This window comes from Chryseobacterium ginsenosidimutans (genome assembly GCF_024807225.1).
Classification (GTDB): Bacteria; Bacteroidota; Bacteroidia; order Flavobacteriales; family Weeksellaceae; genus Chryseobacterium; species Chryseobacterium ginsenosidimutans.
Map to the genome: position 1 here is coordinate 2,825,907 of NZ_JANUCO010000001.1, position 115,343 is coordinate 2,941,249.

Here is a 115,343-nt window from a genome sequence, read left to right on the forward strand (position 1 = left end):
GGTTTTCATAAAATGGTTGTTGTCCTGAAAACCGCTGTATGCATCAATTTCAGTATTTTTTCCTTTCTGGATAACGTGAGTTACTTTATCTCTATTTAAATCTTTATGAAATTCTGCCCCGAAAGTCCCCTGAACACAATGATCTGGCCACATAAACTGCGGAACACCATTCAGAATAATACTTTCGCCGACATTTCTGCCATTGTTGCTGGCAAAACTTTTATGATTTGCAGGATGCCAATCCTGAGTTAAAACAATTTGATCATACTCATTTTCTTCCATTAGAGCATTGATGTACGGAATCACTTCATTTGCACCCGGAACAGCCAATGCGCCACCTTCACAAAAATCATTCTGTACATCTACGATTATTAACGCTTTTTTCATAATTAAAATTCTCGAATTATTGATAAATTTACGAAAACTACCCTCAAAAATTTATCCAAAATTTAATTATCGGACAAATCGGCATTTAGATAAATAATTATTGACTCATATTTTATAGATATTAAACTGTTGTTCAATCGCAAAGACGCAAATTATAATTAGCATGCATATTATAAGACACAAGAATTTTATCTGGGATAAAATTGAAAACGTTTCAAACCAAGCTTTTGCTAAAAATCTTTGATTTTCTTGCGCCTTAAAACAGTATCGAGATTAAAAAAAATTGCGCCTTTGCGATTTTCCAACAAAAAAAATTATTTATTAAAGCTGAATATTTTTACTTAATAATTTAGCTAAATTTCAATAGCTTATCTTTGCAGTAAATTAAGTATTTTATGTCATTTGAATCGTTAGGATTATCACACAATATTATTCGTTCTGTCAACAAATTAGGTTATTTGAAGCCGTTTCCGATTCAGGAGCAGGCTGTTCCTGTTATTCTGCAGGGAAAAGATTTAATGGGAATTGCGGAGACAGGTTCCGGGAAAACGGCTTGTTTTGTGATGCCTATTTTAGAGAAATTACAAAATGCGGAAGTTAAGAAAGACCGTAATGTTCAGGTTTTAATATTGGTTCCTACGCGAGAATTGGCGATTCAGATTGATGAAGTTTTCAGAGCTTTTACAGAAAATTTAAAGCGTGAAATCCGTACAATGGCTGTCTATGGCGGTGTTTCTATCAATCCGCAGATGAAAGGAATGTTTGGCGTTGAAGTTCTTATCGCGACTCCGGGACGTTTATTGGATTTAATTGATCATAAGGCGTTGAGTATTTCAGGAATTAAGCATTTGGTGATTGATGAGGCGGATAAAATGTTTCAGTTAGGTTTTGGCGAAGAAATGAATAAGCTTTTCGCTTTGATGCCTGTTGCAAAGCAAACGACTTTGTTTTCAGCGACTTTAAATGATAAAGTTTCTGAAATGAAGGAACGTTTATCTCTCAATCCTGTAATGATTGAAATTAAAAAAGAAGAAGTTGAAATTGAGGATATCGAGCAATTGGCATATCACGTTTCTCCAGAAAATAAAGGTCCGTTTTTGCGTTATTTAATTAAAGAAAAAAAGGTTGAAAAAGCGTTGATCTTTGTTGCATCCACAAGATCAGCAGATAATCTGGTTGAAAAACTTAAAAAGAATAAAATAAAAGCAGTCGCAATTCACAGTCAGAAATCGCAGGGTGCAAGAAGAAATAATTTGGAAGAATTTAAAGTAAACGGCGCCCAGATCTTGGTTGCTACAGACTTAATCGGTCGTGGTATCCACATCGAATCGTTGCCTTGTGTTATCAATTACGAGTTGCCGCGTTCGCCTTTAGATTACATCCACCGTATCGGTAGAACGGGTCGTGCAGGTGAAAAAGGAACTGCGATCAGCATTCTGACGGACGACGAATTACAGCATTTCAGAGTGATTCAAAAGAAAATGGGAAAGAAGGTAACTTTACAAAGAACAGAAGATATTGATTTGCATGGTTATTAATGCATGAATTTAAATATAAAAGCTCCAATTTTAGTCGAATTGGAGCTTTTTTAATTTAAACTTAAAAGCACAATCTCTTAATTTTAATAATTCATTCATTTATTTACAAAACAGCAGTTTACAAAAGAATAAAAATCAAAGATTTTAAAAAACTAATGCGTTCTTATTTGCGGTTTAGTGATGATCTTAAAATATCTAATGTGTTATTCTTTTGTGACTTTTGCGGTTAAAATAAAAGTTTAAACAAGTCCGTTTAAAACTCTCGAATTTTTAATAAATTTACCCAAAACTAATATTCAAAAATTGTCTAGAATATAATATCGGACAAATCGGCATTTTATGAAAGAATTTACCATTGTTCGTGGATTATTTGATACCAGAAAACGATCATTAATCATCAACGAAAATTTTATAAAATTTGAAAATAAGGATCAGATTGATGATCTTTTTACTGTTATTAATAAAGAAGATATTGCCGGACTTCGCTACGGAATTCATTTTATCAACGGATACCGAATGACAATAGGAAGAGAATATCAAATTTTTATCAGAACGCATTCAAATAAAGAACTCAAGATATTTTTTAAACTTTTTTACGGAAGAAAATTAAACGAAAAACATCAGTTATACTGTGATATTATTGATGGATTGTGGGACAACTTTATCGACGATATGGTAGGTCATTATCTTGAAAAGTTTGATAAAAATGAAGAATTCAGCATTGCAGGAATTGATATTTTAAAGGATAGAATTAAATTTGATAAAAAAGAGATCTTATTTGAAGATTTAGAAATAAAAAAATACCGTCATCACTTTATGATTTTCTCAAAAGAAGATCATTATAAAAACAAAATGCTGTATTATTTAAAAGACAAAGACGCTGTCATTTTACTTAGCGTACTAACCAATATAATTAAAAATGAACAACTTAGAACAAAAGAGATTTCCGATAGGGCAGTTTGAAGCACCTGAAAATATCTGCGATATCAAACTCGATGAATATATTAAAGTAATCAGAGATTTTCCGGGAAAATTGAAAAATCTGATCGAAGATTTTAACGACGATCAACTCGACACCCAATACAGAGAAGGCGGCTGGACAGTGAGACAGGTTGTAAACCATCTTGCGGACAGTCATATCAATAGTTTTACGCGTTTTAAATTGGCTCTTACAGAAGATAATCCGACGATAAAACCTTATGATGAGGCAAAATGGGCAGAACTTCAGGACAGCTTGAATATGCCTATAAAACCAACCATGAGAATGCTTAAAGGAACGCATCAGAGATGGGCTGCTTTATTAAAAAGCATGACCAATAAGCACTTTGAAAGAACTTTTCATCATCCTGAACAAAATAAAAATTACGATCTTAGAACTTGTCTTGCATTGTATGTTTGGCATTGTAATCATCATTTTGCACACATCGAAAATCTGAAGAAAGAAAAAGGTTGGTAAAGAAAAGTCTCCATAATCGAATTTATTTTGAGGAAATCAAAAGCAGAATTTCTAATTTAACTAAAAATTCCCAAGCAAAATGGGGAAAAATGAATGTTGCTCAAATGTTGAGACACTGCAATTATGTACTTCAGGTTCCGTTGAAAAAAATAGAACTTCCCAGTGTTAATCATCTCTTTGAAGCGATAGGAATTCTTACCAAATGGGAAATGCAGATTTTTAATAACGGAATTCCCCGAAATATGCCTACTTTTCAAAAACTTATCGTTAATTTTGAATGTGATTTTGATGAAGAAAAACAAAGTCTTTTAAAAACACTTGATGAGTACTTGCAGAATTTAAAAAACGAAAACGTACCTGCGCGTCATGTTCTTTTTGGAAAAATGGACAAAAAAGACTGGGGTTTTCTGGAATACAAACATCTTAATCATCACTTAAAACAGTTTAGCGTATGAGTTTTTTTGATAAAATATTCGGAGGAAAAGAAGAGGCGAAGGAACAAAAATCATTTTGGAAAAAAATAGAATCCGAAGAAGATTTAAAGAAAGCTATTGACCATTCATTTCAAAATAAAATTGCAATATTCAAACATTCAACGAGTTGCTTCATCAGCAAAACGGTATTGAGAAATTTTGAAAAAGAAATAGAAAGCTTAGATGAAAAAGTAGAGTTATATTACTTAGATTTGTTGGCACACAGATCTATCTCCAATAAAATTGCAGATGATCTTGGAGTAACACACCAAAGCCCGCAATTAATCGTAATAGAAAACGGAAAGGCAATAAGCAACGCTTCACACCAAGATATATCGGCAGATCAAATTACACGATGAAAAATATTAACAATTATTTAGCCAAAGTTTTAGATGTTCCCTTAGAAAAGGTCAACATGTGCAGTCTGCATTATGAAATGAAAAAGGTTCCGAAAAACCAGTTTATTTTACAATATGGTGAAGTCTGCAGATACATTTATTTTGTCGAAAAAGGGCTTTTAAAAATGTATTCTATCGACAAAAACGGGAAGGAGCACATCATTCAGTTTGCTCCCGAAAGTTGGCTGACTTCCGATCGAAGCAGTCTTTATTTCCACGAAAAATCAATTTATTATATTGAAGCGGTTGAAGATTCTGAGGTGCTTTTGCTACACCCGGATTTTATTAATAAATTGATCGGAGAATTTCCGACCAGTCTTGAGAAAAGTGATATTTTACTTCAAAAACATATTAAAAGTCTTCAGGACAGAATCAATTCTTTATTAGGCGAAACCGCAGAAGAAAGATACATGAAATTCATTAAAATGTATCCCGATTTGTTGTTGAGAGTTCCGCAATGGATGATCGCTTCTTATCTGGGAATCACTCCTGAAAGTTTAAGCCGAGTGAGAAAAGAATTAGCTAGAAAAAACTTTGTTCCGGATAGTAAATAAACTGATTTTATAATATAGATTAACCACAATATTTGTCATTCCGTAGGAATCTAAGCAATTTACGTTTAAAAAATTTAGCAGAAATTCCTACGAAATGACAAACTTAATTATTAAAGTACAGTCCAAACTTTATCATTAAATCTTATAAACTCTTTTCGCCAAATTCCCAACCTGCCTTAGTTTCGACTGTGTTTCTTCATTCCATGGCAAACCAAAACAAAGTCTCATACAATTTTCATATTGATTTTGAAGCGTAAACATTCTTCCGGGAGCGATACTTATGTTTTCTTTAATCGCCAAATCGTACAATTCTGTTGTTTTAATGTTTTTATCAAATTCTACCCAAAGAGATAATCCGCCTTGTGGACGGCTTGTTTTTGTGCCTTCAGGAAAAGATTCTGCAATGGTATGAACGTAATTCTGATAATTATTCTGCAAAGATTTTCTCATCTGCTGAAGATGTTTTTCATAGCCGTTTTTCATAAAATTGGCAACGGTTTCATTCACAATGGAAATCGATGAAGTAGAGTGGAGGAGTTTTAATTTTAAAATTTTATCCTTATATTTTCCGGGAGCAATCCAGCCGACGCGATAACCGGGAGCCAATGTTTTTGAAATCGAACTGCAATACAAAACATTTCCTTCTTTATCAAAAGATTTGCAGCATTTCGGACGGTTTGAACCAAAATAAAGATCGCCGTAAACATCGTCCTCAATCAAAGGAATATTGTTTTCTGACAAAATTTTCACGACTTCTTTTTTATTTTCATCCGACATCAGGCTTCCCAAAGGCGCATTGTAATTCGGAATTAAAAGACAGAGATTAATCTTTGGAATTACTTTTTTTAAAGCTTCAATTTCAATTCCCGTTGTAGGGTGAGTCGGAAGTTCCAACACTTTCAATCCTAAACCATTTGCCAACTGCAAAATCCCCGGATAACACGGACTTTCAATGGCAATCGTATCACCGGGTTTCCCCAAAGCCATTAAACAAAACGACAACGCATTCATTCCTCCGTTTGTAGTAATTAAGTCATTTTCGTGAAAATTTCCGCCCCATTGCAGAGATCTCAATGCGATCATTCTTCGAAGCTTCAAATTCCCCTGAATTTCTTCGTATTCTGTTCCGCCTTCTTTCAAAGTTCGGGTCGCATTGATGATCTCTTTTTTAAGTTTTGCTTGTGGTAGAAGATCTCCAGAAGGAATTCCGATGGAAAAAATCGTTATGTCTTTTTTGCCGATATTCTCATATACTTTATTAATCAGTTCATCCGGTTCGTCATTATTGGCGATTAATGAGGGTTTACTTACTTCAGATAAAGGCAGTTTTACCGAAAGAATATTGCTCACAAAATAACCTGACTGCGGTTTTGAATCCACCAAAGACTGCGATTCCAATTCAAGGAAAACACGTTTTGCGGTGTTCATACTGATGTGGTGATCTGTGCATAATTTCCTTACAGAAGGCAGTTTGTCACCTGTTTTTAATATTCCTTTTCGGATTTGTGAGGCAATTCCGTTGGCTATTTCCGTATATAAATATTCTTTGTTCATTTTTACAACTGTACTCATGCAAATATACAAAACTGAGACTGTGTTTATTTATTGAATCTTAATAATTTTGAAACATTAAATAAGACTTACAAAAATGACAACAAATACAATATCAAAAGATCAGGCTTTACAGGGATGGATCAACGGTTTTATCGGAGTTTTGCTTTTCAGCGGCTCAATGCCTGCAACAAAATTGGCGGTAATGGAGATGAGTCCGATTTTCGTTACCATTGCAAGAGCCGGAATTGCCGGAGTTTTGGCGCTCATTGTTTTATTGATTTTTAAAGAAAAACGTCCTGCGAAAGATCAGATTTTCCCGTTATTTTTGGTTTCTATTGGTTGTGTGATAGGATTTCCTTTGCTTTCTGCATTGGCTTTGCAGCATTTAACTTCGGCACATTCTATTGTGTTTTTAGGGATGTTGCCATTAATGACGGCTTTATTCGGCGTTTTTCGTGGCGGTGAAAGACCACATCCGATATTTTGGTTTTTCTCAATTATCGGAAGCTTATTGGTCATTGGATATGCCGTTTCACAAGGGATTTCCGCTTCTCCGATAGGCGATATTCTGATGTTACTGGCTGTGATTTTATGCGGAATGGGCTATGCAGAAGGCGCGAAATTATCGAAAACGTTGGGAGGATGGCAAGTTATTTCCTGGGCTTTGGTTTTGGCTTTACCATTAATGCTGCCTTTATTTTTTATTTATTTCCCGGGAAATATTGAAACGGTGAGTTTTCAGGGTTGGTTTGGATTGGGATATATCTCCTTGTTCAGTATGTTTATTGGTTTTATATTTTGGTATAAAGGGTTGGCGCAAGGCGGAATCACAACAGTCGGACAATTACAGCTTTTACAGCCATTTTTCGGATTGGGCTTGGCTGCGTATTTTCTTCATGAGCAAGTAAGTATGGGAATGTTGGGTGTGACAATTGGAGTTATTCTTTGTGTTGCAGGAACGAAGAAATTTGCCAAATAATATACATCAACGAAATGTTTTTAACAAATATTATCCAGAACTTAGGTTATTTATATAAAAAATTAAAAGCATTTATTCAGTTTAACGAAATTTTTATTTTAGGCTAAATTTATTTTCAATTTAATTATAATAATTTTAAAATATTAAAAATTATTATGAAATAATCATATTTAATTATCAAAAACAAAATATAGGCTTGATATTTGCATTCAAAAAGTAAGACTACAATTTATTTCTACTAAAATGCTTAAACTTTAATAGAAAAATAAAAATAGTTGCCTGTTAAAGAATAGATTTTACATCGAATAGAAATAATATAAGCGGTTGCAGATTTGGGAATCCTAAAATTTTTGTATTATTTTTTACAATATAAGATTTATGGTCTTTTTTTTGTAAAGAATTTTAAGAAAAAACTTAGATATGAAAACCATAAGCTGCATGAACATTGATTCTGAAACTCTGTATTCGTTCGGGGCAGAAGACAAGAATTATAAAACCGGAGATACGATTTACAGAGAGGGAGACAATGCGCTTTATTATTATCAGATTGTAACGGGAAAGGTAAAACAGAACAACTACAATGAAGAAGGGAAAGAATTCATTCATAATATTTTAGGAGAAAAACAGAGCTTTGGAGAGCCAATGATTTTTTTGGAAAAATTTTACGTTATGAATGCGGTTTGTTTATCTCCAGTTGAAATTATCAGACTTCCCAAAAACAATTTTATCGAGCTTTTAGAGAAAAATCCGAAACTTTCTATGGAGCTGAATGCTTGTTTATCACAAAGGCTTTACTTTAAGGCAATTATGTTGCAAAGCATGTCTTCTCAAAATCCTATTTTACGATTAAAAGGTCTTTTAGATTATCTAAAAAGCTATCACGATGGAGATTGTGAACATTGTTTTCATATCGCATTTACCCGACAACAATTGGCAAATCTTATAGGTTTGCGCGTAGAAACAGTCATTAGAACTTTAAAAAAGATGGAAAAACAAGGAAATCTTAAGATAGATAACCGTAAAATTCTGTACTGATATTTCTTATGACTCAGGTCATAGAAAATAAAATCTTTTACACGTAAATTTAATGAATGGCTATTTTTTAGAATGATTTTAAATATCTAAAAATTAGAACAATACGAAAGCAAAATTACTTTTGATAAATAAGAGTAATTAATAAAATCAAGTCAGGTAGAGTTCTCTATGTGGCTTTTTCAAAGTAAAATACCCAAACACACCACTTAAAATATTAAAATTATGGAATTTCAAAAAAATCTTTTAGAATACATCAGTCAGTCTTTGATGACGACAGGTGAAACTATTTCGGTCGTAGAAAGTGTAACTTCAGGCTGTTTACAGCTGGCTTTTTCGCAAATGCCGAACGCTTCTCTTTTTTATAAAGGTGGAATGACCGCATATACATTACCCGAAAAAGTAAGATTATTAAATATCGACAAAGTAGAAGCGGAAGACTGTGATTGTGTTTCAGAAAACATTGCTGAAACGATGGCTTTGCATGTTGCCAAGCTTTTTGAAACCGACTGGTCAATCGCTACAACCGGCTACTGTACGCCGATTCGTAATTCATCCTATAAAATTTTCGCCTTTTTCTCTTTTGCTTATAAAGGTGAAATTATTTTAACAAAAAAGCTGGAGCTGCATCCCAAAACTCAAGCTTTGAACGCCCAATTGTATTACACAGAATTTATTTTAGGTTGTTTTAAAAGTGAAATTAATCAGGCATTAATTTTAAAATAAAAATCTGAATATCAAAAATAATTTTAATTATGGGTGAATTAAAGTTAAAAAACAAATCAGTTCTCATCACCGGAGCCGACAGCGGAATTGGTAAGGCTGTTGCTTTGCTTTTTGCAAAAGAAGGCGCTAATATTGCCATCATTTATCATTCAAACACTGAAGATGCTGAAAAAGCAAAATCGGCAATTGAAAATCTAGGAAGAAAATCTCTTATTTTCAAAGGTGATATTAATGATTATGAATTTTGTAAAAAAACGGTAGAAAAAGTAGTTTCAGAATTTCACGGGATTGATATTCTGATCAACAACGCGGGAGTTCAGTTTCCCTCTGAAAATATTGAAGATCTTGAAGAAGAAAACATCAGAAAGACCTTCGATTCTAATATTATAGGGATGATCTTGTTGACAAAAGTTGTTTTTCCTTATTTAAAAGAGGGAAATTCTGTGATTAATACGACATCTGCCGTCGCGTATCAAGGACATCCGGAATTGCTGGATTATTCTGCAACAAAAGGTGCGATTGTTTCTTTTACCCGTTCTTTAGCTTTACAGGCAAAACTAAAAGGAATTCGTGTCAATGCTGTTGCTCCAGGTCCTGTAGCAACTCCTTTAACGGAGAAAACTTTCGGAGAGGAGGAAGAAGACGAAAAGAAGCCACCTTTGGAAAGAAATGCTTCTCCTGAAGAAATTGCGACGAGTTTCTTGTTTTTGGCAAGCGATGATGCAGCTCAGATCACAGGACAAATTCTTCATCCAAACGGCGGATTGATCGTCAATGGATAAAATAATTTCAATTAAAATATTCGAATTAGTTTCATAGAACTAAGCAAACCCATACATTTTGTGTGGGTTATTTTGTTTATATTTAATTCAGAATTTCTTCAGAATTGGTGTATAATTTAGCAAAATGAAAATCCTGATCATAGAAGACGAACCGGAACTGGCGAAAAGTATTGCAGAATATCTTTCGGAAGAAAATTATTTGTGCGAATTTGCATTCACTTTCGCTGATGCCATGAACAAGATTGAAACATTTCAATACGACTGTATTATTCTGGACATCATGCTTCCCGACGGAAACGGACTCAAAATCCTGGAAGAATTAAAGAACCAAAATAAGCAGGACGGAGTAATCATTGTCTCAGCAAAAAACGCATTGGACGATAGAATTTACGGACTAAAAATGGGAGCGGATGATTATCTGACGAAACCCTTTCATCTTTCAGAATTAATGGCAAGAATTTATTCTATTATTCGCAGAAAACAGTTTAATAACTCAAATACAATCAAGCAAAACGAATTGGAAATTGATCTATTGGCGAAAACAGTTTCTATCAATAATCAGGCTATTATTTTAACAAAAAAAGAATTTGATCTTTTAATATATTTTATCGGAAACAAAAATAAAGTGATCTCAAAAAGTACTTTGGCAGAACATCTTTCAGGAGATTTTGCCGATATGCTCGACAATCACGATTTCGTGTATGCTCATGTGAAAAATTTAAAGAAAAAGCTTTATGACGCCGGTTGTGAACATTATCTGAAGACGGTGTATGGAACAGGGTATAAGTGGATTTCGTACTAATGATGAATTATAAATTATGATTTATGAATGAGAAAAAAAACGTTTTAAAAGATAAGAGCTTTGATTTTTCAATTAGAATTGTAAATCTTTATAAATATCTAACATCTACAAAAAATGAATATGTTTTAAGCAAACAATTATTAAGAAGTGGAACGGCGGTTGGAGCCTTAATTCGTGAAGCTCAAAATGCTGAAAGTAAAGCTGATTTCATTCATAAACTTGCCATTGCACAAAAAGAATGTGATGAAAGTATTTATTGGATAGAATTACTTTTTCATACAGAATATTTATCAAATTTAGAATATGAAAATATAAATAATGATGCCGTAGAAATATTAAAAATAGTTAGAAGCATCATTATTACAACAAAAGCAAACAGCAAGAAATCATAACTCATAACTTATAATTCATAATTAAATTTGAAGCCTCTATTAAGCAAGACCACAAAACCCTTCCTCATCTATGTCCTGATTATTCTGGTCATAAGTATTCCCGTTTATTATTGGGTGGTCGATACGATCTGGAAAGGGGAATTGGACGACCATAATAAGACGGTTGCAGAAAAAACAGCGTACGAATTTAATCATCTGAAGCTTTCGGATCAGGAATTGAAAAAAAGTATTGAACTGTGGAATCATATTCAGCCGGAAACCAATATGGAAGAAATTCCGGTAAACAGCTTAAAAAGAGATATATACACAACCATCGAGAAGTCCAAAAGCTTTTCTGATAAGTCAGAAATTGAACGTTACAGATGTCTGAAAACGGTTATTTACATCAATAGCAAGCCTTATCTTTTCACGATTCAGACCAATATTGAAGAATCTCAGGAAACCATTGCTGTCATTGCTGTTACAACAGCTTTCTTCTTTATAATGATCGTTTTGGGACTTTTATTTTTAAACAGAAGACTTTCTGCAACCATCTGGAAACCTTTCCGAAATACGCTGGAACAGCTTAAAAATTTTAACCTTAACCATCAAAGCAATATTGAGTTTGAAAAAACAGATACCACAGAATTTGAAGAACTCCATCTGTCTTTAAATAAGCTGATAGAACAGAATATCTCAGTCTATAAAACGCAAAAAGAATTCACGGAAAATGCTTCTCACGAACTGCAGACTCCGTTAGCAATTATTAAACATAAGCTTGATCTTTTACTTCAAAATGAGGATGTTACGGAAAAACAATATCATATTGTAGAAGATATTAATAAAGCTTTAACCAGAAGCTCAAGAATTAATAAAAATCTATTATTGCTTGCAAAAATTGAAAACAGTCAGTTTGATAATTCTGAAAAAATTCAGCTCGATGTGTTAGTGCGACAAAGTATTGAATTGTTGGAAGAACATTTTCAGCAGAAGAATATTTTCCTAAAATCCTACATTCTTCCGGAAGTTTATGTGAATGGAAATTCAGGTTTGACGGAAGTTTTAATTAATAATTTATTGATTAACGCGATTCGTCATACTTCGGAAGATGCTTCAATTTTTGTAGAACTTACAGAAAAATCACTTAAAATTTCTAATTCCGGAACAAATGAACTTGATAAAAATCTTTTATTCAAGAGGTTTTCAAGAAATTCGGCTGACAATAATGGAAGTGGTTTAGGATTAGCCATTATCAAAGAAATCTGTAAGTTCCAAAACTGGACGATTGATTATAGATTCGAAAATAATAACCATATTTTTATCATTAATCTTTAAACTTAAATTTTTAATAGATTCTTTGCCTATTTAGGTGCTTTCTTCAAAATTTCTTCAAAATTGAGTAGCAAATTTGTATCAATAATTAATCTTAAAGATACAAAATTAGCTCATGAAAGGTTTACTACCAAGCTTATTATTGGTTATTCTAAGCTTCCAAAAAAATTACGCCCAAGACAGTTTACAGGTTGATAATAGTAATGATTCAACGGTTATTTCAAAAAATATTTCAGAAGACAAAACACATCAGTTCACGTATAAAAAATTGATTGTTCCGACTGTTTTGATCTCTTATGGAGTTGCAAGTTTGAGCATCGACGGACTCAAAAAGCTGAATACATCTACACAATACGAAATCAGCGAGCATAAACCAGATCATATCAAACTCGACAGTTATTCCCAATTTGCGCCCGCAGTTTTGGTTTACGGCCTGAATGCTTTTGGTGTCGAAGGAAAACATAATTTAAGAGACAGAAGTATCATTTACGGAACTTCTTTGTTGATTACAACGGCGATCACCGTTCCTCTGAAACACGCTGTGAAAGAGGAAAGACCGGATTTATCAAACACGCTGTCTTTTCCTTCCGGTCACACGGCGATCGCTTTTGCATCTGCTCAGTTCATGTTTCGGGAATACAAAGATTCTAATTTTTTGCTAGCGGTTTCGGGATATTCTCTTGCTGTTTTTACGGGAGTTTACAGAATGCTGAACAATAAGCATTGGTTCGGAGATGTGGTAGGAGGAGCCGGCTTTGGGATTTTATCAACAGAATTGGCGTATTGGCTATATCCGAAAATTAATAACCTTTTGGGCGGAAAAAGAGAAAATTCTTCATCGATGATAATGCCTTATTATCAAAAAGGAAATGTGGGAATTGGTTTTGTTAAAAATTTTTAAAATTTACTTATGACTTTCAACATCATTCTTCTTTTCATCGGAAACCATTATAGCATTTTGGATCAGCGCAATTTGTGGAGGTGGAGCGAGCTTACTATTAATCCCTATTTTAAATTTAATTCTTCCAAGCTCTGTCGTTCCTTTTTCTTTAACCATCGGAACTTTTACGAGTTCCGTTTCAAGAATTGCCGTTTTCAAAAAACATATCAAATGGAAAATATTCTTTTGGTTTGTTCCGTTTTCAATTCCCGCAGTTTTGTTGGGAGCATGGTTAATTAAATATGTAAATCCTACTTATTTACAGCTAATTGTCGCTTTTTTCCTGATTCTCAATCTTCCGGAATTGTTTAAATCTAAAAAGAAAGAAACGGAAAATAATAAACCATATCCAAAGTTTTTATTAATAATTATCGGATTTTGCGCAGGTTTTGTTTCGGGAATTACAGGAGCGATCGGATTATTATTCAATCGTTTTTATTTAAGATTCGGATTAAAAAAAGAAGAAATTGTAGCGACAAGAGCCGCAAACGAAATCTTTTTACATTTCATAAAATTAATCATTTACGTTTCAATCGGATTATATTCAAACACCGCTTTATGGTTGGGCTTAACAATAGCTGTTGCAACAATTATTTCTTCTTACACGGTAAAATATATTCTCCCATATTTGAGTGAATTTTTATTTAAAAAGATAGGGTACAGCGCGATGGTTATTTCGGGGATCGTCCTTTTGATCGGAACTTCCGAGAAAATTATTCAGCAGGATAACATTTCTTTTTCGGCAACCCACGAAAATAGTGAATCGGTTTCAAAAATCTCGTGGCGAAATACCGATTTCATCATTGAATTTGCATTTGATGATGGTTTTGAAGTAGAAAGACCCATAAAACCAAGTGAATTACCGGATCATTTAAAAGAGAAATATGAAGCTTTAAAAAATCAGTATGACAAGATTCATTTGGAAAAAGTCTTTACGATTAATAATGAACCAGCTTATGAATTTTACTGTTATAAAAACGGAACGTTAACAAAATTTGAAATATAAATTGTTATATTTTCAATACATTAAAACCTCTTCTTATCAATCTTCGGCTTTGATTTCATCACTGAAAAATAGGAAGACGTAAAAGCAGATAAGCTTTGATAGCCAATGGAATGTGCTATTTGACTTAAAGTATATTGTTTCGTATCAATCAGTTCGATGCTTTTTAAAATTCTTACCAACTGATGATATTTTTGAAGCGTAATTCCTGTTTCGTTTTTAAAAATTCTTTGCAGATTTCTCACAGACATTTTCGCTTTTTCTGATAATACATCAATATCAAGATTATATTTAAAATTTGAATTAATATAATCACAAACAGGAATCAGCCGTTCATCTTTCGGCACGGGAATTTCCAAAAAGTTACTTTCTTTGCAAAAATTAGGAAGGCTTTTTAAAATTGCTCTGAAAAATATATCCTGTTCTTCATTTTCCGCTAAAGATTGAGACCATTTTGAAGCATACAAAAGCATTTCTTTCAAAACAGCAGGAACCGCAAAAACCTGAACATTCTGATAAAAATCGTCATTAAAAACAGATTTAAAAAGAAAAACCATCAGATTTACCGTTTTTGCTTCTGAACTTATTCGATGTAATTTCCCGGACGGAATCCAGATAACATGATTTTGCGGAACCAAATAAATTTTATGATCAATATGAAAATACTGATAACCTTCTTCCACAAAAGTTAATTGCGAACGATTATGAGAATGTTCGTAATTATCATGTTTCCAGTCCTTTTCATACCAAACATAAGCTTCTTTTTCTATGGAATCCACAAATTGGCTGTTCGTTTGTTCAATTAAGCCACATTTTATATTGTCGTTCTGCATATAATTTTTGGCAAATTTAATAAAAACGACATAATTAATTTTGCATTATAAAATTTATAAACTCAAAATGAAAAAATTATTTCCACTATTTATTTTAATAATAAGCATCACCAATGTTATGGCACAAAATAAGGCTAAAGTATTGGTTCTTATCCATTCCGATAATGGAGGAACTTACGAATTGGCAAAAGAAATTGCAAAAGGAATCGAAACTGACAACAATGCAACAGCCGTTATAAAACAGGTGAAAGAACCTCAGAATCAAAAACTTAAAAATATTCCGGTGGCAACGGTGGATGAACTTCCGACTTACGACGGAATCGCTTTTGGTTCGCCCGTTTATTTCGGAAATATCAGTACAGGAATGAGTGAATTTCTTTCTAAAACAGTCAATCTTTGGACAAATCACGCCTTGGAAGGAATACCTGCAACGGTTTTTATGTCTGCAGGAAGTGGGGCAGGAAAAGAATTGGCTCTTCAGTCTTTCTGGAACAGTCTTGCCGTTCACGGAATGGTGCTAGTTTCAAACGGAATTCGTGGTTATGAAGGCATTAATAAAACGATTCCACAGGGAAATACGGTTTTAGGAACAACCACAATGGCTTCCTTAAAAGATGTTGAAAGACCAACAAAAGATGAGCGTGAATTGGCTCAGTTGCAAGGAAAAAATTTCGCAAAAATAGCTTTTGCATTAAAAGGAACGCTAAATAAAAAAGAGATAAGAATTAGCGAAAAATCTGAGGATTTCAATCAAATTTTAAAAGAAAAGAACATTATTCTGCCACAAGTTCCAAAACCTGCAGGAAATTATAAACCATTTGTTCGTTCCGGAAATCTGATTTTTATTAACCAAGTTGCCCTAAAAGACGGAAAAATTTTCAATCCCGGAAAATTAGGTATCGATGTTAATGAACAACAGGTAAAAGAAGCGACAAAAGTAACCATGCTGAATGTTTTATCTGTATTAAATGAAGCGGTTGGCGGAGATTTAAGCAAAGTAAAACAATGTGTTCAACTGACAGGGATTTTCAACACAAAAGACGATTATACCAATCATGCAGGCTTAATGAATACGGCTTCGGATTTGGCGGTAGACGTTTTTGGAGAGAAAGGAAAACATGCGAGAGCTACATACGGAGCTTCTTCAATTCCCGTGAATTCGTCTGTAGAAATTCAGGCTATTTTTGAAATAGAGTAGTTTTTTTATATATTTTAATTTTGTAATTGAAAAAGCAGTGAAAAATTTTCACTGCTTTTTGTTATCTTTGATAAGTAATTTTAATAAATTAAATCGTTGCATTTCCTTCTACACCATCAGCATTATTGGTGGTTTTACCCGTAACTGCAGAAGCAACAAAGGTAAATAAACTCACCAGTTTTCCTGCTTTTGTATCCCAATAATACGTTTCCGACGGTTCTACACGGATGATAGAAACATGGGGATCATCTTTTCCGTCTTCAAACCAAGCTTTTGCCATCGGTGACCATTTGTCTTCGATCGTTGTTTTATCTTTGTAAATGGAGGCTTCACCGAATACAGAAAGATATTGATAATCAGAATTATTCATAAAAAACAACTGTACTTTTCGATCATCTTTTATTTCGAAATTTTTGTTGCTTGTATCACTGCTGATAAACCAAAGATTCCCTTCGTTATCGGTTTCCTGCAGAGACATTGGTCTGGAATTGATCGGAAGAGTTCCCAATTCCGTACAAAACATACAGATTTTTGCGCTTTCCGACAGTTCTTTGATTTTTTTAATCGCTTCTAAATGCGTAAGATTTTCTGTTGACATAATATTATATTTTAAGTGATTGGTTTTGAATTAAAATAGAAATTTAATTACATTTTACCATTCAAAAACCTGACCACAATTAAAATATTACTATGAAAATAAATTTTTAATTAAAATTTTCAAGCGCTGATTTCAAAACTCTGTTGCTTGCTCGCATGAAGTAGACTTTTATAATATTCCGAAGGAGTTTTGCCAATTATTTCCTTAAAATAACGGTTAAATGATGATTTTGATTTAAAACCCGATTCATAAGCAAAAGACAAAAAATTAATATTTTCATTTTTCTGAATGGCTTTTTCGACCATATTTTTGAAATATTCGATGCGGTATTCGTTGATGTAGCGGTAGAAAGGCTTGTGTTTGTAACCGTTTAGCATTTCGCTGATCTGGTATTTATTGATCTCTGTTTTTAAAGCCAGCTGATCAAGATTTAATTCACAATCTCTGAATAGCTGTTTTTGCTTTACAGAATCATCCATTTTCTGCCACAATTCATTGAATTTTATTTCGTAATCAAGCGTATTTAGTGGAAAATTTTCTTTTTCTAAAGGAATGTTTTCAACTGCAATTTTAAAATGGCTATCAGGAAGTTCCGGAAGAGCTGCAATCTCTGTTTTAAGGCTTTTTCTTACAATTAAAAGACAGATAACCAACAACAAAAAGTACGCAACCGTTCTCACCGAAATATTAATCAGATGGAAATATTCGGGAGAAGTATGAAGTAATATTTTTGAAATAATAACAAGCAATTCCATAAAAAGAATGCAGTAAGAAATTCTTTTTATCACATCATATTCAATTCTTTGAGAATTTTTAAATCCATTTTTATTGATTATTAAAACACTTCTTAACGGATAATATAAATTGATAGTAAAAAGTACGGTTAAGCTGAAATCATTATACAGATCAAGCAGTTTTTGATCAACCCGATTCAATACAAAAAATACACAGGCAACCGTTAAATAAGCAATCATCAAAATAAAAAGCGGTATAAAAGTGTACCATTTTTTCGCCAGAGAAAAATCTTTTTTGGTCTTGCTCAGCGTGTATAAATAGATCAAAGGTCCGTAACAGACACCGATAAACGTATTCATTTGCTGTCTGATACTTTCGTCAGGAATAAAATTGAAAATAACAAATTTGATAATGAGGTGAACCGCAATCGCAGAAAGCAGAAAAATAAACAGATAATTTGACGGTGATTTTCTCTCTCTGAACTGTAAAAGCCAAAGCGCCACAAGTGCCTGAAAAGCCCCAATGATAACTATATATTGCATTCTTCCTTAGGTTTTCACAAAATAAATACTAAATCATCAATTTATCATTGTCAATACTATTATTTATCTATTAAAAATTTTCTAGGCGAATTAATATTAGGTTCATAAATAAATAACAAATAGTTAAATCTATTTAAATATCTATAAATCAATTTATTAAAAGTCTCAATCCAACGAGTGGTACGTTTTATAATATGGTTTTTTCCTGTGGACGAAAAGGCGTTTTGATTCGCCCAATTTTGCAACAAAAAAATTCCTATGAATAATTCTATTGGTTTTTCAAAACACAAGTCGAGGATCATGCAGGTATCTGCTTTTTTCCTCTTGGCTTCTTTTGGAACCATTCATGCGCAGACCATCAAAGGAACTGTTGTGGGTAAAACAAACGGGGCACTTCCGGGAGCGAATATTTCGATTGTAGATGTTGATGCGAAAGCTGTTTCGTCATTAGACGGAGATTTTAATATTCTTTCGCCAAAACTGGGAGAAATCAATATTAAAGTAGAATATATCGGCTATGAAACGAAAATTTTTCCGATTACCATAAAAGAAGGAACAAATGATATCGGTTATATTACGATTGCTCCCGAAGAAAAAAAGAGCAAGGATAAAACAACTGATATTGAGGGTGTTGTTATTTCAAGACCGAATGCTTTAACTCAGGCAAAAGCTTATGAAATCAAGAAAAACAACAATGCCATTATGGAAGTTATCGCAGCCGATGCAATTGGAAAACTTCCGGATAGAAACGCGGCAGAAGCAGTGCAAAGAGTTCAGGGAGTTGCTGTTGCGAGGTATCACGGTGAAGCAGATCAGGCGACCGTTCGTGGAACTCCTTTTGCGTGGACTTCCGCCTTATTCAATGGAAATCGTCTTCCGAGTGCGAATGTTTTAGGAAACAGGTCTTTCGTTCTGGATGTTATTCCTTCAGAATTGATTCAGTTTGTGCAGGTTTCAAAAGCGGTGACTCCAGATATGGACGGTGATGCGATTGGTGGAAGTATTAATTTTATTACAAGAACCGCTCCAGCAAAGAAAACGTTGAGTGTAAGTGGAGCAGGAGGTTACAATACTTTTTCTCAAAACGCAACGTATAATGGCTCAATTGTTTATGGAGACCGTTTTTTCAAAAATAAACTGGGCGTTATTCTTTCCGGTGCGATTTGGGACAGACAATGGGGCGCAGATTCATTTGATGTAACCTATAATACAGGTGCTGCCAATGATGTAGAAAAAAACTCCATTAGTACGGTCATGATGAAACGATACATGGGAACAAGAAGAACGATTGGTCTGAATGGAGGTTTGGAATATAAATTTAATGCAAACAATAAGGTTTATTTCCGTGGAATGTTCAATAAATTTGATGATATCCGTCCGGTTTACGAATCGTATGTAGATTATGCAAACAGCCGTTATCAATACAATTTCAGATATTCTCACTATCAAACTGAATTATACGGAATGGAATTGGGCGGTGAACACAGCCTTTCTTCAAAATTAAATATCGACTGGATGGTGAGCGATTATCAGGCAAAATATTTCCTTGATACTCCGCCGACGAATGATATTAAAGGGCTTCCGATTGCTACTTTCAGACAGAAAATAACAGGCGGATTTGCCAATCTTTCAAGTGATGGAAAAAGATATTGGGGATTTGATTCACCAAACGGAATAGGAGGTGAGTATCATGATTACAGCTCTGATGCAGCCAATCCAAATGAGGTAATGAGTGCTAATAAATTATTGCTTTCTCAATTGGTTATTGCAAAATTAGACAATGATGAAAGAGATAAAATTGCAAGACTTAATGTAAAATATGATATTAATTCTAACATTACATTAAAAGTGGGTGCAAAATACCGCGAAAAAGATAGAAACAGCACGTATGGATATAATGCAGTTTTCCTTCCGAATGCATCTTTAGGAATTCCGAATTCTCCGGCTTTGTTGACGCTGTCTCAATTAACAACAACTGAAGCTCCGAAAGGAACCGCTTTTCTTAACGGAATGAATGGAGATTACAGTCAATACATCATGAATCCGCCTACAAAAGATCAGCTTTTCCAGATGTATTCTCCTGAATTTTTGCAGCAAAACGGGTTTAAAGATTTTTCAAATGCAGAAACCAATGCAACAAGCGTTTATACAGGCGAAGAAAATGTTTTTGCAGCGTATGCAATGGCTGAAATTAAAGCCAGTGATAAATTCAAAATTGTCGGAGGTTTCAGAAACGAGACAACAAGATTAACCTTAAACGGAGCAAAAGCAACAAAACAAGGAACTCCCGCAGCAACAGTAATCAGCGAATCTATTGTAGAAAGCAACTATAATGCTTTTCTTCCGATGCTTCATTTGCGTTATAATTTTTCACCAAAAGCAAGTGTAAGATTTGCTTATACAAGATCATTTATCAGACCTAATTTCGGAGATATGTCTCCCGGATCGAGCATTGACAATACTTCAAGTCCGAACAAAATCACAAGAGGAAATCCGGATCTGCAGCCTACTTTCAGTCATAATTTTGATTTGATGGGCGAATATTACTTTAACAATATCGGTATTCTTTCAGGAGGTGTCTTTTACAAAAAAATCTCAGACATTGTATTTTCAGACACCTCTATTATGAATCTTAACGGGACTGATTATATGGTGACTCAGGCGAAAAACCTTCAGGATTCTAATTTGTTGGGAATGGAAATAGGAATCAACAAACGCCTTGATTTTTTACCGGGTTTCTGGAGCGGTTTCGGAGTAGAATTTAATTATACATTCATCGATTCGAGCGTTGAAGTTCCGAGAACCACAAACGGAGTTCAGTATTTTGATAAAACCACGCTTCCGAATCAGTCTAAAAACCTTTTCAACGCGATTCTTTATTATGAAAGCAAGAAGGTAATGATCCGTCTTGCAGGAAATTACAGAGGAAAATCTGTGGAAACCATCAATCAAAATCTAGGTCCGAATTATTATATCTGGTCTGATAAAAACTTTACGATCGACTTTTCGGCAAGTTATGATATCAGTAAAAAAGTGAAATTATTTGTTGAATTAAATAATTTAAGCAACGAAAATTTAAGGCTTTATATGGGCGACAATAAAAAAAGGGTAACATCAAACGAATGGTACGGAAGCAGAGGACAACTGGGAGTTCGTTGGCAAATATTCTAAAATTTTATCTATGAAAAAAATAGTATTAACATTAGCAATCGTTGCTTTCGGAGCGACAACACATGCACAAATTAAAGACAGTCTTCGAAGAGTGGTAAAAATGGAAGGAGCATATAATTTTAGAGATACCGGAGGGTACAAAACGACTGATGGAAAAGAAGTTGTACTGGGAAAAGTGTACAGAAGTGATGCGATTAATAAGTTGTCTGATAAAGATTTACAAACTTTTAAGGACAAAAAAATCGTAGCGGTGGTAGATTTCAGAGGGGTTGAAGAAGCTAAAAAAGCACAAGACAGACTTCCGGAAAATACAAGTTATATTCTTTGTCCGGCTGGAAGCAACAACCTTCCGACCGCTCAGGATATGGCTAAATTTTTAAAAGACAAAAACTTTTTATTCGATATGTACGGCGAAGGCGGATTACCGTATTTCGGAGAAAGATATAGATCATTATTTGTTCAGTTATTGACGTTGAAACCCGATGAAGCCTTACTTTTTCATTGTACGGGAGGACGTGACAGAACGGGAATGGCATCTGCTTTATTCTTAAAAATACTGGGTGTTCCGCAAGATGTAATCGAAAGTGATTATGTGGCTTCCAACTTTTATTTAGCAAAAAATCCGACAATGCAGGGAATGTATTCCGGGCTAACAAAAATGACAGGAATGAGTGAAGCAGAAATCAAACAACAAATGGAATTAAGACCTGAACTGATCAGAAATTTCTTTGCAGCCATCAATAAAAAGTACGGAAGTGTAGAAAGCTTTTTCCAGATTGAAATGGGAATCGGACCGAGAGAAATTGCCGTTTTAAAACAAAAATATTTGAAATAGTCGATTGACAATTCATATCAAAACTTAGTTAGATTTTTATAAAAATAAGCCGTGTTGAGTTTTCGCACGGTTTATTTGTTTTCTGATATTTTTAGGTTAAAGCTTTTCTGCAAATCACTCCAAGCTCCACCGTTATGAACATTTTTAAAACCTTTTTCCTTTAAAATATGCTCCACTTTTACACTTCTTAAACCATGTGAACACACCGTGATATACGTTTTATTGGGATCAAGTTCTACATATCTTTCCCGGATTGTTCCCAACGAAATGTTCTGTGATCCGGCGATATGTCCCGTTTCGTATTCTTTTTCGGTTCTTACGTCGAGAATGACGGCTCTGTTTTTAATTAATTTATCTAATCCGTCGTCCAAAGTTTGGTATTTGTAGACACGATAAACGACGTAAATCAGTACAATAATTCCGCAAAAAATCAAGGCATTTTTCATAGCTTTCTTAATATTTTTTTATCAATATAAAATGTTCCAAATGGAATGATACACGCTAAAAGCACTTTCCAGGTTGTATCTTTGAACTTCCAGTTTTGTTCGACACCAACGCTCAATGTATTAAATAAAAAGAGCAGAAATAATGTGCCGTGAATTGGTCCCATCATCTTTACAAAAGCAGGATTATCAAAGCCATACTTCATGGGAACTGCGATGAATACTAAGGTTAATAATGAAATACCTTCAAGAATGGCAATAATTCTTAATCGCCCGATTTTAGTTTTAAATAAATCTATCATAATTATCTGAAATAAGGTCTGTTAGCAAGAGGAGAGAACGGCCACGGAATGGCAATGAAAATAACGAGTAAAGCAATCGTAAAATAAATCAGTATTGTTTTAAACTTCTCTTTCTCAGTCGATTTTCTTTTTGAAATTGAAGAACCAACGGTTATTAAAATTATTGAAAACAGCATTAGGAAAATATGAATCAATCCAAAAAATAAGAGATCAAATGATTCTTTTGCTTCACTGAAATGAGTCCAAAAGTATTTGATAATCGGGCTTTGAGAGTATAAAGTAATTCCCAGAACCAATTGAATATGCGCAATTGTCGCTGTCCAATGTCTCACAGAATTATCCGTTTTTGAAAATTCTTTATCCAAAAAATATCCTTTGTAAGCTCTGAAAATCGAGTACAATAAACTCAATAAAACCAACCATCGAAAAGTGGAATGCAAAAATGTAATTGTCTGATACATCATCAATTTTTTATCAACCCGACAAAGGTATAATAAAAACATACTAATTAGTATGTTTTTAACGAAAAAAATTATTTCAAACTATCAAAATAAGACTTAAGTCCTTTTAAATAAACAAGATAAACTCCTTTAGAGTTTTCTAATTTTCCTAAATTTCGAACTCCCCAATAACCGGAAAGAACAAAAACAGCCACTTCTTTTGCATTAACATCAGCCTTGATTGTACCGTTTTCTTTTCCTTTTTCAATGGCGTCAATCATCGTGTTTTCCCATTGTGAAGTAAGTTCATTTAAAGCCTTGGTAAAATCAATATTCCAAGGAGCCATTTCCTGAGTGAAATTGGAAGCAGGACAACCGTACTCAACCTTTAAAGTCTCATTTTCTATTAATAAATAATACATTAAGTTATATATCGTATCAAACGGATTTACAATATTTTGGAAAGGTTCAATGAAAGTGTTTTTGAAGTTTGGAATCATGAGTTCATTGATGATCGCCAAACCCATTTCATCCTTGGTTTTAAAATGATAATAGAATGCACCTTTCGTTACCTGAGTGGTCGCAATAATCTCATCAACACTGGTCGTTTGATACCCGTTGACATAGATGAGTTCAAATGCTTTTTGAAGAATATTCTGGCGTGTTGCTTCCGATTTTTTCATAAAATACCAATTGGTCTGTTTTACAAAGGAACGATATTTTAGGTAACAAAAAAAGAGCTGCTTTGAAACAACTCTTTATGGGTTAAAATATTAAGGAATCATCTTTTCCGCCTTTAATTTTTCGAAAACATCAATAAATGATCTTTCGGTATTCTGATATTCACTGAAGCCCAGATTTCGGCTATTGGTCATATCGCACATCACTTCAAGCGGTCTTCCCAGATCAAGATCCGTATGCCAAGCGGAAGATAATCGGTTTAAATTTTCTTCTTTTAAATTATATTTTTGAGCGATTTGTTTCCAAATTTCCAGATCGTTTTCCATTTCTTTTTCCAGCGGTTTGATTTCATTTTCAAAGCCAACAGCTTCAATTTCAAACCAATCTGCCAATCTCTTCCAAAGCCACTTCCAACGGAAAACATCTCCGTTCGTAATGTTGTACGCTGTATTTTTTGCAGATTCCGTCGTAGAAGCCCAAACCAATTGTTTTGCCAACATTCGGGCATCGGTCACATCAGAAATTCCGTTCCATTGTTCGGAAGATCCCGGCCAAATAAATTTTCGCCCTGTTTCTTTACAAATACTTGCGTAAACAGCTAAAGTGGAAGCAATATTCATCAGATTTCCAATGGCATAACCCACCACCGTATGCGGTCTGTGAACGCTCCACGTAAAACCATCTCTTTCTGACGCCTTATAAACTTCATCTTCCTGAGCATAATAAAAATTGGGAAGTGGAAGTCTCGGATGTTCTTCTCTTACGGGTGTTTCGGGCAATTTACCTTCTTTTGCATAGGCTTCAAACGGACCTAAATAATGTTTCAGACCTGTTACCAACGCAACATGTTGTATCGATTTTTTCGGAGACAAAACATCCAGAAGATTTCTTACCAATGCACTGTTGACACGGATATTTTCGTCTTCCGTATCATTCCGCATCCAGGTTGTAAAATAAATATGAGTAGGAGAGATGTTTTCCAAAGCTTTTTCCAGATTCTGAATATCTAATAAATCAGCTTTAACAGGGATTAAATTTTCAATCGTATTATGGGGAGTTCTAGACAATCCGTACGTTATAAAACCTTGTGAAATAAGCTCCTGTGCAAGATTGCTTCCCGTAATTCCGGTAGCTCCGACTACCAATGCGATATTTTTGTTTTCCATATATGTAAAAATTATTTTACAAAATTATGGCGATAATACAGCAAAATACTTGATCTAAATCACGGGTTTTTGTTGATCTGGATCAAGTCTATTTAAGGGAAATCTTTTTGCGGATTCTACTTACTGTTTCCGGCGCCAAACCAAGATAAGAAGCTATCAAATTATGTGGAACCCTTTTAATAATTTCGGGATCGTTCTTTATTAATTGACTATATTTTTCTTCGGCAGTAAAACCACTGGAAACAATTAATCTGTTATCTTTTGTCACCAAACTATTTTGATATAAAATTCTGAAATAACGCTCCATTGCGGGAATTTTTAACATTAATTTTTCGTAATCATCACGGTTGAGCATCAACAGTTTCTGTTTCCTCAATCGCATCGATATTTAAAACCGCTTTTTCCTGATTAATAAAACTGTTAAAATCTGAAATCCACCAACCTTCAAAAGCAAAAAGATTGATGTGTTCACCGCCTTTTTCATCCAAAAAATAAGATTTTAATAAGCCTTTTCTAACGAAAGAAATATATTTACATGTTTCGCCTTCCTGCAATAAATACTGCTTTTTTCGAAGCTTTTTAAATACGAAAAACGACTGTAGTTCAACTTTCTCTTCTTTGGTTAAATCGACTTTATTCTGAATATGGGTAAGGAGAATTTTAAACATTAAAAAAATATTTACTCCAAAATTACTATTTTCACTACAATATTTTTTTATTTTTTGAAATTTTAAAGGATAATTTTATTGTTACTATTTATTTACATGAAAAATATTTTTTAATTAAACGTGAGTCCGGAATAAAGTTTATGGGAACTCATTTCATTATTAAAATAAAAAAAACGGCAAAATTACGAAGTCGTAAATTTGCCGTTTCACCTTTTTTAGGTTGTTTTATTTTTTAAGATAATTGATAATTCCAATCACATCATCTTTCCCGAAACCTGCATCATGAGCGGCTTGATACGTCTCAATCAAAGTGTTGGACAAAGGAAGATCTGCGCCTGCGTTTTTTGCCAGTACAATATCTTTCAACATTAGATCCAAAGCAAAGGCGGCATCATAATTATCATCGATCAACAATGGAGTTTTTACTTTTGTAGCGCCACTTCCGCTTGCGCTTTCGTTGATGATTTCAAGCATATCTTTTCGCTCAATTCCCAGTTTATCAGACAATAAAATGGTTTCTGCCAATCCTTGATAAATCGTTGAAATAAAATAATTAACGGATAATTTCGCAGCCAGTCCTTTTCCGTTTTCACCTAAATGTTTTACCTGTTTTCCTAATTTTTCAAAATAGGGAAGAACTCTTTCCAGATCTTTTTCTTCACCACCGACCATGATTATCAAAGTCCCATCTGCAGCAGGTTTTGTACTTCCGGCAACCGGCGCATCGAGAAAAGAACCTTCTTTTATTTTAAGAGCATTTGCAATTTCCTTGCTCACTTCAGGAGAAATTGTACTCATATCAACGAATAATTTCCCGGAAATATTTAATGTTAAAACTTCTTCGTAGACTGCTTTTACAGCGTCATCATTGGTTAACATCGTGAAAATAACATCCGAACTTTTCACCAAATCTGAAACATTTTTATAAACGACAGAGTTTTCTTTAAAATCTTCAGCTTTTTCAACCGTTCTGTTATAAACGGAAAGAGGAAATCCTGCTTTTTCTAAATTTTTCGCCATCGGATATCCCATATTTCCGAGTCCGATGAATCCTAATTTTTCTGTACTCATTTTATAATTTATTAATTAAAATACGTCAAATTTATGCCTAATATTTGTACCCTGCATCACGCAGCCCGACTTGAGCGGAAATCCTTTTGTGAGGAGGAACGACGAACAAAAGATTGGGAGCGGAAGGCGGATAAGCTGCCCAAATAAATAATTTCAGACAACTTATTGCTAGATATGACGAATTTTCATTTTATTCGTTTTAAAATTTACTTTATGTGACTGTAAAAATCTGGCGTAGGATTCAGTCTTTTATTTTGCCATTGATGCCAATAAGGATAAATCGGAGGAACTTCACTTGCTTTGTCCAATTTTTCAACCTGTTCGCGGGTAAGATTCCAGCCGACAGCTTCAAGGTTTTGTTTTAATTGCTCCTCGTTTCTTGCACCAATAATAATACTGGAAACCGTAGGACGCTGCAACAGCCAGTTTAAAGCAACCTGGGCAACGTTTTTGCCCACTTCTGCAGCCACTTCTTCCAACGCATCGATGGTGTTGTAAAAAATTTCTTCCTGAACCACCGCTTCCGGAACCGGACTTCCACCTTGTGCGATTCTGCTGTCCTGAGGAATCGGTTTATTTCTTCCGTATTTTCCGCTCAAACGTCCTGATGAAAGGGGAGACCAAACAATAGCTCCTACATTTTGGTCTAATCCGAGAGGCATCAATTCCCATTCGTATTCGCGGTTTGCTAATGAATAATAAACCTGATGAGCGATATATTTGCTCCAGCCATATTTTTCTGAAACGCCGACAGACTTCATTAAACCCCAACCTGAAAAATTGGAAGCCGCGATATAACGGACTTTTCCGCTGGTTACTAATTCGTCTAAAACCTTCAAAGTTTCTTCAACAGGCGTATTTCCGTCGAAACCGTGCATGTGATAAATGTCGATATAATCTGTTCCCAACCGTTTCAGACTTCCTTCGATCTGCTTTAAAATATGTGTCCTGGAAGAACCTTGATTCAACGGATTTTCACCAAAAGTAAAAGTTGATTTGGTTGATAAAATAAGTTTGTCCCTGGAAATTCCTTTAATGGCTTCACCCAAAACTTCTTCCGATTTTCCGTCAGAATAAATATCTGCAGTATCAAATAAGTTGACTCCCGCATCCAGACAGATATTAATCAGCTTTTTTGCTTCATCTGCCTGTGTGCTTCCCCAAGCTTTGAAGAAATCACCTTCGCCTCCAAAAGTGGCAGTTCCGAAACTTAGAACAGGAACTTGCAGCCCTGATTTACCTAAAAATCTATATTCCATATTTATTGTTATTAATTGATGTATTTTCGTTTATTATTATTGACTTTTCAGCTTTTTCATGAATTCCATGATGGCAGGTCTTAATTCTTCAAACCAAAGGATGTTGTTTGTTTTTGAGCATTACTTCTGTAAAAAGTTTTAAACCTAAAGCAAATTCGTGCGCCGTTTGTTCATTGTCAAAAACATTTTTAGCTTTAATTACATCAAAGATCTGAAATAAATCGTCATGATTTTCAAAATCAAATGTTAAGTTTTTTCCACCATCAGAACCGTCTTTTAAAGATAATTCTTTAAGTTCAATCTGGTATTTATTGCTTCTTTTTTCCATGATTTTAAACTAAAAATTATTAACCAATTCGTCAATTTTAGTTAATTCTTCCTTACTTAACTTAATCTCAATCGCTTTTGCATTCTGAACCGCCTGATCAGCATTTCTCGCACCCGCCAAAGCAATGGTAATTCCTGGTCTTTCAAGCGTCCAACGAAGAACCAATTGCCCTAAAGTCGCCTTATGTTCATCCGCAATCGGCTTGATTTTATCTAAAAGCTGATTTGTTTTTTCAATAAATTCCGGCTGAAAATGTTTGTGACCTGCTCTGTGATCTCCATCTTGAAATTTATATCCATTGTATATTTTCCCTGTTAAAAGACCTCTTTCCAACGGACTGTAAGCTAAAATTGATTTATTATTTTCAATGCAATAAGGAAGCGTTTCGTCCTCAATTCCACGGTTTACCATACTGAAAGGAATTTGGTTTGAAACCAATTTTAAAGTCTTTTCCGCTTCTGCCATTTGCTGAGCATCATAATTACAAACACCTGCAAAACGAACTTTTCCCTGTTCGATCAACCTTGAAACGGCTTCAAAAGTTTCATCGATCGGAGTGGTAGAATCCGGCCAGTGAATCTGATACAAATCGATATAATCTGTTCCTAATCTCTTTAAACTTTGCTCGCATTCGTAAATAATACTTTCTTTACCCGCATATTTGTAAACGTCAATCGCATCACCGTTATTTTTAAAACTGTTAAATCCAAAATCACCTTTCGCAAGATCCCATCTCATGCCGAATTTCGTCAAGATCTGAACTTTATCACGGGAAAGACCTTTTATCGCTTCACCTACAATTTCTTCACTCGTTCCCTGTCCATAAATTGGAGCGGTGTCGATTGAAGTTACCCCAACATCATAAGACGCTTTTATGGCTTCAATAGCTTCATTTCTATCCGTACTTCCCCACATCCAGCCTCCTGCAGCCCAAGCTCCAAAGGTGATTGCTGAAATTTCAAGTTCGCTATTTCCTAATTTTCTGTATTCCATATTTTTAATAATGATTTTTTATGAATGAAAAATTTTAACCTTAAATTTTATTTTAATTAATTTTTTAAAGTCTATACAAATTTTGTTAAAAAAAACCGTTTTAAGGTTGTATAAATCGTTTAACAAATTGCAATTTTATGACATGAAACGAAAACAGTTTGAACTTTTAGAAGTTGATTCTTTTGAAGCCATCACCTATCCTTTTCCACGGCATAGTCATACGTATTACGAACTGGTTTATATCGTTAAAGGTTTGGGAAATCATCTTATCAATAAAATCATTACTCCTTATAAATCAGGTGATCTATTTCTGATTTCTCCCGATGACGAGCATTTTTTCGATATTAAAAAATCAACAAAATTCAGCTTTATTAAATTTAATGACGGCTATTTTGAAAGCAATAAACATCTTGTTCCCGATAATCTGATTATGGCTTCACCAACCGATATTATGCGAAATTCTCATCTTAAGGAAGAAAAACTGATCTTCGACGAGCCTTGCAGAACAATTCTCAGAAAGACCGTAGAAAACATTTTTGATTATAATCAATTTCATAAAATCTCGGATTCGCCTATTGTATTCTTCCAGATTTTGTCAATTTTTGGGTTAATTCGTGAAGCTTCGGTGAAAATGAACCTCAGAATCGATAACGGAAGTCCAAAAAAGGATGATCTCATTACTTATATTCACCAAAATATTTACAGCCCCGAAAGGATTCGAATACAGACTGTTTCGGAACATTTTAGTATTTCAAAAACCTATTTCAGTTCTTATTTTAAAAGAAATTTTGATGTTTCTTACCGGAAATATATTACCGATTATAAATTAAAATTAATTGAACGAAGAATCCAGTCCGGACAAATGACGATGAAGCAAATTGCTTTTGAATTCGGCTTTACGGATGAAAGTCATTTGACGAATTATTTCAAAAAACAGATGAAAATAAACCCTTCTGATTATAAATTTCAATATAATCTATGATTTTGAACTTGATTAAACTTTATTTTGATAGTTGGAAATCGCAAAGGCGCAAAATAATATTTACAGCAATGTTTTTAAGGCGCAAGGATTTTATCGTAGATAAAACTTCTACCATCTTATCTTGAAAATCTTTTGTCACACTGAGTCTGCGAAGTATTTTTGCATCTTTGCGATTTCCAACAAAAAAGCTATAAATTTTCAATAAAAGTTTAATTAAATTTTAAAATTAAACGGTAAAACTAAATTTCTTTTTCCACAACTTTTACAATTGATAAAACTTACGGAAATTTGCAAAAAATAAATAAATGAAGGTAATAGATATTGAAAGCTGGAACAGAAAGGAACATTTTGAATTTTTTTCAAAGATGAAAAGTCCATTTTTCGGATTTACAACGGAAGTAGACTGTACAAAAGCTTATGATAAAGCTAAAGAAGAAGGTAAGTCTTTCTATGCTGTTTATCTTTATAAATCAATGGTTGCCATTAATACAGTGGATGAATTAAAGCTCAGAATTGTCGACGGAAAAGTGATTTTGTATGATGAAGTACACGTTGGAGGAACCATTGGAAGATCTGACGGAACATTTGGGTTTTCATTTTTTCATTATTCTGAAAATTTCGAAACTTTTAATGAGGAATTACAAAAAGAAATACAATCTGTACAAAATTCAACGGGATTGGGAATTAGCAATGATGTTTTGCCGATCAATCATATTAGACATACGACAATTCCTTGGAATTCATTTACAACTATTTTACATCCAACGAATTTTGATCCGAAAGAATGTATTCCTAAGATAGCATTCGGAAAATTCAGTATTCGTGAAGGGAGAAAGTATCTTCCGGTTTCTATTGAAGCTCATCACGGTTTGGCAGACGGAATTCATTTGGCAAGATATGTTGAAGAATTTCAAAAGCAGCTTGATAAATAATTGAAATTTAGTACAAATTCCAACTTATAAAACAATTAACCATAGTCTTTAAAGCTGTGGTTTTTTTGTGTATTTAAATATTGTACTTTTTTACGCAGAAATAACCCATTTTTCTAAAATCTACTGATTACGATCATAAAAAATAAGCCCAAAAACAGGTAGATTTGACCTATGATCGCTGAAAATATCTGAAAGGTTGGATTTAAAATGAAAAATTGAGTTCCAAAAAACGAACGTGGTATGTATGTGGTATTTCAATTCAGGAAAATTTTAATCATTTTTTCTTTCTTTGTCTTTATCTAAAATTATTATCACCTGTTTTTGTGATATTTTTTTAATCTTAAATCCAAAAAACAAGAAAAAGCGTAAATAGTTAGATATTTTCAAAATAGTAAAAACAAAAACTTCAAAATATAGAGTTTCTAAAACCCGGAAATTGAAGTATAGTGCGAGAGAGGTATAATGCTGGAGCTTATCAGAGAGCAACAGAAATTAGTAGAGATGAGAAAAAAATTATGAGAAACGAAAAAACTGAATTCAATTTAGAAGATTTAAACCAAAAAATTTTTGTACAAGACGAGATTTTAGCATTAGCAAAAGAAAATTCTCCTCGTCTGCTGAATAAGTTCAGATTGGTCGAACCAGATTTTTTCAACAAACTATCTGCAATTCAGCCGAATCTTAAGAATTCTGAACTGATTTTCTGTATTTATTTAAAGCTTAATTTAACGACCAAAGAAATCGCAACGTATACGTTTGTAACGCCAAAAGCCATTCAAAACAGAAAGAACAGGCTTAGAAAAAAGCTGAATATTGCATCAGAAGTCGATATTTATAAGTGGTTTAATGATCTTTAAACCATTTTTATAATTCTAAAATAGCTTTGTCGAGATCGTGGTATAATAATATTTTCCAATGATTTTCTATGGCTTCCTCTTGCCATTTTATTCTTAATTCCATCGCTTTTTTGCCGTCAAAATCACTTTTATAAGCCAAATGATATTTTAAATACGATTCCTGCGGAAGATCATCGGCTCCGTAAAAAACGGTTTCATTATTTTCCTTGATCCAGAAAACCTGCATAAAAGGAGTGTGTCCACCGACTACTTCAAAGGAGATTTCATCGGAAATATTTCCCTTGTCATCATCCATCCAGACAATATTATCCAATTCAATCAGCTTTTCCAGCGTATCAAAATCGAACGAATGACTCTCCTGATTTTCCATTGCAAAATCCAGTTCCCGCTTTTGAATATAAATTTCCGCATTTGGGAAAGTAGCTTCAAAGCCTTTTTCAGTGCGCGTTATCGTAGTTTCTATATGATCTTTGTGAAGATGTGAAAGTAATACTTTGGTTATTTGATTTGGGTTAATATTTTCCTTTTCCAGCAATTCGGAAATTACCGTTTTTCCGCTCTCATTTTTCCATCCGATTCCGGCGTCCAAAATAATGATATCCTTTTCTGTAATAATCAAAAAAGGGGTGACAGACATTTTAATTCCTTTAATTGTATCAAAATTTTCTTCTGTTAATAAAGTAAAGTCCTTTGTCGTATTGGTAGAAAAATTTCCTTCTTTTAGTGGTATAATTTTCATACTGCAAAGTTCCTCATTATTTCTAAATCTGTAAAGCGTTTTTTTTCGATACAAATCATTGTTAAAACCGATGAAATCATAATTAACGCTTAATCTTAAAATAAGTATTTTTGCATTACAAAATTCAAAAAAACCTTAAACAAAGTTTATATGCAGTTGAATTCTACCAGCGGTATTTCACGTACTGTCATTTGGTTGATGTCCGTTATTTCAGGACTTGTCGTGGCAAACAATTATTACAACCAGCCTTTGTTGGCACTTATTTCAGACGATTTACACGTTCCGGAAAGTGCAGCAAGCAAAATTTCCGTTCTCACGCAATTGGGTTATGCAGCGGGATTATTGTTAATCGTTCCTCTAGGAGATAAATTTTTACGTAAAAAATTGATTTTAATTGACTTAGTTCTGGTTTTTGCGGCTTTATTATGGATGACTTTCGCTCAGGAATTATGGATGTTATATGTCGCAAGTTTATTAATCGGCGTAACTTCCGTTATTCCGCAATTATTCATTCCTATCGCTGCAGAATTATCGTCTGACAAAGAAAAATCTTCAAATATCGGAACCGTAATGTCGGGTTTATTACTCGGAATTCTTTTATCAAGGTTTGTTGGCGGAATTGTTGGTGAAATGTGGGGTTGGAGAGCCATGTTCGGAATTGCCGCAGGAATGATGATCTTGGTCTGGCTCGCCGTCTACAAAATGCTCCCGGAATTACAGCCCAATTTCAAAGGAACGTACAGAGAATTAATGAAATCCGTATTTCATCTCGCAAAAACTCAGCCTGTCTTGCGATTGGCTTCCTTTCGTGGTGCAATGGCTTTCGGGTCGATGTGCGCTTTGTTTACAACTTTGGTTTTTCACATGGAAAAACCTCCTTTTAACGCGGGTTCATCGGTTGTCGGAAGTTTTGGTTTGGCAGGAGCTGTCGGAGCTTTAGCTGCTGCAAAGGTGGGAAAACTGCAACAAATTTTAGACTTAAACAGAATTATCTTTTATTCATTATTGGTTGTTTTGGGAAGTTGGGCATTTACGTATTTTGCAGGAGCCACGTATTGGGGACTGATCGTGGGAGTAATTTTGGTTGATTTGGGTGTACAATCGAGCCATATTATGAATCAGACGAATTATTTTTTAATCAAATCCAACGCAGTCAACAGATTGAATACGGTGTACATGGTTTCCTATTTTATCGGCGGTTCTTTGGGAACTTGGACGGCTTCTCTCGCATGGCAATATGCACAGTGGAGTGGCGTTTGTTTCGTAGGCGCAACGATGGCGGTTCTGGCTTTAATTGCGCATTTACTATTCAGTAATAGGATAAAATTAGCTTAAGATTAAAAAAGAAAAATTTTAACTTAAAACATAATTTCAATTAAAATAAATTAAAATGAAAATAGAAATCTGGTCGGATGTGATGTGTCCGTTTTGCTATATCGGGAAAAATAATTTTGAACAGGCGTTGGAAAAATTGCCTTTCAAAGATGAAGTGGAAGTAGAGTGGAAAAGTTTCCAGCTTGATCCGATGTTAGATCCAAAAGAAGTAAAAAGTACTTTTGAATATTTTAAAGAAAAGAAAGGTTTTCCGGAAGCTCAGGCTCAGCAAATGATTGGTCAGGTTTCCCAAATGGGAAAAGGTGCGGGAATTGATTTTAATTTTGAAAAAGCATTAATTACCAATACTTTTTCAGCTCATAAATTATTGCATTTAGCTAAAAAATATAACAAAGCAAGCGAAATGGAAGAAGCGCTTTTTATCGCTCATTTCATTGACGGAAAGAATGTTGGAGATTTTGAAACGCTGATTTCTCTTGCCGATTCTTTAGGTATTGATACAAACGAAGCTAAAAATACTTTAACGTCTGAAGAGTTTGATTATGACGTAAATCAAGACATTCTGGAAGGAAGAAATAACGGCGTAACCGGAGTTCCTTTTTTCATTCTGAATGGAAAATATGCGGTTTCAGGAGCGCAACCTGTTGAACTTTTTGCAAATGCCCTTCAACAAACGTACGACGAAACAGTTTCTCCTTTAAAAAATCTTTCAAACGGAGAAAATTCTTGTGATACAGACGGTTGCAGCATTTAATCTCAACTTTATAAAATACATGAAATCCTCAAAATTTGAGGATTTTTTACTTTCTTCTTTATTTGTTTTTAAACTTCAATTATTACGTACAATTTTCTATTTTTGAAGAGAATTTAATATTCAGTTTTTCTCATGATTAAAATAAACGACGAACATCAATTTCCCATCGAAGACACACTTTTCGTTTTTGCTTTGGATTCGGAAGCGGGAAAGGTTTTTAATGACAAAAATAAATTGATTACAGGCATCGGAAAAGTAAATGCCGCCATGGAATTAACCAAGGAAATTCATCGGACAAAACCAAAATTAATCGTAAATCTTGGCTCGGCAGGAAGTAAGAATTTTCATAAAGGAGATGTAATTTGCTGTACAAAATTCATCCAGCGAGATATGGATGTGAGAGGTTTGGGATTCAGTTTGTATGAAACTCCGCTTTCGGGAATTCCACCTGTTTTAGAATATGGTTTAAAGAAAAATGATCTTCCGGAAGGAATCTGCGGAAGTGGCGACAGTTTTGAGATGAATCATTCTGAAACAGCCTACAACATCGTCGATATGGAAGCTTATCCGCTCGCTTTGATTGCCATGAAAGAAAACATTCCTTTCCTGTGTTTAAAGTATATTTCGGACGATGCGGGAAGTGATGCAGCCGATGATTGGGCGGTTCAGGTTCATTTGGCTTCGGAGGCTTTTGACAAAATTTTATTTTCTTAAATTAAAAAAATGACATCAATAACAATAAAAAAGGCTTCTCTTGAAGATTTGGAAACCCTACAAAATGTTGGAAGAGAAACCTTCTATGAGACTTTTGCAAAACATAATTCGGAGAATGAAATGCAAAAATATCTGGATAAAAGTTTTGCATCAGAAAAATTAACAAAAGAATTAAATACTATTGATTCTCAGTTTTTTATTGCGTGGGAAAATGAAAATCCGATTGGTTATTTGAAAGTGAATTCAGGAAAAGCGCAAACCGAATTGCAGGATGAAACTTCTTTGGAGATTGAAAGAATTTATGTAAAAAGCGAGTATCACGGAAAAAAAGTTGGTCAGATTTTATATGATAAAGCTTTGGAAATTGCAGTACAGGAAAAGAAAAAATATCTTTGGCTGGGAGTTTGGGAAGAAAATATAAGAGCCGTGAATTTTTATAAAAAGAACGGTTTTGTAGAATTCGATAAACATATATTCAAGCTTGGAAACGAGGAACAGACTGATTTGATGATGAGAAAGGTTTTAGATTAAATCTTAAATCTCATAAATTTCAGCATCTGTAAAAACATAGAATCTTCCTTTTTTAGGGAGATTTTTTGTATCTAATCCTGTAAATTCACTGAAAGCGGGAAGTAATAGCTGATTTTCTGTCACCACAAAACAAGGTAATTTAATATTTTTAACAGAAGAATTAATAACAAATCCGGGATGAATATGTCCCGTAATCTGAAATTTTGTTTGCTCTTTTTCAAAATCGTGAATAAAAATAAAATCATCCATTTCTAAAGATTTTGATTTAAAATTTAAACATAGCTTTTCTTCGAGAGTTTTTGAAATTCTGTCGTGATTTCCTTCAATTAAATAAAACTGTAAATCGGGATAGTGGTTTCTCCAACTGCAAAATTCATCGACATCAGAATTATCTCCGGCGTGAAGCAAATCTCCGACAACAATGAATTTCTCAGGTTGAAAATATTCTATTAAAATCGATAATCGCTCCAAATCATTCTTCATAATCTGATTCGCCAAAGCAATTCCGTTTTTTCTGAAATGAGCGGTTTTTCCGATATGTAAATCAGATAAAATCAACGCCTTTTCTTTCTTCCAAAACAACGCACGTTGATTGGTTACAATGAAATTTTCGTTTTGAATGTTTATATTTTTTGTGGCTATATTCATTTTACATTTAAAAATTTTAACGAGGTTTGTCATTTCGACGAAGGAGACATCTATTGTGTAATCTAGATCATTTTATCGCTTCTTCGCCTGTTCTATCAATTTTTTGATTCTTGCATCTAGACCTTCACTCGACAGTGTTTGTCGCAAACTATCCACTTTAATAGGAAAACTCAAAGGCGTAAAAGTATTGGCAAATTTCAAAATAATTTTCGATTTTTCAATTCTCTTAAAAGCTTCTACCAATCTTTGTTCCTGCAATTGCATATTGAAAACCTCCGTATAAGCTTGTCTCACGAGAAAATGATTCGGATCGTAATCTTCCAACACTTTAAAGATCAACCCTGCAGAACTTTGTAACGCTTTATTTGAACGTTGCTGTCCCGGAAAATTCTGAATCACCATTCCAGAAATTACGGCAATATCACGGAATTTTCTTCTCGCCATTTCCGCAGAATTGATACTTGAAATAACATCAACCATCAGATTTTCTCTGGTTAAAATTTTACTTAAATTTTCTTCATTTAATGGAATTTCTTTATCACTGAATAATTCAAAACCATAATCATTCATCGCCATTGAAAAGGAAATCGGAGCCAGTTTTGAAATCCGGTAAGCAATCAAGGCAGCCATCACTTCATGCACCAAACGCCCTTCAAAAGGGTACATAAACAAATGATAGCCTTCACGGTTTTTAATCAATTCAACCAAAAATTCATCCTCTTTCGGAATATGCGAACGTTCTTCCTGATTGATTAATAAAGGATGTAAAAATTTCAGTTCTTTTTCAGAGGCTTTCGGATTTAATGCTCCGGATAATTTTTCTCTTAAAAAGCGTCCTAAATTTGAGCTTAAAGGCAATCTTCCTCCCAAATAACTTGGCGCCAACGCTTTTCCTTTCGACAATCGCACATACACTGTCATATCTTTTACCATCGCCACTTCCAACACTCTTCCGGCTAATATAAATTTTTCTTCTTTTTTTAATTTTGAGATAAAATATTCCTCAACCATTCCGATATAGCCGCCGGAAATAAACTTCACTTTCAGCATCGCATCACTCACAATTGCGCCCATATTCATACGGTGGAGCATGGCAATTTTTCGTGAAGTCACTTTAAACAAGCCATCTTCCATGACCACAACTTTGTGGTATTCTTCGTAACTTTTTAAAGCACTCCCGCCAATTGTAAGGAAATCGAGAATATTTTTCCATTCTTCATCCGTGATTTCCTGGAAAGTATAAATTTGTTTAATCCTTTCATAGGTTTCTTCAGGATAAAATCCATCGCCGATCGCCAAAGTCATTAAAAACTGAACCAAAACATCAAAACATAAAACCTGCGGTTCACGAGGTTCAATGACGTTTTGTTTAACCGCTTCCTTCAAAGCAGCAACTTCAATCAGTTCTAAAGAATGGGTGGGAACGCAATAGATTTTTGAAGTTTCAAAAGGAGAGTGGCCGCTTCGTCCCGCCCGTTGAAGAAATCTTGCAACGCCTTTCGCAGAACCTATTTGTATCACAGTATCAACAGGTTTAAAGTCGATACCTAAATCTAAAGATGAAGTGGAAACTACGGCTTTTAATTTTCCATTACTCAAATTTTCTTCAATCCAGATTCTTAAATGCGCATCGATCGAACTGTGGTGAATCGCAATTTGACCTGCAAAATCAGGATACGCTTCAAGCAATAATTGATACCACATTTCACTCTGGCTCCGGGTATTCGTAAAAACAATCGTAGATTTTGAATTCAAAATAATCGGAACGACTTTATCAGCTAATTTATGTCCGAGATGTCCTGCCCACGGTAAGATTTCAACTTCATCGGGAAAAACAGGAATAATGTCAATTTTTTTATGTTGTTTAGCGGTAATTTTTGTTTTTTTAATATCATAAGGAATTAAAACTTCCATCGCTTCATCAAGGTTTCCGATGGTTGCCGTAATTCCCCAAATCTTCAGTTTCGGAACATATTTTCTGAGCTGAGAAACACCCAATTCAACAATAACTCCACGTTTTGAACCTAACAATTCATGCCATTCATCAATGACGATACTTTGTAGATTTTGGAAGAATCGCGGATGATTTTTTTGTCCGAGAAGCAGATGTAAACTTTCGGGAGTCGCGACCAGAATTTCAGGCATATTTTTAACCTGTTGTTGTCGGACTTTCGGGTCTGTATCTCCATTTCTTACACCAACTGCCCAATCTAATCCGATCTCATCAATCGCTTCCTGCATTGCTTTTGCGATGTCTTTGGAAAGCGATCGAAGAGGAGTTATCCAGATCATTTTAAGTCCATTTTTGTATTTTTCAGGATGATTTAAAAAATCTGAAATTAAGGCTAAGAAAACGGAATATGTTTTCCCAAAACCAGTCGGCGCAACAACCATTCCGCTGTAACCGTTCCCGAATTTTTTCCAGGTATCAATCTGAAATTTGAAGGGAGAAATACCTTTTTCCGCCATCCATTGCTGAATGACGTTGAATCCGTTGGTATTTTCAAATGCAGCCAAATTGTTTTTTTTTGATTTTAACGCTAGGTTCGCAAGGATATTTTTAAAATACTTTCTGCATATTCTTTAGTTCGCAAAGGCGTTTCACTCAGCTAAGGCTTATTGCTGTCATTTGCTGAACGAAGTGCCTTTGCGAACGAAAAATATTTTCAATTATAAATAAATTCTTTGTGTCTTTGCGTTTATAAATTTAATTTATTGTATCAGTTTTTTTATCTCCTCCAAATCATCAATTTCATCTACCGTTTTATCTTTCCGCCATCTTACAATTCTTGGGAAACGCAGCGCAACACCACTTTTATGACGATTGCTGAAACCTATTCCTTCAAAAGCGATTTCAAAAACGAGTTCCGCTTTTACAGTTCGCACAGGTCCGAATTTTTCAATCGCATTTTTATTCACAAACTTGCTGACTTCCATGATTTCTTTGTCGGTCAAACCGGAATAAGCCTTTGCAATCGTAACTAATTTATCTTCATTTTTCACGGCAAAAGTGTAGTCGGTGTAATAAGCACTTCGTCTTCCGCTGCCTTTTTGAGCGTAAATCAGAACGGCATCAATCGTCAACGGATTGATTTTCCATTTCCACCAATCGCCTTTTTTTCGTCCGGAATGATAGGGTGAATTCTTTTGTTTTAGCATCAAGCCTTCGCTGTTTATTTCTCTTGAATTTTCTCTGATTTGGTTTAAATCTTCCCAGTTTTCAAAATTAATAACCTGAGAAAGTTTTATATTTTCGGGGTTTTCATTTAACAATAATTCTTCCAACATGGCACGTCTTGCAAAGATTGGTTTCTCGCGTAAATCAGTTCCTTCCAATTCCAATAAATCATACGTAAAAACTTCAATCGGAATTTCGGAAAGCATTTTTTTAGTTAAAGTTTTTCTATTTAATCTTTTTTGTAATTCATTAAAATTTAAAACTTTACCATCCTTTACCGCAAGTATTTCTCCATCTAAAACAAAATTGCCATTCATCATTTTTATCGTCTCCACAATCTCCGGAAATTGCTCTGTAACCAATTCTTCACCTCTCGACCAAATGAAAACTTCGCCATTTCTTTTAATGATTTGTCCGCGAATTCCGTCCCATTTATATTCTATTTGCCATTCGTCGGGAGTTCCCAATTCTTCCAGTTTTTTTTCCAACGGATAAGCCAGACAAAAAGGATAAGGTTTTGAATTATCCGGGTTAATATTTTCCGCCGAAATCAGCTCTTTAAATGAAATTTCTTCAGGCTGCCATTTTCCCATCAAACTATGCATCAACGTACTCGATTCTTGATCAGAAAATTTCGTCAACGCATTAATTAAAGTCTTAGAAGAAACGCCGATTCGGAAACTTCCGCCTAGTAATTTATTGAAAATCAATCGTTCCGTATAATCTAACCCGTTCCATGATTGTAAGACAAATTCTTTTTTCTCAATTTCCGTTTTATTCTTTAAATTAAGAATATCTTTCATCCATTCCGATAATGTTTTTTCAATCTTTTCGGAAGGCGGAGGAAGAATTAACGACAAGGTTTCACCCAAATCTCCGACTGAAGAATAACTTTCCTGAAACAGCCAAAATGGGAGTTTTGTGATTTCCAGCGCCCATTCTTTCATATAGTTTGTATTGACATTTCGCTTCGGTCTTTTGCCCGTAAACAAAGCAATAAACCACACTTTATCCTCATCTGGAGCACGTTCCAAATAATCGATGATCGCATCAATTTTGGCATTGGTTTTATTGGTGCTTTCCAAAGCATTTATCAATTCTGCAAAATGTTTCATAAGTTCTTGACCTTATTTTTTATTTGGGCAGCTTTTTCCGTCTTCCACTCCCGCTTTTTTGTTCCGCTTTGCTACACAAAAAGAGCTCCGTTCAAGCCGGGCTGCAAATGATTCGATCGTTGAAAAACGATACATCAATCCGAATCTTTAACAATTTATTTTTCAGTCACTTCCTCATCATCATCGCCATACAATGTTTCCACAACGTCAGATTTAATTCCGATTTCATTTAAATATTTAGAAAAAATTTCCGTTTGTCCGTGCGTTACGTGAACAATTTCCGCTTCTGTGGCTTTTATCGCTTGTAATAATCCTTTCCAATCGGCGTGATCGCTCATTGGGAATCCTGCATCGGCACTTCGCCATCTTCTTGCCCCGCGAACCTGCATCCAGCCAGAACAAATTGCCGTTGCCGCCTCAGGAATTTTTTTAATAATATTGCTGTCCAATAGAGCAGGCGGAACAATCACAATCTCGCCCTGAAGATGTTTCACGCTTTCCCTAAAATCAGGGATTTCATAATCAGGAAGATCGATTCCGACGGTTTCAAAAGCTTCATTTAATTTCCCGATGGAATAATGAACATGGATTTTTCCTAATCCTTCAACTGCCTTCATAATTCTCTGAGCCTTTCCCAAAGAATAACCGATAAACACTGATGTTTTTTGATTTTCTTTATTTCGTAAAACCCAATTTTGAAGTTTTTTATTTAAATCTTCAACTTCCAGCCAATTGTAAATTGGAAGCCCGAAAGTGCTTTCTGATACGAATTCATTACATTTTACCAGCTCAATAGGCGTACTCAACCCATCATCCTGAACTTTATAATCACCGGAAATCACACTTACATATCCTTTATATTCCAAACGAATTTGTGCAGAACCAATAATATGACCTGCAGGATGAAGCGAAAGTTTCACTCCATTCATATCGATAACTTCTCCATATTCCACACTTTGACATTCGATATCGGGAGAAATTCTCTGATGTAAAATGGGTTTTGTAAAATGATGGCAAAGATATTTTTTCATTCCCCAACGAGCGTGATCGGCGTGACCATGCGTGATGACCGCCAAATCAACGGGTCGCCAAGGATCAATATAAAATTTTCCCTGTGGACAGTAAATACCTTTATTTGTGAATTTAATTAGTTTCAATGGTGCGATTGGTTTAGATTTTATTATTCAAAAATCTAACCAATCGCATTATGAATTTAGAAGAAATATAATTTTAAGCCTTTTTCAGTTTTAGCTTAAAATTATTCAATAAGAAAAAAGTAACGATTCCGACAGTTAATTCGATCAAAGCACTTCCCCAATAAATGCTTTTAATGCCGAAATAATACGGTAAAATCAGCATTAATGGAATGTAAAGAATCAATTGTCGCAAAAAAACGAGAAAACTTGCTTTTCTGCTGTCGTTCACTGCGGGATAATAAGAGAGCGCCAAAACCGTGATCGGCAACAGCGGAAGTACCGAGAAAAATAGCCTGAAATCCTGAATTTGATTAGCATTTACGGTATATCCGGGAAGCATTAATCCAATTAATTGCTGCGGAAAAATTAAAGCAATCAAAAAGAAAGGTGAAAGTATGGCAATTCCTGCTAAAATATAAATTTTCAAAGATTTCCTGGCTCTTTCAAATTGTCCTGCGCCGAAATTAATTCCGACAATGGGCTGTAAACCACGCATTAATCCGAATAATGGGGTTAATAAAAACAAGAAAAACCGATTCAAAACAGTGAAAAATGAGATGTCATTTTCTGTTCCATAAGAAGCGATTGCATTGAAAATAATGATACTCTGAACAACTCCCATTACGGATAAAACCATTTCGGGAAGTCCTAATTTTAATATTCTTTTTCCAATTTCGGGATTGAAAGAGATTGATTTCCAATTGGTTTTAAAAGAACTTTTTCCTTTCGCGTAATAGTAAAATCCAAGAAAAGAATAGATCAGCATTCCGCAATTGGTCGCCCAAGCTGCACCGGAAACGCCCATTCCAAAGGTTGAAATGAAGATTGGTTTCAGGATAATATCGATGACAAGTCCGACTGCAATCAGAGCAGCGGCAGTTTTCATTTTTCCTTCTGCACGGATTAACATATTTAAGGCTAAACCATAAATCCAGAAAATTGTTCCTATTAATGTAATCCTAAAATATTCAACGGCAATCGTTTGCAATTCGCCTTTTGCGCCCATCATTGCCATTAATTCATGGGCAAAAATATACGCCGGAATTGTACAAAGCAAAGAGAAAAAAATACATAGAAAGTTGAAACTTCCGAATAAATTATACAGTTTATCCTGTTTGTTTTCACCGATCCAAATACTTACCGCTGCACCAGCTCCGGTTTCCGACCAATCTTCCGAATCCCAAAACGATTTGAGACAACGGATAAGCCATTCCGACTGCTGCAAGAGCCTTAGTATTAACTAAATAACCAACAAAAATAGCATCCAGAAAGTTATTAATTCCGTAAAGAACAATCGCCGCAACAGCAGGCCATGAAGTTTCCCACATGACCTTTTTTAAGTCACCTTTTAAGATGAATGTTTTGCGGTCCATTCCTTAGTTGTATTGAATTGTTGAAATGCAATACGCTTTTCTACTTTATAAATTTCTTTGCCAGCGATAGAATTGATGATAATTGCATTTCTGTAAGCACCCATTCCCAAATCGGGAGTTACAAAACCGTGCGTGTGAAGTTCTGCATTTTGCACGAAGATATTTTCCTCATTATCAATTGTATAATAACGACTTACATTAAATAAACCATCTTCATTTCTTTGAATTTGATCTTCAATTCCTTTCAAGAATTTCGGTTCTTTGTATTTATAACCTGTCGCCAAAATAACGTAGTCTGAGATATTTGTAAAGGTAATTTCATCCTGAACATGAGTGAAATTAAGGACATAAGAATTTCCTTCGGGAGAAATATTATCCAACTGACAACTTGGCTTTAATTCTACATTTAAAGGGACATTTCCGACGCTCATTCCGTACATGGTGTCGAAAATATCGTTGATTAATTCAAAATTAATTCCTTTGTAAAGCGGCGGTTGTTTCGCCAATAAATTTTTTCGCTGATTGGACGACATTTGATAAAAATGATCAACATATTCAGGAGACGTTAATTCTAATGTCAATTTTGAATATTCCATCGGGAAAAAGCGATCCGGTCGGGTAAACCAGCTCATAAATAAATTGTCATCTGTTTCCGGCAAAAGATCTTGGAAAATCTCAGCAGCACTTTGTCCGGAACCTATAATTGACACTGATTTTGCATTCAAAATATTCTCTTTATGATTCAAATATTCTGAAGTATGGATGACATTCGGATAGTTTTTATCTTCCATAAATTCAGGCAATCTCGGCTGGGTTCCTGTTCCTAAAGCTAATTTTTTAGTGTAATATTTTGTGACATCATTATTTTTTAAATCTAAAACTTCAATGATGTACAATTTTTCTGACTCATTAAAAGTAATGTTCTCAACTTTTTTTCCGAAAAGACAATTCGGCAATTGATTCGCTGTCCACTGACAATACAGATTGTATTCTTTTCTTAAAATGAAGAAATCTTCTCTGATAAAAAATTTATATAAACGGTCGGTTTCCTTTAAAAAATTCAGGAAGCTGTATTTGCTTTTTGGGTCTGCCATCGTCACCAAATCTGCCATAAAAGGAACTTGCAAAGTAGCATTATCAAGCATCAAACCGGGATGCCAATCGAAACCTTCTGCCTGATCTAAAAAAAGTGAATTGATGGATTCTACAGGCTCTAAAAGTGCCGCCAATCCTAGATTAAAAGGACCGATTCCGATCCCGATGATATCGTATATTTTGTTGTTTTCCATTTGATTTGAAATTAAATTTATACAGCATTTTGTCATTCTGAAAGAATCTAAATGATTTCTTTTTTCTATGCCTAGATTCCTACGGAATGACAAAATAACTGTTAATATTTTTATGCGTTTTTCGCTTCAAGTCTGCTTTCTGGGCATTTTTCCCAATATCCTTCACGGGTACAGAAAGTCAGATAAGCGGTTTTGTGAGGCATTTCAATCACCCCTTCTCGAGTGTAACCCAATTTTGTAATGATTCTATCAGTCGGAACCGCATCAACAGACGCTTCACCGATACATTTTCCAACTTCGGGAAGCATGAAAATATAATCTAAAGCCACCTGAAAAGATTGGAAAGAAAACTTCTTATCTTTCTGCGTTTCGGCAACGAAAAAGTGTGTTCCATAATCGGTCGGAAGTGCGTCGTAATAAGCCCCGACAATATCTCTCATTGGCCAATAAGGCTCAAAGCTAAACTGCGGAACATCATTCACAGAACCAATAAAACTGTGCTGTTCATCACTCGGAAGAATGGTTCTGAACCACAATTCAAGATCTTTTTTCGGACCATCCATTTTCCAGTAAGGTTTTGCGTGTTCCATATTGAACCATTCGTGAATCATTTCAAAATCTTTTTCAATATCGAAAGGACGAATGCTGATGTTTACATTATTCTCTTCAAAGTATCTTGAATAAACGATTTCCTTGGTTTCCGGCTTGATTAATTTATTGGAGAAAAAATATTTATTTAAAGGATTTGGAGTATCTAGGAAAACAGCAGGATATTCTAAATTTTCGTCTGCTTCATTGATATTTTGAAGACTTGTAATCAAATTTCCTTTGGTGTACCAACTTCTTTTGTTGATGATGTAATCTACCAAACCTGTTTCGTCCTCATTTTCAAGTTCTTTGAATGATTTGTAAACTAAATTAATTAACTTTCTTTCATCCACTAATTGATTACAACCCAAAGCATTAACAACACCTAAAATATTATTCGTCACCAAATAATACGTGTATTTTGGAGCCAAAGATTCTTCATCAATAATCGACTGACTTTCATCTGCAATTCCCGGAAGTGCATTGGAAACCAATTCTTTTCTGCCTTCTCTGAAGAAAAACCCTTGATTATCTCTGAAATAAATTTTCGCAGGAAAACCTTTCTTATCAAGCTCTATCATTACGTTTTGCTGATGGAATTCACAAGCCAGTCCGTACGTATTCAAAATCCCGACAATCGGTCTTACGCAAATATGGAGATATTGTTTAAACCAATCCAAAGCAACCTGTTCGACTGGTAAATCAAGATTTCGGGCTGTGTTGGCAATGATATTCTGCAGTCTCGAAGGCTGACCAAAAATTCCGTCCTGACAAAGAGCTGCCAAAAGCGTTACATTTTTAGTTTTATTTTCACCTTGGAAAGGATTTCTTCTGATGCTAATATTAAACCCATTGATGACTTTATCATTAAATTTTACAGCAATAAAGGCGGGATCAACCATAAAATCAATTTCAGGATAATCATTTTGCAAATTTTTACCCCAATCGGTTTTTAATAACTGACTAATGTCGTAACCACGATGCAATTCAGGATATAAATTGATTCTTTCGGAGTTGGTAATTTTCACATGAAGAGAAAATTTATACATCCATTTGCTGTTTTCGCTGTAAACCGTTCTCACAGAAGAAGTAGGAGTGAAGTGCTCTCCGTAATGTCCTAAAGCGAACAAAATTCCCTGCTCCTGCATGATCTGAACATCTTCCTGAACCAACAAATATTCAGCTTCCCAAGGATGCATCGGAACAATCTGATAATCCGGAAATTCATCCCATAATTTTTTATGTTCCGCATCTAAAAGCGGGTAAATCTTTTCACCTAACTCTTTTGTAACAGGCGCTCCGTCGGCATTTTTCTCAATGATATTTTCAGGATTAATTAGGAAATAAAACAATTGAAACTGCCCCGAAGTTTCAGGAGAATATTTTAATAAATCTTCCTGATTAAAACCTTGCTTTGATTTTGGAACAGGATGTAAAATATGTCCTAAAACAAGCGATTGTTCAGCTTCAATGAAAGACATTTCTAAATCATTGACCGATTTATTATTTTCAACTAAATAATCTAAATATGTAGTCAAATTTTCAATGCTGTTATTCAATCTTTTCAACACTGTCGAAGCATCAATATCGGCATGAATTCCTTTTGAATATTCTGCGATAAGCGTCATAAATCCGTAAATATCAACTTCTGAAACTTCATCCGTCTCCAAAACTCTCCTTAAAACCGGAAAATCAAAAAGATGTCTTCCTGTTTCAGAAAAATAATTGACAGGAATATAAACATCGCAACCAATCGAAGAAAAATCAATTCTAATATGAAGATTCGTCGGTGTTTTTTTTAAGGTCTTTGTAATGGCAATATCATATTTCGGGATTCCCAGATAACGGCTCCAATTGGTAAATTCTCTCATAAAACAGTTGATGAGAGCTGTATAATTGATGGTTTCCGCGTATTCCTGATTAGTTAACTTCAATGTATTCATTTCCAAGTTTTTTTATTGTGATTAATATTGATTTGATGTCTTCAACAGTTGTCAAAGGGTTTAAAATGGTGAATTTTAAGTAAAATTGCCCGTTCACTTTTGTTCCTGCTACAAGTGCATTCCCGTTTTTATAGAGTTGTGATTTGATGTACGTATTGATTCTGCTCAGATCAAAAGTTTTGAAAGGATTTGCCGAATATCTGAAAACCAAAGCCGAAATATCAGAACGGTTCAACAGCTCAAAATGAGAATCATTTTCCAATAAATTTGCGGCTTCACGAGCGGTATAAATAATTCTTTCGATGTAATTTCCAAGCCCTTTTTTACCAATAATTCTAAGGGTGAACCAAAGTTTCAATGCATCAAATCTTCTTGTCGTCTGAATCGATTTATTAACCTGATTCGGAATTTCGTTTTCGTCGTGATCTTTTGGATTTAAATAATCAGCATAATGCGTTATTAATGCGAAATAATTTCTGTCTTTCACCAAAAATCCGCTGCTGCTTACAGGCTGGAAGAACGATTTGTGATAATCAACCGTCACAGAATCTGCATCTTCAATTCCTTTAATTAAATGGCGGTATTTTTCCGTTAAAAGTAGCGCACAACCGTAAGCTGCGTCTACGTGAAACCACATGTTATACTTCTTTGCAATCGCTGAAATGTTCGTTAAAGGATCGATATTTCCAAAATCCGTCGTTCCTGCTGTTGCAACAACTGCAATCGGGATATTTCCATTTTCAATTTCTTTTTGAATGGCATCTTCCAGTAAAATACTGTTCATTTTGAAAGAACGGTCGGTTTTAATTTTAACAACAGATTGTTCGCCCAACCCTAAAATCGAAGCACTTTTCTGAATGCTGAAATGTGCTGCTTCCGAAACAAAAATCCTGAAACGATGAGCATTTTCCGGCAATCCGTTTTTCTTGATATTATGATTAAAATGTTTAATTGAATAATGATCTCGCGCCAAAAGCATTCCCATTAAGTTACTTTGAGAAACCGCCACTCGTGAAAATTCCGTCTGAGTTTTTTCCGTAACCAATTTCATTGCAAGTCCATTCAATTAATTTTTGCTCCATCAAAGTTCCGCCTGCACTTTGATCCCAAGTATCTAAAGATGAATTAATTGAGCTAATCAACATTTCCGCAGCAACCGCAGGAATGACAACCGGACAATTAAGATGCGCAACGTATTTTGGATGATGAAAAGCAACGGCGTGCTGTGTATAAAGGGTTCTGACTTCCTCAAAAACCTCTTCGTAATTCTGTGGATGATCGTTAAGATTGATGTTTTCGAACTGTTTCCTCAATTCTTTCGGAGAAACTCCGCTGAAAGGCTGATTGTTGTCCTCTAAAAATGCAATCACATTTTCCTGTGCTTTTTGCATCACATTTTGGTATTCGTGAATGTTGATATCACAAAATAAGTTCTCCAGATTTGGGAAAAGACTTTCCTTTTCCGAAACCAATTTTTCGGTAATAACTGTGTTCATAAAAATTCTGGATTGGTTGTTTTTTACTTTTTAAATCGTATTTCTAAGATTTTTTTTAATTAAACCATTAAGATTTCGTTTAAGATTTTAAGTTTTATTAAGAAATTTCTCCTTTTGTCGAATCTTTGTATTTCAGAATGTAACAATGCGAAATGAAGAATCTGGCTTAATATTCTTAACTCCTTAAAATAAATCTTAATGGTTTAAAAAAATATTTAAATAATTTAATAATTTATCGTGTATCCTACAGAAAATGTAGTTCCTCTTCCCTGATAAGCAAAGGCTTTTTGAGGTGCTCCGTAGAAAAATACAGAACGTTGTCCCCAAATACTTGTATATTGTTTGTTAAAGATATTTTGTACTCCGAAATTGATCGTTCCTTTGTTTAATTTTACATCTCCAATGAAGTCGAATAGGGTATAACCTGTGATTTTCATGTCTGCTAAATCGGTATAATTCATAGAATTCTGCATTTGAAGCCTTAATGAAAATTTCTTTGCATTCCAGCCTGTGAAAACCATAAATTTAGAGGGATTCGTCGTGTAAACCGACTGATTTTGCCAACCTTTATCAACAGTTTCTGTTTCAGATTCCATTAATAAAACGTTTCCTCCTAATTCTAAACCTTGAGCGAATTTATAACCTATAGCTCCTTCAAAACCGTAGTTTCTTAATTTTTGATCAAGCAAAGAAATCGTGAAAGCAGCATTGTCAATTTTCAAAGTTTTGTTGGAAAGTGCATAGAAAAATGATCCTTGAGCGTACAATCCTTCCGAATTGTTATTATGCCTGAAACCAACTTCCATCTGATTGGTTTTTATCCCGCTTAATGGCTGTTCTGCGATGTTGATGCTGTTTAATAAGTTCCATCGGTTATTGTCTAACTGATATTTTCCGAAACCATACGATTTTGCGGCATCAGGAACGGCAAATCCTTGAGAAAAATTCAACCAAGTCTGCCAATAAGGAGTAATTTTATACAATAAACTTGCATTAAGCAAGGTTACATCGTAATTGTTTTTCCCTCCTTTTACCACGTCTGCAGAATTTCCATAACCAAAATTCATATAAACCTGTTCTTTAAATCCTACAAAATCATCCAATTTTACATTAATAAACTGTTGACGAACACCTCCGGAAAGCGTCAATTGGTTGGTAATATTCCAATCAGCCTGAACAAAACCGGAAAGGGTAGACGTTTTCGTATCCGGATATCTTCCTACAAAAGTATCTGTCTGATTCACCAAACCTCCTGATTCAGCACTTTTTTGAGGATTAAAAATCGCCTGATCTCCGTTAAAACTTTCAAAATCACCATCAATTCCGTACGTAAAATTGAAAGATTTCCATTTTTTATTTAAAACTAATTTTGCCCCGTAAACATTGGTATTTCCTCTAGCTGAAGAAAGGAAAACCGGAAGTGTAATTCCAGCCGGCGGTTTCGGAACTTCAGCAAAAGACGCTCCGAAATCGACTTCTTCACGTCTTCCAAAAGCCTGAACAAGAATATTTTGACCTCCCAAAACATTTCGGATATTGTATTGAATATTCGCCATAAAACGTTCTGTTCTTGGTACAATATCAGAATCTGCTCCATCCAAAACATTAATTAAATCTGGATTTTTTGTTGTAAAACCTACAAAGTTCTGTCCGAAAGAAAGCCATTTTTTGTTTCTCACTTTTGAATTGTAATATTGTAAATCAACATTCAAATCTTGGTCTGGACTTAATTTCGCACTGATTCCGCCCAACAAATCGATCGATCTGTTGTATTGAAAATCTGCCTGCTTTATGTCTGTAATAATCTGATCTCCTTTGGCATCAAAAGCACCTTCATTTTGGGTAAAAGCCGCTCCCAGTCTGAACTTCACTTTATCATTTCCACCTTCGATGGATTGGGCAATTCTTTTATCTAAATCATCTTTGTGGAAGCCTGATTTTAAACCTACAGAAGTTTCAAAAGCCAGTTTATTGGATATCGGTTTTTTAGTAATAATGTTAATAATTCCTCCCGTAGAATCGCCTCCGTAAATGGAAGATGCCCCGGAAAGCACCTCAATTCTTGCGATATTAAAAGGATCGATCGCATCAAACTGTCGGCTTGTTGCTCTTGTGCTGTTCAGAGAAATCCCGTTAATCATCACCAAAACGTTTCTGCCACGCATATTTTGAGCATAATTTGTTCGTCCCTGATTTCCAAAATCGAATCCCGGAATCATATTTCCTAACACTTCCTTCAATCCTGCGCCGCCTCTGATCTGGGTTTGAAGTTCTTGATCGCTGATCACCCAAACCGTCCCCGGAATATCGCTGATCTGTTTTGGAGAACGGGAAGACACCATAATAACTTCACTGATTGTGTTGGTTTTAATGCTGTCTTGTTGAGTTTGCGCAGATAGAGTGGCTGCTGCAGTCGCTAATATTGCGATTGAAAGGGCGTATTGCTTTTTCATTTATTTAGAATAATTAAAAATAATACGGTAAATATAAACCAATACTTCATTAATTTTCAAAATGATATTTGTCATATAATTCTTAATGGGGTGAATAGGTTTTAAATTAATATCGTGTTAATGAGCTAATGCAAACGATTAACCATGATTCTACATACTCAAAACCCATTTTAAGGATGAGAAAAACAAGTTTAGATTAATTGAAATATTTAAAGAAAATGTAATATGTAAAGTTTAAATTTTAAAGAAAACAGAGAATTTCGGTCAAAATAAAATCCCCAAAATTGATAGTCAGGAGATAGATTTTGCGGTTTTATAAAAAATTTCGAATGATTTTTCCATTTCCTCAAAGTTTAAATTTCCAAAACCTAGGCGCATTCCCGTAAGATCTTTGTTTTGATAAAGGAGTGTTTTTGGAATAAATAAATTATTATGAGTACAGTTTCTGGAAAGCTGCATCAAATTAATGGGAATTTTCCATTCTGCCCAAATCGCCAATCCTCCTGAAGGTTTCTGAAAATCGATAAATTCGCCCAAATATTCATTTAACAGTAAAGAAAAATGATCCCTTCTTTCCTGATAAATTTTCAATGATTTTTTCAAATAACGATTAATTTCTCCTTCTTCGATCATTTCACCCAACACATGTTCCATCAAAACATCGCCCTGTCGATCAATGATTCCAAGATATTTTCGCATCTCGATCATTAGATTTTCAGGGGCAACAATGAATCCCGTACGAAAACCCGGAGCGAGAGATTTCCCGAAAGAACCGATGTACACAACCATTCCATTCGTATCTGCACTTGCAAGAGGCAGAATCGGACTTTTATCATAATGGAAATCATAATCATAATCGTCTTCCAAAATGATAAAACCAAATTCGTTGGCAAGATTTAATAATTCTAATCTTCTTTGAGCGCTTAAAGTAACCGTCGTCGGATAATGGTGATGCGGAGTGAGATACAACATCCTGATTTTTTGTTTTTCGCAAATTTTTCTTACTTCTTCCACATTAATTCCTTCATCATCAATAGAAATCGGTTGAATTTTCACCCCTGCTTTCTGAAAAATCATATTAACGGAAAAATAGCTTAATTCACCTACTAAAACCGTATCTCCTTGCGATAATAGAATTTCAGAAACAATGTAAATACTCATTTCCGTACTTCTTGTAATGAGAAGATTATTCTTTGAAATGGGTAATCCTCTTGATAAATTTAAATATTGTGACAGATTTTTCTTAAAAAATTCGCTTCCGTCTTGATTGTATTGTCCGATTTTATGTGCTTTCCTTTTCAAAATAGAACTGTAAATTCTGGAATGCTGATCGATTTGAGTCAAACGAATATCTGGAATGCCATCATTGAAAATATATTCACAGTTGGAATGCTCAAAAGGATTATCTAAAATATTGGAAGTTTTGAATGAAAATCCTACTGTTTTTGGATAATTTTCAAGGTGATTTTTTTCAAAATTTTTAATTTCCAAAGGTTTGTCCTGATCTTTTCCAATCACGAAAGTTCCTTTGTTGGGAAGACTTTCTACCCAACCTTGCGCGAATAATTCGTCATAAACCGCAACAATCGTATTCCTGTGAACTTCTAAAATCTGGCTCAAAGCTCTCGTTCCCGGAAGTTTAGTCCCGAAAGGTAAATAACCCCGCTGAATCGCATTAATTAACTGATTGGCAATTTGCATATAAAGAGAAACATCAGAATCTCTATCGGTTTTGATAAAACTTTGATAAGGAATTTCAACCGGACTATCCATAATATTAAAACTGGCACCATTCAACCATCCGGCAATATACTACATTTGACCATAAAATAAAAACATATGGAATTTTACAATCTGCTTGAAAGAATTGTACAAGATAACGAAACCCACGCCAAATGGCTCAACACGCTTTCTTTCATGGAAAATGCCGGAGCAAGGAAAATTTCTGCCTGTGAACATCAGACGAAAGTAAGTTTAATTCAGTTGAAACATGCTGCAGAAGAGCATCGCCACGCTTATTATTTGAAAAAACAAATCGGAAAGTTAGATTCTGAATTTTGTAAAACTTATGACGGAAAAGAATTGTTAGCATCGATTGCAACGCGACAATATCTGCATTCTTTGGATGTGAAAGCCTGTAAATATCTTCAGCAAAATTTCAGTTTAACAAAAGAAGAGTTGAAATATGCGGCGTATCTTTTTGTGACATATGCGATTGAAGTTCGTGCCGATGAACTATATCCTGTTTATCAAGATATTCTAACAAAAACTTCGTCAAAAATCATGGTTAAGTCAATTATTTTGGAAGAAGAAGGACATTTGGAGGAAATGATTAATCAATTGGACGAATTTTCGGAAAATTGGAAACCTCACGCTGAAAATATTTTAAAAATCGAACATGAACTTCATGACCAATGGATCAACGCCATCGTTGAAGAAGTTGCAACGTTGAATTATGCTTAAAAATTTCAATCATTTTCAAGAAGCTCTTGACAAAAGAAAGGAAGAAGGAACTTTGAGAGTTTTAAAACCAAAATCAGAAGGGATAGATTTTTATTCTAATGATTATTTAGGATTGGCAAGAAATAAAGAATTACAAAATTTATTGGTCAAGCAAATCATAGAAACTCCTCAATTATTGTCAGGAAGTACCGGTTCACGATTGATAAGCGGAAATAGTTCCACTGTCATTGAGACCGAAAATTATATTGCAAAACAGCATCAAAATCCATCTGCTTTGCTTTTTCCTTCGGGTTATAATGCTAATCTGGCTTTGTTTTCAACGCTTCCGACTCGTCATGACATCATTATTGTTGATGAAAAAATCCATCGTTCTGTGCATGATGCGTGTAAAATGTCTCATGCGAAAAAATTGAAGTTTAAACATAATAATCTTGAAGATTTAGAACAGATTTTAAAAAGACAAAACGGGAATTGCTACATCGCTATTGAGAGTCTTTATTCGATGGATGGGGATTTTGCACCGATTCAGGAGATTGCAGAAATCACAGAGAAATACAATGCTCATCTTATTGTAGATGAAGCTCATGCTTTTGGCGTTTTCGGATATGGGTTGGTTGAAAAATATCATTTGCAGAATAAAGTTCTGGCAACCGTTGTCACCTACGGAAAAGCTTTAGGAGCACATGGTGCAGCCATTTTAAGTAATGATATCATAAAATCTTATCTCATCAATTTTGCATCACCTTTTATCTATACAACTTCGGCTCAGGATATACAATGGATGAGCGTAAAAACGGGATATGAGTTTCTCAAAGCAAATCGTGAATTATCAATAAAGCTGCAGAAAAACATTGCAATTTTTCGTCAGCAAAATTTGAAAAACCCATCTTCTGAAAACAGTCCGATTCAGGCGATTGTAATTCCTGATAACGATCGGTTGAAAATCTTAAAGGAAACTTTATTGAATGAAGGATTTTTAACGTATGCTGTTTTTAGTCCGACTGTGAAAGAAGGGACAGAAAGATTGAGAATTTGTCTTCATAGCTTTAATACAGAAGAGGAAATCATTGGATTGACTAAAATTATTAAAGATTTTATTTAAATAAAACATTATGGATCGTTTGTCATCCCGTAGGAATCTAAGCAATTATAAATAAAATAATTCTAAAAATACGCTCTGGATTCCTACGGAAAGACAAACAGATAGGTAAGAAAAGATGAATACAAAAGAAGTGAAAATAGAAACAAAAAACATGGAACAAAAAATCCTTTTCGTAACCGGAATCGGGACAGAAATTGGGAAAACCGTTTGTTCTGCAATTTTAACGAAATATTTTAATGCAGATTATTGGAAACCGATTCAATCAGGGGATTTACATTTTTCAGATAGCATGAAAATTAAGGATTGGGTAGGAGAGCATGTGATTTGTCATCCTGAAACGTATCGTTTACAATTGGCAGCTTCTCCACATCAATCGGCTGCGGAAGAAGGAATTTTAATTAGAGTAAATGATTTCAAGCTTCCGGAAACTCAAAACAATTTAATCGTAGAAGGAGCGGGAGGTTTAATGGTTCCGTTGTCTGATGGTGAATTTATGATTGATTTAATTGAAAAATTAAATATTCCTGTTGCGCTTGTTGTGAGAAATTATTTGGGCTGCATCAATCACAGTTTATTGTCGATCATGGTTTTAAACCAAAGAAAGATTAATCTAAAATATTTAATTCTTAACGGAAATTTTCCACCCGATACAGAAAGAATTATTTGCAAAAATATTCAGCCGGAAACCGAAATTATCAGAATTCCCGACATAGAAAATATCTCAAAAGAAAACATAGAAAGTATTACAAAACAACTAACAAAAATAGGATAATGGATAAAACAAAATTGAGAAATAACTGGACGAAAGAAGAAATAGAAGAGATTTATCATCAACCCTTACTTGAATTAATTTATAAAGCGGCAACCGTTCACCGCGAGTGGCACAATCCTGAAGAAATTCAGATGTCGACCCTATTATCGATAAAAACAGGTGGCTGTACTGAAGATTGTTCTTATTGTGGACAGGCAGCTCGTTATCACACCAATATTAAAGTTCAGGCTTTACTTCCGACGGAAAAAGTAATTGAGCATGCCCAAAAAGCAAAAGATAGCGGTTCATCTCGTTTCTGTATGGCTGCAGCATGGAGGGAAGTGCGTAACAACCGTGATTTTGATAGGGTAATCGACATGGTAAAAGGTGTGAATGAATTGGGAATGGAAGTTTGCTGTACGTTGGGAATGTTGACGGAAGAACAGGCAATTCGCCTTCAGGAAGCTGGTTTGTACGCATACAATCACAATCTTGATACTTCGGAACAGTATTATGAAGAGATCATTTCCACAAGAACATTTGATAACAGAATTAACACCATCAATAACGTGAGAAAAGCCGGAATTACGGTTTGTTCAGGAGGAATTATCGGATTGGGAGAAACGCACAGAGACAGAATTTCGATGCTTTTAACCTTAGCAACGATGCCAAAACATCCGGAATCAGTTCCTATCAACGCATTGGCGAGAGTTGCAGGAACTCCGCTTGAAAACAATGAAAAAACCGACACTTGGGAAATGGTGAGAATGATCGCCACGGCAAGAATCATCATGCCTTCTTCGATGGTTCGTCTGAGCGCAGGAAGAATCGAAATGACAGAATTTGAACAGGGTTGGTGTTTCATGGCAGGAGCAAACTCGATCTTCACAGGAGAAAGGGAAACCCTTTTGGTAACGCCAAATCCAGGAGTTTCGGAAGATATGCAAATGCTGCAGACTTTAGGATTAAAACCGATGAAAAGACAAGCAGAAAAAGTGATGGATCAGTTTGAAAATTGGAAGATTAATGCCTAATCTAACTTCTAAAATATGAATTTACAAGAACGTGACAGAGCCGTCAATTGGCATCCATACACACAAATGAAAACTGCAGACGACGCCATTCCGATTATCAGCGGAAAAGGAGTTTACCTTTTTGATGATGAAGGAAATAAATATATTGATGCCGTTTCTTCGTGGTGGGTGACGCTTCACGGTCATGCGCATCCGTATATTGCACAAAGGGTTTCTGAGCAGTTGAATACGTTGGAACAGGTCATTTTTGCAGGCTTTACACATGAACCCGCGATACAGCTTTCAGAGAATTTATTGAAACTTTTACCCGAAAATCAACAAAAAGTTTTCTATTCTGACAACGGTTCAACCGCGGTGGAAGTTGCTTTAAAAATGTGCATTCAACACGCTTACAATCAAGGAAAGGAAAAGACAAAGATTTTAGCGTTTAAAAATGCTTATCATGGAGATACTTTCGGAGCAATGTCTGTGAGCGGAAGAAGTGTCTGGACAAAACCTTTCGGAGAAATGCTTTTTGAAGTGATCTTTATTGACACACCGACTTCTAAGAATCTTGAAAGTTTAAAAACAATTATTAAAAATCATGCGGATGAAATTGCCTGTTTTATTTACGAGCCATTGGTTCAAGGAGCAGCGGGAATGTTGATGTACGATGCAAAAGATTTGGATGAATTAATGAAATTCTGTCGCAAACAGGAAATCTTAATGATTCAAGATGAAGTTTTTACAGGTTTTGGACGAACAGGAAAACTGTTTGCAGCCAATTATCTTTCGGAAAAACCAGATATTATGTGTTTTTCAAAAGGGTTAACAGGCGGAACAATGCCAATGGGAATAACTACTTCTACCAACCAGATTTTCGAGGCTTTTTTATCTGATGATAAATATAAAACGTTATTTCACGGGCATTCTTTTACGGCAAATCCGTTGGCTTGTACGGCAGCTTTGGCAAGTATGGAATTGTTGTTAAATGAGGAAACTCAACAAAATATTCAAAGGATTTTAGAGCAGCATTCTCAATTTTCAGAGGTTTTACAAGAACATCCAAAAGTTGAAAATGTACGACAGACAGGAACAATTTTAGCCTGGGAAATTAAAAATGATGAGCAAACTTCTTATTTTAACGAAATCGGAAAAATTTTATACAACGAATTTTTAAAAAGAGGAATTATCATGCGACCTTTGGGAAATGTGATGTATCTCGTTCCGCCCTATTGCATTACTTCGGAGGAATTGTTTTTTATTTACACTCAGATTTTAGAGGTTTTGGATGAGTTTTAACATTAAAATTCTAATTTTGTCTGTTTTTAAATTAAAGTCATGCAACTTTTTACAGAAAGATTATTATTAAGAGATATCACCATTGAGGACAAACAGGCAATTTTCGATTATCGGTCAGATTCGGAAACCAATAAATTCCAAAGCTGGATTCCGGAAACGTTGGAAGATGTTGACCGTTTTATCCAAAGGAATAATAAAGAATTCAACCAACCGGAAAGCTGGTATCAGGTTTTAATTACTGATAAAGAAACAAAAGCCGTCATCGGAGATGTAGGGATTCATTTTTTTGGAAGTGAAAATTTGCAGGTGGAATTGGGAATTACTTTGGACAAGAATTTTCACGGAAAAGGATATGCTTCCGAAGCTTTAAAGGGAGTTATCAATTTTCTTTTTAATGATTTGAAAAAGCACAGAATCATGGCTTCTGTTGATCCTGATAATATTGATTCTCTTCATTTAATGGAGCGAATCGGCTTCAGAAAAGAAGGTCATTTTGTGAAAAGCTTATTCTGGAAAAATAATTGGGTCGATGATGTAATTTATGCATTGCTTCAGGAAGACTGGATTAAAAAATAAAAGTTTTGTGTTTGTATCGGCGCGGCTGATTTGCGACTGTTACAAAAAATTAAACCTTCAAGGTTTTTAAAATCTTGAAGGTTTACATCCATAATAATCTTCTAAAATATTTAATTTTGATATCGATACACATTCGGCGACATTCCTACTTTCTGTTTAAAAAGCCTTGTAAAATGCTGTGGATATTTAAAACCAAGATCATATGCAATCTGGCTTATGGATTTATCAATATCGAAGATTTTTTCTTTCGCCATATCAATCACTTTCGACTGAATATATTCCTGAGGAGAAATTCCGGTCTCTTTTTTAATTAAATCTCCAAAATAATTGGCAGAAAGATTCATTTCCTCGGCGCACCAAGCAACCGATGGAAGTCCTATTTGCTGAGGTTTGTCAGATAGAAAATAATCATTCAACACATTTTCAAAACGTTCTAAAATTCCTTTATTGGCATTATCTCTTGTGATAAATTGTCGGTCATAGAAACGGGTGCAGTAATTCAGGAATAATTCAATGTTGGATGCAATCAGGGTTTTGCTGTGTTTATCGATATTCTGTTCCAGTTCATCCTGAATTTTCAGAAAACAATCCATCACGATATGTTTTTCCTTTTCCGAAAGGTGAAGCGCTTCATTAGAATCGTAAGAAAAGAAGTTATATTCCTGAATATGTTTTCCTAAAAGCGTTCCTTTAATCAGATCCGGATGAAAAACCAATGCCCAACCTTTTGGTTCAAAAGTCGTCACATTTGGCTGCACCTGCATCACTTGTCCGGGAGCAACACAAACCAGAGTTCCTTCTTGATAATCGTACGTGCTTCTGCCGTATCTCAGTTCACCGCATTTTAATTCTTTTAAATAAATCGCATACAAACCGAAATTAAAAACCTGCGACGGAAGTGATTTCGTTTTAGACAGATCAAGAACACTTACCAAAGGGTTCAAAGTTTCCGCGCCACGAAGTTTATTGTAGAAATCTACCGTATCAATTTTAATAATCTTTTCCATGATAAAATCATTTTCCTGATACAAATGTAGGCAATACAAACCACTGATAATCATTACAAAACCTCAAACAGTAATTTTGGTAATAAATACAGTAATCCATATACAAAAACGCTTCCTGAAACTTATCAACTTTGCATCAGAAAAGGAAAACAGTGAGTGGAGAATTTTGATTAGCAAATCAAATTTATTTAAAATTTAACCACAAGAGAAGCAAAAGCTATTATTAGTTTAAAACTTAAGCTATTTAGAAAACAAAAATTTGTAACAGAATAAAAATCTTTGTTTTTAAAACTAATGTGCTCTTCTAGGCAGTTTGATAGTCATCTTAAAAATTCTAATGTATTAAAATCTTTTGTGTCTTCTGCGGTCAAAATAAAGAGCTCACTATTCATTAATTAACAATATAACATTACAAAATTTACATTTATGAAAACAAGATTTTTAGGAAACAGCGGATTAGAAGTTTCAGCATTAGGATTAGGCTGTATGGGATTAAGCTTCGGATATGGTCCTGCAACAGAGAAAAATGAAGCCATCAAATTATTACAAAACGCATTCGACTCAGGAATCACATTTTTTGATTCAGCGGAAGCTTACGGACCTTTTGCAAACGAAGAATTATTGGGCGAAGCATTGGCTCCGTTCAGAGATAAAGTAGTGATCGCTACAAAATTCGGTTTTAAAAATGCAATTCCGACAGAAGGTGTCGACAGCCGACCGGAACATATTGTTGAGGTGGTGGAAGCTTCTTTAAAAAGATTAAAAACAGATGTGATTGATCTTTTGTATCAACACAGAAACCGACCCGAATGTACCGATTGAAGACGTTGCAGGAACAGTGAAAGACCTTATTCAACAAGGAAAAGTAAAACATTTCGGAATGTCTGAAGCCGGTGTAGAATCTATCAGAAGAGCACATGCAGTTCAGCCTTTAACGGCTTTACAAAGCGAATATTCTCTTTGGTGGAGAGAACCGGAAAACGAAATTCTACCGACTCTGGAAGAACTGGGAATTGGTTTCGTGCCTTTCAGTCCGCTTGGGAAAGGATTTTTAACAGGAGCTATTAATGAAAATACGCAGTTTGATCAAACCGATTTCAGAAACATCCTTCCAAGATTTACAGAAGAAAATAGAAAAGCAAATCTTTCGATGGCAGAGCTTTTACAGCAAATTGCAGCAGAGAAAAATGCAACTCCAGCACAGATTGCTCTGGCTTGGTTATTGGCTCAGAAACCTTGGATTGCGCCGATTCCGGGAACTACGAAAATTCACCGTTTAGAAGAAAATATCGGAGCGGTGAATATTGAATTAACAATAGAAGATTTACAAAGAATCGAAGAATCCGCCTCAAAAATTACGATTACAGGTGAAAGATACCCCAAACTCTTTCAAGACAGGGTAGGAAAATAACGACAACACATGAAAAAAGTACTAATAATCGGGGCTACAGGAAGTCTTGCCCAATATGTAATCGAAGCAGTAAAACCTTTGGAAGATACCGAAATAACACTGTTTATGAGAAATAAAAACAGGCTTCCAACATATCTTTCAGATAATTGCAACATTATTGAAGGTGACGCCTTGAATTTTAATGATATTAAAAATGCCGTAAAAAATCAGGATATTGTCTACATCAATCTCGATGGTGATCTTGAAAAAATGTCAAAAAATATCGTCAAAGCCATGAAGGAGGAAAATGTGAAAAGGATAATTGCTATCAGTTCGATCGGGATTTATGGTAAACCTTTGCGCCCGGTTTTAGAACCTTACAGAAAATTGGCAGATGTAATCGAAGATTCCGGATTACATTACACCATTCTTCGTCCGGATTGGTTTACAAATAACGACGAAATTGATTATACAGTTACATTAAAAGGCTCTCCGGAAACAGGTTCTGCGATTTCCAGAAGAAGTATTGCCGATTTTGTTTCAAAGTTGATTAATTACCCGAATTTATATATTAATGAAAATTTGGGAATTAGCAAACCAGCTTAATTTGATATTTTGTGAATGATAAATTTGCTTCGTAAATCAACAGATAATTTTAAAAATTGGTAAGTGAAGCGAATTTACCATTCTGTTTTTTGTTGGGAAATCGCAAAGGCGCAAATATTTTTAAATGATAATGTAATTTTAAGGCGCAAGAAAATCAAGGATTTTCAATTAAACGCGATCAATTTTATCGCGGATAAAATCCTTGCGTCTTAAAACATCTTTTTAAAAATAATTTGCGCCTTTGCGATTTTCCAACTTTTTCAACTTTCTAAAAAAAAATTAAAACAGAAAAATGAGCACACTAAAAAACAAAAAAGTAATCGTACTTGGAGCAAGTTCGGGATTAGGATTGGCAACGGCAAAAGCTGCGGCGAATGAAGGAGCAAATGTGGTTATCGTTTCGAGTAATCAACAAAAAATTGATGATGCTTTACAAGATTTTCCGGAAGGAACGCAAGGTTATGCCATCGATTTAAGCAAAGAAGAAAACATCAAACATTTCTTTGAAAACATAGGGAAATTCGATCATTTGGTTTACACGGCAGGTGAAAATTTAAATCTCACCCATCTTTCTGAAACAGATTTGCAACAGGCAAGAAATTTCTTTACGCTTCGTTATTGGGGAGCTTTGGCGGCCATAAAATATGTAACTCCCAACATCAATGAAGGCGGTTCTATCAACTTAATGAGCGGAACGGCAAATCAAAGACCGGGAGCAGGTTGGGCATTGGCTTCGAGTATTTGTGGCGCGATGGATGGTTTGTGCAGAGCAATGGCGGTAGAATTGGCTTCAATTAGAGTAAATGCGGTTTCAGCAGGCGTTATTAAAACCAATCTCTGGAACGGAATTCCGGAAGAACAGAGAAATGAATTTTATAAAAACGTCGGCGATTCTTTATTGGTAAAAAGAGTAGGAAAGGCGGAAGAAATCGCACAGACATTCGTTTTTCTTATGAAACAAGCTTTTGCAACCGGACAGATTATTACGATTGATGGTGGTGCGGTTTTAGTTTAATTGGATTTTGGGAAATAAAGAAATCTACTTTATAAAATCAATTGGAAATTCTTTAAAGATGAGGTTAAAAAATTTCATTTTCTTGGCGTATTTTTTGGACAATAGAAAACAAATAATAAGCTATGTTAACCCTATTTCTCTTACAATTAGACTGGAAAGAACTCTTGATGGGACACGAAGAATGGTCGTTCATTCTGGAGATCATTTTGCGTACTGCCATTATGTTTTTAACCATCATTATCGGATTGAGGGTGTTGGGAAAAAGGGGAGTGAAGCAGCTTTCTATTTTCGAACTTGTCGTCATCATCGGTCTTGGTTCTGCAGCCGGAGATCCTATGTTTAATAAAGATGTGGGAATTGTTTCGTCCATTATCGTTTTTATTGTTATCATTTTTTTATATACCATCGTCACTTATTTCATTGCAAAGAATAAGAAATTTGAACAATTAATTGAAGGAAAACCTATTTGCCTGATTGAAAACGGCGAATTTTCTATTGATAATTTTAAAAAAGAAAATCTTGGCAGCGACGAATTTTTTGCTGAATTAAGATTAAGAGGGATTTCACAATTGGGGCAGATCGAAAAGGCTATCGAAGAAAGTTCAGGGGAGATTAGTGTATTTTTTTTCGAAGAAGAAAGGGTAAAATATGGACTTCCCATTATGCCGGATTCCTTAGCTCGACCACTGAAAATCATTAGTCTAAAAGATTATTATTCATGTACATTTTGCGGGCATACCGAAGAGAAGCAAATTGGAGCTGCAGGAACTTGTAAAAAATGTAAAAAAGAGGAGTGGATCTGCTCCAGCAATAAGAAACGTATTACTTAATAAAAAAACAAAAGGCTCCTAAGGAGGAGCCTAAAAAAACACAAATGATGAAAAAAAATTATTTCGAACTACAAATATAATAAAAATAATTATTATGCTGAACATAATACCATACATATTTATAAAATCTATTATATCTTAATGAGACTATCCGGCGTTTAGTCGTTGCGAAGTGGTAAAAATACCTAACGCAACTAATGCCAAAACACCTACAGCAAAGAATGTTGCAGTATTTTTAATTCCTTTGGAAGTTTCGTGACTTCCTTTTTTTATTCCCAAAATTTGAGACAAACATTTTTTTGTTTCCATAATTAGTAAAATCATCAAATATTAAACCATACGTTTTTATTCAAGCACCTATTTTAGAATTGAATATCAACCAATTAAATGTAATTAAAATTTAGAATATAGTTATGATTACGATCATAAAAAAGCTATGCAAAGCTTAGTAAATTTGAACACGAACACAATCATTCATATTTCAAGTTTTAAAATGTACAAAACCCTTCTTTTGAGGGGTTTTGCTGTTTATCTGCTTAATATAAATATCTTTTTACGATTATTATTTTGAATTTATTACAAATTTCTATTCATAATTATGTTTTTAATAACAAAAATCTTTATTTTTAAACTTATTTAAGTTTATTTAATATTTTTTAACAAATATTTTATTTTATATTTTTGCACCAAACATTTATTATTATGAAAAAACTTTTGTTACCAATTTTCCTTTTTTCGGGAATTTTTGCGTTTTCACAAGACACAAAAACAGATGCTCCGGTTACTGATACTGTAAAAGCATGGAGTATCCAAGGGCAAAATACATTAATGCTTAATCAGGCAGCCTTTTCAAACTGGGTTGGTGGTGGAGCTAATAATGTAGGATGGCTTGCCGGAGTAAATTACAACCTGACCTACGAAAAAGGAAAAAACCTGTGGGAAAACGTCATCATCTTGGGATACGGACAAAATAATACTAAAGGAATTGGAACCAGAAAAACTCAGGATGTAATTAATCTTTCTACGAATTACGGTAGAGAATTTGCTAAAAATTGGTACATTTCTGCGGGAGCAAGTTTACAAACTCAGTTCGCAGCCGGGTATGAAGATGGTAATAATCCTGAAGCCGCAAAAATTTCAAATTTTATGGCACCGGGTTATGTAAATGTGGGAGCTGGTGTTACGTATCGCCCAAGTGATAACCTGACTGTTACCATGCGACCTGCCAATGCAAGATGGACTTTCGTCTTGGATGATGATCTTCAGTACGCAGGAACTTACGGCTTGAAAAACGATGGAGATTCTTCATTATTTCAGTTTGGTTTTCTTGGAACAGCGATCTATAAACTGAAAATTATGGATAATATTACGTTAACGAATACCGGTTCGGTTTTCTCAAATTATATCGATCATCCTGAAAGATTAGTTCTTGCCTACAGCGGAATTCTGAATATGAAGATCAATAAATTTATTTCTACCAATATTACTTTAGATCTATTGTATGACCATAATCAAATCAGAAAAACTCAGCTTAAACAGACGTTAGGAGTTGGTTTCGCTTACAATATTGATAATGGTAAAAAACGTTCTGAAAACAAAGACAATCAGTCTTGGCAAAAGAAATAAGGTACTTCTTTTTTTAAACTTACTATTCAATCCTTAATAAAAAAATCCCTTCTCGACAAAATCGGGAAGGGATTAACAGCTATAATAAGGAACTCAGACGATGAACAATCCTGCAATTGTCTGAGCATCACTTCCACTTAAAACCTCGTCGTAAGCCGCAGAACCAGCTGCAGCTCCAAACGCAGTACTCGTATTAAAACCAGCCTGGGTTATATTATCTTCTCCGGCATATACAGGATTGGTTGCAGCAGGCATATTTCCGCCATTTGCCAATTCTATCCATCCTTTGTTGGCTCTCATTCTTCTTACTTGTGATGCATGTCTCGCTTCCACAGAGTGAATTTGTAGAGCAGCCTGTAAAACCGCTTTATTGGACATTACATTTCCTGCCTGTCCTTTATAAGCTCTTACACCGGTATCTTCAAAAGCCTGAGCAAGAACTAAAAATTGATTATAATCTGTAAAAGGTGTAAAATTTCCTCCCGCTGTAAAATCAAAAGTTGGTTTCGCACCCGGAGTTACCCCTAAAGATGTTAAGGTATTTTTTAAGAAAACAACGTGAGCAGCTTCATGTTTTGCGATTTGCATAAAAACGACTCTGTCTGCCGTTGGTATTAATGTTCCCGCAGCTAAACCTGTTGCGTAATATTCGTTTTCCAGATATTCCAGAACCAATGCCAATTGTAAAGCATCAGTTAATGCAGTTTTAAATAATGGTCCTCCATTCACATTGTCCACTGTTTCTGCTTTCGCAGGGGTTGTCATCAATGCTCCCAAACCTAATGGAATTGCAGCAACCGCCGCTTTTTTTCCAAATGCTGAAATATTGGAAAGAGTTTCTAATCTAGTTGCTTCTGTTGTGAAAAATTTATCGTCAGAAAGCTTATCAAGTAACTTTAGAATGTTCATAATGGTAATTTTTTGAGATTAATGATTAAGCAATGCCCTGTTCTTTCCAAGTGAAAGGAGTTTTTATAAATCCTCCGGCTGCCATTACAATGTCTTTTGGCTCTTTCGCAAGATCCAATCCGTTTGCATCAATTACATCATCACCAGAAAATGCTGCTGTTCCCGGATTAATTAAATTTCTGATCGCCGAAGCATGTCTTGCCTCTACAGAAACAATTTTTCCTGCAAGTACCAAATAAGCCGGATTTGTAATGTATTTTCCTGCACCGTTATAGGCTGCAACTCCTGTGTCTTCCAACGCTTTTGCTGTAGCAAGAACAGAGTTTCTGTCATTAAAATTCACATTAGGATATTGAAATTCAAGCGTAGGCAAAATATTGGTCGTTGCACCGCTGATTGCTGCCTTGAAAAAATCTCTGTGAATCACCTCATGATGATAAAGATCTGTAAAAAGTTCTTTTTCAATCGTTGAAATTCCTGAATAAAAGTTGTTGACAACTTTAGTATAGAAATCTGCCTCCAACTGTTCCAATGCATATGCATAGTTCAAAACTCCGACATCACCCATTCCAAGGTCGAAAACATTAGGATTGTTTTGGAAATCGAAATTGTCGTCATCACAACCGATCAATGTAAGTCCGGCCATTGCCAATCCTACACCGCCCAGTTTCAAAAAATTTCTTCTGCCTGTATCCAGAGTAGCTCCCTGGTTAGAAACATTAATAGTTTTTTTCATAATATTATTTTGTTTGAGGTTTATATTTTTATTTTCGAAAGACAAATGGAGAAAAAAACAGCATAAATTTTTTATGCTGTTCAAAAACTATAAAACCGTTTACGGCATTAACACCGTATCAATCACATGAATTACTCCGTTTGACTGATTTACATCAGCAATCGTAACTTTTGCATTATTTCCTTTTGCGTCTTTTATGTAAAGATCTTTTCCTTTAGTCCAGAAAGTAAGTTCTTCACCTTCTACTGTTTTCATCATTGCTTTTCCGTTTCCTGCTTTTACAGCTGCCCAGATTTGTTTAGCGTTATATTTTCCTGCAAGAACGTGATAGGTTAAAATTTTAGTCAACATCGCTTTGTTCTCAGGTTTTACTAAGCTTTCAACAGTTCCTTTAGGAAGTTTTGCGAAGGCTTCATCTGTAGGAGCCAATACGGTGAAAGGTCCTGCTCCCTGTAAAGTTTCTACCAATCCTGCTGCTTTTACAGCGGCTACCAAAGTTTTGTGATCCTTAGAATTTACTGCATTCTCTATAATATTTTTAGATGGGTACATTGCTGCACCGCCCACCATTACTGTTTTTTCTTTCGTCATCTGTGCAGCTACGTTTCCACTGAAAGCGAATGATAGAGCCACCATTCCTAAAACTGCGATTTTTGATGTTGTGTTCATTTTTTTTGATTTTTAAGTTAAATATGTATTTGAATTGTGTTCTGAACTCATTTACGAGACTGGTTTTGATTTAGATTTAAAATTTTTAAATTTAATTTTAAACAACTGTAAATCAGTATATTATTTTTCATTAAACAGTGAAAAGCCGGTTTTAAGATTAGCAAATAGTTAGTATTTAAGCATTTCTGTTGAGGAATATTAATCAGCTTCATACTATTATTTAATATCTAAAAATCGATTCGGGTATTGTTTGTTATAATTTTATTTCATTACATTTGGAGAGAAAAATAATTCATTATTAAAACAAAGTATTCGGAAGAGCAATTAATCGTTTTACTACAACAAAAAAACGAAGCAGGTTTTCATCATTTGTATGATCACTATTCCGGTGCATTATATGGAGTAGTCCTGCGAATTGTTCAGTCTAAAGAATATACTGAAGAAATTATTCAGGATGTTTTCGTCAAAATCTGGAATTCTATACACCAGTACGACTCATCAAAAGGGAGATTTTATACTTGGATGATCAATATTGCAAGAAATACAGCGATAGATTATTTAAAATCAAAGGGTTTCCAAAACCAATTAAAAAACCAATCGCTTCCCGATTTCGTATATAATTCTGCAGAGCTTTCAACAACCAATAGTTCATCCGATTATATCGGATTTAATAAGGTTCTTGAAAATCTGGAGATTGACAAACAGGAACTTATCGACCTCGCGTATTATCAAGGATATACTCAAAACGAAATATCCGAAAAGTTGAAAATACCCCTTGGAACGGTAAAAACCAAGATGCGAAATGCACTGATGAAATTAAAAGATTTGCTAAAAGATTATCAATAAAAATTAAATTGAACACTAAAGAATACATATCATCCGGAATTATAGAATCTTATATTCTAGGTCTTGCTTCACCTGAGGAGCAAGGGATTTTGGAGTGTGTGATGAAAAACAACGCTGAAGTAAAGACCGCTTTTGAAGAAGCACAAAAAACTTTAGAAGATCTGGCTACAGCTCAGGCTGTGACACCTCCAAGCGATTTAAAATCAAAAATTTGGAGTAAGATTCAACAGGAACAGACTGTTGAAGAAATAAAACCTGTCGTTTCTACGGATATACCGGCAGCAAGACCTCAGGAGGAAATCAGACTTCAGGGAAACAGCAACTGGAAAGTGTATGCTATGGCAGCTTCGGTCTTATTTTTAGTAAGCGTTGCCGGAAATCTTTTCTGGATGAACGATCAATCTAAAACAAAAGAAGAGATTGCAAAAATGCAGACCGAGAAAAAATCTCAGGATCTCGCAATGCAGAAGATGAATCAGAAAATGCAGATGTTTTCTAATCCCGACATGCAAATGGTCGTGCTGAAAGGTGTTGAAAAACATACCGATTCTAAAGCAATGGTCTTCTGGGACAAGAAAACAAAAGAAGTCTACCTTAACGGAGAAAATCTTCCTAAAGCACCGGAAGGAATGCAATACCAACTTTGGGCAATTGCAGACGGAAAACCGGTAAGCGCAGGAATGTACACTGAAGAAAAAGACAGTAAAATAGCTCTTGCGAACATACCAAATGCTCAGGCTTTTGCCATCACTCTTGAAAAAAAGGGTGGAAGCCCGACTCCTACAATGGAAAACATGTATGTAATGGGAGCGATTTAAAGTAAATTTCAACTTATAAAATATAAAGATCAGCTATAATGGCTGGTCTTTTTTCATTGAGAAAAGAAATGAATTCCATAGAAAGATTAAACCATTAAGCAATGGTAAAATTTCCTACCTTTAATTTTATAAATAATCATTCTTCAATCATAAAATAATTCTATGGAAAAAAGAAAAATTAAAAATACCGACTTATCAATTGCACCCATTAATTTTGGAGGAAACGTCTTCGGATGGACGCTGGATGAAAAGCAATCTTTTGATATTTTGGATAAATTTGCAGAAGGAGGCTTCAATTTTATAGACACTGCCGATACGTATTCTTGGTGGGTGAACGGAAAAGGCGGTCAATCCGAGGAAATCATAGGAAAATGGATGAAGAGCCGTGGCAACAGAAAAGATCTGGTAATCACTACAAAAGTAGGTTCTGAAACGAAAGAACACGGTTATGATATCAGTAAAAAACATATTTTAAAATCGGTTGACGAATCTCTTCAAAGACTTCAGACCGATCATATCGATTTATATTATACTCATTTTGACGACAACAAAACATCTGTTGAAGAAACTTTGTCTGCTTACGATGAAATTGTAAAAGCCGGAAAAGTACGCTATATTGCAGCTTCCAACTTATCTCCTGAAAGATTGAAAGAATCTTTTGAAATTGCTGAGAAAAATAATTTCCCGAAATATGTGGCACTTCAGCCTCATTATAATTTACTGGAAAGAGAAGGTTTTGAGAAAAACTATGCTCCTTTAGTTGAAGAATTTGGTCTGAGTGTATTTCCGTACTGGTCGTTGGCTGCAGGATTTTTGACCGGAAAATATCGTGATGAAGCAGATTTATCGAAAAGTCAAAGGGGAGAAGGTGCGAGAAAATATTTAAATCCGAAAGGACTGGAAGTTTTAAAAGTATTAGATCAGATCAGTGAGAAATACGATTCAAAACCAGCAACGGTCGCATTGGCTTGGTTGTTGGCAAATCCGCTGATTACCGCTCCGATTGTGAGTGCAACAAGCGAATCTCAACTTGAAACATTATTTGCAGCTCCGAAATTACAGTTAAGCAGCGAAGATGTCGAACTGCTGAATACAGCAAGCAATTAATTAAGGCTAATTTTTTTTCTTATATAAAAAGCCGTTCAATAGTATGTTGAACGGCTTTTTTATTTTTTTTAATTTAAAATTTTATTCAGAATATTCTTTCAATAACTGTCTGTAACTCATTAAAATAGTAGATTTTGAAATAAACCCTAAGAATTTATTATTCGTATCAACAACAGGTAAATTCCAAACTCCGGTATCATCGAAAATCTGCAGAATTTCTAAGGGTTGATTCTCAGGATGAATGATTGCGGGAGGAGCTTTCATCATCTGAACAATCGTAGCAGAAACTTCATCAGTAGCAAATAAATACGGTCGAATATCATCCAATGTTAAAATTCCTCTCAACATTTTATGATCGTCAAGAACTGCGAAAATATTTTTGTCTCCGTTCTTCACCAGTTCAAACAGTTCTGAAATCGGCGCATTTTCTTTCACCGACTGAGAATATTTGTCAATGAAATTTTCTGTTTTTAAGGAAGATAATAAGTTTTTATCATGTTTATTGGTGAAAATTTTGCCCTGATCTGCTAAAAATTTTAATTCCGGAGAAATAGGAGAGAACCATTTTCCAATTAAATAAGAAATAATAGAGGCAATCATTAACGGAATAAAAAGATCATACCCAAAACTGGATTCTGCGATCAGGAAAATAGCCGTTAACGGAGCATACATTACGCCACTCATCGCACCTGCCATTCCTACCAATACCAAATTGGTAACAGGAACTTCCGTAAAGCCAATCTGCTGACAAACAATTGCAAATAAATAGCCCACCGTTCCGCCGGCAAAAAGAGAAGGTGCAAAATTCCCTCCATTTCCGCCACTGAAAATCGTGAAAGATGTTGCGAAAGCTTTTAACAACAAAACAAAAATTAAGAATATAATAACCGTAATCTCTTTTATTTCAAAATATCTGAAAAAACTGTGTTCGATAATGCTGTGCGTATTTCCGTTGGTGAAAGCTTTTACCGTATCATATCCTTCTCCAAACAAAGGCGGAAAAAGAACGCAAAGCACCGACAGAACGACTCCGCCAAACATTGCTTTTCGTAAACGCGACATTTTTAACTCTTTAATAAAATGCTCAACTTTTTGGGAAACTACTACAAAATATCTCGCATATAAACCTGTTACAATTCCTAAAATCAAATAATAAGGGACATTTTTATAATTAAATGCTTCTCTCGTATAAAATCTGAAAAGTACATCTTCCTGAAGTAAAATTCTCGATAATAAACTTCCACAAACCGCTGCCACAACCAAAGGAATAAAATCTGTAAAAACAACACCTGTCAGTAAAATTTCAAAAGCAAACATAATTCCCGCAATCGGAGCGTTGAAAGCGGATGCGATTCCTGCTGTTGCTCCTGCAGCCAATAAAAGCGTTCGTTCTTTATAGCTTAACCGATAAGTCTGGGCAAAATTAGAACCAATGGCAGCACCTGTAACGGCAATCGGACTTTCCAGTCCTGCAGAACCACCAAGACCTACAGTCACCGCACTCTGAACGATTTGGGAATACATTTTAACAGAGGAAACGATACTGGAATTTTGGGCAATTTCGTATAAAATCGCACTGATTCCTTTTCTGTCCTGTCCTTTAAATATCGTCAAAACAATACTCGTCGTCAACACAATTCCTAAAAAAGGGAAGATAATGTAGAATAAAATCTGATATTCAAAATGAACTTCTGTCGTAATAAAATGATGGATGCTGTGAACAAGAGTTTTCAATACTACTCCCGCAAAACCCGCGGAACAGCCTACAATAATACCGGAAAGTAAGAGAAACTGGCTTCGGCTAAGCCTGTTGTTAAGCCAATGAAGAATAAGTTCGTAACTGCGTGCTTTTTCCAGTCCATACTTTTGAAAGTCTCTTTTAAACTTCAGAAAGCTAAGAAACTTTTTTTTGTTGTGAATTTTCACTTTTTTGGAGATTTTATTCCATAACCGAATTGTTATAGTTTCGTAAATTTATGAAATATATCATGAAAAGTAAAATCGTTATTGTTTATAAAGCCTATAATCTTATGTATTTTGACTACAAAATATGTCTATTTCCCTAGCTATGACAGCAATTAAAAAATAATTGTGATATAAATTTTTATTCCTTAATTTAAATAATTTTGAAAGAAATTACCCTAATTAATGCTCACTCGTATCCTTTTTCGGTCTCAAAATCAATCTGATGGAAGGATTATTAGTAATAAATAATCTCAACCAAGTAAAAGCTAAACGAACTTTACTTCTGAACCCAACCAAAGGAATAATATGGATAAAAAGCCACGTCAGCCAAGCCAAAAATCCTTTAAATGAAAACTTCGGAAGATCCACCACTGCATTGAATTTCGAAATAATTGCCATACTTCCTTTATCATTATATTTAAAAGGATTCAAAACTTTTTCTTCTTCAATTCTTTTAAAATTTTCACCTAAATTATTCGCATGCTGAATCGCAACCTGCGCCAATTGCGGATGCCCTTTCGGATATTTTTCTTCGGTAAGCTGTAACGCAATATCTCCCAAAGCATAAATATTTTTCGTCCCCTCAACTTTATTATAAGAATCTACCAACAATCTTCTGCCTTTTCCCACACTTTCTTCAGGAATTCCGGGAACTTCACGACCGATTACTCCGGAAGTCCAGATCAGTGTTTCGGTCTCAATAGTTTTTCCATCTGCCAAAATAACTTTTCCATCAACATAATCTTTTACGGCAACATTTAAAATAATCTTTACGCCCAATTTTTTAAGCTTATTATAAGCCGCTTCCTGAGCCAGTTTACTCATTGGAGAAAGCAGAGTGGGTAATGCGTCGATTAAGTAAATATTTGAAAGACTGAGCTTAATTTCTCGATATTCTTTTTCGGCAATATACGTTCCCATTTCAGCGATCATTCCGGCAAGTTCCACTCCGGTTGGTCCACCTCCTGCAATGACGATATTCTGTAATTTTTGGGCTTCTTTTATGTCTTTATTTCGAGCGGCTTCTTCGAGATTCAACAACATATAATTCCTTAAATAAAGCGCTTCTTCAATAGTTTTCATGGGAAGCGAACATCGCTGAACATTTTCCATTCCGAAAAAATTAGACTCTGTTCCCAATGCCAAAACCAAATAATCATATTGAAGATTTCCCGTATCTGTTTCAAGAGAATTGCTTTCAGGATTAACTTTTACTAAACTTCCCATATGGAAATTCACATTTTTATAATTCGAAAACAGTCTTCTAAAGGGATAACTGATATTTGAAGCCTCAATAAAAGACGTGGCAACCTGATAAATAAGCGGCGGAAAAAAGTGGTAATTATTCTTATCAACCAGCGTGATCCGAAATCTTTTGTCGTTTACCAAAGACTTTACCAGATTGATTCCGGCAAAACCTCCACCTACGATGACGATGTGCTTTTTCATATTTCATTGATATTGAAGTGGTCATAAAACTGATTCAAGAATAAAGCCAAAAGAAGAAAAGTGATGTTAAATTATAGGTCGGAAATAATTTAAAATTAAGAATTTGTTTAAACTTTTAATATAAATTCTCTGCACGATGTTTGTATTCGGAATAAACTTGATTGAATACAATTCAGACCTCTCAAATTGGGAAGCTGAAATTATTATTTCAATTTAAAACTTAAGGTTAAAAAAAACTTAAATAAAAATTAAAGTCGTAAACATCGATTATCATTGATATTTCTTTAAAAAATCAATCTAAGAAACATTAAAACAACATATCCAATTAAATCTTTTTAATTTTTTTTTAAGGAAATGTTAAATATTTTGTCATGTAATGTTATCTGTATGTTAACGCACTTCAAATGCACTTCGAAATAATTTTGCCATACAATTTTGAAGTATAAAAAAATGAAAAAAATAATCTGTGCTATTGCATTATTATCTTTCAGTCTTGCCTTCTCGCAGGAAACCAGCTCTAAAATTTTCGGAAGATTAAGAGGAACAAATTCCGAAATGACCATTAAAGTAATTCACGTCCCGACAAACAGCAGTTTTGAAACGAAAAGTAACAAAAACGGACAATTCAGTTTAGACAATTTACAACCAGGCGGACCTTACACTATTGAAGTAATGGATGGTTCTAATGTGGTATATTCTAACACGAATGTACAGCTATCACTGGGAAATAACGATCTTCCTACGGTAGAAGTCGGCAACAAAGAAAAGGTAATTGATGAAGTAAAACTGACTTCCAAAAGAACAACCGCTGCAAAATTCGGGGTGGGAATCAGTCAGGCGCAGATTTCTGGACTTCCGAACATCAACAGAGGAATTCAGGATGTTACAAAACTAGTTCCTCAAAGCGCCAACAATTCTTTTAACGGAACAAATTTCAGATATAATAACGTTACGATCGACGGTTCTATTAACAATGATGCGATTGGATTTAGCCCATCTTTAGGCGGACAAACGGGAACTTCAGGAATGCCGGGAAGCAGTACGCGTTCGAATTCCATTAGTTTGGATGCCATTCAGGACGTGCAGGTTTATATCGCTCCTTATGACGTAAAATTAGGAAATTTCTTAGGCGGAAGTATCAATGCCGTAACAAGAAGCGGAAGTAATAATACAGAAGGGTCTTTGTATATGTACGGAAGAAATGCTTCTATCACAGGAAATAACAGAATTGGTGACAACTCGAAAATGCCAAGTTCTTTTGAAGATTTTATCTACGGTGGAAGAGTGGGATTACCTATCATAAAAGATAAACTGTTCTTATTCAGCAACATTGAATATACAAAAAGAACGGATCCTGTTTTCTACAACGCCGGAGATCAGGGCGCTTTGGTAAGCCATGACGTTGCTCAGCAAATTTCTGATTTTGTAAGAAATAAATATGGCTTCAATGTCGGAAGCTTCGATCAGTACAATAATTTCTCGGAAAGTGGTAAACTTTTCAATAAATTAGACTGGAAAATTAATGATAAAAATACGTTATCCATTAAAAACAATACAGTTTTTTCACAAGCTTCAAACCTGGAAAGAGACGGTGCAAACTTCCGTTTTTCCGTTATGGATTTTGTTCAGAAAAATACTTCTTCTACAACAACATTAGAATTGAAAAGCCGTTTTAATGATAAATGGAATAATAATGTCATTTTAGGATATTCATCCATCCACGATTACAGAGATCCGACTTCTCAAAATGCGATGTTCCCGCAGGTTGAAATTGCTTACAACGGAGGAACAATTTTGCTAGGAAACGACAGGGAAGCAACTGTTTTCAACATGAAACAGAAAACCTTTGAAATTACAGATAACTTAACGTACAAAGCCGGTCACCACACGTTTTTACTGGGAACTCACAATGAATTATATAACATCGATTATGGTTTCGTAAACGCTCTTAACGGAAGAATTTCTTATAAAAGCTTAAATGATTTTTATAACGCAAATCCGGCAAGAATCCGTGGAAACTTATCCTTTCAATGGGGAAAGCAGAGAAGATATTTTTAATAATCCTTATGCTCAGTATAAAGTTAATTTGTTATCTGCCTATTTCCAGGACGAGATCAATTGGGGAAGATTGAGACTGACTCCGGGAGTGAGAGTAGACTATACCGATTTACCAAACAAACCGCTTTTAAGTCCGGCTGTGAACAATTCTCCGGCAGATCCGAACTATGGAAATACCTATACTTACACGCCTTTAAGCCAATTAACAAACAATTATCTTAATAAACCTACTATTTCTCCAAGATTAGGATTCAATTTAGATCTTACGCAGGATAGATCGCTTGTCATGAGAGGAGGATCGGGGATTTTTGTGGGAAGGATTCCTTTTGCATGGTTGGGTTATGCATATTATAATGATGGAGTTGGTTTCGGAAGTTACGATTACAATGCTCCGACGGCGGCTCAATTGGCAGCAAACGGAGATCCTTTAACAAGTGGAAATTTCCCGAAATGGCAGAATTCTTCAAAGGTTCAGGTAGATTTAATTGATAATAATTTCAAAATGCCGAGAGTCTGGAGAAGTTCATTAGCTTTCGATTATACGGTTTCAGGATATAAATTGACATTAGAAGGAATTTATACGAAAGTTTTGTATGATTTAGAATTTCAACAGGTTAATAAAACGGATAATGTGACGTATTTCAGTTATGATGCCAACCACGAAATGCCGATCTACACGACAAATATCAACAGTAACTTCTCGAATGCTTACATGCTTTCCAACACAAAACAGGGATACAGATATAATTTGACGGCACAACTTCAGAAGTCATATAATTTTGGATTAAATTTCTTCGTTGCCTACACTTACGGAGACGCAAAAGATATCACAAACGGTATCAGAAACTCAATGGAAAGTAACTGGCAAATGAACCAGTCTTTAACACCGAATAATCCTCAGTTAACGACTTCCAACTTTGCGATTAAAAACAGAGTCGTTGCGAATGTAGGATATTCTTTACCACTTTCTCAGTCTAACAGATTGTCTGCGAATGTTTATTTTAATGCACAATCCGGAAATCCTTTCTCTTGGGGATTTGTGAACAGTACGATTGCTAATACAGGACAGGCTGCAGGTTTGGCGTATATCTTTAAAGATGCTGCAGAAGCTACAAAATACATTGCTCCGATAAAAGACGGTTCAGGAAATATTCTGGTAAGTACGGCTCAACAGGTTGCAGATTATGAAAAATTTGTCAACAGTAATGAATATTTAAGCAGCAGAAGAGGGAAATTTACCGAAAGAAACGGAGATTTTACTCCTTGGAATATTCAGGCGGATTTCAGAATTATGGATGAAATAAGATTAAGTCAAAAATCAAAAAATACCCTTCAGATTTCATTAAGCATCATCAATTTGACTAATTTATTAAACAAAGAGTGGGGAAAAGTGTATTTCGTACCGAATACCTTCAACTCTACGGCAAGTGTAGGTTTAACAAAAGTCGGAAATGTTGCAGCAGGACAGCCTTCTGCAGGAGATCCTACTTACAATTTTACAACTCCGGGATTGCCTTATACGATCGATCAATTTGCATCAAGATTCCAGGCACAGCTGGGAATTCGATATAATTTTTAATTAATATTTACAATAGATTTATTAGATTCTTTCAAGGTGAGGTCCGGATATTCTTTCCGGACTTCTTTTTTCGTTAATTATATAACTATGCACTTAGTTATATTTATTATATTTGCTGACTTTTAAAACAGATAAAAATTTAAAAATAAATAATTAAGATGAAAAAGTTAATTACAACATTTTCTTTAGTTGCAGGGCTTTTCCTTGCTTCAAACCTAGTAAATGCACAGCAGAAAATAGGTCACGTAAATTCTGACGACGTTTTCAACAACCTTCCGGAAGCGAAAACTGCAGAAGCATCTTTGGATACTTTTACAAAAACTAAGCAAACTGAAATTGAAAAGTTGATCACCACTTACCAGACTAAGTTAAAAGCTGCTCAGGATAAGGAAAAAACAATCAGTGAGGCTAATAAAGAAGCTGTAGTTAAAGAATTGACGGCTGCACAAACAGAATTACAGACTTTAGGGAAAGACATCGAAGCTGCAAGAACAAAAGCTGCACAAGATGTTTCTAAAAAACAATCTGAATTATTCATGCCTATTCAGCAAAAAGTAGCAGCTATGATTTCTACTGTAGCAAAAGAAAAAGGATTGGCTTATGTGTTTGACGTATCTACTTCACAGGGAAACAACAACATCGCTTATATGGATGGTGGAGAAGATATTACCCCAACTGTAAAGTCTAAATTGGGAGCTACAACACCAAAAAAATAACCCAATACCAACATAAAATAGAAAGTCCGGAATCATTTTCCGGACTTTTTTGCGTTTTGGTTAAGAATGGTTTAAGAACTTTTATTTTTACCGCAAAAGGGACAAAAGATTAACCCATTAGATATTTTAAGTTCATTATTACACTGCAAATAAGAACACATTAGTTTTTAAAAATTTTTGATTTTTATTCTTTTTATCAACTTTTGTTTTCTAAATAAATGAAATTTAAACATGTTTGTATATTATTTACGCAAAACCCGAAAGCGTCTTTAGCTGAGTGAAACGCCCTTGCGAACGAAAATATTTTAAGTTGAATTAAAAAAAATCTTTGCGATTATTGCGTTTAAAACACATGAGATTTTCTAATCCCGAATTAAACAAATTAAAACACACCACGTAATTCTGTGCTAAAATTTCGCTAAAATGAGCTAAACTTTAAAGGGCTTATCGAAATACATTTGTCATATCAAAATCAAACAAAAATTTAAAAATAACATTATGGCAAAAACAGTTTTTATTACAGGTGCATCAAGAGGTTTCGGAAAATTATGGGCAGAAGCTTTCTTAAAAAGAGGCGATAAAGTAGCTGCTTCCGCAAGAAATATTTCAGCGTTGGATGATCTTGTAGAAAAATATGGTGACAATATTCTTCCGGTTCAGTTGGATGTAACCAAAAAAGATGATGTAAAAAATGCAGTTGAAACAATAAAAAATCATTTCGGAAGCATTGATGTTCTTATCAATAACGCGGGTTACGGGCTTTTCGGAACCGTTGAAGAAACTACAGAAGAACAGGCAAGAGCTCAGATGGAAACCAATTTCTTCGGATTATTATGGGTAACACAAGCGGTACTTCCGGTGATGAGAGCTCAAAAAAGCGGACATATCATTCAGGTTTCAAGCTTCTTGGGAATTACTACACTTCCGATGTTAGGTTTATATAACGCATCAAAATTCGCAGTTGAAGGTTTAAGTGAAACCATTGCAACAGAAGTGGCACATTTAGGAATAAAATTCACATTGATAGAACCTAACGGATTCTCAACGGAATGGGCAGGAAGTTCTGCAGTACAGACCACATCCGATATCGCAGATTATAATCCTGTGCGTGAAGGTTTTGCGGAAGGAACAAACAGTTCTGATATTTGGGGAGATCCAAACGCAACGGTAGAACCGATTTTACAAGTTGTAGACAGCGAAAACCCACCATTAAGATTATTATTCGGAAAAGTTGCTTATCACTCAATTAATGACGTTTACACCAACCGATTGAAAGAAATCGAAGAATGGAAAGACGTAAGCATCGCGGCTCACGGTCATTAATCTTTACTATAGATTTTAATCATAACATTTTGAGCGTAAAGTAAATTTTATCCGCTAATTTTGAAACTTCAAACAAAAAATTCTCATGAAACATTATAAAACCATTACCGAGCTTCATGCAGGAAATCTTTGGGATGCCCCTCAGAATCCACTTTTCGGGATGGTCGGTTGTCTTTCTACCTGTACTTTGGGAAATCAGAAATTCACAACGAACAGTTATATTATCGCCTTTAAAAAGATAAGATCCGGGATTTTCATGTACGGAAAAACACCTTACGATCATGATAACGGCTGTATGTTTTTCACAAAACCAAGACAAGTGATTGAAATGAAGGATCTTGAGTTTGAAGAAAACGGTTTTATGCTCATGATTGATCCTGATTATCTGAATGGTCATGAATTATTCAAATCCATCGATCAGCACGGATTTTTTGATTATGAAGTGACAGAAGCGATTCATCTTTCGCCAAAAGAAGAGCAGATTATTAGAGAACTTCACGACAAAATTGAGAACGAATATTTCAATAATCCTGATGAATACAGCCGTGAGATTATTTTGAGCCACGTTTCATCCATTTTACAATATTCTCAGCGTTTTTATAAAAGACAATTTATTGATCGCGCTCAGATATCGGGAAAAACGACCTCAAAATTCAATGACCTCTTAAAAAAATATACCCAAGAAGGTAATTTAGAAAAAATAGGACTTCCTAATGTAGGTTATATTGCAGAACAACTGGCAATTTCACCTCGTTACTTAAGTGATTTATTGAAGCAGGAATCCGGAAAAACAGCCATCGAACTTATTCATATCTTTTTAATTTCCGAAGCTAAAAATTTATTGAGAATCGGAGAAAAAGGAATAACTGAAATCGCCTACGAACTGGGATTCGAAAACTCTTCCTATTTCACACGTCTTTTTAAAAAACAAACCGGAATGAAACCTTTAGAATTCAGAAAAACGAGTTTGAATTAAATCTAATTTTTATTATTGAATCTCCTGTAAGAAAGTGCAGGAGATTTTTTTTGATGTTCCCACAGATTTCACAGATCATTATCGAAAGAAAAAAATGAGCAAAATCAGCGAGAGTTTAAAGTAATAAAACTTAACCGCAAAAGAAGCAAAAGATATTATTGATTGGTTACCATTTTCAAAATATATAAACAAAAAAAGCTGGAAATTAAGAATGTATGTTTTCCCATTTCCAGCTCTCTATCTTCAGTTTTTTACATTGATCTAATCTAAGGGTTTTCGACCTGATATAAGATTATAAAGTACCACAATGATTGCAATTACAAGCAATACGTGAACTAAATATCCCGTACTCATTCCCGGTACGATACCCAACATTCCTAAAAGCCATACTACAATACAAATGACTGCGACTAACCATAATATACTTCTCATGACTAAATATTTTTAAGTGATTTGATTTATTATATACACATACTGTGCCTTTTTATATATTATCTCCTAAAAATAGATACCACAAATTCAATTATGTTTAAAATTTTATAGTTTAAAGGCTTAAAATTAAAGAATTCCGAAATGAGTTAAAGCCAGTTCAATTCCATGATTATCAACTTCTTCGGTTACAAAATCTGCAATTTCTTTTAAGTTATCATTGGCATTTCCCATTGCTACACCGATTTTTGTAAATTTTAACATCGTAATATCATTTCCACCGTCACCAAAAGACATCGTTTCCGAAACATCAATTCCGAAATGGTTACAGAAATTTTCAACACCGTTTTGCTTGCTTATTCCTCCGGGATTCACGTCTGCGAAAAGAGGAGTCCATCTTGAAGAAGTAGAATTGGGCATTACATTTTCCATAAAAGATTTCTCTTTGTCCGGACCGAGAAAAATATTCGCCTGAAGCACATTTTCAATATCAACATTTTCCCTGTCAAGAACCGGTGGAACAGGAAGATTCACGTGAGAATACATTCCGACAACTTCTGGAGTTGCATCGTTGATCTCAACTTTATCTTCGTACATTAATGAAAAACTTAAAGGAAAATCCTGAGAATAATTAACCAATTTCTGAATATCTGCAGAATCAATGGCTTGTTTAAACATCAATTTTCCGTCTGCTGTCACGCAATAACCTCCGTTGAAGGTAATAAATCCGTCGAAAGTTATATGTTTAATATGATCGAGAGAATTAATGGAACGACCTGTTGCCACAATCACTTTGATTCCTTTTTCACGAAGTTTTTTAATAGCTTCTATTGTAGATTCGGGGATTTTATTGGTTTTAAAACTAATTAATGTGCCATCAACATCGAAAAATACGGCTTTAATTTTTGTGGGAATTTCAGTATTTAAAGTATTCATCATTAGAAATCGTTTTGAATAATATTAAATTATATAACAAAACTACAACAATAATATTTCCGATTAATTGTTTAACCTTTTATTTAATTATTAAATTTGATTTAATTCTTCAACGCTCCTATGAAACCAAAAAACATTATCCATCAAGAATTTGAACCGCCGGAAGAAACTGCGCGATTCCATTAAATGTTTTTGGTACAACAAATCGGATTTTGGAGAATCAGAAACCGATTTTGAAGTCATTCCCGACGGTTATGCGGAAATTATTTTCCATTTCGGAAACGGTTGCAGCATCTCTCATCATGGAGTTTTGCAGCAATTACCTTCGCCTTTTATTGTGGGTTTACTCAATCAGCCAGTTCATTTTTACACGAAACAAAACTTCGAAATTATTGCTGTAAGGTGTTTTCCGTGGACGGTTTTCGATTTACTCGGATTATCATCCAATAAAAACAGCGTACATACTTTTGAACATCCTATTGCAGAACTTCAACCTTTATTAAATAATTACATTAAAAATAATAACATAAAAGACGCAATTGATTTAGTAAAACAGTATTTTCTGAATATCCATAGTGAAATTTCAACCGACAGTTTATTATTTAAAGCAGGAACCGCCATGAGAAAAGCCAATGGAAGTATTCCCGTCCATCAGGTTGCAGATGCTGCTCATTCAACAGTTCGAACGTTGGAACGAAAGTTCAAGCAATCTTCCGGTCATACCGTAAAAGATGTTTCCGGTCTGATGCGTTTTGAGCAGGTTCGAAATACATTATGGCTTCATCCGGATTCCAATATTGCTGAATTGGCGATTGATTCAGGCTATACAGATCAGGCTCATTTAAGCAAAGAATTTAAAAAATACAGCGGAACAACGCCTGCAAAATTTGCTAAAAAAGCAAAAACGGAACAAATTGTCAACATTGATTTTGTCGCATTTCTACAATCCTAAATCAATTGTATTTCAGAATTTTGTGGTCAAATTAATACATTAAAATGCACAACAATTTACTGAAAGATAAAAAAGTAGCCATCATCGGAGCCGGACCGGTTGGTCTTACAATGGCAAGATTACTACAACAAAACGGAGTAGAAGTCACTGTTCATGAAAGAGATAAAGATTCCGACGCCAGAATTTGGGGCGGCACTCTTGATCTTCATAAAGTTTCCGGACAGAAAGCTTTAAAAGAAGCCGGACTGCTGGAGAAATATTATGAAATGGCTATTCCGATGGGGGTAAATTTTGCGGATGAAAAAGGTAATATATTAGCTACCGTAGAAATAACTTCTGAAAATCAATTTGACAATCCTGAAATCAACCGTAATGATTTAAGAAAAATTTTGCTTGAAAGTTTAAAAAATGACACTGTAATTTGGGACAGGAAATTAACGAATCTTGAAGAAAACAACGGAAAATGGCTGTTGGAATTTGAAAACAATCCCAATGAAACTGCTGATTTTGTGATCGTTGCCAATGGTGGAATGTCGAAAGTAAGAAATTACGTTACCAATACCAAGATTGAAGATACCGGAACATTTATTCTTCAGGGAGATGTTCCGCAACCGGAAATGAATTGTCCTGAATTTTATCACTTGTGTGACGGAAAAAGACTGATGAATTCTCATAATGGCAATTTATTGGTCGCAAATCCTTATAATAATGGAGCTTTAACCTATGGTCTAATTTTCAAAACTCCTGAAGAATGGAGTCATGGATCTGAACTCAATTTCCAAAATACAGAAGAAGTTATTGATTTTCTATCTCAGAAACTCTCAGATTGGGATGATGTTTATCAAAAACTATTTCAGGCAACAACATTTTTTGCAGGATTGCCGACAAGAAAGCTTCCGATAGACAAACCTTGGGAATCCGATCGCCCTTTACCGATCACATTAATCGGTGACGCAGCGCATCTCATGCCGCCGTTTGCCGGACAAGGCGTGAATATAGGATTGGTGGATGCTTTACATCTATCAGACAATTTATTGAACGGGCAATTTGCGACCATCGAAGAAGCTATTTTGGATTACGAAGAAAAAATGTTTGTCTATGCAAAAGAAGCGCAATCCGAATCCAGTGAAAACGAAATAGAAATGCACCATCCGGATTTTTCTTTTCTGAAATTTATGAACCATTAAAAAGTTATCATATATATAAGATAATTATCCGGGAAAATTTACCGAAAGATTGATGTTTACTCAATATTTTTTGCCCTTAAAACTTCTCCAAAGGGGGAGTTTTTTTTCATCTTTTTTTCCAAATCTCCCTTCAGCTCGCGTTTTTCTGAATAATTTTCATCTTAGATTTTTTAAAAAAGCCATTTATCTTTATTAAAATAACAAGTATATGAACGATTTGATACAAAATATTGATCGATAATGTACAAGAAAATTAATATTAAAAAACCGCTTCAGATCGCATCATCTGTTTTATAACTTTAAGAAAATCATTGAGATAAATTATAAAACGAAATACTCAACGATTGGCATTTATATTAATGAAATATTAAATAATAAAAATATTTAATTATTTTTTTTGAAAAGGATTTGCACATATAGTAATTATTCTTATCTTCGAGTTGTATTAATCATATAAATATTTATACTCATGAAAAACTTAAAAAAATTGAACAGAAACGAGTTGAAAACTATCTCAGGAGCAGGATTATTAGATAACATCTTTGGTGTTGCTAATGGTTTAGGTCACGTAGTTTCAAATACTGTAAACGGTGTTGGTACTGTTGTTGGTGGCACTTTAAATGGTGTTGGTGGCGTAGTAGGTGGTACTGTAGCTGGTCTAGGTGGTGTATTAACTGGTACATTATGCCAAGTACAATGCGTAGTAAACGGTGTTGTATCTATCAGACTACTTGCATGTGGATCTACTTGTTAAGATAAACAACTACAAGTAAGGTATAGCCGCTCTTTTTAGAGCGGTTTTTTTATGTACTTATATTTTATAAGCTACCTTATCAATTCCACTATAGGGAAAAGATAATTAAAAACATAAATTTACACTCAAAAGGAAAAAAGTACAATAATTAAGCACTTTTAGGCTTTACATTTACTCTTAAACCACCATACCTTTGTGTCAGAAATAAATAACAAAACAAATAATTTATTATGAAAACAACATTTATCAAAGGTATCGCCTTAACAGCTATGACATTTTTAAGTTTAAATTCAAATCTTTTTGCTCAGCAAAATCCTGCCGCACAAGACCCGAACATTTCAAAAGAAATAAGAGGTTTTCTGAAAGTATTGAATAGCGGAGACGGAAAACCTTTAGAAACCCTATCTCCAAAAGACGCAAGACTGGTTTTGGTAGGGGCACAAAAATCTGTTACTTATGATTACTCAGATATTGAAGAGTCCGAAAGAACCATTACTCAGGACGGACAAACTATAAAAATTCATATTGTAAAACCAAAAGGTGCAAAAGCAGGATTGCCAGTATTTATGTTCTTCCACGGTGGTGGTTGGGTGTTGGGAGATTATCCTACTCATAAAAGATTGGTGAGAGATTTAGTCGTAAACAGTGGAGCAGTAGCGGTTTTTCCGGATTACACTCCTTCTCCTGAAGCAAAATTCCCTGTTGCGATTAATCAGGCATATGCTGCAACAAAATGGGTAGCCCAAAACAGTAAAGAAATAGGCGTCGACGGAAGCAAACTTGCCGTAGTAGGAAACAGCGTTGGGGGAAATATGGCTGCAGTAGTAGCTTTAATGGCAAAAGATAAAAACGGACCGAAAATTTCTCAGCAAATTCTTCTTTGGCCGGTTACAGATTCAGATTTTTCAAGAGAATCTTATACAAAGTTTGCTCAGGAAAGATTTTTAACAACTCCATTAATGCAATGGATGTGGGATAATTATTTACCTGATCTTAGTGAACGCAAAAATAAATACGCATCACCTTTACAAGCTTCTCTAAACGAGTTAAAAGACCTACCTCCAACACTAATTCAGGTGGCAGAAAATGATATTTTACATGATGAAGGAGTCGCTTACGGAAGAAAATTAGACGAAGCAGGAGTTCCCACAACCGTTACAGAATATAAAGGATTCATTCACGATTATGGAATGCTGAATCCGCTAGCTCAGATTCCTGCTATCAAAGAATCTGTTCTGGATGCCGCTTCTACATTAAAAAGAGCATTATTTACAAAATAATTTTTTAACTCTTTAATTAATAAAAATTCTTGTCGGGTTCGATGAGAATTTTTTTTGCATTTTAACATGTCCTAAACTGTATAATTTTTGTCCTTTGAGACTAATTCTATTATTAATACTTTTACACAGTAAAATAGGATATGGAAAATCTCATACAGCTTCAGAAAAAGAAAAAAGTCATTATTGTTGCAATGACGGGCAATACGCTTCTTTATTTGGCGGGACCAACCGACGTATTTTTTCATGCTAATAAATATTTGCAGGAAGCAGGAATCGAAAACGGATATGAAGTTCTAGTCGTTTCTCCGACTACCAGCAAAAAAGTAGAAACAGAAACCGGAATCATTATCGATTGTCAGTATTCCGCGATGGATTTTAATGATGAAATTGATACTTTGATCATTGCAGGAAATGATTTTGGCGAATTAAGTCAGGCTGCTTTACAGGAATTTTACAGCTGGCTGTCGACAAGAAATAGAGAAAATACTCGAAGAATTGCTTCAATTTGTGGTGGTTCGTTTGCGTTAGCGAAAGCCGGAATGCTCGATGGACGTAAAGCGACAACGCATTGGTATTTAGCCGAAAGAATGAAAAAAGCATATCCGAATATTAAAGTAAATTCCAATCCTTTTTACATCAACAGCGACGACGGCCATATCTTCACTTCCGCCGGAGTAACGACAGGAATCGACCTTTCGATTGCTTTGGTAGAACATGATTTTGGGAAAGATATTGCCATAAGAGTTGCCCGAAAATTGGTATTTTACCTGAACAGACCGGGTCTTCAGTCACAATTCGGAAGCTTAGTTCAGGAATACGAATCGGGACATATTGCACAAAAAACCCAGCAATGGCTTACTGAACATTTACATGAAAGGTTAGACGTTAATCAGGTTGCGGAATATATGAATATGAGCACGAGGAACTTTACCCGCGTTTTCACCAAACAGACAGGCGTTTCACCAGCAAAATTTATCGAAAAACTGAGGGTTGAAAAAGCCCGTAAATATTTAGAAAATACAGACATTCCTATTGAAAGAGTTGCAGAGCACTGTGGTCTTGGCGGATTAGTGTCGATGAGAAGGATTTTTTTAAGACATTTAATGACCACACCTTCAGATTACAGAAGAGCGTTTCAATCTGCCAAATATCCTGATATGGATCATCTTACAGAAATTGCATGAGTTTAATTTAACTTAATTTTTTTTCGAAATAATTCCTGAAATACCGATCGTAAGATTGAGTGTTAAGAATTTTTTATGTCTTTATTTTTATTTAAATCTTTATTGATTCGAATGGTTTTTACCCGTCGAAGTTTATTGTACTATAATTATGTTTAGAAAAAATTTATTAATTATTACAGTCCTTTTGGCTGCTGTAATGGAACTTATAGACGCAACGATCGTGAATGTTGCCCTTTCTCACATGAGTGGAAATCTGGGAGCTACGATTGAAGATACGTCATGGGTCATAACTTCGTATTCGATTGCAAATGTGATCATTATTCCAATAACCAGTTTTTTAACCGCTAAATTAGGAAGACGGAATTACTACATCGGTTCTATCGTAATTTTTACCATTTGTTCGGTGATGTGTGGACTTTCCAATGATATATGGACGCTCGTTTTCTTTCGTTTTATTCAGGGATTGGGAGGTGGAGCTTTGCTTTCTGTTTCACAAGCTGTTATTTTTGAGCAGTTTCCAAAAGAAAAACATTCGGTTGCAGGAGCTATTTTCGGAATCGGGGTTTTTATAGGACCTACAATCGGACCAACTTTGGGCGGATATATTGTAGATCATTTTTCATGGCCTTGGATTTTCTTTGTAAATATTCCGGTGGGGATTATTGCCATTGTTTCATGCTTTTTCCTGTTAACAGAACCTCCGGTAAAAGCCATCGTTAAAAAAATCGACTGGACGGGAATTGCCTTGCTTGCAATCGGAGTCGGAACCCTACAAACCGTCTTGGAAAGGGGAGAAACTGAAGACTGGTTTGCTACAGGATATATCGTCTGGTTTAGTATTATTGCAATTATTTCATTGGCATCTTTCATTTATTGGGAACTGAAGATCTCAAATCCTGTCGTTGATCTTACGGTACTAAAAAGTAAAACATTAAGCATTGCCGCCATTTTAACATTTATAACCGGAGTCGGATTGTATGGCTCTATTTTCATTACGCCTATTATTGCTCAGCGTTTGCTTGGTTTTACGCCTTTACAGACCGGTGAAATTATGCTTCCCGGAGCTTTACTCGCTGTTTTAGCTTTAATAATTTCCGGACGACTGATGCAGAAAGGGTTGTCTCCGGTGTATATTGTTGCCATGGGTTATATTCTTTTCATTTATTTTAACTGGCATATGGCGCATATGAGTTTAGACGCTTCGGCAGAATACATTGCTTTTTCATTGATTTTCAGGTCGGTCGGAATGGCTTTTCTCGCTGTTCCTTTAACCACTATGGCGGTATCATCTCTTCAGGCAAAAGATATTCCGCAAGGTGCTGCACTTAATAATATGATGCGTCAATTGGGCGGTTCTTTCGGAATTTCAATTATCAATACTTATTATGTAAGGAGAACTTGGGTGCATCGAAACGACTTGGTTTCCCATTTAACTTACACCGACACAAGCGTTATGGAACGAATCAATAAATCTGTCAATTATTTTATGGCAAAAGGATTCAATTATTATGATGCTCATACCAAAGCCATTGCATTGCTGGAAGCGCAGGTTGTAAAACAAACATCCGTGCTTAGTTATCTCGATGCTTTTTATGCTCTCGGAGCGTGTTTCATTCTTACGATGCCACTTTTATTTTTTGTCCGAATGAAAAAGAAAGCTCCAAACGAACAAAAAGTTATTATTTCTGATCATTAATAAAAGCTGTTTAAACAAATAAAAAATTACCACAAAAGGAGCAAAAGCAATTATTGCTTTAAAATTTCATTTATTTAGAAATCAGTAATTTACAAAAGAATAAAAATCAAAACTGAAAAGACTTTGTGTTCATTGCTGAGTGAAACGCCTTTGCGAACTTAAAAACGTTTAGTAGTTAAAAAAAATCTTTGCGGACTCGGCGTTAAAAAAACATTCAATAAAATCAAAGATTTTCAAAAGCTAATGTGTTAATATATCGTTACTTTCATGCTCAAAATAAAATTTTGAACAAGTCCAATATTTTATCGTTAAAAATAAAAACTTATTATAAAAAAACCGTTAAATTAGATCAGATATCCAAAATTTGAAACTAATTTGGATGATGGCAGAATACTTGTATTGATCTGACTAAATTAAAGTAAACGCATGGAAAAAAGTATTGATATCAGAATGGTTCCCGAGAAAAATTCTGAAGCACATAATAAATTTTACACTGAAATTATTAGCGGATTAAAAGACAATCCAAAACATTTACTTTCTAAATATTTTTATGATGAAAAAGGAGATGTTTTTTTTCAGAACATCATGAAAATGCCTGAATATTACCTTACAAACTGTGAATTGGAGATCTTTACAGAAAAAAAAGAGGAATTGGCAAAAGCAATCAAAGCGTACGACGAACCTTTCGACTTGATAGAACTTGGCGCAGGAGACGCTACAAAATCCTCTTTTTTACTGGATTATCTCGTGAAACAAAAAGCAGATTTTACTTATATGCCAATTGATATTTCGGGAAATATCATTTCTATATTACAAAATAATCTTACCAATAAAATACCTGATTTACAGATCATTGGTCTGAATGGAGAATATCTTGAAATGCTGGATAAAGCCAATAAAATATCTTCAAAAAGAAAAGTTATCCTATTTCTGGGCAGTAATATCGGAAATATGGAGCAGGAAGAAGCGTACCAGTTTTGCAAAGAACTTAAGCAAAAACTCAACTCTGGAGATATTCTTATTATCGGCTTTGATGTAAAGAAAAATCCTCATACCATTTTGAATGCTTATAATGATAAAACAGGCATCACAGCAGCTTTTAACCTGAATCTTCTGGATCGCATCAATCGCGAACTGGATGCAGATTTTGATATTGAAAAATTTCAGCATTATCAGACCTATGATCCTATGAGTGGTGCTTGCAGAAGCTATCTCATAAGCTTATCGGAACAAACGGTGACGATCGGAAATCAGGAAATTTACTTCAAAGAAAATGAAGCAATTTATATGGAAGTTTCACAAAAATATTCATCGGAAGAAATTGATAAAATGGCAGTACGAACCGGTTTTTTACCACTAGAAAAAATTTCAGATTCAAAAAAATGGTTTATTGATGCTATTTGGCAGGTTGATTAATTTTAGACTAATCAAAGTATGAAAGAGCAGACTGACCAACTAAATTAATCACCTGAAAAACAATTCGTTAAATTAAATTTCAAAATAAAAATCACTCTTTTTCTTTATCGCACAAGCTTATAAAAGCCTTCAATGCAGGAGATGGAGGTACGTCTTTTCTATAAATTAAAATTGTCGTCATTAATCCCAATTCTCTTGGAAGCGAGAATGTTTTGATCTTTCGGCTGCTATAAAAAGTTGAAATAATTTCTTTCGGCAAAAAGCTGAAACCAATCCCTGATTCAATAAAATTAATAACTCCTTCGATCGAGTTCATGACCGTTTTGTGATATTGTGAAATCCCTTTACTCACCACCCACGAATCCAGTCTTGCCCTAAAAACACAGCCTTGGTCGAAAACAATCGCCTTCAACGGACTTTGTTTCAACAGTTCATCAAGGCTTTCACAATTTGCAGGAACAACAGCAACGACTTCTTCATCTTTGATTTTCAGCTGCTCCAGTTCAGGAATATCCAACGGAGCGGGAATAAAAGCTGCATCCAGTCTGTAATTCATCACATCATTAATTAAATTTTCCCGTATGTCTGACCTGAATTCCAGATCAACATGTGGAAATTTAAGCGCCAATTCATTCACAAGATCAGGACCTTTAATCGCCATCATTGTTTCGAGAGAACCTATTTTTACATGTCCTTTTACCACATCATTTTTACCTACAGAACGTTTTGCTTCATCAATTAAATGATTCAGTTTTTTGCTGTAAACCATCAATGTTTCTCCTGCAGGAGTGAGCTCAACTTTACGTGAAGACCTGGAAAATAGAGTAGTACCGAATTCTTCTTCGAGACTTTTTATACGTGCTGTTACATTAGACTGAACTGTAAACATTGCTTCAGCCGCTTTTGTAAAACTGCCGTGATGGGCAACTGCTTCGAAAATATTTAAATCATTTGTATTCATTAATCATTATTTATGATAATTAAAATCAAATTAAATCGTTTTTAAAGATCAAATATAAGGCATACATTTGACAAAAGAAAGAAAATGAAAAAAATAAAATGGATGACCATCATCATCATGGTCGGTATGTTGTCAAATTCAATTTTTATGGCACAATCAGTAAAAACAAATCTGAAAAATAAGACAGAAAATTCTGCATCTTTAGTTCATTATAGAAACGTTAAAGCCAATGGTTTAAACATATTTTACAGAGAAGCGGGTTCTCCCAATGCACCGACAATCTTACTGTTGCACGGTTATCCGTCTTCATCGCATATGTTCAGAAATCTTATCCCGATTTTGAGCGGCAATTATCATGTTATTGCTCCGGATCTTCCCGGTTTTGGCTATAGTGACATTCCTGACAGAACGAAATTTGCCTATACGTTTGATAATCTGGCAAAAACAATGCAATCGTTTATTGACGAATTAGGTCTTAAAAGGTTTGCAATCTATGTATTTGATTATGGCGCACCGACAGGTTTCAGATTGGCAATGGCAAATCCGGAAAAAATCACCGGAATTATTTCGCAAGATGGCAATGCTTATGTAGAAGGTCTAAGCACAGGTTGGAATCCGATTCAAAAATATTGGGAACATGATACTCAGGAAAACAGAGAGGCGTTAAAATCTTTTTTGACTCCGGAAGGAACAAAATTTCAGTATTTTACAGGAGTTTCAGATCCTTCAACAATTGCACCTGAATCATATACTTTAGATCAGTATTTTCTGGATCGCCCTGAATCTACGGAAATACAGCTTGATCTTTTAAAAGATTATAAAACCAATGTTGCGTTATATCCTAAATTTCAGCAGTATTTCAGAACCTATCAACCAAAGCTTTTAGCAGTCTGGGGAAGTAAAGATCCGTTTTTTTTACCTCCCGGAGCAGAAGCCTACAAAAGAGACATTCATGATGCAACCGTAAAATTTTATGATACCGGACATTTTGCGTTAGAAACTCATGTGAAAGAAATAGGTAAGGATATTTTAAACTTTTTGGCAAAACTTCCTAAATAGGCAATAATAATTTTTAACCCCGATATTCAATAGAAAATTTATTAAATGTCGGGGTTTTTACAAAACACATCATAAACCATAACTTACTCAATATTAAGCGGTTTTTCTCAAAAAGTGAATTCTTATAAAATATCCAATTTAACATAATATAAATTATAGGATTTTATTTATCCAGAACATAGGGGAGTTTTACATGGTATAATTTCCCCATTTTATTTATAATTTTAATCAATTCGATTTTCTATTAAGCTCCTTATTTAAGCCTTCTTTCTCCATAAAGAACCTAAGCTATCTGAATTGTTTTTAAGCTCAATTATGCTTGTTAAACCCCGATTAATACGCACTTTCTCTCTTCAGTAAAATGAGAAATTTTCTATTTCAGATTCTCAATTTAATAGGTGTGTTTTTAAATTTAATTTAAAATTTATTGCTAAAAAATTGCGTAGCTAAATAACTTCATTTAAATTTGTAGTCAAATAGCTACATAATGAATTTAAGACGAGACGTGTTTCAAGCGATAGCCGATCCTACCAGAAGATCAATATTGATGTTGGTTGCGACACAGTCGATGACCGCGGGTTCTATTGCTTCAAATTTTGATACTGCACGACCTACCGTTTCAAAACATCTCCAAATCCTTACAGAATGTGAATTATTGAAGTCTGAGCAAAACGGCCGTGAAATTATTTATCACCTTAATCCCAATAAAATGAAAGAAATTGCCGATTTTATAGAGCCTTTCCGCAAAATGTGGGACGACAGATTCAATAAGCTAGAAGATATCATGAAAAATTACCAATCGAAAAAATAGAATTATATGGAACTTAAAACAAAAATCCATGCGGAAGACGGAAAGCAGGAAATCTTCATTACCAGAGAGTTTGAGCTCCCTGTTGACCTACTTTTCAAAGCATATACAGAAGTCGAACTTTTCGAACAATGGATGGGAACAAAAGTTTTAAAATTTGAGAACAAACAACATGGAAGCTACCAATTTGAAACTTCGAATCCTCAAGGCGATGTTGTTTTCAGAGCCAACGGAACGATACACGAAATTATTCCAAATCAGAAAATCACAAGAACTTTCCAGATGGAAAATACTCCTTTTCCTGTTCAGATTGAGTTTTTAGAATTTGAAAAGCTTTCAGAGACAACCAGCAAAATTACTATTCACACCATTTATAAGTCTGTTGATTTCAGAGATCAAATACTGAAACTGCCTTTTGCACAAGGTCTTAATATGGCACACAACAGATTACAGGAAATAATCCAAAAGTTAGAAGCTAAAAATTAAATTCTAGTTATAAATATTACTCATTACCAATCACTTATAAATCACGAATCATGAATCAAAAAGTTGACTTCTTCTTTGATAAAGCCCAACAATGGCAAAAAGAATTTGAAAAATTAAGAGAAATCGCCCTGGAAACGGAGCTTATAGAAGATTTGAAATGGGGATGCCCTTGTTATACCTATGAAGGGAAAAATATTTTCTTAATTCACGGTTTTAAAGAATATTGTGCACTCCTTTTTTTCAAAGGTGCTTTGATGAAAGATCCTGCAAACATCTTGATTCAACAGACTGAAAATGTGCAGGCTGCAAGACAAATCCGCTTTACAAATTTAAAGGAAATTGTTGATTTAGAAAAAGTTATTAAAGATTATCTATTTGAGGCTGTTGAAGTTGAAGAATCAGGTGTAAAAGTTGAAATGAAGAAAACCAAAGAATTCCAAATGCCTGAAGAATTTCAACAGAAATTAGACGAAAATTCAGAATTAAAAGACGCATTTCAAGCTTTAACACAGGGAAGACAAAGAGCTTACCTACTCTATTTTTCTTCCGCAAAACAATCCAAAACCAGAGAATCCAGAATTGAAAAATACATTCCGGAAATTCTTAAGGGGAAAGGAATAAATGATTAAAATTTTAAACTATAAAAAATGGAAACACAAAAATCACAGAAAAGAAATAAAATCATCTATTGGATTTTTACTCTTTGGATGTCTTTAGGAATGGTTTCAACAGCCATTGTCCAGTTAATGAAAAGCAAAGATGAACTTACAAATTTTACCAATCTTGGTTATCCCATTTACTTAATGACGATCATAGGAGTTTGGAAAATTTTGGGAGTTATTGCTGTTTTAGTTCCGAAACGTCCACTATTAAAAGAATGGGCGTATGCAGGATTTTTCTTTGTTATGTCAGGAGCTATCATTTCGCATATCATTGTTAATGATCCGTTTAGCAAAACATTTCCTGCCGTTTTATTATTTGTTTTAATACTTATTTCTTGGTATTTTAGACCTGCTGAAAGAAAATTTCCTGTCAATCATTAAACACCTAAACAAAATTTGATATGAATAAAAAGAAATTAACCTCAGAACAAAACGACGAACTTTTAAAAGTTTTGAAAACTCGTTTTGAGAAAAATATGCACCGTCATGAAGGTTTAGACTGGAATAAAATTCAGGCAAAATTGGAGAAAAATCCTGAAAAAATCTGGTCTTTAAATGAAATGGAAGAAACTGAAGGCGCACCGGATGTTGTTGATTACGACAAAAAAACAGACGAATATATTTTCTTCGACTGCTCTCCTGAAAGTCCGAAACGAAGAAGTCTCTGCTACGATTATCAAGCCTGGGAATCCAGAAAAGCAAATAAACCGGAAAGCAATGCGATTGACAAAGCTTCGGAAATGGGAATCGAACTTTTGAATGAACAGCAATACCGACAACTTCAGGAATTGGGTACATTTGATCTGAAAACTTCGAGTTGGGTAAAAACTCCCCCAAATATTAGAGAATTGGGAGGTGCCATTTTTTGTGACCGTCGATACAATACAGTTTTCCTTTATCACAATGGTGCAGATTCTTATTATGCGGCAAGAGGTTTTCGAGGTTGCCTGAAAGTTTAAAAAATGATGAGTTGTGAATTTTCATGACTCTTTTTATTTTAATGCTGTACGGAAAATTATTCAACAAGAAAATTTTTAACGGATTCTCAGCGATTAGGAAATTTTTAATTTTAATTAAAATCAGGATGCCATTTATTATTTTAAATTGAAAAATTATTTTTTATTTATAGTAAATGTATTCTCATATAGAAATAGTATTGTTATTTTAGTGCTATCGAAATTTGACTTAAATATAATAAGGATATGAAAAAATTAATCTTACTGAGTTCATTGTCTATTTTTTTAATGAACTGTAACAAAAAAACGGAAGCTTCGGTTAGCGAAACAGCTCCTGTTGACACCACATCTACAACGGGAAAAGTGATTGATACACTTGGTGCAAAATCTTTCTGCTATATGGGAATCACTGGGAAAGACACTGTTTTTGTAACTATTGACGATAATCTGGGAACGATCACCGGAAAAATGGCTACAAAAAATAGTGAAAAAGACAGCAATAAAGGTGATTTATCTGGTTTTAAATCAGGAGACACACTGAAATTGACGTATGAATTCGCAGCAGAAGGAACTACAGGAAACAAAAATGACATCTATTTTCTTCAGACAAAAGATGGTTTAAGTGAAGGAATCGGTGCAAGAGATACTGAAACCGGAACAAAATATGCCAGCGAAAAGAAAATTAAATATACAGGTGGAAGAAACCTGAAAGTAGCAGATTGTAATGTTGTTGCGACAGCGTTGAAATAAGGAATTAAAATAAATCACTAATTTTTGACTTATTTTTCAAAATAAAAACAGCCTACAATCAGGCTGTTTTCGTTTTATTTATAATTCGGTTTTAATAATTTTAATAAAATCATTCACCGGTTCGTCTCCCGTATTCCAGGAAGTGATTAAACGAATGGCTGAAAAATCTTCATCAATTTTCTTCCAGACATAAAATTCAAACTTTTCTGATAATTTTTCTATTAAATGATTGCTTAAAATCGGGAAAATCTGGTTGGTGTACGTATCAGAAAGAAACTGCACTCCCTTTTCTTTCATGGCATTTTTGATCTTCATGGCCTGTTGATTCGCGTGTTTTGCCAAATCAAAATACAGATCATTTTTCATTAATTCTAAAAACTGAATTCCCAATAATCTTCCTTTTGCCAGCAACGCTCCTTTTTGTTTGATATTAAAAGCAAAATCCTGTTGAAGTTCCTGATTATTAATAACAATGGCTTCACCGATCAAAGCTCCGTTTTTAGTTCCTCCCAGATAAAAAACATCGGTAAGTTCAGCAACTTTCTCCAATGTCAAATTGCTGATTTCAGAAGTCAAACCATGCCCCATTCTCGCTCCGTCCATAAATAAATACAGATTATTTTCTTTACAAAAATTAGAAAGCTCTTCCAATTCTTTTAAGGTATAAATCGTTCCCAACTCCGTAGAATTCGAGATGTAAACCAGTTTCGGCATCACCTGATGCGGAACATTTCTGTGACCTTCCAACACCGGAATAATATCTTCGGGCGTCAGTTTTCCGTCTTCTTTTTCTATGCTTAAAATTTTATGTCCTGTTGCTTCGATAGCTCCGGTTTCATTATTTAAAATATGTCCTGTTGAAGCAGAAACTGCGCATTGATAAGGTCTTAAAATTGAGGAAATTACAATTAAATTTGCCTGAGTTCCGCCCGAAACAAAATAGATTTCCGAGTTAGGATTTTTAATCTTTTCTTTGATTAATTCTTTAGCCTGTAAAGAATATTCATCTTCTCCGTAACCTGCCTGTTGATCGAGGTTATGCTGTAAAAGAGCCTGTAAAATATTGGGATGACAACCTTCCGAATAGTCGTTTTTGAATGAAAATTTCATAGAGTAAAATTAAAAAAAGTTCACCTAACAACCCTAAATAATTAATAAAATTTTGTTAGATTTGTAATGAAAATCATCTAACATTTTGAGAACAACATTAACGGAAGAAAATTATCTGAAGGCTTTGTTTCACTTAGTTGACAATGAAGGAAAAGTAACGATTAACGAATTGAGCAAATTTTTAAACGTAAAAATGCCAAGCGTTAACAATATGATGAAAAAGTTTGCAGACAAAAGCTGGGTCATTTACGAAACTTATAAACCTCTGATTGTCACAGAAAAAGGAAAACGAGAAGCTTCTTTGGTCGTAAGAAAACATCGACTTACCGAAATGTTTTTAGTAAAAAAAATGAATTTCGGCTGGGAAAATGTACACGAAATCGCTGAGCAATTGGAGCACGTCCACTCCACTATTTTCTTCGATAAAATGGATGAAATTCTTGATTATCCGAAATTCGATCCACACGGGGAAACCGATTCCTGATAAACAAGGAAATATTATTGCCCAGGATTTGCAGAGATTAAGCAATTGTACGGTTGGTGAAACTGTTATTTTTGCTTCGGTAACGCTTTCTGACGATGCTTTCCTAAATTATTTAACAGAAAGAAAGCTGCTTTTAAATACTAAAATCAAGATTGTTAAGATTGAAAATTTTGACAAATCTATTACAGTTGAAGTGGCTGGAAAACAAGAAGTTTTGAGTAGAAAGGCTACAGAAAAAATATTAGTAAAAAAGTAATAATTTTTGAACCATTAAGATTTTATTTAAGGAATTAAGAATAGTAAGTTAGTTTTGCTTTAAGCAATTCAAAATTAACTTCTTAACAAAAATCTTAATGGTTCAAGTAAAAAACTATTTCAAGCTATTCTTCAAAATCTCAGAAACTTTCTCGATTTCCTCCATCGTATTGAAATAATGTGGTGATAATCTTACAATTCCTTGTATATTTTTATTCGTAAAATCAATTAAAGCGGAATTTTTATAGGTTGCAGAAAAAAATACATTATTTTCTTTCAAGACTTTCTGAATATTTTCAAGATCTCCATCCGGACCGGAAAAAGTAACGATACTGCTCAGATTATTTCCTATATCCCAAACTTTGAAGCCATTATTTTTAAGATTTTCTCTTAGTTTTTCGGATACTATTCTGTTGTAATTTTCAATATTCTGTAAACCGATATTGTTTGCATATTTCAAAGCTTCCGTAAAACCAAGCAAAGAAGCGTAAGAGATTTCCCAATGCTCGAATCTTTTTGCTGTTTTAAACAATTCATAATCATTATATTCCGTCCAGTTAGCTCCTCTCATATCCAACAATAAAGGGGCATAATTTTGCTCTAAAATTTTATCCGAAACATATAAAAATCCTGTTCCTCTTGGTCCTCGCATAAATTTTCGTCCAGTTGCGGTCAGGAAATCACAGCCACTTTTTTCAACATCAACTTCCATTTGACCAACCGACTGACAAGCATCAACCAAATACAAAATATCGTATTGTTTGCAAATTTTCCCGACAGCTTCTACATTTTGAATCAATCCGGAATTTGTCGGAATATGGGTTACGGCAACTAATTTTGGTTTATGTTGTCTTATTAGATTTTCGAAATCTTCAAGATCCAGTTCGTTATCTGAAAGATTTTTCGTTCTTATTATTTTTACATTTAATTTTTTTTGTAGTGAAATAAATGTAATCTGATTGGAAATATAATCGTCGACGGTTGTAATAATTACATCTCCTTCTTTGAAAATAATACTCGACAAAGCCTTTGCAAATGCCTCAGTGGCACTTGTTGCAAAAGCTATATTGGATGGTTTACCGTTAATTAATTTCGCTGTTTCATCATAAAATTGTTCTAATAATTCTGCATTTCTTGTGGCAACTTCATATCCTCCGAACTGTTCTTCCTGATGTAAATAATCAACCATTGATTCCACCACGATTTTCGGCATTAAGGATGATCCTGCATTATTTAGAAATATTTTTCCGTCTGATAATCCTTTGATGTCTTGTCTTATTTTATCTGTGTTCATTTTTTTAATTGATATTATATACTTTTTTTAACTAACGTGAACTCGATACATCTTGTAAATAAAATGTGATTTCTCTCAATCTCTGATTGATATCTTTTTTTTATTTTTTTTCTTTGATCAAAGATAAATAAAAACCGCAAAGCACTGGGCTTTGCGGATATTAGATTTACTGTTTTTAATAGTTTAAATTCGGGAGATTTTGTAAGACGAAATAATTACTTAACAACATTAATAACTAATTTAAATAAATATCAATATTTTACAATCCCTATCTTACTTAGATATTTTTTCTAAATTAGAACTTTTTGCCTATATAGAATATTCAATCTTTAATCTACACGTACTATATTGATCGTAAAAGGAGCAGTAATACTGGCTGTTGCCGTCGGAGTCGAACCATAAGTCAACCCTTGAAATGTAAGCGTATTACCTGCTGTCATTTTTACTAATGCAGAATTTATACAAGTAACGGAAGAAACACCGCCTACTGATTCCGCAAGGGTAACTTTTGTATTCATCGATGAATAATCAACCCCGTTTAACGCTATTTTTACAAATCCTAAATATCCGTCAGCACCGTCTTCTGTGGCAGCTCTTTGAGGATAATTTATACTAAAATTAACTTTATATATACCCGTGGCTGCTGCCGTAAAAGTATTTCCTGTAAATTCACTAAGATTATCAAATGTTTCTTTTGCAGCACCTGTATTTGTATTTATATTATTTGCTGTAATGATAATATTTCCCGTCGCTCTTACAGCGCTTATACTAGTAGCATTACGCATCTGTACAACACCGGAACTATTCACCGTCAATGCACTTGTAGCTCCTGAAGAAGGTTGTAAGCCTTCTAGACGTAAAGGATCTGCTGTACTAACAACGTGCAGAGCAGTTGTTGGTGCTGCTGTACCAATTCCCACATTACCTGAAGAACGAATCGTCATTCTTGCTGCGAAATTTGTTTCATTTCTGGTTTGAAACTGTAAGCCTGCATATCCGTTTGTAGCATCTCTGTCAATTCCTACAATTGCTGCTCCTGAAAGACCAGTAATTGAATTTGCAGCAATAAAGTGAATGCCTGCAAACTGGCTATTTGTACCGTTAAAGTTGAAGAGGGTCAAATTCCTAGCTGTCCCTTGTCCGCAAGCAGCTCCGCAATTGTTGATTCCAGCAGACAAAACGTCTAAAGTATTTCCCGGAACAGAATTTACCGCTGAAAGAATTGTGACAGGTGTTGCTGTACCTATTCCCACTTTGTATGGGGAAGAGCTGCCGTCAACAGAAATTCCTGTACCATTTACCGAAAAGCCGGTTACAGCATTCGTATTAAAACCTAATGTATTTGCTCCCTGAGTAACGACTCTGTTATCTGCAAGAGTTCCGTTTGAGTTGTACAAATTAACGGATTCATCATTTACATTTTTCCAAATCGTACCGTTGAAAAAATAATAACCTGCAGATGTAATTTCTACTGTTTGCGCTAAACTAGGAACAGTTCCTGTAGGAGTGGTAGCGCTAGTTACATACACCATCGCTCCTATTTGAGCGGCAGCGTAAGTACCTGCTATTTTTGCTGCCAATTGTTGTCTGGTAATAAGAGGAGCACTGACACCATCTTTAGAACTGGTCGATGCCGCATTCCCTATAATATCTAATGTAACTTGGGGATTTGCGGTGTTAATTCCCATCTGAGCTGAAGCAATAGTGCCCATAGAAAAAAGTACTATTAACGAATAGATTTTTTTTGTCTTCATAGTAAGTGTTTTTTGAAGTTATTAATATAATTATCTATAATTTTTACAAAATATTATTTCGCAATATTTAACGAAATACTTTTTATAATATATTTTGTTTTGAATTTTATAATAAATTAACTAATCCAGACAACAAATATAGTATTATTAAAATGTTCTTTCATTAAAGCAACTGATAATCAAATACATCAAACATACACCATGGTAAAACCTTAATAAATAAGGAATTTTAAAGAAATATCTTTTCCTATCGTAGATTTTTTTTATAAAAAAAGCGGTTAAAATTAATTAAAATTAATCTCTGAAGTGGGAATTTTTTTATTATGAATAGTTTTGCAGTATGCTTATTTTGGGAAATAAAACCCTACAAAGCATAGAAATCAAAGAATTTATATAACTTATGTATACTTATTTACGATCTACAGACGGATTTAAAATAAACGAATGTACCCGCCTTTTATAACTTTTTTAAGGCTAAAAAATCGACGCGAGTCATTACAAAGCCAAACAATTTTGCACAAAAAAATCCCGAAATTACTAATAACGGGATTCATATTTTAAGCTGAATTTATATTAATCTAAAACACTCCAACCTCTTTTCGGATTGTTGTTGTTTGAAACTTCCTGCTCATTAACAATGATATTTTCTTTTCTCTGACCGATGTAATCAAGCTCGCTCAGCTTAGAGAAAATAGTTTCCAGACTTCTCAACATTTGCTGGATATAAACGAAAGGTTCTCCGCAATTGTGATGGTCATAATTAGTTTCTGCAACGATAGAAAGCTGATTTAATAAGGTATGAGGAGCAATTTCACTCCATTCCAAACTGTAATTCAACATTTCCTCCAATTCTGCCGGAACGATAACCTGAGTCGCATTGTACATACGAAGTGCCAGTTTTGCGAAAGATTCGATCAAAAATACAGGCGGTTGATAAGGCGTAATATTTCTGAACTGGAAATACATATCCCCAAACGTATTAATCATCGTATTACACAGATATTTAACATTTTGTGCTAACGCTGTATTTTGGTTCTTATGAGAAGTTTTCTGAATGATTTTAAAAGCATACTGCTGTAAATTCCCGATCGATTTTGCAAAATTATTGTAATAATCCAACAACGCCGGATGACTCTGAATCGACGTACACGGCGGAATAAAATTAGAATCAACCTGAGCAATATTTCCTTTTAAATCTACTTTTCCGATAATCAGATAATTTCCTCCTGAGTAACTGCTGTTCAAAGAAGTTACGGGAAGCAATTCAATATGATGATTGGATTGTGAATTCGGATGTCTTGGCGGAATTTCTTCAGGATCAATATCTCCGAAAGGCACTTTATCAAAAGGATTTACAGAAATTAAAATGTAATATTCTCCATCAGCTTGTTCTTCGTTCATCGATTTTGCCAATGATTTTACGCTTACTCTCCTGTCATTCAATTCAATTCTATAGCCAGCCAAAGTAACTGCACTACAATGTTTTATCACCAACTGAACATCATTTGTTGCCGTATTATGAACATCAAAAATCGTTCGGTCTGTGAATTCGTTTGAAATCGGTAAAAGTCCGTAATTATATGTCGTGATCGCCAACGAATTGGCATCTCTTATGGTATCAATTAAAAAATTATCCTGATCATTAAGATGTCTCTGGGAAACCTTCATCCCGTCAACCCAATTGATGGCAAAATGCTTAATAGGCTGTATCATATTCTATATTTTTAAACTGTGTGTGATTGTGCTTTTCTTACTCCTTCTTCCTCGTGTTGGATTACTCTTTTACAGATAACAACATCGTTTTCTGCAACACTATTTTGGGTAATATCCTGATCGAAATCGATATATTTTCTAAAGCTGAAAAATGATTTTTTCGTATAAAAAATCCAGTAATAAGGCTCTTTTACTTCATCTGAAAGGTGAATGATAGAGTTCGGGTTTTTATGGTTATAATCATCAACTACTCTATAAAACCAGTCTCCGAAAGTTACTCCTGTAGGAAGTGTTTTTGCTTTAATTCTGAATCGGTTTGTATCTTCAAGATTTTTAGTTAATTCAACATTTAATACCATTAATCTGTCAAAATCTGCCCCTTCGAAATCGGGAAGTTTCTGATCGGGTGAATATCTCCATGTCTTATAAATATCAACAGGAATACTGATTAACTGGATGTAGCAATAATGAAAAACTAACGGAACAAGAAAAATAAGGATACTCGTTGCCGCCATAATCGGATATCCTGTTCCTTTACTCATCCAATTGAAAATCAGGTAAAAAAGATACCCTCCGAAACCAATACAAGTTAATGAAAGTATAGATTCAAACAAAATACTTTTTGTAAGAGAATTGAAATGTTTTTTAAAGTACCTGTCGGATAAATTAACATGAATAATACCTAAAACAAGGTAAACGATCTGCGCAATAAGATACCAATAAGGATTAAAAAGATTCCCGGCAAAACCGAAAATTCCAGGAATTGCAAGGCACAAACTGCAAAGCAGAACATATATAATGATGGTTTTGATCTTAATAGCAGGTTTATTCCTTCTGATAATTCCTAGAACTACCATCATAATTACCGCAAATAAAGGCACTAAAATATACCTTAAAAAGATCCCTTTTACTGAAGAAATTTCCATTTGTCTTTTTTCGAATTAATATTTTTATTGGTAAATGTAAATATACTTAAAAATTTTCACAGGAATGTAGAGTAACCGAGCCTGTTTGCATTTCTTTCATCATCTTCCAGCGCAAAAGAATATTCTTTTTTTTCTGTGATAAAATTCTCCTCCACATCCACGCTTACAGGTAAAAAATAATCATACAAAGCCTGAAGAACCTTTCGGAACGGATTGCCATCGATATATTTTTTCATATCCGAATAAGGAATCGGTCCGATGTTCACGACCCAATTTCTCTGTCCGTCCATATGTCTACCACTCGGAATGTACGTCACACCTAATCTGGAATTTCCCAGCAGCATAGAATCGTCTTCCTGTTCCTTTCCGTCGATAATATTCGGAGAAAAAGTAATCTCAACCGGAATCTGCAAAAATGCACTCATACATCTTTCAAACCATTTTTTATCGCCTCTTATCTGATGAAAAAACGGTAAAATATAAATGAAAATATAGGCATTTTGTTTGTCCAGCATCTTGATCAAAGGCCAAAGCTCGCTCATTGTATCCAACAAAGAATCGGTGTCGCTTGTAATTTCAAAATCAAATTCCTTAAGCAAAGCACTGATTTCGGTGAAAAATATTTCAAGCTCAAATGGTTTGAAAAATTTTCTTGCGTCTTCTTCTACTTTTTTTTGTTTGCGGATTTCGCGGACAACATTTTCAACATTTTTTCTGGACGCTCCCAATGATGGCGGATGAAACAAACCTTCCGGAAGATAATCGTAAATACCTTCTCGATATGTCTCTATCGTGAAAACTTCTTCGTCAAAACCTAGATAATTACTCGAAATACTTTTAATATCCTTTAAATAAGCTCTGTCATTGATCCCGATTCTCTCAATGAAAATATTGCTTACCGCCCTTTGATACTTCAAAAGATTCACTGCCACAGCTTCAGCCTTGAAATCTGTCTGCAGCTTATTGTAATTCATATCTACAATATTATTTTCATACATGGTTTTTGTTGTGATTTTGGCTTGTAAAAGTAATATATCTCAAATTATTGAAAAAATATTTTCCTGTTTAAATTTATTCTAAAAATACTAATTTATTAACAGTAAAAACAATAATAAAAGGCATAAACCGTAAAAATACGGAAAATTGAAATTCTAATTAAACCTAATGATAAGAAAATAAATGTTTTACGCTGTATTTTAATTTTCAGTTAAATTTATAAACCTCTTACCGTAATCCTCTTCGCAACTTTAAATTTAACTGTATCTTTGCACCCTGAAAATGTTATTTACAATGAAAAGTATTTATTCTAAAATTCTGATTTTAGCATTCATTACATCTTCGCTTTATTCTTATGCATGGGGATTGACGGGGCACAGAATTATCGCAGAAATTGCAGAAAATCATCTTTCCGGAAAGGCAAGAAGAGAGATCAAAAAAATTATGGGCAGAGAACGTCTTGCTTATTGGGCAAACTGGCCGGATTTCATCAAATCTGACACTACAGGTGCATGGAAAGAAGCTTCAGCTTGGCATTATGTAAACATCGATCCTCAAACTGATTTTAAAGTTTTTGAAGAGAAATTAAAAGCTCAGGCTGGTCCGAGTTTATACACTCAGGTGAAGACTTTGTCGAGCCAGATTAAGGACGAAAAAACTTCTGAAAAAGACAGAAAAATAGCTTTGATTTTCCTTATTCATATGATGGGAGATTTGGCACAACCTTTACACGTTGGAAGAGCTGAAGATTTAGGAGGAAATAAAATTAACGTTACTTATTTTGGAGAAAAAACAAATTTGCACTCAGTTTGGGACGGTAAATTAATAGATTCTCAAAAATACAGCTATACTGAATATGCTACGCTTTTAGATATTAAATCGGATGATGAAGTAAAGCAGATTCAGACAGGAACTTTGGAAGACTGGTTGTATGATTCTCATAAAATTGCGAATAAAATCTATGCACAGACTCCAAATGAGTCAAAACTGGCTTACGATTATCAGTACAAATTTAATGATACAGTAGAAAGACAGCTTCTTTACGGAGGTTTGAGACTTTCAAAACTGTTGAATGATTTGTTTTAATATAGTTGATAGTTGCTGGTTTTTAGCTGATCGTCAAACTTAAAATTTATAGAAGCGGAACTTTTGTTTCGCTTTTTTTGTTTTTAAAATTTTGCACTGAATACTATTTCCATACAATTTGTCATGCTGAAAGCATCTAGGCTTGAATCTTTCCAGAATATTCTTTAATTCTATATTTAAATGCTTTTAGTGTAACAAAGTTCTTACAAAATTAAATTTATAGGTTGGCTTTAAAACAGTCGCAAATTCCTAGCCCCGATTGAAGCGACATCCTTTTTTGTTGCGGGTGGAGCGAAGCGGAAGCCGTAACAAAAAAGATACAGCGGAAAGCGGGAAATTGCTCCTTAAAAAATAATAAAAGTACAATTCGACGAAGTCAAATAGCTTCAAATAAAAAGAATTTACAAGAAAATAGTTCTCAGTAGGATTTTTAAAATCTACTCAAAGTCAATCAAAAATCGCTATTTTGTGACATGAGATCGATAATTTACAACTATTTTTTCAATCCAAAATTAATTAAATGAAAAATTATTGAAACAAGTGTAACCTTTTTACCTTTTGAAACGTATAATAAGTAGAAACTCTTTTTGAGGATATAATAGATGAGACAATTAAAAATCACTAAGCAGGTTACCAACAGGGAGACTGCTTCATTAGACAAGTATTTGCAGGAAATTGGTAAAGTGGAACTAATTACTGCGGACGAAGAGGTAGATTTGGCACAAAGAATTCGTGCAGGCGACAGAGCAGCATTAGAGAAATTAATAAAAGCCAACCTTCGTTTCGTAGTATCAGTATCTAAGCAGTACCAAAATCAAGGTCTTTCTTTACCCGATTTGATTAATGAAGGTAACTTAGGACTGATGAAGGCGGCAAAAAGGTATGATGAAACAAGAGGTTTCAAATTTATCTCTTACGCGGTTTGGTGGATTCGTCAGTCGATTTTACAAGCTTTGGCAGAACAGTCGAGAATTGTAAGATTGCCGTTGAACAAAATCGGTTCCATCAATAAGATCAATAAAGCTTACGCTCACCTTGAGCAGGAAAACGAAAGACCACCTTCTCCGGAAGAATTGGCTGAAGTTCTTGACATGAGTGAGGAAGATATTAAAGAATCTATGAAAAACTCCGGTAGACACTTGTCTATGGATGCGCCTTTGGTAGAAGGTGAAGATTCTAATCTTTATGATGTATTGCGTTCTGGAGAATCTCCAAGTCCGGATAAAGATTTGATGCTTGAATCTCTTCAAATTGAAATTGAAAGAGCATTGAATACTTTGACTCCTAGAGAGGCTGATTTGGTAAGATTATACTTCGGATTGAACGGAAAACATCCAATGACTTTAGAGGAAATCGGTGAAACTTTCGATCTTACAAGAGAGAGAGTTCGTCAGATCAAAGAAAAAGCGATTAAGAGATTGAAACACAATACCAGAAGTAAGATTTTGAAGTCTTATTTGGGTAAATAAAATTTTAACGTAAAATTTACTAGGCGGAGCTTGATTTTCAGGCTCCGCTTTTTTATTTTTGTTAGATTATGGAAATCTATTTTATTTTTGCAGGAATGCTTTGTTTTGCAATATTCGGAAATCTTGGAATTCACCTTTATTATAAAAGAAAACATGAAAATTTTTTCCAAACATTAAAAGGCAAAAATTACACCTTATTTCAAAAGCTGGATATGGAAATGGAATCTTCTACCAAGCTTTCATTCAGTTATCAATTTAATAAAACAGATGTGATTATTTTAGATAATGAAATTTTCCTTTTGATTTTTACTAAACCTTTCAAACAGGCACAGCCAATTTTACAAATAAGTAACAGCAATGAAATTTTTCCATTTGTATCCAGAAAAATTACTTTCGATTCAAAATTTAGAGTAAATGGAAAACTTAGAATAATGGGAAGTTTTGGATCAGATATAGCAAATGGAAAATATAAAATATTCATAGATTTTAATAAAACAGATTTTGATTTAAATTCTATTCTTTAACTTTCTACAAAGATTTTTAAAGTATATTTAGTACATAATTTGACATATAAAATGGATATAATTCCTATAAAAAATAACCTTTACTATTAAAAACCATGAAAAAAATACTTCTTACATCTACTCTATTTTTATTACTATTTTCTTGTCAGGAAAATAAACCTGCCGATACAGATATTGTTGAACAAGCTGCAAAAAATACAGAATCAAGTTTTCCTATAAAACGAATGAGCAAATCTGAAGCGATAATTGATGGAATATATTCTGAAAAAATTAAAGATGACGAAAAACTTAAAGACCTAAACAACAGATTTTTATCCTTGCAGAATGACAGTAAAATCATGAAAGATCTTTATGATGACATTACAAAATCGTCTGAAAATTATTATTCTGATGCAGAAAGAAGGACAAAAAATATTATGGATTCTGCTTTACAAAAAGAAGTTTTAAATCTTTTAAAAAACAGTTCAGAAAAATATGATATTAAAATCAATAAACTGAATGCACTAAAGATTCAGATCAATCTCAATCTTATGAGACTTACTTCTTTTTATGATGCTTTTAAAATTAAAAAAACGCTTCCCGAAATCGAAAATTATCAGGAAACACATCCTTTGGAAACTGACAGTTTAGAGAATTTCATTAATAAGCAAAATCAATTATTGAACGAATTGAAAAATTTAAAATAATGAATTCCATCTCAATAATCGGAGCCGGAATCGGTGGTTTGACGCTGGGAAATATTCTGAAACAGCACCATCTAGACTTTACCATTTACGAATCTGCCCCGGAAATAAAACCTGTCGGAGCCGGAATCATGATGGCTGTAAACGCCATGCAAATCTTTGATAAACTTGGTTTAAAAGAGAAAATTGAAAATGCAGGAAATAAAATTAATGGGATTTCGATTACGGATGAAAGTTTTAAACTTATCTCAAATACCAATGTTCTTGAATTGGAAAAGAAGTACAATTCCTGCAATGTAGCCATTCACAGAGCGGAACTGCAAAAGATTTTAGCAGAAAGTATCGGCGTCGAAAATATTAAACTCAATCATTCCTTAAACACCATTCAGAAAAAGGAAAATTATGTCTTACAATTTGAAAACGAAACTACAATTGAAAGTAAAATCGTTTTCGGAGCAGACGGAATTCACTCTAAGATAAGAAATCAGATTTTCAAAACAGGAAAAATCCGGAATGCAAAACAAATATGTTGGCGTGGATTAGTAGACTTCGAATTGCCCGAAAAATACCATCATGAAGCTTTTGAACTGTGGGGAAAAGGTAAACGTTTCGGTTTTGTAAGACTTTCAAATAAAAAAGTATATTGGTATGCCCTGATTAATAAAGGAAATCATAAATTTAATTCAAGTGTAATCGATTATTTTTATGATTTTGATCCTTTAGTTTTAAATATTCTTGAATCAACTTTAGAAAAGAACATTATTCTCAACGATATTATCGACCTCTCGCCTATTCCAAAATGGTATTCTGAAAACCTTTGTTTAATCGGCGATGCAGCTCATGCAACGACTCCAAATATGGGACAAGGCGCTTGTCAGGCAGTTGAAGATGCTTACGTTATTGGAAAATTATTAGAGAAAAATAAAGATTTCAATACTGTTTTTAAAGAATTTCAGGAAATCAGAAGAAAAAAAGTTGATTATATTGTCAATACGAGCTGGAAAATAGGGCAAATTTCTCAATGGGAAAATGGAAATTCTCTGCGAAATTTCTTGATGAGATTAATTCCGGAAAGTGTAAATCAGAAATTGGTTGAGAAAGTTATTCAACTGGAAATGTGATTTTATTTTTCCCACAGATTACACGGATTTGCACAGATGATTGCGTAAAATTCTTTTTCAATCAGCCTTGTCAAGGTTTAAACCTTGACAAGGCTTTCCAAATGCGATACTTTTAATTTCTGTAAGAAGAAATTATGCGCAATCATCTGTGCAAATCCGTGTAATCTGTGGGAGATAAAAAAAGACTGCCTCAAATTGACAGTCTTTATATTAATAAGTCAAAGTAATTCCGGCTCCCCATCCCATTTCGTTATCATAATTCCCGGAAACAGATACATATTTCTGTAAAATATAACGTAATCCCGTATTAAATTCACCATCAGAATTCACGGTGAAATTTCCTCTCAATCTTCGAGAAAGCGGAATATCTTCCCGGCTAAATTCCAATAGAACCTTTCCGTTTTGGTCAACACTTGCATCTGCTGTCACCAACATAGGCAAAAGATATTGCATACCGACAATTGCCGTTGCTTTACTTTTAGAAGCCTTTTGCTGTCCAAACCAGGTTTTCTTTCCGTGAAAATCTTCATCCATTTCTTCCGCCATTTTTCTTTCCATAATTTCATGATTTTTCTGAATTCTGAAACCTGCATACGGTAAAGCCCATTGAAATTTACCTAAAAATCTTCCAACTTTAAAATTGCCATCAAAATGATTGAAATCCCAATTCGAATGAAACTCACTTAAATTTGCCCATCTCGGTCCGAACATCGTCATCGTTTCTGCATGAATCTTATTACTCTGAATATCAAGCATCGCCATCGAACTTACCATTCTGTTATCCTTCATAAAATCCTTCCAAGCCAATTTTCTATTCGGAAGTTGCGGATTCGGTGCTGAATTTTCATAACTAAAAATCCTTCCCATTCCCGCCATCATGTGATACAGAATATGACAGTGGAAAAACCAGTCGCCATCTTGGTTGGCTGCAAACTCTATCGTATTGGTTTCCATCGGCATAATGTCGACTACATTTTTTAACGGCGAGTACTCTCCTTTTGAATTAATCAGTCTGAAATCATGACCGTGAAGATGCATCGGGTGTCTCATCATCGAATTATTGTACATCGTAATTCTCAGAATCTCTCCTTTTTTAACCAGAATTTTGTCCGTTTCCGTAACCGTTTTATTGTCTAAAGTCCACAGATAATGGTTCATATTTCCTTCCAGCGTAAATTTCATTTCACGCACGTTTTCTGTCGGAAGAATTGTTTTCTCAGGAGATTTCAACATATTGTAAGACAATCTTTTAAGAGATTTCTCTTCTTTCATATTCATCTCAGAATGATTTGTAGGATCTTCTTTTTCAGAATCTTTAGACTTAATTCCCATCATTTCGTTGATATGTTTCATTGTCATTTTCCGTTGACTTTCAGGAAGTTCAGGATACATCACTTCATTCATATCCATCATTTGATTTCCCATCGTCATATTCATAGGCTTCATATTTCCGCTCATTTCCATCATTCCGTTCATCATTTTCATACCTTCAAAAAGCTTTAGTCTAGGTAAATTCGGAGCTTCTATTTTTTCACCGGAACCTAACCAAAGTGAAGCATGACCGATTCTGTCTTCCGACGTCGCACGAAATTCAAAGCTTTTATTCTCAGGAATTGTGACTTCAATATCATACGTTTCGGAAACTCCGACAATCAAACGATCGACTTCCGCAGGAACAACATCATTCCCGTCATTTCCGATTACTTTTATTTTTCCGCCTCCGAAATTCAGCCAAAAATAGGTTGAAGAACCTCCATTGGCAACTCTCAACCGAACTTTATCGCCCGCTTTTAATTGAGGATAATCAGAACTTGGCTGTCCGTTAATGAGGAATTTATCGTAGTAAACGTCGCTCACATCCATTGCTTCCATCCTTTTCCACTCGTTCAACGCTTTCGTCCCAAAATTCCCGGATTTTATCGCTTCCCAGTAGCTTTGAACTGCATTTTTCTTAATTGCGTACCAATCCGTATTCGCCATGTGAAGCCGTCTCGCAATCTGCATCGGATCTTCGTCACTCCAATCTCCCAATAATACAGGAATTTCTTTGGTATAATTCACTTTTGGATCTCCTTCTCTTTTATTGAAAACCAAAATCCCGTTCATCCCGATTTGCTCCTGCAAACCTTCATGAGAATGATACCAATAAGTTCCGTTTTGAGAAATTTTAAATGTATACAAATGTGTTTCACCCGGCTTTACAGGCTTTGTCGTTAAATAAGGAACTCCGTCATGTTCGTTCGGTAAAATCACGCCGTGCCAATGAAAACCTGTATTTTCTTTTAACATATTGTGAAGATAAATTTCGGCGGTATCGCCTTCCGTAAAATATAAAGTCGGAGCCTGTAATTTTCCGTTGACAGCAATTGCTCTGCGATTTTTCCCTGTAAAATTGACAATCGTATCTTTTACATATAAATCGTAACGAACCGTTTTTCCTCCAAAACTTACTTTCCCGTTTTCAGAATTTCTTTTTAAAACAGATTTTTCTTCTTTCTGATTTTCAACAACTTCCTTATTTGAATTTTCTTTTTCTACCAAATCCATTCCGCATTTCGGGCATTTTCCGGGTTTGTTTGAAGTCACTTCCTGATGCATCGGACAAGCGTACATTATTTGGGACTGAGATTCAATTTTGGGTAAAGCTTTAGTTTGATTTTTAGCATTTAAAACGGACGTAATTTTAGGACCATTTTTCGCTTTATTTACTTTAATTTCAATCTTAGCCTTGGTTTTATTTTTAATTTCTACTTGCTTTGATTCTATTTTTGGAGATAATTTTATCTGCGGTTTTGCAATAACTTTAGGTTTTATAACAACCGTTTTTTTCACCAACGTCATTCCGCATTTTGGGCAATCTCCGGGTTTTGAAGAAACGATTTCACGATCCATCGGACAAGTAAAAAACGTTTTTGTAGTTTGTGAAAAACTGGAAAAATAGAACAAAAGCATCAGAAATATGAGTATTTTTTTCATAATATTCCGAGGTTTTGAAGTTGTATAGTTTAAATTATTGCTGAATTTTTAACGTAAAAAGCGCAAATATTTTCTTGAATGATTGAGAATATTTCTCGTTCTTAAAGAATTTTCATTTAGCAAAGACTTCAAATCATTATTTAAAGTTAATTCTAACTTAAACTATACAACTTATTATTTTAAAGATAAATAAGAATATTATTTAATCGTCGACTTTACATTTCCGCATGAAAGCATAGACTTTCCGTAATAAGGATTGATGATTTTTGATTCGTCGCTTAGCCAACTTCCATCAGCCATCGGACAATACTGAACATAGATTGGGTTTTCAGAAAGTTTAAATTCTTTCGTCAAAGCAATCATATTATCCGAAAGGTTCATAAACGTTTCTCTTTGAGCGCTTATATTTCTTGCTTCCGAAATTGTGGTGGCATCTTTTCTAAGAATATTTAAATTACCTTCAGAAACCTGTTTAACATCGATTGCTGAAGCCGTCTTAATAAATTCTGTTGCCGCTTTTGAGGTTTTATCTGCATCGTCGGAAGCTAAAGCCGATTTTATCGCAATATAATTCTGATAAAGCTTAGAAACCTGTCCATCTTTTTTAGACTGTGCTGAAAGTGAAATAATTGAAAATAAAGAGAATACTGCTGTAATGATATATTTTTTCATTGTTTTAAATTTTAGAATGAATAGATTTTTAATAAAGAATTGTTTAAAAATATCGCATCATGCGACAAAACATGTCGTTCGTAATGATAAGGAAATCAAACGACTGACGAATTCTAAATTCTAAAATTACAATGATTAATAAAGATCGGAACCGACCGATTTTCCGGTGGTGCATTAATCTGAATCTGCGTGAATTTTGTAGCCGAAAACGATTGATCTACAAAGAAAAATTCGTGATTTTGAATTTCTGCAATCTGTTTTAAAAAGTCAATTTTAAGAAAATCTGATTTTTGAGAATCATCAACTTTTACAATTTTGATTTCTGTTTTGCAACAGTCTTTTTTCGTTTTAACACCGCATTTACTGCAGATATTATCAACTTTCTGGCTCACAGAAGCAAATTCTTCCATACAATAATGAACGCTAAAAACCGCCCCGGAAGAAAATCCGAAGTAGAAAATAGAGAATAATATGGCGAGAATCTTTTTCACTGAGACAAAGGTAAAAATAACTTTGATATGGATGTTATAGAATTTTGTATTGTTGTTATAAAATTTGGAAAATAAAAAAAACTCCTGAGATGTTCAGGAGTTCTTGTTTATTTTATTTTTCCCACGGATTGCACAGATTTTCACAGATGATTGAGAATATTTTATTTTTTCTAAATCTGAAATCTGTTAAATGCAACCTGTTCTTATTTAATTTTAAATTCAAGCTTTACATTAAAGAAACGCCCTGTTAAACGTACCGGAACAGGATACATCAAATTTGTATTCGCATCTGTAATCCATTGATTGGCAACCGTGTTTCTGATATTGAAAGCATTGAAAACCTGTACTCCTAAAGTTAATTCATCAAAATTACCCCAGAAACCGTACGTTTTTTTGTTTTCTTTTCTATCGATAAATACTTTTGAAAGTCCTATATCCACTCTTTTATACGAAGGCAATGTTTTCTGATAAGTATAACCTGCCAAATAATCGATCTGCCTGTCTTCGTCCAAAACAATTGGCGATCCTGTTGGCAATCCCATTGCATAAACCAAGGTAAGATTGACACGCATTGAAGGGAATCTCGGCATATAATCCTGATAGAACATCGCAAATCTTAACCTCTGATCGGTCGGTCTCGGAATATCTCCTTTCCCGTCAATATTTTCATAAATTCTGGCGTAACTTGCAGATAACCAAGAATCAACACCCGGAACAAATTCTCCGAATAATCTTGTATCAATTCCGTACGCGTAACCTGAAGCATTATTTTTTCCTGAATATCGGATCCTCACATTATCCATAAAATACGGAATCAGATCATTCATTTTTTTGTAATACAATTCTGTCGTAAGCTTAAACGGACGATCATCAAATTCGAATTCATAATCATTTGCCAAAATAGCCTGAATTGATCGCTGAGATTTTATATTCGGATTAAAATTACCATCTAAATCCTTGATTTCCTTATAGAAAGGCGCTTGATAATATACACCTCCCGAAAGTCTGAATAACATATCGGTATCCCAATCCGGTTTTACAGCAAATTGTGCTCTTGGAGAAAAAATAGTTTCATTATTAAAGCTCCAGTGTGAAACTCTTGCTCCCGCATTTATAAATACCTTATTGCTTCCCCACAAAAACTTCTGAGAATATTGCGCATACGCCGACATTCTTGTAGGCTCGATATGATTATTTCCTGAAATATTATAATACAAATTAAGATCAGGCGGATTTCTAGGATCAATAAGAGCCGAAATCGGTGTGCTATACCCTGCAGAATCTACTAATTTCCATTCGTTGGTAAGATCTTTCAGGTTTTCTTTTTCGTATTTAAATCCAACTTCAATATCCGTATTCACATTGGGTGAAAAACGGGTTCTGAACTGCGTTCCGTACGTTCTTACAAACAAATCGTTTCGTGCGTGCTCAATTTGTCCGCCCGTATCATATGACGTCACAGGATCTCCCGTAATAGGATCAAAAGTCTGTAAAACGTAAGCCGAAGCAATGGAATAATATTCTCTTTCACGGTTTTGATACGCAAAAGCATCCAACGTAAATCTCCATTTATCTGACGGTTTATAGTTCATAGAAACCGTTCCCATCATATTTTTATACTTATCATCTTCACGACCGGCATAATTTACAGTAAGATTAATCGGTCTTTGTAAAGAACCAAAATCGATACTTCTTTCCTTCGGAATCATCTCATAATCATTCTGAGAA

The 115,343-nt window shown here is 34.5% G+C and carries 112 protein-coding genes and 2 pseudogenes (2 of these 114 cut by a window edge); 64 read left to right on the forward strand and 50 right to left on the reverse strand.

Annotated elements, in window-relative coordinates:
- Positions 1-387 carry the 5' portion of a bifunctional nicotinamidase/pyrazinamidase gene (gene pncA / locus J3D55_RS13280; protein WP_259131781.1) on the reverse strand. It extends 219 nt beyond the left edge of the window, so the window shows 387 of its 606 coding nt (coding positions 1-387); it begins with the start codon at positions 385-387; its stop codon lies beyond the left edge, outside the window.
- A gap of 395 nt (positions 388-782) precedes the next feature.
- Between pncA and J3D55_RS13285 the strand changes: the two genes are divergently transcribed.
- The 6 genes from J3D55_RS13285 (at position 783) to J3D55_RS13310 (ending at position 4,806) form a co-directional block, all read left to right on the forward strand.
- Positions 783-1,925, forward strand: a complete 1,143-nt coding sequence (locus J3D55_RS13285) for a DEAD/DEAH box helicase (protein ID WP_259131783.1) — start codon at positions 783-785, stop codon at positions 1,923-1,925.
- Positions 1,926-2,264: 339 nt separating this feature from the next.
- Entirely contained in the window at positions 2,265-2,888 is a 624-nt protein-coding gene (locus tag J3D55_RS13290; protein ID WP_259131785.1) for a hypothetical protein, read from the forward strand.
- On the forward strand, positions 2,845-3,381 hold the full coding sequence (locus tag J3D55_RS13295; protein WP_259131786.1) for a YfiT family bacillithiol transferase: 537 nt from the start codon (positions 2,845-2,847) through the stop codon (positions 3,379-3,381). The genes J3D55_RS13290 and J3D55_RS13295 overlap by 44 nt, the downstream gene beginning before the upstream one ends.
- Positions 3,375-3,836 carry a DUF1569 domain-containing protein gene (locus J3D55_RS13300; protein ID WP_259131788.1) on the forward strand — a complete coding sequence of 154 codons (462 nt, stop codon included), beginning with the start codon at positions 3,375-3,377 and terminating at the stop codon, positions 3,834-3,836. The genes J3D55_RS13295 and J3D55_RS13300 overlap by 7 nt, the downstream gene beginning before the upstream one ends.
- On the forward strand, positions 3,833-4,213 hold the full coding sequence (gene ytxJ / locus J3D55_RS13305) for a bacillithiol system redox-active protein YtxJ (protein ID WP_259131790.1): 381 nt from the start codon (positions 3,833-3,835) through the stop codon (positions 4,211-4,213). Before J3D55_RS13300 ends, ytxJ begins: the two co-directional genes overlap by 4 nt.
- Positions 4,210-4,806: a Crp/Fnr family transcriptional regulator gene (locus J3D55_RS13310; protein WP_259131793.1), complete on the forward strand. Its 597-nt coding sequence runs from the start codon at positions 4,210-4,212 to the stop codon at positions 4,804-4,806. The genes ytxJ and J3D55_RS13310 overlap by 4 nt, the downstream gene beginning before the upstream one ends.
- 135 nt (positions 4,807-4,941) lie before the next feature.
- Here J3D55_RS13310 and J3D55_RS13315 read toward each other — a convergent pair whose 3' ends face one another.
- On the reverse strand, positions 4,942-6,360 hold the full coding sequence (locus J3D55_RS13315) for an aminotransferase-like domain-containing protein (RefSeq protein ID WP_259131794.1): 1,419 nt from the start codon (positions 6,358-6,360) through the stop codon (positions 4,942-4,944).
- A 94-nt stretch (positions 6,361-6,454) separates the two neighbouring features.
- Between J3D55_RS13315 and J3D55_RS13320 the strand changes: the two genes are divergently transcribed.
- From J3D55_RS13320 to J3D55_RS13355, 8 genes are all read left to right on the forward strand, one after another.
- Positions 6,455-7,339 (forward strand): DMT family transporter, encoded by an 885-nt coding sequence (locus J3D55_RS13320; protein ID WP_259131796.1) that lies wholly within the window; start codon positions 6,455-6,457, stop codon positions 7,337-7,339.
- Between the two features lie 420 nt (positions 7,340-7,759).
- The gene (locus J3D55_RS13325) at positions 7,760-8,374 is read left to right on the forward strand and encodes a Crp/Fnr family transcriptional regulator (protein WP_259131798.1); all 615 of its coding nucleotides are present in this window, start codon (positions 7,760-7,762) and stop codon (positions 8,372-8,374) included.
- A gap of 222 nt (positions 8,375-8,596) precedes the next feature.
- Positions 8,597-9,097: a CinA family protein gene (locus J3D55_RS13330; protein ID WP_259131801.1), complete on the forward strand. Its 501-nt coding sequence runs from the start codon at positions 8,597-8,599 to the stop codon at positions 9,095-9,097.
- A gap of 29 nt (positions 9,098-9,126) precedes the next feature.
- Positions 9,127-9,879, forward strand: a complete 753-nt coding sequence (locus J3D55_RS13335) for an SDR family oxidoreductase (RefSeq protein WP_259131803.1) — start codon at positions 9,127-9,129, stop codon at positions 9,877-9,879.
- 124 nt (positions 9,880-10,003) lie between these two features.
- The gene (locus J3D55_RS13340) at positions 10,004-10,681 is read left to right on the forward strand and encodes a response regulator transcription factor (RefSeq protein ID WP_259131805.1); all 678 of its coding nucleotides are present in this window, start codon (positions 10,004-10,006) and stop codon (positions 10,679-10,681) included.
- Positions 10,682-10,704: 23 nt separating this feature from the next.
- Positions 10,705-11,073, forward strand: a complete 369-nt coding sequence (locus J3D55_RS13345; protein WP_259131807.1) for a four helix bundle protein — start codon at positions 10,705-10,707, stop codon at positions 11,071-11,073.
- 27 nt (positions 11,074-11,100) lie between these two features.
- Positions 11,101-12,387, forward strand: a complete 1,287-nt coding sequence (locus J3D55_RS13350) for a sensor histidine kinase (RefSeq protein ID WP_259131809.1) — start codon at positions 11,101-11,103, stop codon at positions 12,385-12,387.
- Between the two features lie 112 nt (positions 12,388-12,499).
- The gene (locus J3D55_RS13355; protein ID WP_259131810.1) at positions 12,500-13,285 is read left to right on the forward strand and encodes a phosphatase PAP2 family protein; all 786 of its coding nucleotides are present in this window, start codon (positions 12,500-12,502) and stop codon (positions 13,283-13,285) included.
- 3 nt (positions 13,286-13,288) lie between these two features.
- On the opposite strand, the gene J3D55_RS13360 is transcribed toward J3D55_RS13355, so the two are convergent.
- Positions 13,289-13,483, reverse strand: a complete 195-nt coding sequence (locus J3D55_RS13360; protein WP_259131811.1) for a hypothetical protein — start codon at positions 13,481-13,483, stop codon at positions 13,289-13,291.
- On the opposite strand from J3D55_RS13360, the gene J3D55_RS13365 reads away from it, so the two are divergent.
- Positions 13,392-14,330: a sulfite exporter TauE/SafE family protein gene (locus J3D55_RS13365; protein ID WP_259135104.1), complete on the forward strand. Its 939-nt coding sequence runs from the start codon at positions 13,392-13,394 to the stop codon at positions 14,328-14,330. The two genes, J3D55_RS13360 and J3D55_RS13365, sit on opposite strands and share 92 nt — an antisense overlap.
- A gap of 20 nt (positions 14,331-14,350) precedes the next feature.
- Here J3D55_RS13365 and J3D55_RS13370 read toward each other — a convergent pair whose 3' ends face one another.
- On the reverse strand, positions 14,351-15,160 hold the full coding sequence (locus tag J3D55_RS13370; protein WP_259131813.1) for a helix-turn-helix domain-containing protein: 810 nt from the start codon (positions 15,158-15,160) through the stop codon (positions 14,351-14,353).
- 67 nt (positions 15,161-15,227) lie between these two features.
- Between J3D55_RS13370 and J3D55_RS13375 the strand changes: the two genes are divergently transcribed.
- Positions 15,228-16,358: an Atu1372/SO_1960 family protein gene (locus tag J3D55_RS13375; protein WP_259131815.1), complete on the forward strand. Its 1,131-nt coding sequence runs from the start codon at positions 15,228-15,230 to the stop codon at positions 16,356-16,358.
- 88 nt (positions 16,359-16,446) lie between these two features.
- Here J3D55_RS13375 and J3D55_RS13380 read toward each other — a convergent pair whose 3' ends face one another.
- Together J3D55_RS13380 and J3D55_RS13385 are read right to left on the reverse strand one after the other, a co-directional pair.
- Positions 16,447-16,956 carry a pyridoxamine 5'-phosphate oxidase family protein gene (locus J3D55_RS13380; RefSeq protein WP_259131817.1) on the reverse strand — a complete coding sequence of 170 codons (510 nt, stop codon included), beginning with the start codon at positions 16,954-16,956 and terminating at the stop codon, positions 16,447-16,449.
- A gap of 119 nt (positions 16,957-17,075) precedes the next feature.
- Complete coding sequence (locus tag J3D55_RS13385; RefSeq protein WP_259131819.1) at positions 17,076-18,233, reverse strand: helix-turn-helix domain-containing protein; 1,158 nt, start codon at positions 18,231-18,233, stop codon at positions 17,076-17,078.
- A gap of 258 nt (positions 18,234-18,491) precedes the next feature.
- On the opposite strand from J3D55_RS13385, the gene J3D55_RS13390 reads away from it, so the two are divergent.
- The gene (locus tag J3D55_RS13390) at positions 18,492-21,404 is read left to right on the forward strand and encodes a TonB-dependent receptor (RefSeq protein ID WP_259131820.1); all 2,913 of its coding nucleotides are present in this window, start codon (positions 18,492-18,494) and stop codon (positions 21,402-21,404) included.
- A gap of 10 nt (positions 21,405-21,414) precedes the next feature.
- Positions 21,415-22,239 carry a tyrosine-protein phosphatase gene (locus tag J3D55_RS13395; RefSeq protein ID WP_259131822.1) on the forward strand — a complete coding sequence of 275 codons (825 nt, stop codon included), beginning with the start codon at positions 21,415-21,417 and terminating at the stop codon, positions 22,237-22,239.
- 71 nt (positions 22,240-22,310) lie between these two features.
- Here the strand turns inward: J3D55_RS13395 and J3D55_RS13400 are convergent, their stop codons facing one another.
- The 11 genes from J3D55_RS13400 to J3D55_RS13450 all read right to left on the reverse strand — a co-directional run bounded on the left by J3D55_RS13400 (position 22,311) and on the right by J3D55_RS13450 (position 29,590).
- Positions 22,311-22,685 carry a rhodanese-like domain-containing protein gene (locus tag J3D55_RS13400; protein WP_259131824.1) on the reverse strand — a complete coding sequence of 125 codons (375 nt, stop codon included), beginning with the start codon at positions 22,683-22,685 and terminating at the stop codon, positions 22,311-22,313.
- Positions 22,682-22,984 carry a DUF3817 domain-containing protein gene (locus tag J3D55_RS13405; RefSeq protein ID WP_259131826.1) on the reverse strand — a complete coding sequence of 101 codons (303 nt, stop codon included), beginning with the start codon at positions 22,982-22,984 and terminating at the stop codon, positions 22,682-22,684. The genes J3D55_RS13400 and J3D55_RS13405 overlap by 4 nt, the downstream gene beginning before the upstream one ends.
- A gap of 2 nt (positions 22,985-22,986) precedes the next feature.
- Positions 22,987-23,487, reverse strand: coding sequence for a hypothetical protein (locus tag J3D55_RS13410; RefSeq protein WP_259131827.1), 501 nt, complete (start codon positions 23,485-23,487; stop codon positions 22,987-22,989).
- A gap of 29 nt (positions 23,488-23,516) precedes the next feature.
- A complete protein-coding gene (locus tag J3D55_RS13415; RefSeq protein ID WP_259131829.1) occupies positions 23,517-24,107 on the reverse strand; it encodes a TetR/AcrR family transcriptional regulator in 591 nt (196 codons plus the stop codon).
- 90 nt (positions 24,108-24,197) lie between these two features.
- Entirely contained in the window at positions 24,198-25,271 is a 1,074-nt protein-coding gene (locus tag J3D55_RS13420; RefSeq protein WP_259131830.1) for an SDR family oxidoreductase, read from the reverse strand.
- 88 nt (positions 25,272-25,359) lie between these two features.
- Positions 25,360-25,596 (reverse strand): cyclic nucleotide-binding domain-containing protein, encoded by a 237-nt coding sequence (locus J3D55_RS13425; RefSeq protein ID WP_259131831.1) that lies wholly within the window; start codon positions 25,594-25,596, stop codon positions 25,360-25,362.
- A gap of 16 nt (positions 25,597-25,612) precedes the next feature.
- Entirely contained in the window at positions 25,613-25,939 is a 327-nt protein-coding gene (locus tag J3D55_RS13430; protein WP_259131832.1) for a Crp/Fnr family transcriptional regulator, read from the reverse strand.
- A gap of 225 nt (positions 25,940-26,164) precedes the next feature.
- Positions 26,165-27,010, reverse strand: coding sequence for an NAD(P)-dependent oxidoreductase (locus tag J3D55_RS13435; protein WP_259131834.1), 846 nt, complete (start codon positions 27,008-27,010; stop codon positions 26,165-26,167).
- 206 nt (positions 27,011-27,216) lie between these two features.
- Complete coding sequence (locus J3D55_RS13440; RefSeq protein ID WP_259131835.1) at positions 27,217-28,269, reverse strand: aldo/keto reductase; 1,053 nt, start codon at positions 28,267-28,269, stop codon at positions 27,217-27,219.
- A gap of 88 nt (positions 28,270-28,357) precedes the next feature.
- Positions 28,358-28,597 (reverse strand): DUF3861 family protein, encoded by a 240-nt coding sequence (locus J3D55_RS13445; protein ID WP_259131838.1) that lies wholly within the window; start codon positions 28,595-28,597, stop codon positions 28,358-28,360.
- A 9-nt stretch (positions 28,598-28,606) separates the two neighbouring features.
- Positions 28,607-29,590 carry an aldo/keto reductase gene (locus J3D55_RS13450; protein ID WP_259131840.1) on the reverse strand — a complete coding sequence of 328 codons (984 nt, stop codon included), beginning with the start codon at positions 29,588-29,590 and terminating at the stop codon, positions 28,607-28,609.
- 142 nt (positions 29,591-29,732) lie between these two features.
- Here J3D55_RS13450 and J3D55_RS13455 point away from each other — a divergent pair, with 142 nt between their 5' ends.
- From J3D55_RS13455 to J3D55_RS13465, 3 genes are all read left to right on the forward strand, one after another.
- Positions 29,733-30,572 carry a helix-turn-helix domain-containing protein gene (locus J3D55_RS13455; protein WP_259131843.1) on the forward strand — a complete coding sequence of 280 codons (840 nt, stop codon included), beginning with the start codon at positions 29,733-29,735 and terminating at the stop codon, positions 30,570-30,572.
- A 305-nt stretch (positions 30,573-30,877) separates the two neighbouring features.
- Entirely contained in the window at positions 30,878-31,504 is a 627-nt protein-coding gene (locus J3D55_RS13460; protein ID WP_259131845.1) for a chloramphenicol acetyltransferase, read from the forward strand.
- 515 nt (positions 31,505-32,019) lie between these two features.
- Complete coding sequence (locus tag J3D55_RS13465) at positions 32,020-32,361, forward strand: helix-turn-helix transcriptional regulator (RefSeq protein WP_259131847.1); 342 nt, start codon at positions 32,020-32,022, stop codon at positions 32,359-32,361.
- 7 nt (positions 32,362-32,368) lie between these two features.
- Here J3D55_RS13465 and J3D55_RS13470 read toward each other — a convergent pair whose 3' ends face one another.
- Positions 32,369-33,100, reverse strand: a complete 732-nt coding sequence (locus J3D55_RS13470) for an MBL fold metallo-hydrolase (protein ID WP_259131849.1) — start codon at positions 33,098-33,100, stop codon at positions 32,369-32,371.
- Positions 33,101-33,250: 150 nt separating this feature from the next.
- Between J3D55_RS13470 and J3D55_RS13475 the strand changes: the two genes are divergently transcribed.
- From J3D55_RS13475 to J3D55_RS13490, 4 genes are all read left to right on the forward strand, one after another.
- On the forward strand, positions 33,251-34,435 hold the full coding sequence (locus J3D55_RS13475; RefSeq protein ID WP_259131851.1) for an MFS transporter: 1,185 nt from the start codon (positions 33,251-33,253) through the stop codon (positions 34,433-34,435).
- Positions 34,436-34,490: 55 nt separating this feature from the next.
- Positions 34,491-35,189 (forward strand): DsbA family oxidoreductase, encoded by a 699-nt coding sequence (locus J3D55_RS13480; RefSeq protein ID WP_259131852.1) that lies wholly within the window; start codon positions 34,491-34,493, stop codon positions 35,187-35,189.
- Positions 35,190-35,321: 132 nt separating this feature from the next.
- Positions 35,322-35,903 (forward strand): 5'-methylthioadenosine/S-adenosylhomocysteine nucleosidase family protein, encoded by a 582-nt coding sequence (locus J3D55_RS13485; protein WP_259131853.1) that lies wholly within the window; start codon positions 35,322-35,324, stop codon positions 35,901-35,903.
- Positions 35,904-35,912: 9 nt separating this feature from the next.
- Positions 35,913-36,434: a GNAT family N-acetyltransferase gene (locus J3D55_RS13490; protein ID WP_259131854.1), complete on the forward strand. Its 522-nt coding sequence runs from the start codon at positions 35,913-35,915 to the stop codon at positions 36,432-36,434.
- Positions 36,435-36,437: 3 nt separating this feature from the next.
- Here J3D55_RS13490 and pdeM read toward each other — a convergent pair whose 3' ends face one another.
- The 12 genes from pdeM to J3D55_RS13550 form a co-directional block, all read right to left on the reverse strand.
- Positions 36,438-37,082 carry a ligase-associated DNA damage response endonuclease PdeM gene (pdeM, locus tag J3D55_RS13495; protein WP_259131856.1) on the reverse strand — a complete coding sequence of 215 codons (645 nt, stop codon included), beginning with the start codon at positions 37,080-37,082 and terminating at the stop codon, positions 36,438-36,440.
- Positions 37,083-37,154: 72 nt separating this feature from the next.
- Entirely contained in the window at positions 37,155-39,599 is a 2,445-nt protein-coding gene (locus J3D55_RS13500) for a ligase-associated DNA damage response DEXH box helicase (RefSeq protein WP_259131858.1), read from the reverse strand.
- A gap of 195 nt (positions 39,600-39,794) precedes the next feature.
- Positions 39,795-41,375 carry an ATP-dependent DNA ligase gene (locus J3D55_RS13505; RefSeq protein ID WP_259131860.1) on the reverse strand — a complete coding sequence of 527 codons (1,581 nt, stop codon included), beginning with the start codon at positions 41,373-41,375 and terminating at the stop codon, positions 39,795-39,797.
- Positions 41,376-41,530: 155 nt separating this feature from the next.
- Positions 41,531-42,532 (reverse strand): ligase-associated DNA damage response exonuclease, encoded by a 1,002-nt coding sequence (locus tag J3D55_RS13510; protein ID WP_259131862.1) that lies wholly within the window; start codon positions 42,530-42,532, stop codon positions 41,531-41,533.
- A gap of 73 nt (positions 42,533-42,605) precedes the next feature.
- Positions 42,606-43,796, reverse strand: coding sequence for an MATE family efflux transporter (locus tag J3D55_RS13515; protein ID WP_259131863.1), 1,191 nt, complete (start codon positions 43,794-43,796; stop codon positions 42,606-42,608).
- A complete protein-coding gene (locus J3D55_RS13520) occupies positions 43,693-43,944 on the reverse strand; it encodes a hypothetical protein (RefSeq protein ID WP_259131865.1) in 252 nt (83 codons plus the stop codon). Before J3D55_RS13520 ends, J3D55_RS13515 begins: the two co-directional genes overlap by 104 nt.
- Entirely contained in the window at positions 43,920-45,233 is a 1,314-nt protein-coding gene (locus J3D55_RS13525) for a lysine N(6)-hydroxylase/L-ornithine N(5)-oxygenase family protein (RefSeq protein WP_259131867.1), read from the reverse strand. Before J3D55_RS13525 ends, J3D55_RS13520 begins: the two co-directional genes overlap by 25 nt.
- Before the next feature lie 110 nt (positions 45,234-45,343).
- Positions 45,344-47,764, reverse strand: coding sequence for a GNAT family N-acetyltransferase (locus tag J3D55_RS13530; RefSeq protein WP_259131869.1), 2,421 nt, complete (start codon positions 47,762-47,764; stop codon positions 45,344-45,346).
- Positions 47,742-48,815 (reverse strand): pyridoxal phosphate-dependent decarboxylase family protein, encoded by a 1,074-nt coding sequence (locus J3D55_RS13535; protein ID WP_259131871.1) that lies wholly within the window; start codon positions 48,813-48,815, stop codon positions 47,742-47,744. The genes J3D55_RS13530 and J3D55_RS13535 overlap by 23 nt, the downstream gene beginning before the upstream one ends.
- Entirely contained in the window at positions 48,754-49,260 is a 507-nt protein-coding gene (locus J3D55_RS13540; RefSeq protein WP_259131873.1) for a pyridoxal-dependent decarboxylase, read from the reverse strand. The genes J3D55_RS13535 and J3D55_RS13540 overlap by 62 nt, the downstream gene beginning before the upstream one ends.
- A gap of 224 nt (positions 49,261-49,484) precedes the next feature.
- Positions 49,485-51,713, reverse strand: a complete 2,229-nt coding sequence (locus J3D55_RS13545; RefSeq protein WP_259131875.1) for a TonB-dependent receptor — start codon at positions 51,711-51,713, stop codon at positions 49,485-49,487.
- A 291-nt stretch (positions 51,714-52,004) separates the two neighbouring features.
- Positions 52,005-53,486: an aminotransferase-like domain-containing protein gene (locus J3D55_RS13550; protein ID WP_259131877.1), complete on the reverse strand. Its 1,482-nt coding sequence runs from the start codon at positions 53,484-53,486 to the stop codon at positions 52,005-52,007.
- A 66-nt stretch (positions 53,487-53,552) separates the two neighbouring features.
- Between J3D55_RS13550 and J3D55_RS13555 the strand changes: the two genes are divergently transcribed.
- The 6 genes from J3D55_RS13555 to J3D55_RS13580 all read left to right on the forward strand — a co-directional run bounded on the left by J3D55_RS13555 (position 53,553) and on the right by J3D55_RS13580 (position 58,920).
- Entirely contained in the window at positions 53,553-54,176 is a 624-nt protein-coding gene (locus J3D55_RS13555) for a hypothetical protein (RefSeq protein ID WP_259131879.1), read from the forward strand.
- Positions 54,169-55,278, forward strand: coding sequence for an aminotransferase class I/II-fold pyridoxal phosphate-dependent enzyme (locus J3D55_RS13560; protein ID WP_259131881.1), 1,110 nt, complete (start codon positions 54,169-54,171; stop codon positions 55,276-55,278). The genes J3D55_RS13555 and J3D55_RS13560 overlap by 8 nt, the downstream gene beginning before the upstream one ends.
- 115 nt (positions 55,279-55,393) lie before the next feature.
- Entirely contained in the window at positions 55,394-56,050 is a 657-nt protein-coding gene (bioD, locus tag J3D55_RS13565) for a dethiobiotin synthase (RefSeq protein ID WP_374759494.1), read from the forward strand.
- The gene (gene bioB, locus J3D55_RS13570) at positions 56,050-57,063 is read left to right on the forward strand and encodes a biotin synthase BioB (protein WP_259131883.1); all 1,014 of its coding nucleotides are present in this window, start codon (positions 56,050-56,052) and stop codon (positions 57,061-57,063) included. Before bioD ends, bioB begins: the two co-directional genes overlap by 1 nt.
- Before the next feature lie 15 nt (positions 57,064-57,078).
- Positions 57,079-58,344 (forward strand): adenosylmethionine--8-amino-7-oxononanoate transaminase, encoded by a 1,266-nt coding sequence (bioA, locus tag J3D55_RS13575; protein WP_259131887.1) that lies wholly within the window; start codon positions 57,079-57,081, stop codon positions 58,342-58,344.
- Between the two features lie 39 nt (positions 58,345-58,383).
- Positions 58,384-58,920, forward strand: coding sequence for a GNAT family N-acetyltransferase (locus J3D55_RS13580; protein ID WP_259131889.1), 537 nt, complete (start codon positions 58,384-58,386; stop codon positions 58,918-58,920).
- Positions 58,921-59,030: 110 nt separating this feature from the next.
- On the opposite strand, the gene J3D55_RS13585 is transcribed toward J3D55_RS13580, so the two are convergent.
- Positions 59,031-59,927: a helix-turn-helix domain-containing protein gene (locus tag J3D55_RS13585; RefSeq protein WP_259131892.1), complete on the reverse strand. Its 897-nt coding sequence runs from the start codon at positions 59,925-59,927 to the stop codon at positions 59,031-59,033.
- Positions 59,928-60,353: 426 nt separating this feature from the next.
- Between J3D55_RS13585 and J3D55_RS13590 the strand changes: the two genes are divergently transcribed.
- The 5 genes from J3D55_RS13590 (at position 60,354) to J3D55_RS13610 (ending at position 63,768) form a co-directional block, all read left to right on the forward strand.
- Positions 60,354-60,749 (forward strand): aldo/keto reductase, encoded by a 396-nt coding sequence (locus J3D55_RS13590; protein WP_259131896.1) that lies wholly within the window; start codon positions 60,354-60,356, stop codon positions 60,747-60,749.
- The gene (locus tag J3D55_RS13595; protein WP_259131899.1) at positions 60,703-61,338 is read left to right on the forward strand and encodes an aldo/keto reductase; all 636 of its coding nucleotides are present in this window, start codon (positions 60,703-60,705) and stop codon (positions 61,336-61,338) included. Before J3D55_RS13590 ends, J3D55_RS13595 begins: the two co-directional genes overlap by 47 nt.
- Before the next feature lie 9 nt (positions 61,339-61,347).
- Complete coding sequence (locus J3D55_RS13600) at positions 61,348-61,923, forward strand: NAD(P)H-binding protein (protein WP_259131901.1); 576 nt, start codon at positions 61,348-61,350, stop codon at positions 61,921-61,923.
- 292 nt (positions 61,924-62,215) lie between these two features.
- Positions 62,216-62,938: an SDR family oxidoreductase gene (locus J3D55_RS13605; protein WP_259131904.1), complete on the forward strand. Its 723-nt coding sequence runs from the start codon at positions 62,216-62,218 to the stop codon at positions 62,936-62,938.
- Between the two features lie 122 nt (positions 62,939-63,060).
- Positions 63,061-63,768, forward strand: coding sequence for a DUF421 domain-containing protein (locus tag J3D55_RS13610; protein ID WP_259131906.1), 708 nt, complete (start codon positions 63,061-63,063; stop codon positions 63,766-63,768).
- Between the two features lie 147 nt (positions 63,769-63,915).
- On the opposite strand, the gene J3D55_RS13615 is transcribed toward J3D55_RS13610, so the two are convergent.
- Positions 63,916-64,077 (reverse strand): hypothetical protein, encoded by a 162-nt coding sequence (locus J3D55_RS13615; RefSeq protein WP_259131907.1) that lies wholly within the window; start codon positions 64,075-64,077, stop codon positions 63,916-63,918.
- 393 nt (positions 64,078-64,470) lie between these two features.
- Here J3D55_RS13615 and J3D55_RS13620 point away from each other — a divergent pair, with 393 nt between their 5' ends.
- Complete coding sequence (locus J3D55_RS13620) at positions 64,471-65,394, forward strand: DUF3078 domain-containing protein (protein WP_259131909.1); 924 nt, start codon at positions 64,471-64,473, stop codon at positions 65,392-65,394.
- Between the two features lie 93 nt (positions 65,395-65,487).
- Here J3D55_RS13620 and J3D55_RS13625 read toward each other — a convergent pair whose 3' ends face one another.
- From J3D55_RS13625 to J3D55_RS13635, 3 genes are all read right to left on the reverse strand, one after another.
- Positions 65,488-66,303, reverse strand: a complete 816-nt coding sequence (locus tag J3D55_RS13625) for a ferritin-like domain-containing protein (protein ID WP_259131910.1) — start codon at positions 66,301-66,303, stop codon at positions 65,488-65,490.
- 25 nt (positions 66,304-66,328) lie between these two features.
- Positions 66,329-67,039: a ferritin-like domain-containing protein gene (locus J3D55_RS13630; protein ID WP_259131911.1), complete on the reverse strand. Its 711-nt coding sequence runs from the start codon at positions 67,037-67,039 to the stop codon at positions 66,329-66,331.
- A 99-nt stretch (positions 67,040-67,138) separates the two neighbouring features.
- Complete coding sequence (locus tag J3D55_RS13635; protein WP_259131913.1) at positions 67,139-67,708, reverse strand: fasciclin domain-containing protein; 570 nt, start codon at positions 67,706-67,708, stop codon at positions 67,139-67,141.
- 369 nt (positions 67,709-68,077) lie between these two features.
- Between J3D55_RS13635 and J3D55_RS13640 the strand changes: the two genes are divergently transcribed.
- The 3 genes from J3D55_RS13640 to J3D55_RS13650 all read left to right on the forward strand — a co-directional run bounded on the left by J3D55_RS13640 (position 68,078) and on the right by J3D55_RS13650 (position 70,479).
- The gene (locus J3D55_RS13640; protein ID WP_259131914.1) at positions 68,078-68,554 is read left to right on the forward strand and encodes an RNA polymerase sigma factor; all 477 of its coding nucleotides are present in this window, start codon (positions 68,078-68,080) and stop codon (positions 68,552-68,554) included.
- A gap of 8 nt (positions 68,555-68,562) precedes the next feature.
- On the forward strand, positions 68,563-69,372 hold the full coding sequence (locus tag J3D55_RS13645) for an anti-sigma factor (RefSeq protein ID WP_259131916.1): 810 nt from the start codon (positions 68,563-68,565) through the stop codon (positions 69,370-69,372).
- A gap of 162 nt (positions 69,373-69,534) precedes the next feature.
- Positions 69,535-70,479, forward strand: a complete 945-nt coding sequence (locus tag J3D55_RS13650) for an aldo/keto reductase (protein ID WP_259131918.1) — start codon at positions 69,535-69,537, stop codon at positions 70,477-70,479.
- Positions 70,480-70,560: 81 nt separating this feature from the next.
- On the opposite strand, the gene J3D55_RS13655 is transcribed toward J3D55_RS13650, so the two are convergent.
- Complete coding sequence (locus J3D55_RS13655) at positions 70,561-72,405, reverse strand: chloride channel protein (RefSeq protein WP_259131920.1); 1,845 nt, start codon at positions 72,403-72,405, stop codon at positions 70,561-70,563.
- Positions 72,406-72,624: 219 nt separating this feature from the next.
- Complete coding sequence (locus J3D55_RS13660; RefSeq protein WP_259131922.1) at positions 72,625-73,893, reverse strand: NAD(P)/FAD-dependent oxidoreductase; 1,269 nt, start codon at positions 73,891-73,893, stop codon at positions 72,625-72,627.
- Positions 73,894-74,343: 450 nt separating this feature from the next.
- Between J3D55_RS13660 and J3D55_RS22710 the strand changes: the two are divergent.
- The 4 genes and pseudogenes from J3D55_RS22710 to J3D55_RS13685 all read left to right on the forward strand — a co-directional run bounded on the left by J3D55_RS22710 (position 74,344) and on the right by J3D55_RS13685 (position 80,545).
- Positions 74,344-77,530: pseudogene (locus tag J3D55_RS22710) on the forward strand (TonB-dependent receptor).
- 158 nt (positions 77,531-77,688) lie between these two features.
- Positions 77,689-78,246, forward strand: coding sequence for an OmpH/Skp family outer membrane protein (locus J3D55_RS13675; RefSeq protein WP_259131926.1), 558 nt, complete (start codon positions 77,689-77,691; stop codon positions 78,244-78,246).
- Between the two features lie 498 nt (positions 78,247-78,744).
- Positions 78,745-79,569: an oxidoreductase gene (locus J3D55_RS13680; RefSeq protein ID WP_259131928.1), complete on the forward strand. Its 825-nt coding sequence runs from the start codon at positions 78,745-78,747 to the stop codon at positions 79,567-79,569.
- Between the two features lie 85 nt (positions 79,570-79,654).
- Positions 79,655-80,545, forward strand: coding sequence for a helix-turn-helix domain-containing protein (locus J3D55_RS13685; RefSeq protein WP_259131930.1), 891 nt, complete (start codon positions 79,655-79,657; stop codon positions 80,543-80,545).
- A gap of 261 nt (positions 80,546-80,806) precedes the next feature.
- Here the strand turns inward: J3D55_RS13685 and J3D55_RS13690 are convergent, their stop codons facing one another.
- Together J3D55_RS13690 and J3D55_RS13695 are read right to left on the reverse strand one after the other, a co-directional pair.
- A complete protein-coding gene (locus tag J3D55_RS13690; RefSeq protein ID WP_156062621.1) occupies positions 80,807-80,977 on the reverse strand; it encodes a lmo0937 family membrane protein in 171 nt (56 codons plus the stop codon).
- Positions 80,978-81,103: 126 nt separating this feature from the next.
- Positions 81,104-81,913, reverse strand: coding sequence for a Cof-type HAD-IIB family hydrolase (locus J3D55_RS13695; protein ID WP_259131935.1), 810 nt, complete (start codon positions 81,911-81,913; stop codon positions 81,104-81,106).
- Between the two features lie 148 nt (positions 81,914-82,061).
- On the opposite strand from J3D55_RS13695, the gene J3D55_RS13700 reads away from it, so the two are divergent.
- The 7 genes from J3D55_RS13700 (at position 82,062) to J3D55_RS13730 (ending at position 90,379) form a co-directional block, all read left to right on the forward strand.
- The gene (locus J3D55_RS13700; RefSeq protein WP_259131937.1) at positions 82,062-82,862 is read left to right on the forward strand and encodes a helix-turn-helix domain-containing protein; all 801 of its coding nucleotides are present in this window, start codon (positions 82,062-82,064) and stop codon (positions 82,860-82,862) included.
- A 44-nt stretch (positions 82,863-82,906) separates the two neighbouring features.
- Complete coding sequence (locus J3D55_RS13705; protein ID WP_259131939.1) at positions 82,907-84,049, forward strand: FAD-dependent oxidoreductase; 1,143 nt, start codon at positions 82,907-82,909, stop codon at positions 84,047-84,049.
- Between the two features lie 469 nt (positions 84,050-84,518).
- The gene (locus J3D55_RS13710) at positions 84,519-84,803 is read left to right on the forward strand and encodes a bacteriocin-like protein (RefSeq protein ID WP_259131941.1); all 285 of its coding nucleotides are present in this window, start codon (positions 84,519-84,521) and stop codon (positions 84,801-84,803) included.
- 230 nt (positions 84,804-85,033) lie between these two features.
- Positions 85,034-86,083 (forward strand): alpha/beta hydrolase, encoded by a 1,050-nt coding sequence (locus J3D55_RS13715; RefSeq protein WP_259131942.1) that lies wholly within the window; start codon positions 85,034-85,036, stop codon positions 86,081-86,083.
- Positions 86,084-86,223: 140 nt separating this feature from the next.
- Complete coding sequence (locus J3D55_RS13720) at positions 86,224-87,267, forward strand: GlxA family transcriptional regulator (protein ID WP_259131943.1); 1,044 nt, start codon at positions 86,224-86,226, stop codon at positions 87,265-87,267.
- Positions 87,268-87,415: 148 nt separating this feature from the next.
- On the forward strand, positions 87,416-88,963 hold the full coding sequence (locus J3D55_RS13725; RefSeq protein WP_259131944.1) for a DHA2 family efflux MFS transporter permease subunit: 1,548 nt from the start codon (positions 87,416-87,418) through the stop codon (positions 88,961-88,963).
- 426 nt (positions 88,964-89,389) lie between these two features.
- Positions 89,390-90,379 (forward strand): L-histidine N(alpha)-methyltransferase, encoded by a 990-nt coding sequence (locus J3D55_RS13730; protein ID WP_259131946.1) that lies wholly within the window; start codon positions 89,390-89,392, stop codon positions 90,377-90,379.
- A gap of 91 nt (positions 90,380-90,470) precedes the next feature.
- On the opposite strand, the gene J3D55_RS13735 is transcribed toward J3D55_RS13730, so the two are convergent.
- Positions 90,471-91,340 (reverse strand): LysR family transcriptional regulator, encoded by an 870-nt coding sequence (locus J3D55_RS13735; protein ID WP_259131948.1) that lies wholly within the window; start codon positions 91,338-91,340, stop codon positions 90,471-90,473.
- Between the two features lie 84 nt (positions 91,341-91,424).
- On the opposite strand from J3D55_RS13735, the gene J3D55_RS13740 reads away from it, so the two are divergent.
- The 7 genes from J3D55_RS13740 (at position 91,425) to J3D55_RS13770 (ending at position 96,061) form a co-directional block, all read left to right on the forward strand.
- Positions 91,425-92,399 (forward strand): alpha/beta fold hydrolase, encoded by a 975-nt coding sequence (locus tag J3D55_RS13740; protein ID WP_259131949.1) that lies wholly within the window; start codon positions 91,425-91,427, stop codon positions 92,397-92,399.
- A gap of 487 nt (positions 92,400-92,886) precedes the next feature.
- Complete coding sequence (locus J3D55_RS13745; protein WP_259131950.1) at positions 92,887-93,210, forward strand: ArsR/SmtB family transcription factor; 324 nt, start codon at positions 92,887-92,889, stop codon at positions 93,208-93,210.
- 6 nt (positions 93,211-93,216) lie between these two features.
- Positions 93,217-93,693: an SRPBCC family protein gene (locus J3D55_RS13750; RefSeq protein ID WP_259131952.1), complete on the forward strand. Its 477-nt coding sequence runs from the start codon at positions 93,217-93,219 to the stop codon at positions 93,691-93,693.
- Positions 93,694-93,743: 50 nt separating this feature from the next.
- Positions 93,744-94,322 (forward strand): YdeI/OmpD-associated family protein, encoded by a 579-nt coding sequence (locus J3D55_RS13755; RefSeq protein WP_259131954.1) that lies wholly within the window; start codon positions 93,744-93,746, stop codon positions 94,320-94,322.
- Positions 94,323-94,340: 18 nt separating this feature from the next.
- Entirely contained in the window at positions 94,341-94,736 is a 396-nt protein-coding gene (locus J3D55_RS13760; RefSeq protein WP_259131955.1) for a DoxX family protein, read from the forward strand.
- A 20-nt stretch (positions 94,737-94,756) separates the two neighbouring features.
- Positions 94,757-95,314, forward strand: coding sequence for a DUF4256 domain-containing protein (locus J3D55_RS13765; protein WP_259131957.1), 558 nt, complete (start codon positions 94,757-94,759; stop codon positions 95,312-95,314).
- Between the two features lie 243 nt (positions 95,315-95,557).
- Positions 95,558-96,061 carry a hypothetical protein gene (locus J3D55_RS13770; protein ID WP_259131958.1) on the forward strand — a complete coding sequence of 168 codons (504 nt, stop codon included), beginning with the start codon at positions 95,558-95,560 and terminating at the stop codon, positions 96,059-96,061.
- Between the two features lie 78 nt (positions 96,062-96,139).
- Here J3D55_RS13770 and J3D55_RS13775 read toward each other — a convergent pair whose 3' ends face one another.
- Positions 96,140-97,171 (reverse strand): threonine aldolase family protein, encoded by a 1,032-nt coding sequence (locus tag J3D55_RS13775; protein WP_259131959.1) that lies wholly within the window; start codon positions 97,169-97,171, stop codon positions 96,140-96,142.
- An 85-nt stretch (positions 97,172-97,256) separates the two neighbouring features.
- On the opposite strand from J3D55_RS13775, the pseudogene J3D55_RS13780 reads away from it, so the two are divergent.
- Positions 97,257-97,911, forward strand: a pseudogene (locus J3D55_RS13780) (metal-dependent transcriptional regulator).
- A gap of 114 nt (positions 97,912-98,025) precedes the next feature.
- On the opposite strand, the gene J3D55_RS13785 reads toward J3D55_RS13780, so the two are convergent.
- The 5 genes from J3D55_RS13785 to J3D55_RS13805 form a co-directional block, all read right to left on the reverse strand.
- Positions 98,026-99,204 carry an aminotransferase class V-fold PLP-dependent enzyme gene (locus J3D55_RS13785; protein WP_259131960.1) on the reverse strand — a complete coding sequence of 393 codons (1,179 nt, stop codon included), beginning with the start codon at positions 99,202-99,204 and terminating at the stop codon, positions 98,026-98,028.
- 329 nt (positions 99,205-99,533) lie between these two features.
- On the reverse strand, positions 99,534-100,958 hold the full coding sequence (locus J3D55_RS13790) for a phage tail-like protein (RefSeq protein WP_259131961.1): 1,425 nt from the start codon (positions 100,956-100,958) through the stop codon (positions 99,534-99,536).
- Between the two features lie 573 nt (positions 100,959-101,531).
- Positions 101,532-102,671, reverse strand: coding sequence for a hypothetical protein (locus tag J3D55_RS13795; protein WP_259131962.1), 1,140 nt, complete (start codon positions 102,669-102,671; stop codon positions 101,532-101,534).
- A gap of 11 nt (positions 102,672-102,682) precedes the next feature.
- Positions 102,683-103,597 carry a TssN family type VI secretion system protein gene (locus tag J3D55_RS13800; RefSeq protein WP_259131963.1) on the reverse strand — a complete coding sequence of 305 codons (915 nt, stop codon included), beginning with the start codon at positions 103,595-103,597 and terminating at the stop codon, positions 102,683-102,685.
- 56 nt (positions 103,598-103,653) lie between these two features.
- The gene (locus J3D55_RS13805; protein ID WP_259131964.1) at positions 103,654-104,595 is read right to left on the reverse strand and encodes a type VI secretion system baseplate subunit TssG; all 942 of its coding nucleotides are present in this window, start codon (positions 104,593-104,595) and stop codon (positions 103,654-103,656) included.
- A gap of 292 nt (positions 104,596-104,887) precedes the next feature.
- Between J3D55_RS13805 and J3D55_RS13810 the strand changes: the two genes are divergently transcribed.
- From J3D55_RS13810 to J3D55_RS13830, 5 genes are all read left to right on the forward strand, one after another.
- Positions 104,888-105,679: a S1/P1 nuclease gene (locus J3D55_RS13810; protein WP_259131966.1), complete on the forward strand. Its 792-nt coding sequence runs from the start codon at positions 104,888-104,890 to the stop codon at positions 105,677-105,679.
- A gap of 602 nt (positions 105,680-106,281) precedes the next feature.
- On the forward strand, positions 106,282-107,148 hold the full coding sequence (locus tag J3D55_RS13815; RefSeq protein ID WP_027385416.1) for a sigma-70 family RNA polymerase sigma factor: 867 nt from the start codon (positions 106,282-106,284) through the stop codon (positions 107,146-107,148).
- Between the two features lie 68 nt (positions 107,149-107,216).
- On the forward strand, positions 107,217-107,672 hold the full coding sequence (locus tag J3D55_RS13820; protein ID WP_259131972.1) for a hypothetical protein: 456 nt from the start codon (positions 107,217-107,219) through the stop codon (positions 107,670-107,672).
- A 95-nt stretch (positions 107,673-107,767) separates the two neighbouring features.
- Complete coding sequence (locus J3D55_RS13825) at positions 107,768-108,358, forward strand: hypothetical protein (RefSeq protein WP_259131973.1); 591 nt, start codon at positions 107,768-107,770, stop codon at positions 108,356-108,358.
- Positions 108,358-109,476, forward strand: coding sequence for an FAD-dependent monooxygenase (locus J3D55_RS13830; protein ID WP_259131974.1), 1,119 nt, complete (start codon positions 108,358-108,360; stop codon positions 109,474-109,476). Before J3D55_RS13825 ends, J3D55_RS13830 begins: the two co-directional genes overlap by 1 nt.
- A gap of 210 nt (positions 109,477-109,686) precedes the next feature.
- On the opposite strand, the gene J3D55_RS13835 is transcribed toward J3D55_RS13830, so the two are convergent.
- The 4 genes from J3D55_RS13835 to J3D55_RS13850 form a co-directional block, all read right to left on the reverse strand.
- Entirely contained in the window at positions 109,687-112,452 is a 2,766-nt protein-coding gene (locus tag J3D55_RS13835) for a multicopper oxidase domain-containing protein (RefSeq protein WP_259131975.1), read from the reverse strand.
- A gap of 198 nt (positions 112,453-112,650) precedes the next feature.
- Positions 112,651-113,124, reverse strand: a complete 474-nt coding sequence (locus tag J3D55_RS13840) for a DUF3347 domain-containing protein (protein WP_259131976.1) — start codon at positions 113,122-113,124, stop codon at positions 112,651-112,653.
- Between the two features lie 113 nt (positions 113,125-113,237).
- On the reverse strand, positions 113,238-113,615 hold the full coding sequence (locus J3D55_RS13845; RefSeq protein ID WP_259131978.1) for an HYC_CC_PP family protein: 378 nt from the start codon (positions 113,613-113,615) through the stop codon (positions 113,238-113,240).
- 203 nt (positions 113,616-113,818) lie between these two features.
- Positions 113,819-115,343 carry the 3' portion of a TonB-dependent receptor plug domain-containing protein gene (locus J3D55_RS13850; protein ID WP_259131980.1) on the reverse strand. 722 nt of this gene lie beyond the right edge of the window, so the window shows 1,525 of its 2,247 coding nt (coding positions 723-2,247); the start codon falls outside the window, past its right edge; it ends in the stop codon at positions 113,819-113,821.

What these genes read in the sequence shown, in the direction of transcription:
- J3D55_RS13290 (WP_259131785.1), top strand. Translation starts at nt 2,265, where the DNA reads ATGAAAGAATTTACCATTGTTCGTGGATTATTTGATACCAGAAAACGA.
- J3D55_RS13540 (WP_259131873.1), bottom strand. Translation starts at nt 49,260, where the DNA reads ATGAACACAGTTATTACCGAAAAATTGGTTTCGGAAAAGGAAAGTCTT.
- J3D55_RS13625 (WP_259131910.1), bottom strand. Translation starts at nt 66,303, where the DNA reads ATGAACATTCTAAAGTTACTTGATAAGCTTTCTGACGATAAATTTTTC.
- J3D55_RS13285 (WP_259131783.1), top strand. Translation starts at nt 783, where the DNA reads ATGTCATTTGAATCGTTAGGATTATCACACAATATTATTCGTTCTGTC.
- J3D55_RS13840 (WP_259131976.1), bottom strand. Translation starts at nt 113,124, where the DNA reads ATGAAAAAATATATCATTACAGCAGTATTCTCTTTATTTTCAATTATT.
- J3D55_RS13730 (WP_259131946.1), top strand. Translation starts at nt 89,390, where the DNA reads ATGGAAAAAAGTATTGATATCAGAATGGTTCCCGAGAAAAATTCTGAA.
- J3D55_RS13770 (WP_259131958.1), top strand. Translation starts at nt 95,558, where the DNA reads ATGAAAAAATTAATCTTACTGAGTTCATTGTCTATTTTTTTAATGAAC.
- J3D55_RS13440 (WP_259131835.1), bottom strand. Translation starts at nt 28,269, where the DNA reads ATGGAATATAGATTTTTAGGTAAATCAGGGCTGCAAGTTCCTGTTCTA.
- J3D55_RS13690 (WP_156062621.1), bottom strand. Translation starts at nt 80,977, where the DNA reads ATGAGAAGTATATTATGGTTAGTCGCAGTCATTTGTATTGTAGTATGG.
- J3D55_RS13715 (WP_259131942.1), top strand. Translation starts at nt 85,034, where the DNA reads ATGAAAACAACATTTATCAAAGGTATCGCCTTAACAGCTATGACATTT.
- J3D55_RS13470 (WP_259131849.1), bottom strand. Translation starts at nt 33,100, where the DNA reads ATGAAAATTATACCACTAAAAGAAGGAAATTTTTCTACCAATACGACA.
- J3D55_RS13425 (WP_259131831.1), bottom strand. Translation starts at nt 25,596, where the DNA reads ATGTTAAAAATTCCCGCAATGGAGCGTTATTTCAGAATTTTATATCAA.
- J3D55_RS13735 (WP_259131948.1), bottom strand. Translation starts at nt 91,340, where the DNA reads ATGAATACAAATGATTTAAATATTTTCGAAGCAGTTGCCCATCACGGC.
- J3D55_RS13450 (WP_259131840.1), bottom strand. Translation starts at nt 29,590, where the DNA reads ATGGAATACAGAAAATTAGGAAATAGCGAACTTGAAATTTCAGCAATC.
- J3D55_RS13340 (WP_259131805.1), top strand. Translation starts at nt 10,004, where the DNA reads ATGAAAATCCTGATCATAGAAGACGAACCGGAACTGGCGAAAAGTATT.
- J3D55_RS13750 (WP_259131952.1), top strand. Translation starts at nt 93,217, where the DNA reads ATGGAACTTAAAACAAAAATCCATGCGGAAGACGGAAAGCAGGAAATC.
- J3D55_RS13585 (WP_259131892.1), bottom strand. Translation starts at nt 59,927, where the DNA reads ATGGAAAAGATTATTAAAATTGATACGGTAGATTTCTACAATAAACTT.
- J3D55_RS13325 (WP_259131798.1), top strand. Translation starts at nt 7,760, where the DNA reads ATGAAAACCATAAGCTGCATGAACATTGATTCTGAAACTCTGTATTCG.
- J3D55_RS13355 (WP_259131810.1), top strand. Translation starts at nt 12,500, where the DNA reads ATGAAAGGTTTACTACCAAGCTTATTATTGGTTATTCTAAGCTTCCAA.
- J3D55_RS13820 (WP_259131972.1), top strand. Translation starts at nt 107,217, where the DNA reads ATGGAAATCTATTTTATTTTTGCAGGAATGCTTTGTTTTGCAATATTC.
- J3D55_RS13830 (WP_259131974.1), top strand. Translation starts at nt 108,358, where the DNA reads ATGAATTCCATCTCAATAATCGGAGCCGGAATCGGTGGTTTGACGCTG.
- J3D55_RS13650 (WP_259131918.1), top strand. Translation starts at nt 69,535, where the DNA reads ATGGAAAAAAGAAAAATTAAAAATACCGACTTATCAATTGCACCCATT.
- J3D55_RS13375 (WP_259131815.1), top strand. Translation starts at nt 15,228, where the DNA reads ATGAAAAAATTATTTCCACTATTTATTTTAATAATAAGCATCACCAAT.
- J3D55_RS13395 (WP_259131822.1), top strand. Translation starts at nt 21,415, where the DNA reads ATGAAAAAAATAGTATTAACATTAGCAATCGTTGCTTTCGGAGCGACA.
- J3D55_RS13390 (WP_259131820.1), top strand. Translation starts at nt 18,492, where the DNA reads ATGAATAATTCTATTGGTTTTTCAAAACACAAGTCGAGGATCATGCAG.
- J3D55_RS13695 (WP_259131935.1), bottom strand. Translation starts at nt 81,913, where the DNA reads ATGATGAATACTTTAAATACTGAAATTCCCACAAAAATTAAAGCCGTA.
- J3D55_RS13295 (WP_259131786.1), top strand. Translation starts at nt 2,845, where the DNA reads ATGAACAACTTAGAACAAAAGAGATTTCCGATAGGGCAGTTTGAAGCA.
- J3D55_RS13760 (WP_259131955.1), top strand. Translation starts at nt 94,341, where the DNA reads ATGGAAACACAAAAATCACAGAAAAGAAATAAAATCATCTATTGGATT.
- J3D55_RS13445 (WP_259131838.1), bottom strand. Translation starts at nt 28,597, where the DNA reads ATGGAAAAAAGAAGCAATAAATACCAGATTGAACTTAAAGAATTATCT.
- J3D55_RS13490 (WP_259131854.1), top strand. Translation starts at nt 35,913, where the DNA reads ATGACATCAATAACAATAAAAAAGGCTTCTCTTGAAGATTTGGAAACC.
- J3D55_RS13795 (WP_259131962.1), bottom strand. Translation starts at nt 102,671, where the DNA reads ATGATACAGCCTATTAAGCATTTTGCCATCAATTGGGTTGACGGGATG.
- J3D55_RS13345 (WP_259131807.1), top strand. Translation starts at nt 10,705, where the DNA reads ATGAATGAGAAAAAAAACGTTTTAAAAGATAAGAGCTTTGATTTTTCA.
- J3D55_RS13420 (WP_259131830.1), bottom strand. Translation starts at nt 25,271, where the DNA reads ATGGAAAACAAAAATATCGCATTGGTAGTCGGAGCTACCGGAATTACG.
- J3D55_RS13740 (WP_259131949.1), top strand. Translation starts at nt 91,425, where the DNA reads ATGAAAAAAATAAAATGGATGACCATCATCATCATGGTCGGTATGTTG.
- J3D55_RS13435 (WP_259131834.1), bottom strand. Translation starts at nt 27,010, where the DNA reads ATGAGTACAGAAAAATTAGGATTCATCGGACTCGGAAATATGGGATAT.
- J3D55_RS13790 (WP_259131961.1), bottom strand. Translation starts at nt 100,958, where the DNA reads ATGAAGACAAAAAAAATCTATTCGTTAATAGTACTTTTTTCTATGGGC.
- J3D55_RS13800 (WP_259131963.1), bottom strand. Translation starts at nt 103,597, where the DNA reads ATGGAAATTTCTTCAGTAAAAGGGATCTTTTTAAGGTATATTTTAGTG.
- J3D55_RS13550 (WP_259131877.1), bottom strand. Translation starts at nt 53,486, where the DNA reads ATGGATAGTCCGGTTGAAATTCCTTATCAAAGTTTTATCAAAACCGAT.
- J3D55_RS13480 (WP_259131852.1), top strand. Translation starts at nt 34,491, where the DNA reads ATGAAAATAGAAATCTGGTCGGATGTGATGTGTCCGTTTTGCTATATC.
- J3D55_RS13660 (WP_259131922.1), bottom strand. Translation starts at nt 73,893, where the DNA reads ATGAAAAAGCACATCGTCATCGTAGGTGGAGGTTTTGCCGGAATCAAT.
- J3D55_RS13815 (WP_027385416.1), top strand. Translation starts at nt 106,282, where the DNA reads ATGAGACAATTAAAAATCACTAAGCAGGTTACCAACAGGGAGACTGCT.
- J3D55_RS13805 (WP_259131964.1), bottom strand. Translation starts at nt 104,595, where the DNA reads ATGTATGAAAATAATATTGTAGATATGAATTACAATAAGCTGCAGACA.
- J3D55_RS13385 (WP_259131819.1), bottom strand. Translation starts at nt 18,233, where the DNA reads ATGCAATATATAGTTATCATTGGGGCTTTTCAGGCACTTGTGGCGCTT.
- J3D55_RS13415 (WP_259131829.1), bottom strand. Translation starts at nt 24,107, where the DNA reads ATGAAAAAATCGGAAGCAACACGCCAGAATATTCTTCAAAAAGCATTT.
- J3D55_RS13525 (WP_259131867.1), bottom strand. Translation starts at nt 45,233, where the DNA reads ATGGAAAACAACAAAATATACGATATCATCGGGATCGGAATCGGTCCT.
- bioA (WP_259131887.1), top strand. Translation starts at nt 57,079, where the DNA reads ATGAATTTACAAGAACGTGACAGAGCCGTCAATTGGCATCCATACACA.
- J3D55_RS13755 (WP_259131954.1), top strand. Translation starts at nt 93,744, where the DNA reads ATGAATCAAAAAGTTGACTTCTTCTTTGATAAAGCCCAACAATGGCAA.
- J3D55_RS13380 (WP_259131817.1), bottom strand. Translation starts at nt 16,956, where the DNA reads ATGTCAACAGAAAATCTTACGCATTTAGAAGCGATTAAAAAAATCAAA.
- J3D55_RS13835 (WP_259131975.1), bottom strand. Translation starts at nt 112,452, where the DNA reads ATGAAAAAAATACTCATATTTCTGATGCTTTTGTTCTATTTTTCCAGT.
- bioD (WP_374759494.1), top strand. Translation starts at nt 55,394, where the DNA reads ATGAATACAAAAGAAGTGAAAATAGAAACAAAAAACATGGAACAAAAA.
- J3D55_RS13635 (WP_259131913.1), bottom strand. Translation starts at nt 67,708, where the DNA reads ATGAACACAACATCAAAAATCGCAGTTTTAGGAATGGTGGCTCTATCA.
- J3D55_RS13315 (WP_259131794.1), bottom strand. Translation starts at nt 6,360, where the DNA reads ATGAACAAAGAATATTTATATACGGAAATAGCCAACGGAATTGCCTCA.
- J3D55_RS13405 (WP_259131826.1), bottom strand. Translation starts at nt 22,984, where the DNA reads ATGATAGATTTATTTAAAACTAAAATCGGGCGATTAAGAATTATTGCC.
- J3D55_RS13485 (WP_259131853.1), top strand. Translation starts at nt 35,322, where the DNA reads ATGATTAAAATAAACGACGAACATCAATTTCCCATCGAAGACACACTT.
- J3D55_RS13675 (WP_259131926.1), top strand. Translation starts at nt 77,689, where the DNA reads ATGAAAAAGTTAATTACAACATTTTCTTTAGTTGCAGGGCTTTTCCTT.
- J3D55_RS13605 (WP_259131904.1), top strand. Translation starts at nt 62,216, where the DNA reads ATGAGCACACTAAAAAACAAAAAAGTAATCGTACTTGGAGCAAGTTCG.
- J3D55_RS13680 (WP_259131928.1), top strand. Translation starts at nt 78,745, where the DNA reads ATGGCAAAAACAGTTTTTATTACAGGTGCATCAAGAGGTTTCGGAAAA.
- J3D55_RS13410 (WP_259131827.1), bottom strand. Translation starts at nt 23,487, where the DNA reads ATGTTTTTATTATACCTTTGTCGGGTTGATAAAAAATTGATGATGTAT.
- J3D55_RS13330 (WP_259131801.1), top strand. Translation starts at nt 8,597, where the DNA reads ATGGAATTTCAAAAAAATCTTTTAGAATACATCAGTCAGTCTTTGATG.
- J3D55_RS13335 (WP_259131803.1), top strand. Translation starts at nt 9,127, where the DNA reads ATGGGTGAATTAAAGTTAAAAAACAAATCAGTTCTCATCACCGGAGCC.
- J3D55_RS13705 (WP_259131939.1), top strand. Translation starts at nt 82,907, where the DNA reads ATGCACAACAATTTACTGAAAGATAAAAAAGTAGCCATCATCGGAGCC.
- J3D55_RS13430 (WP_259131832.1), bottom strand. Translation starts at nt 25,939, where the DNA reads ATGTTTAAAATTCTCCTTACCCATATTCAGAATAAAGTCGATTTAACC.
- J3D55_RS13810 (WP_259131966.1), top strand. Translation starts at nt 104,888, where the DNA reads ATGAAAAGTATTTATTCTAAAATTCTGATTTTAGCATTCATTACATCT.
- J3D55_RS13745 (WP_259131950.1), top strand. Translation starts at nt 92,887, where the DNA reads ATGAATTTAAGACGAGACGTGTTTCAAGCGATAGCCGATCCTACCAGA.
- J3D55_RS13465 (WP_259131847.1), top strand. Translation starts at nt 32,020, where the DNA reads ATGAGAAACGAAAAAACTGAATTCAATTTAGAAGATTTAAACCAAAAA.
- J3D55_RS13765 (WP_259131957.1), top strand. Translation starts at nt 94,757, where the DNA reads ATGAATAAAAAGAAATTAACCTCAGAACAAAACGACGAACTTTTAAAA.
- J3D55_RS13725 (WP_259131944.1), top strand. Translation starts at nt 87,416, where the DNA reads ATGTTTAGAAAAAATTTATTAATTATTACAGTCCTTTTGGCTGCTGTA.
- J3D55_RS13400 (WP_259131824.1), bottom strand. Translation starts at nt 22,685, where the DNA reads ATGAAAAATGCCTTGATTTTTTGCGGAATTATTGTACTGATTTACGTC.
- J3D55_RS13520 (WP_259131865.1), bottom strand. Translation starts at nt 43,944, where the DNA reads ATGGACCGCAAAACATTCATCTTAAAAGGTGACTTAAAAAAGGTCATG.
- J3D55_RS13310 (WP_259131793.1), top strand. Translation starts at nt 4,210, where the DNA reads ATGAAAAATATTAACAATTATTTAGCCAAAGTTTTAGATGTTCCCTTA.
- J3D55_RS13610 (WP_259131906.1), top strand. Translation starts at nt 63,061, where the DNA reads ATGTTAACCCTATTTCTCTTACAATTAGACTGGAAAGAACTCTTGATG.
- J3D55_RS13710 (WP_259131941.1), top strand. Translation starts at nt 84,519, where the DNA reads ATGAAAAACTTAAAAAAATTGAACAGAAACGAGTTGAAAACTATCTCA.
- J3D55_RS13615 (WP_259131907.1), bottom strand. Translation starts at nt 64,077, where the DNA reads ATGGAAACAAAAAAATGTTTGTCTCAAATTTTGGGAATAAAAAAAGGA.
- J3D55_RS13620 (WP_259131909.1), top strand. Translation starts at nt 64,471, where the DNA reads ATGAAAAAACTTTTGTTACCAATTTTCCTTTTTTCGGGAATTTTTGCG.
- J3D55_RS13630 (WP_259131911.1), bottom strand. Translation starts at nt 67,039, where the DNA reads ATGAAAAAAACTATTAATGTTTCTAACCAGGGAGCTACTCTGGATACA.
- J3D55_RS13600 (WP_259131901.1), top strand. Translation starts at nt 61,348, where the DNA reads ATGAAAAAAGTACTAATAATCGGGGCTACAGGAAGTCTTGCCCAATAT.
- J3D55_RS13530 (WP_259131869.1), bottom strand. Translation starts at nt 47,764, where the DNA reads ATGAATACATTGAAGTTAACTAATCAGGAATACGCGGAAACCATCAAT.
- ytxJ (WP_259131790.1), top strand. Translation starts at nt 3,833, where the DNA reads ATGAGTTTTTTTGATAAAATATTCGGAGGAAAAGAAGAGGCGAAGGAA.
- J3D55_RS13580 (WP_259131889.1), top strand. Translation starts at nt 58,384, where the DNA reads ATGCAACTTTTTACAGAAAGATTATTATTAAGAGATATCACCATTGAG.
- J3D55_RS13545 (WP_259131875.1), bottom strand. Translation starts at nt 51,713, where the DNA reads ATGAAAAAGCAATACGCCCTTTCAATCGCAATATTAGCGACTGCAGCA.
- J3D55_RS13555 (WP_259131879.1), top strand. Translation starts at nt 53,553, where the DNA reads ATGGAATTTTACAATCTGCTTGAAAGAATTGTACAAGATAACGAAACC.
- J3D55_RS13590 (WP_259131896.1), top strand. Translation starts at nt 60,354, where the DNA reads ATGAAAACAAGATTTTTAGGAAACAGCGGATTAGAAGTTTCAGCATTA.
- J3D55_RS13775 (WP_259131959.1), bottom strand. Translation starts at nt 97,171, where the DNA reads ATGAAATTTTCATTCAAAAACGACTATTCGGAAGGTTGTCATCCCAAT.
- J3D55_RS13475 (WP_259131851.1), top strand. Translation starts at nt 33,251, where the DNA reads ATGCAGTTGAATTCTACCAGCGGTATTTCACGTACTGTCATTTGGTTG.
- J3D55_RS13785 (WP_259131960.1), bottom strand. Translation starts at nt 99,204, where the DNA reads ATGAACACAGATAAAATAAGACAAGACATCAAAGGATTATCAGACGGA.
- J3D55_RS13825 (WP_259131973.1), top strand. Translation starts at nt 107,768, where the DNA reads ATGAAAAAAATACTTCTTACATCTACTCTATTTTTATTACTATTTTCT.
- J3D55_RS13455 (WP_259131843.1), top strand. Translation starts at nt 29,733, where the DNA reads ATGAAACGAAAACAGTTTGAACTTTTAGAAGTTGATTCTTTTGAAGCC.
- pdeM (WP_259131856.1), bottom strand. Translation starts at nt 37,082, where the DNA reads ATGAATATAGCCACAAAAAATATAAACATTCAAAACGAAAATTTCATT.
- J3D55_RS13535 (WP_259131871.1), bottom strand. Translation starts at nt 48,815, where the DNA reads ATGAAATTGGTTACGGAAAAAACTCAGACGGAATTTTCACGAGTGGCG.
- J3D55_RS13370 (WP_259131813.1), bottom strand. Translation starts at nt 15,160, where the DNA reads ATGCAGAACGACAATATAAAATGTGGCTTAATTGAACAAACGAACAGC.
- J3D55_RS13720 (WP_259131943.1), top strand. Translation starts at nt 86,224, where the DNA reads ATGGAAAATCTCATACAGCTTCAGAAAAAGAAAAAAGTCATTATTGTT.
- J3D55_RS13560 (WP_259131881.1), top strand. Translation starts at nt 54,169, where the DNA reads ATGCTTAAAAATTTCAATCATTTTCAAGAAGCTCTTGACAAAAGAAAG.
- bioB (WP_259131883.1), top strand. Translation starts at nt 56,050, where the DNA reads ATGGATAAAACAAAATTGAGAAATAACTGGACGAAAGAAGAAATAGAA.
- J3D55_RS13505 (WP_259131860.1), bottom strand. Translation starts at nt 41,375, where the DNA reads ATGAAACATTTTGCAGAATTGATAAATGCTTTGGAAAGCACCAATAAA.
- J3D55_RS13685 (WP_259131930.1), top strand. Translation starts at nt 79,655, where the DNA reads ATGAAACATTATAAAACCATTACCGAGCTTCATGCAGGAAATCTTTGG.
- J3D55_RS13460 (WP_259131845.1), top strand. Translation starts at nt 30,878, where the DNA reads ATGAAGGTAATAGATATTGAAAGCTGGAACAGAAAGGAACATTTTGAA.
- J3D55_RS13320 (WP_259131796.1), top strand. Translation starts at nt 6,455, where the DNA reads ATGACAACAAATACAATATCAAAAGATCAGGCTTTACAGGGATGGATC.